The sequence below is a fragment of the Embleya sp. NPDC050493 genome (genome assembly GCF_044458105.1).
Taxonomy (GTDB): domain Bacteria; phylum Actinomycetota; class Actinomycetes; order Streptomycetales; family Streptomycetaceae; genus Embleya.
In genome coordinates, this window is the sequence record NZ_JBITHP010000011.1 from 1 (window position 1) to 114,886 (window position 114,886).

Consider the following 114,886-nt stretch of genomic DNA (forward strand, 5'->3'; position numbering starts at 1 on the left):
GCCCGTTCCTTCGAAGTCAACCCACCACCCTGCGCATACCGCATATCCACGGCATACCGCAGGGATCTTCAACCGTCCACGACATCACGGCGAAAACGTCAGTAGCACAAGGCCACCCGTGCCCGACGCGACCAAGACGCAACGTGCGCCGCGAACTGCCCACCCACTCGGGGAGGTTCCCCGCCGGACCTGACCGGGCCGCCCTCCCGCTCCGCCGTTGCCAGCGCCTTTCCCGCAGGCGAGGCCTGAGTCTCGCCGGAGAACACAGGGCTCCTGACCGCCGGTGACATGGGACCGGGTCGATCTCCGCCGGACCACGCCGACCGGTTAGCACGAAGCCACCCGCGCCCGACCCGACCAAGTTGCGGCCGCATGCCGAGAACGCCCGACCCACCCGGGGCGGCATCCCGCACCTCACACCCCGGCAGCCGGCGACCCGAGAGTCAGCCCCGAACGCAACCCCGATCAGCTGCGACCCGAGGGTCAGCCCCGGACGCAACCCCGATCCCGACCCAAGCCGAAACCCCGATCCCAGCCCAAGCCCGGCCCCCGGCCCCGCCCAGCACCCTGCCCAACACCCAGCACCCAGCACCCCGCACCCCGCACCCTCCCCCAACCCTCACCCCAGGTCGTGGAAAGCCGAGGCGACCTCCGTCCAGCGTTCGACCGACTCGGTGTCCTCGCGCCAGGTGCTCACCGCCGAGTAGGCGACGACGCGCGTGGCGACTCCGCGGTATCGGCTCATCAGGGCTTCCGCCAGGCCGTCCCACGGGGCGCTTACCGTCAGGGTGTCCAGCACCTCGTCGTCGATCGCGGCGGCCATGCCGGCGCGGTCCTTGGCGCCGAAGAGGCGGTGCAGGCGGGGCTGGAGGTCGTCCCAGCCGTGCGTCTCGAAGACCTTGGCGTAGCCGGGCGTCGAGCCGTAGAAGGCCAGCCGCATGCGCAGTTTGGCGCGTTCGGCCTCGATCTCCTCTTCGGTGTCGCCGGTCGCGGTCATCACCGGGCAGACCAGCGCGAAGTCCTCGGCCGCGCCGCCGGCGGCGAGTTGGGGACGGACCACGTCGCGGATGTAGCGCACGCTGTGCAGCGGGTGGATGTGCAGGCCGTCGGCCACCTCACCGATCATCCGCAACATCCACGGGTTCACCCCGGCCAGGTAGATCGGCGGGTCGGCGATCGAGCCACCCGGCGTCCACTCCGGTGTCATGAGCGTGAATTGATAGAAGTCGCCCTTGAAGCGCAGTCGTTCCTCGCCTCGGAAGGCCGCCCAGATCGCCCGCAGCGCGCCGACGTACTCGCGCAGTCGCGGCCCCGGTCGGTCGAACTCGGCCGAGTAGCGCCGCTCGATGTGCGGTCGCACCTGGGTGCCCAGGCCCAGGACGAATCGGCCGCCGGTGGCCTCGGACAGTTCCCAGGCCGCCGACGCGGTGACCATCGGGCTGCGCGCGAACGCGACCGCGATGCCGGTACCGACGGTGAGGCTCTCGGTCGCCAGCGCCGCGGCGGTCGCCGCGGTGTACGCGGTGCGGCCGCCTTCGGTGAGCCATAGCCCGTCGAAGCCGGCCCGCTCGGTGGCGGCTGCGGCGCGTTGCATGCCGCGCAGGGTGAGGCCGGCTGCCATGACATCGAGCTGAGGGGGCGTCACTTGTTCTCCTGTACAGAGGATTCCGCGGATTCCGCTTCGCGTACACGGTCCCACGCGCCGGTGACCGTGCCGCTCCAGCGCGGCGCGCGCCGTTCCGACCAGGCGCGCGGGCCCTCGCGCGCGTCGTCGGTGCCCATCAGGATGCGGTGGTACGCGGTTTCCAGCCGTTCCACCTCGTCCCGGCCGGCATCCGCCCACAACAGGCGCTTGGTCAGCGCGGCCGACACCGGGTGCACGTTGGTGGCGATGTCGTGGGCGATCTCCATCGCAGCCGGCAGCACCTCGGCCGCAGGCAGCGCACGCGACGCGAGCCCCAGCGCGAGCGCCTCGCTCCCGCGGAAGGTACGCCCGGTCAGCAGGATGTCGGCGGCCACCGCCCGCGACGTCGCGGTCGGCACCGTCCAGTGCGACTGGGCATCGGGCACCATCCCGCGCCGAACCTGCGGAATCGCCAACTTGGCGTCCTCGGCCACGATCCGGATGTCGCACTGCATCGCCAGGGTGAACCCGATGCCGATCGCGTGCCCGTTGATCGCCGCGATCACCGGCTTGCGCACCGCCCAGGCAGGCGGCTGCACCGGCGACGCGCTGAAGGCCCGCGCACGGGGTCCCACGCCCGGCCCCGGCCTCGACTCCGGCCCCGCCCCCGCCCCCGATCCCGATCCCGATCCCGATCCCGAATTCTCCCCTGAACCCGACCTCTCCCCCGGCCCCGCAAAGGTGTCCGCAGCCGGCGACATGTCGGCGCCCGCGCAGAACGCCCGCCCCGCACCGGTCAGCACCACCGCCCGCACGGCATCGTCCGCATCGCAGCGCGCGTAGGCGTCCCCCAACGCGTTGCCCATCCCTCCGGAGAACACGTTGAGCAGGTCGGGTCGATCGAGCGTGATGACGGCGACGCCGTCGCGGATGGCAAATCGGATCACTCTGGGACGGTAGGCCGATTCCTTGACATGGTCAAGCGTAACTTTCGGGCGGACGACCGGGCCCGACGGCGTCTTCGACCGCCCACCCGGATCCCACCCAGCGATGGCGGCACGGCCACCGACGCAACGACCCACCGACGCAGATACGCAGCAACCCAGCCACCCAGCCACCCAGCCACCCAGCCACCCAGCCACCCAGCGGATTGTTGACCAGATCAAGGAGCGATCCCTAGGGTCTGGTCAAACACTGTCACGAGGGGACTCCACCATGACCAACCCGTTCGGGTTCGAGGGTAAGCGCGTTGTCGTCACGGGGGGCTTCTCGGGTGTGGGGGCGGCCCTGGTCGAGGTGTTGGCCGAGCAGGGTGCCGAGCACATCACCGTGCTCGACGTCAACGAGCCGACCGGTTCGGCGCAGACGTTCATCCGGACGGACCTGTCCGATCCCGCGTCCGTGGACGCCGCCGTCGCCGCGATCGAGGGCCCGGTGCACGCCCTGTTCAACAACGCGGGCGTGGCCGGCACCCTGCCCGCACCCGCCGTGTTCGCGATCAACTACCTTTCGCTGCGCCGGTTGACCGAGGCACTCGTGGCCAAGAACGCCCTGCCCGAGGGCGCGGCCATCGTGAACACCGCCTCGATCGCGGGCATTTCGTGGCCTGCCCACCTGGAGGCGATCAAGCAACTGATCGCGATCGAGGACTGGGATGCCGCGCAGGAATGGCTCGCGAGCAACGAACTCGGCAGTGACGCCTACAGCTACAGCAAGGAACTCGTCCAGGTTTACACGATGCACTACGCCCGCACGGCCTCCGCGAAGGGCCTGCGGATCAACAGCGTGTGCCCGTCGCCGATCGACACCCCACTGCTGCCGGACTTCCGCAAGACGATCTCCGACAAGGTGATCGACTGGAACATCTCCCAGGGCAACGGCCGACTCGCCACCGGCCGCGATGTCGCCCTCGCACTCGCGTTTCTGGGCTCGGACGCCTCAGGCTTCGTCAACGGCGTCAACATCAACCTGGACGGCGGCTTCAACGCCGGCCTCACCGTCGGCAACCTCGACTTCTCCGGCCTCGCATAAGAGGGCATTTGATCCAGAGGTCCGCGCCGTGCGGCATGAGTCGGATCTCGAAGTGTCCCTCGCGCCGGGGTCAGGGGCTCGGTCGGGCCGGGCCGTTCCCGGGCTGGTAGTGAGCCCTCAGGTAGAAGCGGGTGCGGTCCGGTGCATACGCGTGGACATACAGTTTGACGCAGCGCTTCTCGGACGTGTCGTACGCTTCGGGAACTCCGGAAGGGAGCGCGTTCGGTCCGTTCGTGTCCGAGCCCGGGCAGACGTAGCCGTAGCGCATGCCGTCCTTGAGCGTCTCCGGCTCCGGAAGGCCGAAGTGGGCGAAGTCGTGTGGTGGGACGGCAACGGCGGCTATGGGCTCCAGCAACTCGCTCTTCGGGGGGGTACTTCTTCAGGTACGTGTCCGCTTCGGCCCGAGTCAGCGTGAAGGTGAGCAGGCCCGTGTCGAAGCGGGAGGTGCTCTCGTACGCGGCCTCCGGTGACCGTGCCGTGCCCGGTACCGGGAGGCCCATGTGCCTGCTCATCCACTCCGGTGTGATGCCCGCCGCCCAGCCGGAACCCGGTGACGCTTCCGTGCTGCGGGTGGTGTGTTCCCCGTCGCTGCACGCGACGAGCGCGGGCGCGAGCACCACCGCAGCCACAACCGCAGTGGTCCACCGTCGAACAGATCCGCCGTTCACGCACCCTCCGGACGCTCCCACCTGCCCCGCGGCAGCCGGCCATCAGTATGGCCTACCGCCGCGCCTGGAGCCGTTGGATCATCCGGAATCCGCATCCGCGCGGTACCCCGGTTACTCCTCGACGTATCGGCATACCTCGGGTCCGTCCGGGTCGTCCTCCTCCTCGACGTCCTCGAGGCCGAGGACGACGCCGGGCAGTGCCTCCGCCAGCCGGTCGCACATCCGCTCGGTCATGAAGTGGTGGCTCACGATGAGCTGTTCGAGGTGGGTGAGCGGCTGCCCGGTGAGCAGCGCCTCGGCGCCCTCGTCGCCCAGCGTGCCCATGGACAGGTCGAGCGTCCGCAGGCGGGAGACGATCGGGGCCGAGGCGACGGCGGCGCAGATCTCGTCCTGGATCTCGCTGTTCATCAGACCGAGTGTCGTGAGCGCGGGCAGGCCGCGGCCGTCGAGGATGCCGGCCAGGTCGTCGACGGTGGCGTCGCCGCCGTACTCCTCGACGCCGAGCCACAGTTCGAGGGTCTCCAGGGCGGGGAACACCGACGCGCCGACGGCGCGCACGACGTCATCCGGGAGGCCGCCGCTCTGCAACTCCAGGGTGCGCAGCGCCGCGTGCTCGACAGGTTCGAGGATGAGCATCGAACCACCCTTGATGATCAGGGTCTCCAGGGCGGGGAACACTCGCAGCAGCGGCGTGACGTTGCTCTGCTGGATCCCGGAGATCTCGTTCTCCTCGCTCCAGATGTCGCCGAAGAACAGGTGGCGCAGCGCGGGCAACCGGTCGGCGTGGGCGACCAGTTCGTTGACGGCGACGCTTGAGCTCTCGTTGCTTTCCCCCCAGCAGCCGATGATCAGCGCGCTCACTCTTGTCGTGTCGACCGTGGCGACGAAGCGCGCGAAGTGCTCGGGGAAGGTCTCGGCCGCCCGGTACGGCGGGATCCGCAGCGACCACGCGGCCTTGTCCGCGGCCGGCAGCGGCTGGGGGCCGCCTGCGCGAGCGTTTTCGAGCCAGGTGGCTTTCGGGTTCGGGATGTCGTTCAGGCGAGCGACGGGCAGGCCGCCGAACGTGTTCGCGTTCCCGTACGTGTCCATGGCGGAGCGGCTCCTTTGCGGCGGGGTTGCCCGGGGGTGTGGGGACTTGCCTACCAGAGCGGGGCGACGCCCGTGCGCGGGAGTGTGCGGGGGCGCTCGTGGAGGCGTGGGCGCCCCGGGCGGTGATCCGCAGCAGGTGCCCGTCGGGGCACGTCAGGTCAAGGGAAGGGGTCCATCCCGCCGGCCACCGCCGACGACGTCGCGGGCCCACTGCTCGCGGAGAACCGGCCAACCGGCCTTGGCCCCGAACGTCTCAAGCACCATGGTCACAACGTGCCCCCGTGTTCGTCCGACGGTGCTGGACGATCAACGCTGCCAACGCCCGCGCGGTGGCTTCCCGCCATGCGATCCGCCCCCGGTGCGAGCCGGCAGCATGGGCTCATGGACAAGGCAGTGGACCTCGGCGGGTTCGGTGTGCGCCGCGCGAGTGAGTCGGAGTCGGATGCGCTGATCGGGATCGACACGGTTGCGATCGAAGGCGACACCGGACGGCAGGCGAGCATCCGAAAGTGGTGCCGGGAGGGCCTGGCGGTCGTGGCGGAGGACGCGTCCGGCCTGCTCGGCTATTGCGTGGTCGAGCACACCTTCTTCGAACAGGGCTTCCTCACGCTGTTGATGGTGGCCCCATCGGCTCGCGGCAAAGGAGTCGGTTGTCGATTGCTGGACGCCGCGGCTGCCTCGTGTACGACTCCGAAGCTCTTCACGTCGACCAACGTCTCCAACCAGCCGATGCAGCGACTGCTCCAAAAGGCCGGATGGAGTCCGGTCGGCCTTCTCCACGGCCTCGACGAGGGCGACCCCGAGCTGTTCTACCTCTACCGACCGCAGACGCCGGCGCAGTGACCGAAGCGCTCGCGTACAAGGACGCGTCGCAACTCTGCGGCCGGGCCGGCGAAGAGACCGGCACCGACCGTACGCGGTGGATGGGATGCCCCGTCGCCCACCGAAGCGGACGACGGGGCATCAGCGTTCGTCAGACGGCCAGGGCCGCCGAGTAATGGACTTGGTCATCCTCGGGCCCCCTCCGCCGATCCTGCACCGACGTGTCGGATACATCGGTGTCGAGGACGCGGCGAAGCGGCCGGCGGGCCTGCTCATGGGGTTGTGGGCGGTGGACGAAGGCACGTTGGCCACCGTCCAACCGCCGACCGGCCCCGCGTGGTTCGCGATGTCGTCCGACCTCGAACGGGTCGACTGCCTGCCGGGCCCGGTGGCGGACCGGGCGGAACCGCCGTTTCCGATCGAAGCGCGACGATGACGCGGCGACCACACGCAGGCCGGACACCGTCCGCGCGCTACGACTGCGACGTCGCAGATCTCGCCCTCAGGCGGGCGGGGAATGGGCGGGCCGGGGCGGCGAGTCGTGCCGTGTAGCCGGCGGCTTCCGGGGCGGCGAGTCGTGCCGTGTGGCCGGCGGCTTCCGGGACGACCCACCGCGACGACACACCGGCTCAGTCCGCATTCGTCGCACATCGCGCAGGAGGCGCACCGATTGTCACCGGATAGGCATGCCTCGTGGCGCGCGAGACGGCGCCGACACGTCGTCCCCGAACCGAATCCCGGCCTCACATCCACCGCGGAGTCGGTCGCGTCGGGGTTGCGAATGTGAAGTCGAGCTGCGGAAACAACGTCGAGCAGGGGTTCCGATCCTCGACTTCCCCGGTTCGAGGTGGCAGAGGTCGGATACGCGATACGCCGATAGGAGGCCGAGGGGGCGCCGCCACAAATCGGCGACCGTACCGGAGGTGCTCCACCCGGTAATGTGCGCCGACCGGCAAATAGCCAGGGCTTCTTGTCGAGTGTCTCCGACAAGAAGCCCTGGCAATTTGGAATATGACGAATAGTCAGGCGACCTCGGCCGTACTCACACGGCGGGATCTTCGACGGCCGCGGGGATCTCGCCCTGGGCCATCTCCTCGACGAATCGTTGCAACAGCGTGGCGAACGTCTCGCGGTCCGTGTCGCTCCAGCGGTCGAGCATCTCGCTCATCCGTCGATCCATGACGTCGTTGAGCCGGCGTCGGACCGAGTCGCCGCGCGGCGTGAGCGAGACGAGGCTGACCCGCCCGTCGTCCGGGCTGGGCGAACGCCGTACGTAGCCCTCCCGCTCCAGTTGGCCCACCTGGCGCGCGGTCGCGCCCGGGTCCATGTTCGTCATGCGCGCCAACTCCCCCATGGGGAGCGGGCCTTGCTTCTCGATGCGGCGCAGCAGCACATAGGCGGGCTGCGAGATGGTCGCGCCCGCCGCGGCGGCCTGGCCCGCGTACACTCGGCGGCTGGCGTGGCGCCGAAGCAGGGCCTCCAGCGCCCGCTGGATCGCTTCGACGTTTTCGGTGGAGTTCACCCGACCATGATAGCAGTCCTTGACTGCGTCAATTTAATACCGTGCGATAACGTGCATAACTCGGATCGGATTCCGAACCCGGCGCACATCGCGACCAAAGGTCGCATTGGCGGATGAGCGACGAACGGGGCTTCGGTTCGGCGAGATCAGCGCACGGCGACGTCTGCGGTACACAGCGGTACACGCGCGGCACACTCGTGATCGGGTGTGATCAGACATGATTGATATCCGCGGCGAGCGGGCGAGCGGCCCTGTTACGGCCGCTATGCGGCCCGGCCCGGTGGCCCGGTTATGCGTCCGGCCTAAGCGGTCGCCTCGGTCCCGACGGAGGAAACGAGACCGAGACGACCTGCCCATGGACTATGTCAGTCGTCAGACGATCAGACAATGGCAACCGGATTGATGGGGCTCCCCGTTGCGCCCGTGACCGGAAGCGGGGCGACACACAACAGACACGAATAGGCGTGCGCTTCCGCCATGGCCTCGGCAAGCTCGGTCAACCACAGATGTTCGAGGAGCGGAACACCGGATTCGACGAGCAACGCGATGTGTACCGACAGAAACCGATCATCGAACGGAATGCACTCGATCGCGCTGTTGTCCGCGCCGACGACGCTGATGTCGTGGGCCCGAACGTACTCCACCGCGTCGAGCGAGAGACCGGGTTGGGCGAAGGCGGGTTCGCGGCCCGAGGCGACCGTGGCCCGGTACTCGTCCAGGTAGCCGGTGCGCACCAGCAGTGCATCGCCGGAGCGGACCTCGACCCCCTGCCGCTCGGCGCACCCGGCCAGATCGGCGCCGGTGATCTTGTATCCGCCCTCCAGGTACGGGGTGTCGAAGTGCCGCGGCAGATCGAGCAGCACCGCCCGGGTCGCGAACGCGCCGAGCTTGTCGATCCCGCAGCGGCCGGCGCCGGTGTGCGAGCGGAAGCTGTCGGCCGGGAAGCCGTTGTAGAAACGCCCCTTGGCCTGCACGTGGCACAGCGCGTCCATGTGCGTGAGGTTGTGCGACGGGATGATCAGCACGTCCTCGTTCGAACCGACGTCGTCGCCGCCCTCGAACCCCTCGTACATCGCGTCGGTCTGGCTCACCAGCGTCAGCCGCTGCGGCGTGCCCCGGAAGTCGAAGGCGGGCTGGTTGCCGCGCACGATGGGCAGGGCGAGCGAGTACGACCGCCCGGTCCGGATCTCGTGGGCGGCGGCCCGGACCCCGGCGGGCTCGATCAGGTTGAGCGCCCCGCGTTCGTCCTCGGCGCCCCAGCGCCCCCAGTTGCCGGCGGCAGGCGGAGGGTCGTCCCCGGTCGCGGGTTCGGACCCGAGCGAGGGCCCGTCACCGGGCGGGGTTTCGGATCCGGTTCCACGCGAGGGCTCGGCCCCGGGCGCGATTGTGTCCGGGTCGGATCGAGTGTCGTCCGTCATGCGTCGGGCGGTCCTCTCGGGCGGCCGGGCGGATCGGCGATCCGCGTCCGGCGGGCGGGCCGGGCGGATCGGCGATCCGGCCGGGCGGTCCGGTCCGGGCGGGCCTCAGAACGCGATGACGCCGCGCGCGATCCGTCCGTTGTGCATGTCGTCGAGCACGTCGTGGAAGCCGTCGACCGGGTAGACCTTGGAAACCAGCGCGTCCAGGTCGAACTTGCCCTGGCGGTACAGCTCGACGATCGCCCGAATGTCCTCGTGCGGACGCACGCCGCCGGCGCGCGTGCCCAGGATGCCCCGGTCGCACTGGAGCAGGTTGGCGATCCGGATGTTGGCGGTCGCGGTCTGCGCGGGCTGGCCGACGGCGATCAGCGTGCCGCCCCAGTCCAGCGCCTCCATGGCGTTCTCCAGCACGGCCGGGATGCCGGTGCACTCGAAGATCCAGTCCACGCCGCCCGCGCCGAACACGCCGACCTTGACCTCGTCACTGAACGGGAAGAGGGTGCGGATCTCGTCCGCGACGTCCACGCCCTTCCCGGACTTGACGAAGTCGGTCGCGCCGAACTTGCCGGCCAACTCGAACTTGCCGGGCACGGTGTCGATGCCCACCACGCGGCCTGCGCCCTTGAGCCGGAGCGCCTGGACGGCGGACAGGCCGACCCCGCCGAGGCCGATCACGGCCGCGGTCTGGCCGGGCAGTACGTTAGCCCGGTTGAGCACCGCACCCGCGCCGGTGACCACGCCGCACGGGACCAGGCACGCGGAGGTCAGCGGCACGTCCTTGGGGATGGTCACGCACTGGATTTCCTTGACCAGGGTCAGCTCGGCGAAGGTGGACGCGCCGGCGAAGTTCCACACCGGCTCGTCGCCGATCGCGAACGGCGTGCCCCGGTTGCCCAGCGTCTGCCGACAGCGGTTGGGGTGTCCGGTCTGGCAATGCCGACACATCCCGCACGCGGCGATCGTGGTGATCACCACGTGGTCGCCGGGCGCCACCGAACCGACTCCCGCACCGACCTTCTCCACGATGCCGGCGCCCTCGTGTCCGAGCACGGACGGCGTCGGCCACTCGATGACGCCCTCCAGCACGCTGACATCGCTGTGACAGACCCCGGTCGCGACGATCCGCACCAGGACTTCACCGGCCTCCGGGTCACGGACGGTGACGTCGTCCCGGATCTCGGCGCCCGTGGCGGTGTGCAGGATCGCGCGCATGTACCGTCTCCTCGTTCCGGGCGGACGGCCCGCCGCGAGGTGTGTTCGCCGCGCACCGGACCGGCCCACCCCAAGCCGAACTTCCACATCCTTGATCACTACAACGATGTCGATTATTCACCGCGCGCCGAAGAGGTCAAGGCATACCGGACCCAGGATCTGACGGACCGTCGGCTGCGGAACGACGCCGGGCGACACGGCCGCATGGCGCATACCGTCCGCACGATCGCGCCCCGGGAGGACCGCGTCGGCAACCGTCCGAGTACCGGAGTCTCAAGATCTCGGAGTGCCGGTGACGGGGTCTCGCGACGTCCGGGCGTCGGGGCGGCCGGTCTGTGGAACGTCCGGCTCGCGCGACGTCCGGGCGTCGGAGCGGCCGGGTGGCAGGGCGTCCGGATGGCGGAGTGCCGGCTGCCCGGCCCCGGAACGGAACCGATGACTCACAGCGTCCACATGCCGACGCGCTCCCCCGACCCGTCACCGGCACGGCGCAATGAGAACGACACGGACGGACGCGCCTCCGCGCGAGGAGGGAATACCCGGGTTAAGTTGGCCGACATGTCGACAAAAACGGTGCATGTCACCCATTACACGGTCCAGTCCGGTAACACGCTCACGGCCATCGCGGGCATGTTCGGGACAACGATCGAGCAGCTCGTCAAGTGGAACGGCATTCCCAACCCGGACCGAATCGACGCCGGCCAAAGGCTCATCGTCAACGAGTCCCCCACACCACACGACACCTTCTACACGGTGAAGTCCGGCGACACGCTCACGGCCATCGCCCGCAAGTACGGGACGACGATCGAGCGCCTCGTCCAGTTGAACGGCATCCCGGACCCGAACCGGATCGACGTCGGCCAGCGGCTGATCGTCGCCAAGTCGGCACCGGCACAGGCCTGAGAACACGGGTGAACGGCGGTTGGGATCCCAACCGCCGTTCACCCCGATCCGTTCGACCCGCGTGCCGGGGGCTCAGCAGACGAAGTCCGACGAGTTGGCCCAGAACGTCAGGAACGACCAGGTCTGCGGGCCGCAGATGCCGTCGACGGTGATGTCCGCGCACGATTGGAACCTGCGCGTCGCCTCCTCGGTCACCGGACCGAACACTCCGTCCTCCCCGAGTTTGGCCCCGGTCAACGAGTGGTTGAGGTAGCACTGCTCCTGCTTGACCGCGTCTCCCGTCGAACCACGCTTGATCGTGGGCCTCTGGACGCTGTAGTTGCAGGGCTGAGTGGTCTCGCCGGGCATGGTCTGCTCCTTCGCATGGCGTGGTTTCAGACTTCGGGGCGCGGTTCCGGTCGCTCGGCCGCAGCGCGGTCTCGGCTCGCCCGGCGCGACCACGGGCGTCGTGCGTTCGGTTCGACGCCTTCGGTTCCGCCGTGATTGCTCGCGACCGTTCCCGAGATCGCTCGCGCCCGTCCCAGCGGAACACAAGGCGGTACGAACCGCATGTCATCGGCGCCCCCGAAGGAGTAACCGCGAGGGAGTGATCGGACGATTCGGCCCGGGTCTCGGGGCCGACACCCACCGGCGACGCATGCACCCGTGTGCCGTGGGTTGCGCCGATCGTGGGACGAACCGAGGACCGGGTCACCCGGATCGATTCGGCGAAGCGCGGAGGAATCCGATGGCCCCGCGGAGTCCGGTGCCGCGACCGGCGTCCGAGGCCGCGACCGAGTCGAGGACGACCCGCTGTGACGCCGCCGGATCAGGCGGCCGCCGGATCAGTCGATCGTCGGGCTGCGGCGTTCCAGGAGGGTTACGTCGCGCCACCGGTCGTGGTGGCGGCCGACTCTTTCGCGCGTGCCGATGACGCGAAAGCCCAGGGCCGTGTGCAGAGCCAGGCTGCCCGTGTTCTCCGGGAAGATGCCGGCCTGGATGGTCCATACGCCGGCCGCCTCGGTGGAGTCGATCTGGGCGGCGAGCAGGGCGCGGCCCACTCCCCGGCCCGCCGCGTCGGGGTGGACGTAGATCGAGGTCTCCACCACGCCACGGTAGACCGCGCGCTTGGAGGTCTCGCTCGCGGCCACCCAGCCGAGTACCGCCCCGGTGCTCCGGTCGAGCGCGACGAATCGATGGTCCGGCAGTTTGCCCGCGTCGAATTCCGCCCACTCCGGCGCGCGCTCCTGGAACGTGGCGTCCCCGGTGTCGATGCCGAGTTGATAGATCGCGAGCACCCGGTCGGCGTGCTCGGCCCGCATCGGCACGATGGTCAAGGCCGTGGGGGCGGCGGCGGCGGTGGTCATGGCGCTCTCTCCGGGGACGCGGTGGCCGGCAGAACCCCCATCCTGACGCAAACGCACATGCGCCCTCGCACCCACCCCGGTATATATCGCCGGATGGGAACACAGGCAGCACAGGACCTGGAATCGACGGTCGTACGCGCCGTCGCGGCATTGGCCGAGGCCACCGAGGGCGAACGGGACTGGTCCCGCCGGGCGGGCGGACTGGAGTGGGACTGTTGGTACACGCTGGTACACGTGGTCGGCGACCTGTACGCGTATGCCGGCCAGGTCGCGTCCGGCCGGATGGACGACTACGTCCCGGTGGACATCCAGGCCGACGACGACGCGACGCCGAGCACGATGTTGCACGCCGTCCGCGCCGGCGGCACTCTGCTGGCGACCATGGTGGCCACCCGGCCGGACTCGGACCGGGCGTATCACCCGTACGGGATCTCCGATCCGGACGGCTTCGCGGGTATGGGCATGGTCGAGGTGATGGCCCACATGCACGATCTGGCGGCCGGCCTCGACCTGGCCTACGAGCCCGACTCGCGGATCTGCGCCCGGGTGCCGGCCCGGATGTTCCCGGACGCCCCCGCCGGTTTCGCCCCGTGGCCCACCCTGCTGTGGTGTACCGGCCGTACCGAACTCCCGGGCCACCCGCGCCGGGTCGGGAAATGGCGCTGGCAGGGCCTGCCGGACGCGTAGGCCGGCGCGGCGCGTGGGCCGGCCCCGCCGCGCGGCCGTCGGCCGCGCCCCGCGGCGCCGATCGGGGCGGCCCGCGCCCACGCTGCTCGCGTCGAGGCGGCCGCGCGTTCCGGGTGTCCGTGCCGGTGCGTCCGTGTGCCCCGGTATCCGCGCGTCGGAACTCGGGGGCGTTGCAGCAGACTTGGGCGCGCGGGTGCGCCGAGGCGCGCCCGAGTGCGCTCCCGTTCCATCGCCCGAAACCACCCAGGAGGAACCCCATGCCCGCACCGTCCCTGGACGGACTCGATTTCGCCCCGCTCGATCGTCCCGAGCACGGTGAGGTGGACGCGTCCACGTTCTTCACGTATCACGAGGCCGACGGAGTGGTCTGGGCCGAGTACAGCGGCGGCGACATCGTGCGCGGCCACCTGATCGGCACCCGGGACGGGGACACCCTGGACTTCCGCTACACGCAGCTCAACCGGTCCGGCACCACCGCATCCGGGCACTGTGTCAGTGCCGTCGTGGTGTTGCCGGACGGTCGGATCCGGCTGGAGGAGACGTGGGAGTGGGAGTCTCGGGAGGGCAGCGGTACCAGCGCCGTGGAGCAGGTCGTCGGCACGCGGACCTGACACCCGGTCGGTTGTCGGACGCGGTATCTACGTTGAACCCCAACGGACATCGCGACCGAAGGGGTGGGCCATGGGATTCAACGGGGACATCGTCGTATTACGCGCACGGACGCCGTTGCCGGACCTGGCGCCCTACGTCGGTGGAAACGGACATCCGGTCTACGGCGAGTGGTCCTACGCGGACGGCTGGCGCGCTGTGCACGTGCGCCACTTCGAGGACCCGTACGCCTTCCAGGGGCCCTGGCTGACCGATCTGGCCGCCCGAACCGGCTCGCCCGTGCTGGTCTGCGGGGTGGTCGAGAGCGATGTCGCGCACGTCCAGGGGCTGAGCGGGACGGACTTCTGGGAGGGCTGGCTCGATCCGGGCAGCGCCGCCACGCAGTTGGCCGACGACCGGTGGAACAGGGCCGGGCAGCAGGGCGACTTCGCCCGCTTCCGGGACGAGGCCGCGGCGTGGCTGGAGGAGGATCGGCCGCGCGTGGCCGAGGCGGCGGTGCGGTGGGCGGCGGCGGCCGGATACCGGGTCCGCGCCGAGCCGATCCTGGAGTTGCTCGGCCTCGAGCGGGACCCGTTCGTACAACACCTGTTCTTCGATCTGCTCACGTGCCTCGGGCTGGTGTCGATCTCCGAGCGGTGATCGGGCGAGCCGGGCTCACTCCGCCCGGTCCGCCTCGGTGTGCTCCGGCACCTTTTCCACCTGCGTGTCCTCCGGTCGGATCCGGCGGCCGTCCGCGGCGCGTACCTCCAGGGTTCGCAGCGGGCGGCCGTGGCGTCGATCCAGCAGCCTGGACTGCGGCTCGGCCGGCTCGAACCAGTGCGCCTCGCCCCACTGGCGCAGCGCGACGATCACGGGGAACAGGTCGCGGCCCTTGGCGGTCGGCACGTACTCGTTGTAGGCGCTTCCGTCCGACGCCGGGACCACCTCCAGGATCCCGCCGGCCACCAGCGTGCGCAGTCGTGCGCTGAGGATGTTCTTGGCCACACCCAGGCTGCGTTGGAACTCGCCGAATCGTCGGCTCCCGTCGAACGCGTCGCGCACGATCAGCAACGACCACCAGTCGCCGATCGCATCCACCGAGCGCGCCACCGGACAGGTGCTCTCGTCGAACCGTGTGCGCTGCACCATGACCGACCCCTTCCGCTTCGTGTCGGGCGGCCACCCGCTCCCACCCTGGTTGCAACATGCTACCAAGCTCGTCTAGCGTGCACCCGGTAGCAACTTGCAACCAGATGCGGGAGGCGACGAGGCATGAGGAGCGTTGCATGGCAGCGACCGAGCAGGGCCCTCCGAGGCCGAACGGGGCGGGGACGGACCGATCGGAGGCGGACGGGGTGAGGGCCGGCAGGGCGCGGACGGCCGGCGCGGGGGGCGATCGGGCGACGCGGGTCGGCGAGGTCCGGACGGGCGAAGCCGGGGCGGAAGGAGCGCGGGTCGACGAGGCAGGGAGGGTCGATGACGCACAGGCGGACGGGATGCGGTGGACCGGCAGGGCGCGGGCGGACGGCGCGGCGGCCGATGAGGCGGTACGGCCCGGCGGGGCGGAGATAGGCCGGCCGCGGGGGCTTTCCAAGGGGCGGACGCTTCTGTTTGCGGTCGCGGCCGGTGTTGCCGTGGCCGGTGTCTACCTCGCCCAGCCGCTTCTGGTGACCATGGGACGCGACCTCGGTCTCGCGCCGGGCACCGTCGGCGTGGTCGTCACGCTCACTCAGGTCGGCTATGGCCTCGGGCTGTTCCTGCTCGTCCCGCTCGGCGACCTGATCGACCGTCGCCGGCTGATCGTGGGTCAGTTCGCCCTGCTCGCCGTCGCATCCGCCGCCGTCGGCCTGGCCGGTCACGCCGCGCCGCTGCTGGTCGCGATGATCGGCGTGGGCCTGCTCGCCGTGGTCACCCAGACGGTCGTCGCCCACGCCGCCTCGCTGGCCGCCCCGGCCGAACGCGGTCGCGTCGTCGGCGTGGTCACCAGCGGCGTCGTGATCGGCATCCTGCTCGCCCGCACCGTCTCCGGCACGGTGGCCGACCTGGCGGGCTGGCGTGCGGTGTACCTCGGCTCCGCTGCGTTGTCCCTGGCCCTGGCCGGGACGTTGTACCGGGTACTGCCCCGCGGACACGACGACCGGGTCGTGGCGTCCGGTGGCGACCGGCCGAGCTACCGGGAGTTGCTCCTCTCGACGCTGACCCTGTTCGCGCAGGAACGCCTCTTCCGGGTCCGGGCCCTGTTCGCGCTGCTGATCTTCGCCGCCTTCAGCACCCTCTGGAGCAGCATCGCCCTCCCGCTGAGCGAGCCGCCGCTGTCCCTGTCGCACACCGCGATCGGCGCCTTCGGCCTGGCCGGCGCCGCCGGCGCGCTGGGGGCGATCCCGGCCGGCCGTCTGAGCGACCGGGGCCACGCGAACCGGGTCACCGGGGTCGCCCTGGTTCTGCTGACGCTGTCCTGGCTGCCGCTCGCCTTCACCCGCCAGTCGTTGTGGGCGCTGGTGGTGGGCACGATCGTGCTCGACTTGGCCGTCCAGGCGGTACACGTGACGAACCAGACGCTGATCCACCCGCTGCGCCCGGACGCCGGCAGCCGGCTGATCGGCGGCTACATGATCTTCTACTCGATCGGCAGCGCCGGCGGAGCGATCGCCTCCACCACCCTGTACGCGGCGGCCGGCTGGCCGGCGGTGTGCCTGCTGGGCGCGGCCTTCGGAGCCCTGGCGCTGACGGTGTGGGCGGTGGATGCGCTCCAAAAGCCTCGGCAGGACGGCGCGTCACCCGGGCCGGCCGTCACACCGTGAGCAGCACGTTCACGATCACGCCGACGACGCGTAGCTGCCCACCCGCCGACCTCCCGAAGGCGCCGTCGACAAGCACAACCGCAACATCTTCGCGAAGCTCGGCCCGGCACCCGACGAGGCGGGGCATCGACGGGTGCCGGCCGTGCTCGCTCGGGTGAACAGCTGAAACAGCCGGGCGGCCGGGCGGCGAACAGGGGGCGGGCAGGCGCGCGGCGGGCGGCCGGCGGGACGGGGAGACTCCGAAGCGCCCTATGCGTCGGCCGGCGTCGTCACCCGGCGCCTGGCAACGCGGGCCGGTCGCCCGGTCGCCAGTCGCCTCGCCGCCCGACCTCCGCCTCACGCGTCGAAGGCGTCCCTGCGGGTGCGCGGGCGCTTGCGCGCGGCCGGGATCGGCTGCGGGGCGGCGCCCTCGACCACCGTGTTGCTCAGCGTCCCGATCCCCTCGACCGTGAGGGCAACCGTGTCGCCCGGCTTCAGCGGCGGCAACTCCCGGCCCAGGCCCCACAGTTCGCCGAGACAGCCACCGTTGCCGCAGGTGCCGGTGCCCAGCACGTCGCCGGGGCGGATCCAGGTGCCGCGGGAGGCGTAGGCGACCAGTTCGGCGGGCGGCCAACCCATGTTGACCAGCGAGTCGCGGCCGATCTCGACACCGTTGACCGACGCGCGCAACGCGATGTCCAGGAAGCCGTCGGCGTCCCGGTACGCCTCGAACTCGTCGGCGGTCACCAGCCACGGGCCGAGCGTGGTCGCGGTGTCCTTGCCCTTGCACGGACCCAGCCCCACCCGCATCTCGCGGGCCTGGAGGTCGCGCGCCGACCAGTCGTTGAAGATGGTGTAGCCGACGATGTGTTCCGCCGCCTGCTCGACCGTCAGGTCCTTGCCCGCGCGGCCGATCACGATGCCGACCTCCAACTCGAAGTCGAGCACGCTCGACCCCGGCGGCATCGGCACCACGTCCTCGGGGCCGATGATCGCGTAGGGGTTGGTGAAGTAGAAGGTCGGCAGTTCGTACCACTCGGGCACCACCGTCGCATCCGGCCCCTGCACGGTGATCGCAACGCCCTCGACGTGCTCCTCGAACGCCACGAAGTCACGCACGGTGGGCGGCTGTAGCGGCGGCAACAACCGCACGTCGGCGAGGGCGACCGAGGGCTTCGACAGTGCCTGCTCGCCCGCCGCGCGCAACTCCTGGGCGCCGCGCTCGATCAGGCCGAGCAACGTTTCGCCGGCCGGCAGCGGGTGCACGGTGTCGCCGGCGCTCGACACCACCCCGGAGAGGATCGAGCCATTCAGGTCGAAGGTCGCGAACTTCACGATTGTTGCTCCTTGTTCCGTACGTACCGAGGACCGGCGACGGTGTGTCGGTGTCGCCACATGATCACCGTCGCTAAATGATCACATCGGCGCAGCCCGAGTCGCCGCCCGCCGTCCGCCGAACGGCCGAGAGCGCTCGGCGCGCGACCGGCGGCTCCCGACGCGTCGGCTCAGGTCCGTACTTCGGCGCCGGTTTTCGCGCGGACCTCGTCCTCAGTGACGTCGGGGGCGGTCTCGACCAGGAGCAGGCCGCGCTCGGTCACGTCGAGCACCGCGAGATCGGTGATGATCCGCTGGACACAGCGCTTGCCGGTGAGTGGCAACGTGCAGGTCTCGACCCGGCCACATATCCGACACCGAAGACCCAGCCACCCGAATCCAGCCCGGCGCATATCAGCCCCGCCGGCGCTTGAGGCGAACCCAGCCCACCAAGGCACAACGCCGACCGAACGCAACCTCAGCCCCGCCGGCGTTTGAGGCGAATCAGCCCGGCCGGCGCTTGAGGCCACTCAGCCCCGCCGGCGCATGAGGCGAACCAGCCCGGCCGGCGTCGGAGGCCCACCCGCAAGGCCACCCGAGCGCCGGCCGGGCCACCCCCGTCACGCGTAGCAGGAAAGCGGCTTGCCATCGTTGAACGTGACCATGTCACCGAGCGCACCGTAGATGTCGATCGACGCAGCCCGCTCCGCCCCGTTCAACTCCGCATAGGCTCGGTGCAGGTTGCCGACGATCCGCTCGGAGTCGGACAGTGCCGCGTACTCGCCGAGGTCCGTCTCGCGCGCCACGCTCAGCGGGTCCAGGCCGGCTTCCAGACCCTTGCGGGCGGTGTCCAGAAGGAAGTTCGTGTACCCGATCGCGTAGTCGATCTGCTCGGGGCCGCACACCTCACCGTGCCCGGGGACCAGCGTGGTCGCGCCCAACGCCTTGATCCGCTCCAGCACTTCGAGGTAGCCGGCGGGCGAACCCATCAGCAGGAACGGCGTACCGCCGTTGAAGATCAGGTCGCCCGTGTACAGGACGCCCTGCTCCTCCAGCCACACCACCGAGTCGTTCGAGGTGTGCGCCGGACCGAAGTGCCGTACCTGCGCCCGCAGTTCGCCCGCGTACACGGTGACGCTGTCGGTGAAGGTCAGGAACGGCGGCACCGCGCGCAGACCGCCCCAGCCGACGCCCGGCCAGATCGCCTCGACCTCCATGATGCCGAGGTTGAGGATCTCGGCCCGGGTGTTCTCGTGCGCCACGATGGTGGCCGACTCGAACAGGTAGTTCCCGTTCGTGTGGTCGCCGTGGTGGTGCGTGTTGATCAGGGTGCGCACCGGGGCGTCGGTGTGCTTGGCGATGGTCTCCTGGAACATCCGGGTCCGGGCCTCGGTGGCGCAACCGTCGATCGCGACGACGCCCTCCGGACCGACCAGGAAGCCGGTGTTGTTGATCCACCAGGTGCCGTCCGGCTGGATGTACGCGAACGCTCCGTCGGCCACCTCCTGGACGCGAGGCGGATCCATCCGGCCGTGCTCGTGCTGCGACGTGCTCATCGATACTCCCGATCGACTGGGGGTGTGCGTTGACGTGCATACACCGCCGACCGCCCGGCGCGCAGCCTGACGATCCGTCAGTTGCCGCGTCCGGTAGGGCTTGTCCCGGGATGTCCGGGGACCGGCGGCTCGATCGGGGCTCAGTTCACGGCGCGACCGGTGAATGCGGCGAGCCGGTCCGCGGCCGGCGCGTCCGGGTCCACCGGCTGCACCGGACCGAACGCGCGACCCTCACCGCGCGCGGCGTCCGGGAGGGTGGCGCGCATGCGCTCCAGGAGCATCTCGGCGAGTTCGGGGTCCAGGTCGGTCGGCTTGCCCAGCGCCCGGGCCAGGTCCCACGCGTGGACGAAGACGTCGCCGGTGGCCAGACCGAGCAGGAAGCCGCCGTTCCGCTCGCCGAACGGGGTCTTGATCGACGCGGCGATCCGCTCCGGCGTGAAGGTCGCCAGGATCGTCTCGACCACCGCCTCGAAGTCCTCCCGGGGGTCCTCGGAGACCGGCTCGCTCGGCCCGGTCAGGGCCGCCGCGAGGCCGCGCTGAGCACCGGTGGCGTGGGCGAGCAGATCCCGTACGTCCCATTCGTCACACGGACACGCGAGTCCGAGCTTGCTGTCGTCCACCTCGGCGAGCAGCGGGCGGAACGCGTCGACGGCGCGCTTGTACTGGGTTATCTGGTCCACGAGGGCTCCTTCGAGGGATGACGCCGCGCTGACACGACGTGTTTTCGGGGTGACGCACGACGGGCAGCGGTCAGGCTACGCCCGGGTCCGGGCGGCGGATACGGCCGGTTGGGGAATGTTTGGCGAGTGCACGTATGTTTCCTTTTCGGTGCGTCCGTCGCCGTGACCGTCGGTACGTCCGTCCGTACATCACCCGAGGTGCCCGCGTCCCGAGGTGACGCACGCCGCCGTGCGCCGAGCGCCCGCGACCACTGAGCAAGGAAGCCGGAGAGCAAGTGAAGGTCGAGATCTACAGCGATATCGCGTGTCCGTGGTGCTACGTCGGGAAGCGGCGCTTCGAGCGCGCGCTCGCCGCGTTCCCGGGCGCCGAGGACGTGCAAGTCACGTACCGTCCCTACCAGCTGGACCCGAGCACCCCCGCGGAGCCGTCGCCGCTGCGCGAGCGACTGGCCGAGAAGTTCGGCGCGGCCAACCTGGACGGGATGAACGCGCGGCTCGCCGAAGTGGGCTCCGCCGAGGGCATCGGCTTCGACTTCACCCGGGCCCTGTCGGTGAACACGCTGACCGCGCACCGGGTGTTGTGGCTCGCGCTGACCGAGTTCGGCGCGCCGGCCCAGGCCGCGCTCAAGGATCGGCTGCTCGCGGCGTACTTCGCCGAGGGCGAGAACGTCGCCGACCACGCCCGGTTGACCGAGTTCGCGGTCGAGGCCGGTCTGGACCGGGACCGGGTGGTCGCCTTCCTCGCCTCGGACGAGGGCACCGACGAGGTCCGGCACGAGATCGCCGAGGCGCAGGAGATGGGCGTCACCGCCGTGCCGACGTTCGTGTTCGAGGGCAAGTGGGCGGTGCAGGGTGCCCAGGAGGCGTCCACGTTCCTCCAGGTCCTGGAGCAGGTGCGAGAGCAGGTACGGGAGCAGAGCGGCGGGTCGGCGGCAACCGCGCCGGCGGCCGACGGCGACGCGTGCGCCGACGGCTCCTGCGCGGTGTGAGCGCCCCGGGGGAAACGACCGGGCGGTTGTCCGTCGAGCGCCTGCAACGGGCTCGATGGGCCGCGCTGTGGGTGTTCTTCGCCTTCAGCGCCGCGGTGGCGGACTTCCTGGCCCGGATTCCGCAGTTCAAGGAGGATCTGGGGCTCGACGACGCCCAGTTGGGGTTGGCCCTGCTCGGTTCGCCGGTGGGCGCGCTGGTGGCCGTGCAGCTCGCGGGCAGCGCCGCCGGACGCTGGGGCAGCAAGCGGGTCGCGCGGGTTTCGGTGATCGGCGGGTGTCTGGCGCTGTTCCTGCCCGCGTTCGCCTGGAACCTGCCCTCCCTGGCGGTCGGCCTGCTGGTCCTGGGCGCGCTGATGGGGTTCACCGATGTCGCGGCGAACGCGCAGGGTGTCGCTATCGAGCAGCAGTTGCGTCGGCCGATCATGAACGGCCTGCACGGCGGGTACAGCCTCGGCGGGCTGTTCGGCGCGCTGGTCGGCTCCGGCGCCGCGGCCCTGGGCCTCACGCCCAGGGTGCACCTGTCGGTGATGGCGCTCGTGCTCGCGGTCGGGGCGTGGGCGAGTTCGCGTGCGCTGCTGGGCGTCGCGGACGATCCGCACGTGCACCCGCCGGCGGAGCCGGACGCGCAGGCCGTGGCGGCTGTGGTGCCCGAGACGGTCGAGCCGACCATCGGCGGTGTGGCCCGGCTGCTCGCCGGCTATCGCGCGGTGGTCCTGCTCGCCCTGATCGGGCTGTGCTCGTTCGTCGGCGAGGGGGCGGTGGCCGACTGGAGCGGAGTGCATCTGCGCGAGACCCTGGACAGTTCGGCGGGCGTCGCCGGGTTGGGCTTCGCGGGCATGTCGGTGGCGATGGCGGCGGGCCGGTTCGCGGGCGACCGGGTGGTGGAACGCTTCGGCCCGGTACGGGTGTTGCGGATCGGCGCGCTGATCGCCGCACTGGGCATGACGCTCGCGCTGGCCACACCGTGGCCGGCGCTTTCGGTGCTCGGGTTCACGCTGTTCGGCGTCGGGGTGGCCCCGGTCGCCCCGGTGACGTTCAGCGCGGCCGGCAACACCCCGGGGGTGCCCGCCGCGTGGGCCATCTCGCGGGTGACCGGGATCGCCTACATCGGGCTGCTCGCCGGCCCGCCGGTGATCGGCTTCATCGCCCACCACACCGGTTTGACCACGGCGTTGGCGATCCCGGCGGTACTGGTCGCGATCATCGCCCTGACCGCGGGCGCGGTCCGCCGCTGAGCCGTTCCGTCCTCGGGTGCGCTCGGACGCCCCGGCACCCCAGGACACCCGGCGCACGGGCTTCGCCTCGCCGGATCTCCCGGTCCGGGCGCGCCCGCGCCCGCGGACGCGGCCGGCCCGCGTCCGGTCGCCGGGGCGCGGGCCCGGGCGTCACTTCAGCTTGTGGGCGTACTTGATGCCCTGTGCGTCCCAACGCGCCTCGTGTGCCGCGGCGCGGGTGCGAAAGTCCGCCCAGTCGCGCCGTTCCGGAGGGGACCAGGCGGCCTCGGCGACCGAGGCGATCCGCGGAAAGAGCAGATACTCGGCGTCCGCGACGCTCCTGATCGTCTCGCCCCACAGCGCGCCCTCGACACCGAGCACGGCGTCCGCGGGCATGCCGGGCAGGTGCGTCGAGGGTTCCCAGTCGTAGGACTTGCGCACGTCGACGGTGCCGGCCCAGGTCACCCCCAGCCGCTCGCCCCCGCTGTATTTCATGTCCAGGTAGGCGTGGTCGGCCGGCGCCATCACCACCTTGTGCCCGGCCCGCGCGGCGGCCACGACCTTGGCGGCGTCCTGCTTGGACGCGCCCCAGTACTCCAGGATCGCCCCCGGTGCCGGGTCGCCGGAGGCGAGTTGGTGCCAGGCCATGGTCTGTTTGCCGTGCTTGGCCACCAGCGGCTGGGCCCGGGCCATGAAGGCCCGATACTGCGCGGGTTCGAGGGTGTGCGTCTCGTCGCCGCCGATGTGCAGGTAGGGCCCGGGGGTGAGTTCCGCGAGCCGGCCGAGCACTTCGTCCAGGAACGTATAGGTGGCCTCGCCGTCGATGCGCAGCGAGGAGAAGCCGACCTGGGTGCCGGTGTAGGGAACGTGCGGTTTGCCGTCGTGGGCCAGTTCCGGGTAGGCGACGATCGCCGCGTTGGTGTGCCCCGGTATGTCGATCTCGGGCACCACGGTGATGAAGCGCTCGCCCGCGTAGTCGGTCACCGCGCGGTAGTCGTCCGCCGTCCAGAACCCGCCCGGTCCGCCGCCCACCTGGGTGGCCGCGCCGATCCCGGTGAGCCTGGGACGTCCCTCGATGGCGATCCGCCATCCCTGGTCGTCGGTCAGGTGCAGATGCAGGTGGTTGAACTTGTAGGCGGCGAGGTGGTCGATCAGTCGGCGCATCTCGGCGGGCGGATAGAAGTGCCGGGCCAGGTCGATCATGATGCCCCGGTACGGATACCGGGGCGCGTCCCGGACCACGGCCGGGCGCAACTCGAACGGCGGCTTTGCCGGCACCAGTTGGCGCAGCGTCTGGGCGCCCCGGTAGAGGCCGGCCGGCGCGCCCGCGCGGATCGTGGCGCCGTGCTCGGCTACGACCAGTTCGTACGCCTCGTCGCCGTCGGGTCGGCCGGCCGGATCGGGGTCGGGAACCAGGGAGATGTCGGTGCCGGCGCGCGATCGTGCGTCGACCACCACGGGCAGCGGCAGGCCGGTGGCGGCCCGCAGTTCGGCGGCGACGACTTCGGCGACCGGCCGCGCGGCCTCGGTCGCGGCCCGCACCCGGGTGTCCCGGGCCGGTGTCCAGGGTCGGCCCGGGCCGCCGAGCGCCTCGACCGGGATCGGGACGAGCCCACGCGCGTCGGCGTGCAGCGGTCCGCTCGGCGACTCCGGGGTCTCGGCTGCGGCGGTGGTCGGCGGGACCGGCCCGCCCGCTCCGCTCGGGTCGGCCTTCGGCGTGCCGCCGGAGGAGGAGGTCGCGTCGGTGATCCATACGGCCGCCCCCGCCGCGACGATCGGCACGGAGAGGAAAAAAGCCAGGGCGCGTCGCCGCATCATGTGACTCTCCCAAATCGATCCGTCGGGATCGGTCTCGGCCCAGTCTAGGCAGCCCTCGGCGACGATCCGGTTGGTCGACACACCGATAAACGGAAGGCAACGATCCGGTATATCCCAACGAATGGTTGGCAATCGGGCATCGAGCACTGGGTGGCGAAATACGGATATAGAGGCCCGACGGACGACGCCGGGGGCAAATGCCGTGATATCACCGCGTGTAGGATCATGCCCGGTAATCGATGTTCCTTCGCAGCGTTAACTTACGCATGTCAACATTCGGGGGCGTATGCCGGGCTCTCGGCCCTTTACCCACCGGCCACTGCGAGCACACGTGCGAATGCCGCTAGGCTCTGCCCGTCGTGCACGGAATAGGACGCGATCCGCGTCACCGAAAGCGCAAGACCGGAAAGTGCGAATCATCGGGAAAATGACGTACTTGACAAGCGGAATACTCGACTCCGTATCCCTGCCTCGCTCCACCCCGGCGGCAACGACCTGGTGGTGGACGACCTGAACATCACTCGGAAACTCGTCCTGCTCGTCGCCGTGCCGCTCACCGTGATGGTGGGCTCCGCGGGACTCGCCGTGTCCACCACGACCGGCGAGGCCCTCGATGCGAACCGCCTGCGTTCGTTGACCAAGGTCTCCGCCGAGGCCGGTGAACTCGCGCACCGCCTGCAGAGCGAACGCGCCGCCGCTGCCGCGGTGCTGTGGCCGGAGGCCGACAAGGGCGCGCTGGTCACGTACCACCAGCGCACCGCCGCGACGGACGAGAGCGCCACGCGCTACCGCAAGCTGCGCAAGGACCTGGGCTCGATCCCCGGCAACACCAAGGAACGACTGCGCAGGCTGGACGCGGGTCTGACCGACCTGACCGCACTGCGCGAGCAGGTCCAGGCACCCAAGGGCACCTCGCTGACCGCCGTCGTCTTCCGCTACCGCATCCTGATCGCGGACGCGCTCGACTACCGCGACAGCGTGGCCCAGGCCGGTGGCGCAGGCGCGGACAACTCGGACCGCCTGCGTGCCGCCGCCGCGCTCTCGCACGCCACGGAGTGGCTGGGGCAACAACAGACGGCGGTCCTGCGCGCCTTGGCGTCCAACCGGATCTCGCCGTCCCAACAGCAGGACATCCTGGCCACCCGGACCGGCTACGACGAGAGCGAGACGTCCTTCGAGTCGCTCGCCGACGACGAGTGGCTGGGCTGGCTGGAACTCGCCCAGACCGGCCCGGAGATCCTGGCCGTGCACCAACTGGAAGACGCCGTCTCCCGGGCCAAGGTCGACACGCCCATCGTGATCAGTCAGGACGTGTGGACCAAGGCGACCGCGGACCGGATCGCCCGGATCAGCGACGTCGAACGACGCGTGGACGCATCGGTGCTGTCCTCGGTCAGCGACGAACGCGACGACCGCCGCTGGTGGGCGATCGGGCAGGCCGCCGCGGTGCTGCTCGCGCTGGCCGCCGCGGTACTCCTGGTGCTGCGCCTGGGTCGACCGATGACCCGCGAACTGCTGCGTCTTCGCGACACCGCACACGAGGTGGCCTACACCGGCCTGCCGGACGCGGTGGCCAAGCTCCAGCAGGGCCGCTCGCTCGACGGCGCGACCGCCGACGAGATCGCCGAACGCGCGGGCACCCCGATCGAGGTACGCGGCAAGGACGAGATCGCCGAGGTGGGCTCGGCGTTCAACACCGTCTTCACCGCCGCCGTGCGGATCGCCGCCGAACAGGCGGTCCTGCGCGCCGGTATCGCCACCGTGCTGGTCGCCCTCGCGCGCCGCAACCAGCGGCTCACCGACGGCCTGGTCAAGGTCCTCGACGAGGCCGAGGCGCACGAGCACGACCCGGACCGGCTCAAGCGGCTGTACTCGCTCGACCACCTGGTCCAGCGCATGGGCCGCAACAACACCAGCCTGCTGGTGCTCGGCGGCGAGGGCACCGCCCGCGTGCGCGAGGACGCGCTGCTCCTGGACGTCGCACGCGCGGCGATCGGCCGCATCGAACGGTTCACCCGGGTGGACCCCGGCGCGGTGGACCCGCGCATCCTGATCGCCGGGCGGGCCCGCGACGATGTCGCGCACCTGCTCGCCGAACTGCTGGACAACGCGACCAAGTTCAGCCGTCCGGAGACCTGGGTGGTACTCCAGGCGAACCGGCGCGGCGACGGCGCGGTGCTCACCATCACCGACTCCGGCGTGGGCATCACCCCGGAGCGGCTGGCCGCGTTCAACGAGCGCCTCGCCTCGCCCGCCCAGTTGGACGTGCACGCGGTGCGCGCGATGGGTCTGACCGTGGCCGGCCACCTGGCCACGCGCTACGGCATCACGATCACCCTGAGCCAGGGGGCGCAGGGCGGCACGGTCGCCGAGGTGGGCCTGCCCGAGGACATCGTGGTCTTCCGCGATCGCCCGGGCCGACACCGCGGTGTGCCCAAGCCCGAGGTCACTCCCCTGCCCGCCTCCGGTCGGGTGCCGGACGTGGGAGTACGGGCCGGCGGCCACCCGGACCCGGGCCCGTTCGAGCCGGTCGCGAACGTGTTCACGCCGACCCGACCCCAGCCGGTCAGCGACGCGGCTGCCCCGGGACCGCGCGAGCCCGCACCCTCGGGACTGCGCTTCACCGGTACGCGGCCGCCCGCACCCGAGGCCCCGACGCCGCCCGCACTCGCTCCGATGGTCTCGGCCCAACCCGCCGAGCGCCCGGAGCAGCGGCAGGCGCCCGCGGCTCCGGCGCCGGACTCGGCACTGCCCACCCGCACCACGAACACGGGCCTGCCACTGCGGGTTCGCCGGGACACTCCCAGTGTGCACCCGGGCAGCCCTCCCGCTCCCGCCGCGCCGCTGGTCGGCTCGGCCGGGACGCCCGCCCGGGCGAACACCACGCCGGACCGTCGCGACGCCCGCCAGGTGTCCGCGGCGATGTCCGCCTTCGCGCAGGGCATCGGGCACAGCCGGGCCCGTCGCGCCCCCTCGCCCCGCCCCGGCGGCGGCGAACCGGATCACAAGGAGAGATCGTGACCCACCCCACCGCAGCCGATCTCAGCTGGCTGCTCAACGATTTCGCCACCCGGGTGCCCGAGGTACTGCATGCCGTCGCGGTCTCCGCGGACGGTCTCGTGGTGGCCAACACCAGCTCGCTGCCGCAGGACCGCGCCGACCAGCTCGGCGCGGTCGCCTCCGGCCTGGTCAGCCTGCTGGCGGGCGCCGCGCGCCTGTTCGGCACCGACCCGGTGGCGAGCAACCTGACCGAAATGAACGGCGCGTTCATGTTCTCCATGCAGGTCAGCGACGGCGCCTCGCTGTTGGTGCTGGCCTCGCGCGAGTGCGACATCGGCCAGGTCTCGTTCGAGATGGCCGAGCTGATCAACCAGGTCGGCCCGGCCCTGACCCCTGCCGCCCGCGAGCGCTTCCTGCACGTGCAGCGCGGCGCGTTGGGCTGACCGACACACCCACGCGTCCCTCCCGACGCGGCCCACTCGACCGCTCGACGCTGTACCCGTCACAACCCTGGAGCACGTCATGACCCCGGCAAGTCACATATCCCGACGCTCGTTCCGCGTCACCTCCGCCGGCCTGCTCGCCGGTGCGCTCGCGTTCACCGCCGCGTGCAGCGGCAGCGCGGCGGACGACAAGAAGGGCGGATCGTCCTCCGGCACGGTCAAGATCGGCCTGACGATCCCGCTGACCGGTGTCTACGCCGCGCTCGGTCCGGACCTGCAGAACGGCTTCCAGACCTACCTGGACCAGCACGGCGGCAAGCTGGGCGGGCACAAGGTCGAGCTCGTGATCACCGACGAGGGCGACGGCCCGCAGACCTCGGTGCCCTCGGTCACCAAGCTGATCAAGCAGGACAAGGTCACCGCCGTGGTCGGGCTGACCAACGCGGCCACGGTGGCGGCCAACGTGCAGGTCGTGAACGACAACAAGGTGCCGATGATCGGCGCGGTCGGTCGTCCCGGCAAGATCGACAAGCCGGACTACGTCTGGCACACCAGCTACCTCTCCGAGGAGCCGGGTGTGGCGGCTGCGCCGTACATCAAGGAGAACGTGCCCGGCACGGTCTACGCGATCGGCCCGGAGTACCAGGGTGGTTTCGACCAGCTCCGCGGCTTCACCGAGACGTTCGACAAGCTCGGCGGCAAGCTGGCGAACCCGGACGGCAAGACCAAGTGGACGCCGTTCCCGGCCACCACCAACTTCCAGCCGTACTTCACCGAGATCAAGAACTCGGGCGCCAAGGCGGTCTACACGTTCTACGCGGGCACCGCCGCGGTGAACTTCGTCAAGCAGTACAAGCAGTCCGACGTCAAGGACATCCCGCTGTACGCCGCGGGCTTCCTGACCGAGGGTGCGGTACTCGGGGCCGAGGGCGACGCGGCCAAGGGCGTGTTCACCTCGCTCAACTACACGCCCACCCTGGACATCCCGGCCAACCGCTCGTTCGTCGCGGCCTACCAGGGCAAGTACAACGCGCTGCCGACGATGATGTCGGCGACCATGTACGACGCGGCCGCCGTGCTGGACAAGGCGATCGCCGCCGCGGGTGACAAGGTCACCCCGGAGGCGGTCAACGCCGCGATCGCCAAGACCGGCAAGGTCGACAGCCCGCGCGGCTCGTGGGAGTTCAACCCGAGCACGCACGCGCCGGTGCAGAAGTGGTACCTGCGTGAGGTCAGGCAGGACGGCACCGCGCTGAGCAACGTCATGGTCCGCGAACTCGGCACGCTCGGCTAGCGGCGGCTTCGGAGCGAAGGGAAGCGTGCCGTGGGCTGGTTCGACGACAATTTCATCCCGGCCGTGGACGGTGTGGCCTACGGGCTGCTGCTGTTCGTCGTGGCCGCGGGCCTGACTCTGGCCTTCGGCTCGGGCGGAGTCCTCAACCTCGCGCACGGCACGCTCTACGCGTTCGCCGCCTACACCGCGACCGCGGTGGCCGACGGGTCCTGGGTCGGCCTGGCACTGGCGGTGCTCGCGGGCATCGGGGCGGGCGCGGCCGGCGGCGGAGTGCTGGCGGCGCTGACCGCGCCGATCGCCGGCAGAGGGCATATGGCGCAGGCGATGCTGACCTTCGGCGTCGCCCTGGTCGGCAGCGATCTGCTGACCACCACCTTCGGCAAGGACGACCCCCAGGTCTCGGTGCCCGGCGCACTGGAGAAGCCGGTGTCGATCCTGGGCCACAACTACCCGGGCTATCGGCTCGCGTTCATCGTGGTCGCGATCGCGCTCGGGCTCGGCGGCTGGTACGTGCTGGCCCGCACCCGGATCGGCGCGGCCGTGCGCGCGTCGGTGGACGACCCCGAGATGCTCGCGGCCGGGGGCATCTCGCCGGCCCGGGTACGCACCGGCGTGCTGGTCGCCGCGGGCGCCCTGGCCGGCCTCGCGGGCGGTCTGGGCGCGCCGATCATCGGCCCGTCCACGTCGGTGGCCAACACCGTGTTGTTGCAGTCCCTGCTGGTCGTGGTGATCGGCGGGTTGGGCTCGGTCGGCGGCGCCCTGCTCGCCGCGATCCTGGTCGGCGAGGTACAGACGCTGGGCGTCACGCTGCTGCCCGACCTCGCGCCGTATCTGCTGTTCGCCACGATGGCCGTGATGCTGATCGCGCGCACCGCGCGCTTCGGCCCGACGGGGAGCCGAGTATGACCACCCTCGCCCTGCGCGCACGTACCGCGCTGCACTCGCCGCGTGCGCGCGTGGTGGGCCGAGTCCTGGCCGTCGCCGCGATCGTGTGGCTGTTCGCGGCGCCGTACCTGGTCGGCCTGTTCACCCTCATCCTGCTGTCCCAGGCGTTGTCCCTGGGCGTGCTCGCAGCCAGCGTCGCAGTGCTCGGCGGCGGCGCCGGGCTGCCCTCGCTCGGCCAGGTCGCGCCGTACGCGGTGGGCGGCTACACGGCGGCGATCCTGGCCGAACACGGCATGCGGATCGGCGTCGTGCACACCCTGGTCGCGGCCGCCGCGGGCGCCCTGTTCAACGCGCTCACCGCGCCGATCGTGGTGCGCACGCGCGGCGTCACGGTGCTGATGATCACCCTGGCCGTCGGCGAGTTGGTGCGCACCGCGGCGGAGAAGTGGAAGTCGGTCACCGGCGGCACCGACGGCAAGTCGGGCGTGCCGCCGATCCAGCCGTTCTGGGGCATGGGCGACCTCGTCGACGACGTGGACACCTACTGGTACGTGCTGATCACCACGCTCGTGGTGATCGGGCTCACCGCGCTGGTGCTGCGCTCGCCGGCCGCGCTGCTGCTGGACGGTGCACGCGAGAACGAAACCCGGATGCGCGCGACCGGTCATCCGGTGACCCGTTACCTCTCGATCACCTACGTCGGGGTCGGCGCCCTCGCCGGCGTCGCGGGCGCGCTGCTGATCTCGGTGCAGCGCTACATCTCGCCCTCGCACATCGGCTTCGACACCTCCTCGCTGGTGCTGCTCGCGGTGGTCATCGGCGGTGGCGCGTCGCTGGTCGGCGCGATGATCGGCGCGGGGCTGATCGTGTTCACTCGGGACTGGCTCTCCGGACCCTGGCCCGGGCACGGTCCGCTGCTGCTCGGCGTGCTGTTCCTGATCGCGGTGTACACGCTGCCGGGCGGCCTGGTCGGCCTGACGGCGGGCGGCCCACGGGCCGCGTGGCGGGCCCTGGGTCGGGCCATCCGACCGGCGGACGAAACGGAGAAACCGGAGACGCCGGACACGCCGGAGATGCCGGAGAAAGCGGAGAAGGCGGAGAGGGACGCACCCGATCCGGATGCCGCGCCCGAAGCGGATGCCGCGCCCGACCCGGATGCGCTGCTCACCGTCACCGGTCTGACCCGCCGGTACGGCGCGTTGGCGGCCGTGGACGGGCTGGACCTGACCGTGCGCCGCGGCGCCCGACACGCGCTGCTGGGCCCCAACGGCGCGGGCAAGTCGACCGTGCTCGGCATGATCGCGGGCGCGATCCCGGTGACGTCCGGCAGCATCGTGTTCGCCGGCCGCGACATCACCGGACTGGCCCCGGCCCGCCGCTCCCGGATCGGCATCGCGCGCGCGTTCCAACAACCCGCCGTGGTGCCCTCGCTCTCCGTCCTGGACAACGTGACCCTGGCCGCCTGGCGGCATGCCGAGGTCACCGGCACGGCCTGGCGACCGGGCCGCTACCGGGCCCTGGCCGGCGAGGCCGCGACCCATCTGGAGACGGTCGGCCTGACCGACCGCGCCGACGAGATCGCCGGCGAACTCTCGCACGGGTCCCGGCGGTTGCTCGACATCGCGATGGCGCTCGCCGGGCATCCGAAGCTGCTGCTGCTGGACGAGCCGGCCGCCGGTCTGACCGACACCGACATCGAGCGCCTGGCCGCCGTCCTCAAGGCGCTGCCGGCCGAGGTGACCATGGTGCTGGTCGAGCACAACTTCGCGCTGGTGCGCGAGGTCACCGACACCGTCACGGTGCTGGCGTCCGGACAACTGCTGGCCACCGGCACGCCGGACGAGATCGCGGCGGACCAGGCGGTGCGCGACACGTATCTGGGCGCGTCCGAGCCCGAGCACCAGGAAGTGGGCTGAATCGTGCTGGAGATCGGCGAACTGACGGCGGGTTACCAGGGCGGCTCGGTGCTGCACGGCGTCGACCTGAGCATCCCCGAGGGCACGGTGCACGCGCTCCTGGGCGCCAACGGGGCGGGCAAGTCCACCCTCATCCATACCGTCGCGGGGCTGCTCAAGCCCTCGGGTGGACGGATCGAGCTGGCCGGCACCGACCTCACCGGGCGCCCCGCGCACCGGGTCTCGGTAGCGGGCATCGGCCTGGTGCCGCAGGGCCGTCGGGTGTTCGCGAGCCTGACCGTGGCCGAGCATCTGAAACTGGCCCATCGCAAGCACGCGGCGTGGACTCCCGGCCGGGTGTTGGAACTGCTGCCCCGACTGGGTGAGCGGGCCGGCAACCGGGGGTCCCAACTCTCCGGCGGCGAACAGCAGATGCTCGCCATCGCCCGGGCCCTGCTCGGCGGTCCGCGGTTGATCCTGCTGGACGAGCCGACCGAGGGGTTGTCCCCGGTGATCGCCGAGCAGATCCGCGGCCTGATCACCACCCTCGCCGACGAGGGCCTGACCATCCTGATCGCCGCTCCCCAACTGGGCTTCGTCCAGGGCATCGCGGACCATCTGACGGTGCTGTCCACCGGCCGCGTCACCGCACGGCTGACCGCGGCCGAAGCCGCCGCCGACCCGGCCCCGATCCTTGCCGCCCTGGCCCCGGGCGTGGCCACCGTCGGCTAGGCCGTGTCGGTGGCGGCCGGGGCGCGGATCCCGTCCGCGCCCCGGCGCCGGTCGGCCGTGGGCCGATCGGCGCCCGTCCAGGCCGGACGGGGTCACGGGTCCACGCGTCGGATCTCCAGTGTCGTCCAGGCGCCCACGTGCACCCGGTCCCCGTCCTTGAGGTGCACCGGGTCGCGGCGGACCTGCTCGTAGCCCGCGTTGATGGTGGTCCCGTTGGCCGAGCCCAGGTCCATCACCTCCCACGTGCCGTCCCCACAACGCAGCAACATCGCATGCCGACGGGAGACGCCCGGATCGTCGAGCGGGATCTCCGGCGGGGCCGAACTCGCGCCGGAGTTGCCCCGGCCGATCCGCATCGACTCGCCGGTCAACCGCAGCGTCCGCGGCTCCTGCTCGTGCGGGAAGCGCATGCTGTGCGCGTCCGGGCCGTCCCATTGGAGCACCCGCAGGAAGTAGTCGTGGTCGGGCACCACCCGCGCCGACCACACCGTGCCGGGCAACGACTTCTCCGGGTCCGCTGGTGGCGGCTTCACCGGATCCTGCCGCTTTACCGGGAGCACCGGATCCCCCACCGGATTCTCGTGCCCGCAGCCCTCGCAGAACTGGTCGTCCGGGGTGTACTCGGTCGCGCAGAACCGACACGTCAGCACTACTTCGTCCGGCGGCCTCTCGGGACCGGACCCGTCGGAAGCGTGGGGCAAGTCCCCCTCGGTGGGTATCGTGCGCCCACACTCGTCGCAGTAGTCCGCGGCGGTGGACGGATGGCCTACCGGGCAGATGTGCATGAGCGGACCTCCTTCCTCTTCCCGTACCCGACTCCGGGCGTGTGCCGAACCGATGCCGCGTGCGGCATCGGACAGGATCAGCCCTCGCGCGGCGGCCCCACCCGGGCCGTCTTGTGCGACTCGATGTCGATGATCATGATGTCCTCCTCGTTGTTGCGCAGCCTGCTCGTCCCGTCGGCCTCGATCTCCACCACCCGGCCGAGCAGGCGCGCGGTGTGCTCGTCGCCCGCCTCGTTGGCCAGTTGCAGGGCCTGGACCAGCCGTGCGGTCGCGGCGGCCTCGTCCCCGCCCTCGCGAAGCTCCAAGCCCTCCCGGACGGCCTCGGCCAGCTTCGCCCGGCCGGTGACCTGGGCCACCTCCGGATTGATCCGGGTGGAGAGTTCCTCGTCGTCGGTCCACTGCGCGAACACGCCGGCCTTGGCCAACTCCAGGCCGCCGGCGCCGTCCGGGAGCACCACCGAGATCTGGCACGGACGGCGCTTGCCGCCCGGGTTGACCTCGTCCGGCTCGACCTCCAGGCACACGTGGTAGTGCTTGCTCTCGCCACCCCACGAACCGGTCGGGTAGTCGCCGACGTTGGGTCCGACCTCGGTCCGCCGCGCGGTCAGGTCGTCGATCACCGGGTAGGTCTGCTTGACGTACTTCACCCGGGCGTTGCTGATCGTGCGCACCCGCAGCGCCACGTCGGCCACCGCCTTGCCCATCGCGTTCTCCATCATCTTGGTGAAGTCGGCGACCAGGTCCGCCGGTTCGCTCACCAAGCCGATGTCGCCCAGCAGCGCGGTGGAGATCTTGCGCACCTCGTCCACCCGCCAGTCCAGGCCGATGCCCCGACAGTCGCAGACGAACACGCCCTCGCAGTAGGCGATCGCCTCGGCCAGGTCCTGCTCGCGCTCGCTCTCGTTCTTGCCGTCGGTGAGCAGGATCGCGTGCCGGATCGCATCCGAGTGCGGCTCCAGGAGCCGGCGGGCCATCAGCAACCACTGCCCCATCGCGGTGCCGCCGCGCGCGCGGAGTTTGTCCACCTCGCGCTTGGCCTCCTTGCGGGTGCGCTCGTCGGCGGCGACCAGACCCTCCTCGAACGGGTACACCATCGACGCCATGCCGGTGCCGGAGACCACCGCGAACAGCGTGCCGTCGCGCAGCGTGTCGATCGCGGCCTTGGTGGCCTGCTTGGCGGCCTTGAGCTTGGTGGACGGGAAGTCCATCGAACCCGAGCTGTCGATCATGATCACCTCGGCGCCGCGGGTGCTGCCGCGCGCACCGGTCGGCGCTCCGGAGGCCTGGATGTGCGCGACGGCGTGCACCTCGTGACCTCCCATCGGGAGGTAGGGGTTCTGGTTGACCTCGATGGTGAATTCGGGGGCGCCTGACATGAATCCGACTCCTTCGTTTCCGGGTCAGTCGTGGTCGGGTCCGCGCACCGGATCCCCGGGCGGGTTGAACGGGATCAGCGCGACGGTGATGTTGTCCGCGCCACCGTGGTCGAGCGCGAAGCCGGTGAGCAGACGCGCGGCGGCCAACGGCTGCTCGAGCGCGCCCGGCAGCACCATCGCCGCCAGCGTCGGCGCGACCGAGAGGTAGTTCCACAATCCGTCGCTGCACAGCAGCAGGGCCCCGGGCCCGGTCGGCCGCAGGCTGGTCACCCTGGGCCGCACCTCGCCCGCGTCGGCGCCCAACCAGGACACGATCGCGTGCGCACGCCGGTCCGCGTACGCCTCGGCCTCGGTCATCGCGCCGAGTGCGATCATCCGGGTCGCCCAGGAGTCGTCCTCGGTCAGCAGCGCGGAGGGGGTGCGCCGGACCGCGTCCTCGTCGGGCTCGTACGGCTCGCCGACCGCCCCACGAGGCAGCGTGCTCGCACCGGGCAGCGTGTCGTCGCCGTCCGCGGGGTCGTCCGCGCCGCCGGCCGGGTCGGCCAGCCAGTAGGCGCGGCTGTCGCCGACCCAGCCCACGGTGATCTCACCGGGTGTCATGATCGCCGAGACCAGGGTGCACGCGGGCGCGTTGCCCCCGTCCTCGGCGCCGGGCATCCGGGCCACCGCGCTCGCGGCGGCGGCCACCCCCGCGCTGGTCGCCTTGGCCGGGGCGCACCCCTCGATCAAGGTGGCGGCCATCGTCGCGCACGCGGTCTCGGCCGCGGTCGCGGACGCCTCGTCGGGTCGCGGCGAGGAGGACACCCCGTCGCACACCACCGCGACCACATGGTCGCTGCCGTCCGGCATCCGCAACACCCGCAGCGCGGCGGAGTCCTCGTTGCGGCGGTGCCGCAGGCCACGGTTGCTGACCATGGCCACCAGGCCGCCCAGGTCGCTCTCCACGTGATCGCGCGGGTTGAACGGCCGCCCGCACGCGTCGCACCACCCGTCCGAGCCGATCGTGGCGGTGCCGCACGCGGAACACACCGGGCCGTGCCCACTGGGCGCCACGACCCGCCGCGGCGGCGGGCGTTCGGCCACCGGCGGCACCGGGATGTCCAGGTCGTAACCACAGGACTCGCAGTACCGGTCGTCCGCGTCACCGGCGAGTCCACACGACGGACACGCCGCGCCCGCAGCCGTCGGCGGCTCGGGCGGGGCGACCTCGCTCCCGTCCGGGGCGCCTCCGGGCCCGGTCGCGTCCAGTCGTCCATATCCAGCCACTCTGATCACACCCACGTCCACGGTCGCACCTCGTTCGCCCGGTCGACGAGCGCGATGCGCTCCGCATGCGTCGTCACATGCCGGGCCAGATCGCGGTAACACTTTTCCAGGGCGAACCGCAGAGGCTTTTCCTTCAACTCGCTGCCGAGCACCTTGGCGGTTCCACCCAGGTCCCCGGTGCCCGAATTCCCACCCGTCGAGCCCGCCTTGACCCACTCCAGCGCCGTCTCCAGGAGTTCGACGGCGAGTCGATCGTGCGCCTCCCCCTCCAGGCGCAGTGCGCCGAGCCGATCGGAGGCCGCGGTCAGGTCGGGGCCCAACGCCTCGCCCGCGCCGCGCCCGCTGATCCGGGTGCGCAGCGCCGCGGTCTGCGCCGCGACGTGGTTGGCCGAGGTATCCGGCACGGTCTCCAGGGTGCGCACCGCGCCCGCCCGGTCGCCGGTGGCCAGTTGGCACCGGGCCAGTCCGAAGGCCGCCGCGACGTAGGCGCGGTCGGTGGCCCACACACCGCGATACTCGGCGGCGGCCTCGTGGTGCCGGCCCATCAACTCGCGGCATGCGCCGAGCGCGATCCGCGGCGCGGGCTCGCCGGGCAGCGCGCCGCGCACCCCGTCGAAGCACTCGTGGGCGCGGTCGAGGTCGTGCTCCGACAGGGCGGCCAGGCCCTCGAACCAGGGCAGCCGCCAGTCGTCGGCGTCCAGGTCGGCGAGGAACGCCCGGGCGCGCACCACGTCGCCCTGTTCGATGCACATCCGGACCAGCCGCAGCGTGCCCTCCGGCGAGGAAATGCCCGCGGCGGTGAGCGCGGAGAGCAGTTCGTCGGGGTCGGTGGTGGCGACGGTGGCCAGCAGGTTGGCGGCCGGGTCGGCGGCGTCCACCCGGGGCACCGGCAGCGCGCCGGCGATCACCGCCGGATCGGGCGCGGGTGCCAGCAGGCCCGGTTCGGTGTTGCGGGCGGCCACCTCGGCGTGCACGACCCGGGTCTCCGGGCCGAACAGGCCGGACACCCCCGGTCGCGGTTCGCCGGTGCGGATCGCGACCACCTCGCGCAGCACCGCGACGCACTGTTCGGCCATGTCCGCCGCGGAGGCGAAGCGCAGACTCGGATCGGGGTGCGTGGCACGCAGCAACAGCCGGTGGTACGACTCGAATTCGGTGAACAGCGGCACCTCGGACGGGGGCGGCAGGGCGGCCTTGTACTTGCGGGTGTACCCGGCGAAGTAGAAGCTGAGCACCGCCATCGTGCGGCCGATCGTGAACAGGTCCGATTCCACCGAGGGTTCGGCCCGTACGGTCTCGATCTCGGGTGCCTGGTAGCCGACCGTGCCGTAGGTGAACTTGCCCGGCCGGGCCAGGTCGGTCACCGCGCCGAGGTCGATCAGCTTGAGCTGGTCCTCGGTCTGGATCACGTTGTCCGGCTTGAAGTCGCAGTAGACCAGGTTCTGTTGGTGCAGGTAGCCGAACGCGGGCAGGATGTCGATGGCGTAGGCCAGCACCTGCTCGACGGGCAGTACGGCCTTGGGGTCGCTTTCGCGCATCGACTTGAGCCGGTCCATCAGCGACAGGCCGCCGACGTACTCCATCACCAGGTAGGTCTCGTCCTGGCCGGTGAGCGGGTCCGGGTGCTGCACGACGGTCTGGATGTGCACGATGTTGGCGTGCTGGATCTGGGTGAGGATGCGCTGCTCGGCCAGGGCCGCGGCGCGCGAGTCGGCGTCGTCGCTGCCGAGCAGGCCCTTGAGCACGACCCACATGTTGTGCGCGGCGGTGTCCTGTGCGAGGTAGACCCAGCCGAAGCCGCCGCGGGCGAGACAGCCGATGATCCGGTACTGGCCGACCATGTCGTCGCGCTGGAGCTTGGGCGCGAACGAGAACGGCGTCCGGTCGCGCGGGCAGAACCCGTTCGCGACACCGGGCCGGCCGCCGCGACCGCGGCCGACCGGCTGGTCGCACTTGCGGCAGAAGCGCTTCTCCTCGGGGATCACCGGGTTGCGGGCGAGCGCGGTCTCCGGGTTGCGGCGCGGCACGTTCGGCATCTCGACCAGACCGCCGCCGAGTCGCCGGCTGGTGCCGGTGCTGCCGGAGCGGCGCGAGCTGCGCCCGGAGGCGCTGCGTGCGGACGAGGAGCCCGCGGTGCCCGCCGTACCGGACACACCGGATCGGCCGCTCCGGTGCGGCTCGGACGGGGCCGGTACCGGGGCGCCGGCACCGAGCGGCTCCTGGCCGCATTCGGTGCAGTACCCGTCGTCGATCTCGCCCGGGCAAGGCGGACGATTGCACTTGGTCATCTCTGTTCCCCCTTGTCGTCCGCACGATCCTTGCGGTGCGCGGCGATCACCGCCTCCTGATAGCGGGTCACCACCCGTACCGCCACCTCGAGTTCACACGGTGCTCGCCACAACAACTCCTTGGCGTGGCTGTACAGCGACTCCAACACGGCTTCCTCGCCGTGTCCGCCGCGCGCGGCCATCGCCCGGTAGGACTGCACCAGGCCGCGCAGTTCGTCGCGCCGGGCCAGCGGCGCCTCGATGTGCCCGCGCGTGGCCGCCAGTCGGTCCCGGGCGCCCTCGGCGTCGTTCTCCAGGGTGCTCAGCTCGCGCGAGACGCGTACCCAGTCGCCCTCGCCGCCGAGCACGGTGACCGCGGCCAACCGTTCCTTCAGCGTGGCCGCCCGCAGCGGTACCTCGGGCACCCGCTTGTCGCTGATCCGACCCAGGACGTGTGCACGCCGTCGGATGGTGTCGCCCTCCTGGTAGGTCAACTCGTCCAGCACTGCCGCGAGTCGGCGGATGCGCTCGTCGAAGCGGCCGCGGACGACGAGCAGGTGCCGCACCGCGTCGGTGACCCGGCTCAGCTCCGCCTCGACGGCGGGCACGTCCACGGTGCCGATCCGACGCTCGTCCCCGGCGGTCAGCGCCAGCGGATCGCCCGCCACCAGGGTACGGGCCGTTTCCAGCAGGCGGCGGATCCGGTCCAGCGCGGCGGTCTGCTCGGGCACCGCGTCCGGGCCGCCGAGTTCGGCGATCCGGGCCTCGGCGGCATCGATGCCCGCGTCCACCCGGTCCAGCGTGGGCACCAGGCGGGTCCACACCGCGTCGGCGGCCTCGACGATCGCGGTCACCTCGCTCCATGCCGGTGCCATGTCCACGACCAGCTCGGCCAGGCTCATCCGGCGCACGTGCATCGCCGGATCGGTCAGCCCTCGTCGGCCGATCGGCACGTCCCGCGCGGCCAGTTCGGCGGACTGTCCCAGCAGCAGGAAGGAGAGCTCCTCCAACTCGGCCCGCTGCGGCTTGCTCCGCCGCCCGCGCAGCCCGCGCACCCGGTCCAGGACCGCGCCGTACGCCTCGCGGTGTCCCCACAGCAGCGAGATGGCCCGACGGCCGCCCTCCCACTGCTCGGCGGTGCGTCCGGTCAGCGTGGCGCCTTCCAGGAGTTGTCGGCCCGGGTGGTTCTCCAACTCCATCAGGCCGGCGGTGATCCCGTCGTACTCGGCCTCGTGACGAGCCGTCAGTTCGTCGATCTCGTCGCGGCCGAGCACGCGGGGGGCTCGGTTCACGCGCTGTCCCGATATGCGGCGGGAGGAGGCTCGGGCACCTCGGACGACAGGGAGTCGCCCAGGTAGTCCCGGTACAGCTGCTTCCACCGGCCGTTCTGGCGCAGCCGCTCCAGCACCGCGTTGACGAATCGCACGAAGTCGGCGCGGTCCTTGGCGATCGCCATGCCGTACGGCTCGAGCGTGAGGTTGGGCCCGACCACGACGGTGAAGATGCGATCCTGCGCCTGCAGGCCGGCCAGGATCGTGTCGTCGGTGGTGATCGCATCCGCCTGGCCCTGTTGGAGCAGCACCAGACAGCCCGCCCACGTGTCGCTCTCGACCACCTTCGTCTGCGGCGCCTCGGCGCGCAGCAGGCCGATCGAGGTGGAACCGGGCACCGAGCACACCCGCATGTCGCGCGGCAGTGCCGCCAGGCCGCCGGCGTAGTCGGCGCGGTCGGCGACGCCGTCCCGTTGCACCAACAACCGCTGGCCGGCCGTGAAGTAGACCGAGGAGAAATCCACGCTCTGCCGGCGCTGACAGTTGATCGTCATGGTCTCGGCGATGATGTCCACGTCGCCGCGCGCGATCGCGATCGTGCGGTCCTCGTTGCGCACGACCCGGAACTGGATCCGGTTGGGGCCGGCGTCGCCGAAGATCGCCTTGGCCACCTCGCGCAGCAGGTCGATGTCGAAGCCGCGGAGCGCGTTGGTCCGCGGGTCCACGAAGCCGAACGGGAAGCTGCTCTGGTCGATGCCGGCGATCAGGAAGCCGCGTCTGCGGAGCGTGTCCATGGTGCTGCCGGCGGGCAACGCGGTCGGCGCCGGCAGGGCGCCGTTCGGGCGCAGGCTCGCGGTGACGTTCGGGCAGGACTGATCGGGACCGGGGGCCGCCCGGGGCGCCGGTGGCGCGGCGGCGGGTCGGACCGGCTGCCGGGTGCTCTGCTCGCCCACCCCGGCGGCGCAGCCGGCGACGGTCAGTGCGAGGGCGCATACCGCTGCGGGCAGCGCGATGCGGATGGTCATGGCCGGTTGTACCTCCCGACCTCACGACGGACGCCGTCCACGGTCGCGGCGGCGGCGAGCAGTGCCAGGACGCCCAGGCCGACGTCGAGGCTGTGCAGCGCATCGCGGCCCGAGGCCACCGAGTTCTCGAAGTCCTTCTGGTCCTTGGCGACCGCGGCGCGCAACGCCTCGTCGATCCGGGTGAAGGCCACCCCCGAGGCGCCGTCGGCCTTGGTCACCCGGGCGACGGCCTGCTCGAACTCGCCGTTCTTGTAGAGGGTGGCGACGTCCGCGTGGGCCTTCCTCCAGTCGGCGGCGGCGGCCTGCGCGGCCTTGACCCGCTCCCGGGTGACCGGGTCCGAGGCGGCGGCCCGCTCGGCCAGGGCCAACATGCCGACCACCGCGGGTCGACCGTTGTCGGCCGGGACGCCGGCCAGCCGACCGAACACGTCCTTGAAGTCGTCCTCGTACTGACCGTTGTCGCTGCCGCGCATGACCAGGGTCAGGCTCTCGTCGCCGTGTGCCTGCAGGGCCAGGAAGCGGGCCTGGGCGAGCGTCTCGACCGGTCCCCATCCGTCGCTGCGGCTGCGGTCGAGGTCGGTGCGCGAGGAGTCGGTGCCCACCCACAACCACCCGATGGACACCAGCGTGGCCAGACCGGCGATCGCCAGGCCGATGTTGATCCGGCGGTGCGTGCGCCGCGCGAAGAACCACAGGGCGGCGCCGAAGGACGCCAGGCTGACCAGGAGCAGGGCCAGCGGCACCCACGGGGTCGAGGCGGCGTCGCGGTGGTCGTCGGCCAGGCGCTTCTCGGCCATCTCGTGCAGCGCGGTGGCGGCGGGCAGGATCTTGGCGCGCATTACGTTCTTGGAGGCGGAGCGCAGGTAGGCGGCGCCGACCGTGTTGCCCTGCCGGGTCTCGGCGCGGGCGCGCTCGACCAGCCGGGCGTACTCGGGCAATTGCACACCGATCACGGTGAGTTGTTCGGCCACCTTGCCGGAGGCACCCGCGGCGGTCGCCTGGATCAGCGTGCTCGACGCGGTGTCGATCGCCTGCTGGTAGCGCCGCCGCACGTCCGCCGACTCGACGCCGCCTTCGAGCAGCCCGGCCGCGGCGGTCGCGTCGGCGTCGGCGAGGGCCCCGTAGATCTCCTGGGTCTTGACGCCGAGCGGTTCGCTGCCGGTGGCCACCGCCTTGGCCGCGTCCGCGCGCTGCCCGACCGCCAGCACCGCGAACAGGCCGGCCAGCAAACTGATCAGCACCAGCACCACGCCGGTGGTGAGCATCAGGCCCGGGGTCGTGCCGCCGACCCGCACGAGTCGGCGCACGGATATGTTCCGGGATCGAAACAGCCCGTTCGAACGGCCTGTGCCCCGTGCGGGCACTCCCGGGCCCGGTGCCTGCGAAATCGGAACGGCTGCCGCCAACGCTCTGCCTCCCCCACCTGTCGCGTGTGCCCCTTGTCGGTCCCCCGACCCACGTCCGCCGACCGTCGATGTGCCCGGCGAACGGCCCTACCCCGAAGTTATCGCGAGCGTGTGGCGGCTCCCGATGGTCTTCCCTCGTTCTCCCCGCAAGGACCCTCGGGCCAGGACATTACCGCTGCCCGGGCCCGGGACGGTCGCGGCACCGTGTCAGTTCGGTGCCGGCGGTGCCGGCCGGGTGTGCGCGGGATATCAGCGGGCGGATCGAAGCTGATGTGCAACGGACGACGAACAGACGTCGCCCGCCGACGACGAACACCCGACGGGGAGCAACCCGATGACTTACGCGATCGAGACCGAGGGCCTGGTCAAGCGGTACGGCACGACCACCGCGTTGGCCGGGGTCGATCTACAGGCCGAGACCGGTACCGTGCTGGGCCTGCTGGGCCCCAACGGTGCGGGCAAGACCACCATGGTCCGCGCGCTGGCCACGTTGATCACGCCGGACGCGGGCGTCGCCCGGGTGGGCGGGTTCGACACGGTCCGGCAGGCGCACGAGGTGCGCGGGCTGATCGGGTTGACCGGACAGTACGCGTCGGTGGACGAGGAGATGACCGGTTTCGAGAATCTGCTCCTGCTCGGCCGACTGTTGAACCTGTCCCGCGGCGAAGCGAAGGCGCGGGCCCGCGAATTGCTCGCCCGCTTCGAGCTGACCGAGGCCGGTGGCCGGACACCGGACACCTATTCGGGCGGTATGCGTCGTCGACTCGACCTGGCCGCCTCGCTCGTCGGACGTCCCGCGTTCCTCTACCTGGACGAGCCGACCACCGGACTCGACCCGCGCAGTCGGGGCGACGTGTGGCAGATGGTGCGCGAGCTGGTCCGCGACGAGGGCGTGACCGTGCTGCTGACCACGCAGTATCTGGACGAGGCCGATCAGCTGGCGAGCGACATCGTGGTGATCGACCACGGCCGGGTGATCGCACAAGGCACCTCGGACCAGCTCAAGGCCCAGGTCGGCGGTCAGAGTCTGGAGGTCCGTCCGGCCGACCCGGCCCGAACGCCCGATGTGGTCGCGTTGCTGCGCGAACTCACCGGTCGGGAGCCGATCGTGGAGAACGAGCGCGGTCAGGTCACCGTGGCGGTCTCGGACGAGGATCTGTTGCCGATCGTGGTCCGCCGACTCGACGAGGCGGGTATCCGGGCCACCGAGTTCGCGCTGCGCCTGCCCAGCCTGGACGAGGTGTTCATGACCGTCACCGGGCACCGCAGCCAGGATTCGACCGAGCGCGACGAAGGGTCGGCCGACCGGAAGAAGGCGGCATGAACGACCTCCCGGATCTGTACGGCACCCGGGTGCTGCCGCTGCTCGCCGTCCTCCTGCTGACCATCTCCCACCTGGCCCTCGTCCTAGGAGCCTCCCGATGACCACCACCACCGTCCGCCCCACCGAGGGCACGCCCACGCACAAGCCCGGCCAAGCCGCCCACGTGCCGCACCGCAACGACGCGAGCGCGCTGGTGCGGCACACGCTCACCCTCACCTGGCGCAGCCTGGTGAAGTTGAAGAAGCAGGGCGAACAACTGATCGACCTGACGCTTCAGCCCATCCTGTTCCTCGTGATGTTCGTGTACCTCTTCGGCGGTGCGATCGAGGGCAGCACGCACGACTACCTGCAGTTCGTGCTGCCGGGCGTCCTGGTGCAGACCGTGGTGTTCGCCTCGGTGGGCACCGGCGTCGGCCTGTGCACCGACATGTCCACGGGTGTGTTCGACCGTTTCCGCAGTCTGCCGATATCGCGGATCGCACCGCTTGCGGGCACCGTGCTCGGTGACGTGCTGCGTTTCCTGGTGGCCGTCGGGTCGGTGTTCGTGTTCGGCACGATCATCGGCTTCCGATTCCAGACCAACGTGTTCGCGGTGGCCGCCGCGGTCGGTCTGGTGCTGCTGTTCGCGTTCGCCTTCTGCTGGGTCGTGGCGCTGCTCGGAGTGACCATGAAGCAGCCGCGCAGCGTACAGGGCGTCTCGTTCCTGATGATGTTTCCGCTGACCTTCGGCTCGAACCTGTTCGCCAAGACCTCGACGATGCCGGGGTGGCTGCAGGCATGGGTCAAGGTCAACCCGATCACCGAGGTGACCAACGCCTCGCGCGGGCTGCTCACCGGCGGGCCGGTGGCCCATCACGCGACCGTGGCGGTGATCTGGGCGTTCGCTCTGATGCTGGTCTTCATCCCGCTGACCCTGCGGCAGTACAACCGCCGGGTCTGACGCCCGGTGCCCGCCCGCGTCGAGCGGGCTTCGGGTCGCCCGCTCGCACGTCGCCCGGACCGCCCCGGCACCTCACGGTGTCGGGGCCGCGGGCGGTTCCGGCTTGATCAGCTCGATCGCCTCGGCCAGGCTCAATGCAGAGCCGATCGCCCTGACCCGAGCGAACTCCTCGGCGCCCATCTGCGTTTCGAGTTCGCGACGGACCCGGTCGGCGTCGATGTCGCCCAGATCGGGGTGGCCGCGCACCACCTGCGCCGCGCCCAGCAATATCGCCGCGCGTTCGAGCTCGCCGACGGCCAGGGCCAGTGCGGCGAAGCCCTCGACACACAAGCCGAGCACCGGCATGTCCTGGCCCTCCATGGCGTACGGGACCGCCGCCTCGAAGTGCAACCGGGCGGTATCCAGGTCACCGCGCCCACACGCGACGTGCGCGCGGCCGATGTGCAGGCTTCCGGTCAGCTGCGGGGGCAGCAGCCGCGCGTTCGGCAACGCCGCGAACGCGTTCTCGTAGCGGCGTTCGGCCTCGTCGAAATCGCCGACGAAGCGCGCCAGTTCGCCCAGCCCGAGTTCGCCGAACAGGTGGGACAGCGGCGTCACGTGCGTCTCGACGCGCTGGTTGAGGTCGACCATCACCTGCCGCGCGCGGTCGATGTCGCCGGCCCGGGCGTGGATCATGCCCCGACGGAGCATGAGTTGCGGGATCTCGTCCTCCGCCCGAAGCTCGCGCAACAGTTCCAGCGCCTCGTCCACGGCGGCCAACGCGCCGTCGAAGTCGGAGATGAACATCAACAGTTCGGCCAGTCCCGAGATCGCGGACGCGCGTCCCCAGCGGTCACCCATGGCGCTGAAGCGGTCCCGGGCGTCGGTCAGGAAGCTGACCGCTTCCTCCGGGTGACCGAGATTGACCGCGAAATGCCCGCGCATCAGCCGGGCCATCGCCTGGGTCCACTCGTCACCGAGCGCGTCGGCCTCGATCAGCGACTCGCTCAGTGCCGCGTTGTCCTGACGCACCACCGCGGCCAGCATCTCGACGAACACCGGCAGCACCGGCTTCACATCCGCGCCCAGTCGCCGGATGATCAGCCGAGCCCGGGCGTAGGCGCGGACGGCGTCCCATCGTTCGCCGGCCGAGAAGGAGTGCAGCGCGTGGAAGGCGAGCGCGCCGGCGAGCTTGCCCGGCGGCACGGGGCCGGGAATCGCGAGGCCCTCGTGGCCCCACGCCTGTGCCTCGCCGTGGTTGCCGCGCATCGCCCAGAACCAGGACAACGCGTCGATCAGCCGGACCGCCAGTTCCGCGTCCTTGTGATCCACCGCGTAGCGCAGCACCACCGCCAGGTTGTCGTGCTCGGCGGCGAGCCGGTTGATCGCGTCGATCTGTCCGGGCCCGCGCAGCCGGGCGTCCGCCTCCTCCGCATAGCGGGTGAACCACTGCGCGTGTCGGGCGGCGGTCGCCTGCGTCTCGCCCGCGTCGGCCAGCCGCTCGCTCGCATACGCCTGGATCGTCTCCAGCAACCGGTAGCGGGTCTCGGTGGTGCCGATCACGTCCACCAGCGACTTGTCCACCAGTCCGGCCAGCAGGTCCAGCACGTCGGCCGCGGCGAAGTCCACCCCGGGCAACACCGCCTCGGCGGCCTCCAGCGTGGTGCCGCCGGCGAACACCGACAGCCTGCGCAGCGCGACCCGCTCACGCTTTTCCAGCAGGTCCCAGCTCCACTCCACGACCGCGCGCAGTGTCTGGTGCCGCGGCAGCGCGGTCCGGCTCCCGCCGGTCAGCAGCCGGAACCGGTCGTCCAGCCGGCAGGCGATCTGGGTGGGGGTGAGCGAGCGGGTGCGGGCGGCGGCGAGTTCGATGGCGAGCGGTTGTCCGTCCAGACGCCGGCAGATCTCGGCGACCGCGCCGATCGTGTCGGCGTCGATCACCAGGCCCGGGCGGACCGCGCGGGCTCGATCGGCGAACAATCGCACCGACGCGTAGGCCATGCCCTCGGCCGCGCCGACGCCCACCGGCGGCAGCGCGAGTGGGCCCAGCGGGCACAACATCTCGCCGTCGATGCCCAGCGGTTCGCGGCTGGTGGCCAGGATCCGCAGGGCGGGCGTGCGGGCGAGCAACCGGCCGGCGAAGGCCGCCGCAGCGGCGATCAGGTGCTCGCAGTTGTCCAGGATCAACACGCTGGGTCGACCGGCGAGCAGTTCGACGATCCGGTCCACGATGTCCCGACCGGAGCCGGGCACGTGCGTGTCGAGCAGTCCCACCTCACGCCGCCCGAGCGCGGTCAGCACCGCCTGCGGGAGATCCAACGGGTCGAGTACGGGCGCGAGTTCGACGAACCAGACGCCGCCGTCCGCGCCTTCGCCACGAGCCGCGATCCGGGCGCCGGTCTCGGTGCTCAGCCGGGTCTTGCCCGCCCCGCCCGGACCCACCACGGTGACCAGGCGCGACTCGTCGAGCAGTCGGTCGACCCGGACCACCTCGTCCTCGCGCCCGACGAAGGTGGTCAGCCGCGCGGGCAGGTTGCCCGGCGCCGGGCGGGTGGCGGCCGAGACCCGGTCGGCGGGCGGTGCGGCCGGGGTCGCCGGGCCCGGGTCGCCGCCGCGCAGCACCGCGAGGTAGGCGGCTTCCAGCTCCGGCGAGGGGTCGATGCCCAGTTCGTCCGCAAGCCGCTCGCGCAGGTCCTGATACAGCGTCAGCGCATCGGCCCGGCGGCCCTCTTCGTGCAGCGTGCGGATCAGCAGCGCGGACAACCGCTCGCGCAGCGGGTGCTCCCGGGTCAGCTGTTCCAGCTCGGCGGCCAGGCCCCTGCTGCGGCCGAGCGTCAGGTGGGCCTGGGCCCGGTCCTCGATCGCGCCGAGCCGCTGCTCGGCCAGCCGGGCGGCGGGACCGATCGCGAACGAGGCGTCGGCGGCGTCGGCCAGCGCCGGGCCTCGCCACAGCGCGAGCGCACGGCCCAGGGTCTCGGCGGCGCCCGCCGGGTCGCGCTCGCCCAGCTGCCGGCGGCCGCGGACGGCGAGCGTGCCGAACACGTGCGCGTCCACATCCTCGGGCCGGATGCGGAGCAGGTAGCCGGCCGGTCCCGAGTCGAGTTCGACGGGCAACTGCCGGCGCAGCCGGGAGATCAACGACTGCAACGCATTGCCCGCCCCCGCGGGTGGCTCGTCGCCCCACACGGCCGCGATCAGCCGATCCGCGGAGACCGGCCTGCCGGGGTCCAGCGCAAGCCGGATCAGCAGCGCACGCAGTCGCGCGCCGCCGATCGTCACGGATCGACCATCGTCGTCCCACGCCTGGAGTGGGCCAAGCACCGAGATCTGCACCCCACCACTCTTCCACCCCGATGCGCTGCCGGAGCGAGCCGCAGCAGCGCACGGAGTGAAGTAGGGGGTCGGCGACGGAGAGTTGCGCTTTGGGAGCGCCCCGGGGCACGGGAACCCGGGACGATCATCGGGAGAATTCACTCTTTCGTGGGATTAATTCCCACTCTTGGGAGTGAGGAGCGCGAACAATCAACCGTTCGGTATCGGAACGGACTCGACTCAGGCGCCGATCCCGCCGATAAAGATCTGCCACGCACCGGCTTCCATCCGGAGCACCGGACCGGCGGCAACTTTCGAGTCGCGCACCAGGACCGCACTCGCGACGGGGGCCGTCTCGACGCAATTGCTGGTGGCGCCACTGTAAGTGCTCCGCCGCCAAGCGTGGCCGGCGAAAGCGCTGTGACCTGCGGCTTTGAGGTCTTCTTGGGAATCTGCGGTGATCCTCGGGGAATCGAACCGGAAATGCGCACCCGGGTTTGTGTTGCTCAAGACAATTCCTTTGCTGCGAGCTCGATCATGGACAAGGATTCACCGTACGACAGCGCCGAAGCGCGGATGTCCTCAAACAAACGCTCATAGACACTGACGTGTTCGGGCTCCTCCAGATAGAGGCTACTCGTATGCGTGTCGAGTACGACCACATCCAGATCGGAAAGCGCGGGGAATCCGATGATCGCGAATGAACCCTCGATCGCGGGGTGTGCGCCCGCCGAGAACGGGAGGATCTGCAGCCGCACGTGCGGCCGGGCGGCGGCGGCCATCAGGTGCTCCAGCTGGGCCCGCATCGTCTCTCGGCCGCCCACCACGGTGCGCAGCACGGACTCCGAGATCACCACGGTGAGCCGGAACGTGGCCTCGCCGTGCGGCCCGACCCGATCCAGCACCGCCTGCCGCTCCTGCCGGACCCGGACCAGCATGTCCACCTGCTCGGCGGACATGTCCTCGCGGACCGCGGCGATCACCGCCCGGACGTAGTCCGGCGTCTGCAACAGGCCGGGAATGAGCGAGAGTTCGAATCCGCGCATACCCGAGGCCTCGGCCTCCAGGCTGAGCAGTTCGGCGTAGGAGCTGGGCAGGATCGACGAATAGCTGTGCCACCAGCCGCGCTTCTTGGCCTCGCGCGCCAGGGTGAGCAGCGAATCCCGCTCCTGCTCGTCCTCGACCCGGTACAGATCCAGCAGAATCCGCAGGTCCACCGGTCGTACCCCGCTGCGGCCCAATTCGATCCGACTGACCTTGGAATCCGAGCACTCCAGGCGCACGGCGACATCTTCGAGGCTCAGGCCGCGCGCTTCGCGCAACCGGCGCAGCTCGGTCCCGAGCCTGCGCTGCCGAACGGTCGGATTGGGCGCCATGGCCACGCCGCACCTCCACTTACACGCTGTTCACGCACCGAACCGGAACGTCGGCGCGTCCGATCGGGGGACAGTGTGCCCTACTGCGGGTGGAAGTGTGGTTACTACCGGAAACTTCCCGTCGGTCCAAGAGTGGGAGTTGCACACTCATTCAGGACCGGGCACGCTCCATGCCGGCCATGACTTACTGTTGTCCACGGGTCGCTCCGGGTGCATGCCCCGGGTGGTGCGACCCCCTGCCGCACGTCCGGAGGTCGACATGCCGGTGATGGCGGAGGACGTCCGTCACTATTGCGTTCAGCTCGCCGCCTCGACCCTGGGGGTCGGCCGAGTCCGCCGGGCCACCGGCAAGGTCCTGCACGACTGGGGCCTGGCCGAGTTGGTCGACGTCGCGGAGGTACTGCTGACCGAACTGCTCACCAACGTGCTCGTCCACGTCGGGCCCGGAGCCTGGCACGCGCTGACCCTGCTGCACGACGGCGACCTGCTGCGGGTGGAGGTGCGCGACTCGTCACCGCGCATGCCGGTCGCCCGGGTCGGCGAGTGGGACGAGGAGTCGGGGCGGGGCCTACGGATGATCGAGGGCCTGGCGCACGCGTGGGGTGCCGATCGTCTCCCGCCGGGCAAGGTGGTCTGGTTCACCCTGCCGGACACCGTGTGCCCGACCCGCCGCGAACGACTCCGGGTGACCGACGCGGTGTGAGCGACGCGGTGTGACCGCCTTCGTGCGAACCACACCGGGTGACCGGACCCCGTGCACGGTGACATCGGGTGCCCGAACTCCGCGGCACCCGCGGACCCGGCGGGCCGTCAGCCGCCGGACGGCCGGGCCGCCGCCGATCCGGCGGAGGCCGGGCCGCTTCCGCCCGGGCAGCCTCCGTGCGGCTCGCCTCCGTGCGCACCGGCGTCCGCGGCCTCCGCGAGCAGGCATTCCTCGGCGAAGGCCAGCACGCGCAGGTGATACGCGCGTGCGGCGTGATGCAGGCTGATGTTGTGCCCGACACCGCGTTGCACATGGGTCTCCACCCACCGCGCGCCGACGAGCAACTCGCGTGCCTCGGCCGGCACTTCGGGACCGGCCGGTTGGGATCTCTCGAACTCCGCCACGGTCCAGTGCACCGGCGACACCACCCGCGCCAACACCCCGGGCAGGGTGTACGGGCTCTGTCGCACGTCGACGAACTCGGCCATCGGCACCGGGGCCGCCACCCGGCCGGCCCGGGTGAGCAGGGCCGGATCGTAGGAGCCGGCCGGCCCGAAGAAGGTGTCCGGCGTGCCGCCGCCCGCCGACGGCACGAACGCACCCTCGGTGGGGACCGTGGCGAACTCGGCCAGCCGCTCGGGGGTGTACCGCAGCGGCGCACCGCCGACCGCGACCCCGAGCAGGTCCCGGCCGCGCTTGTCGGCCGCCATCCGCAACGCCACGAGCGCGCCCATCGAGTGCGCCGCGAGGAATACCGGCAGCGGACCCGACCCGTCCGGCTCGGCCCCGACCGCGGCCTCGCCGAGTTCGTCGAGCAGCGCGAACAGCACGTCCACCTGCGCGTCCAGACCCTGTCGCTCCCGGGCCAGGCCCCCGGACGCGCCGTAGCCGGGTCGGTCGATCGCCAGGACCGTCCAACCGAGCGCCGCGCCCAGCAGGAGCAGCGAGCCCTCGGCCGCGCCGTCGCGGTGCCAGTAGGCGGCGCGCGAGCCGCCGCCGTGGATCGCGAGCAGCAGTCCGCGCGCGCGTACGCCGGGTTCGGGGCGGGCGAGCAGACCCGACAGGGTCATGCCCGCGATGTCATAGCCAACGTTCTCGACCCGGCCGGGCATGGTGCTGACCTCCACGTGCGATTGCCCACTGATGAGACCACATCGCCCCGCGGGTCATTGACGGGGTATCGACCCCGGCCAACAATGTAACGGTGTAACAGAGGCGTGGTCGGAGTACTGAATCTCCCCATTCCGGACATCTCCCAGACATCGGAGTCACTCCTTGAAGCACCAGGACGTGGTCGCCACCGGGCGACGCATCATCGAGCACATCACCAACCGCACGCTCGACCTGGGCACGGCGCCCGCCGTCCTGGACGGCTCGTGCTTCACCGATCCGCAACGGCATGCCCACGAGCGCGAGGTGCTGTTCCGCCGCACCCCGCAGGTGATCGGCTGGGCCGGCGAGGTGGCCGAGCCGGGCGACTTCATCGCGCGCGACGTGGACGGCGTACCGGTCCTGGTGACCCGGGACCGGGACGGCGAACTGCACGCGTTCCTGGACGCGTGCACGCACCGGGGCATGCAGGTCAGCCGGGACGCCCCGGAGACGGCGGGTCTGTCCGGCACGGGCTGTGGCAGCGCGCAACGTTTTCGCTGCGGCTATCACGGCTGGACGTTCGGCAACGACGGCGAACTGACCGGGCTGCCCTCGCGTCCGCAGTTCCCGGGCATCGACCCGGCGAAGTTCGGCCTGCGTGCGCTGCCGGTCGCGCTGTCCGCCGGCCTGGTCGTCGTCGGGTTGCGCCCGGACGTCGAGGTCGCCGGCGCGCTGGACGAACTGGAGGACGCCTACGCGGGTTTCCCGTACCAGCGCACGCGTGCGGTGGTCAGCGAACGGTTCGACCTGGCCTGCAACTGGAAGCTCTCGGTCGACATCAACGTCGAGGCGTACCACGTGCCGTTCCTGCACACCGCGACGATCAACGGCATCGTGCTCAACCACGGCATCGTCGACACGTGGGGCCCGCACACCCGGTTCGCCGTCCCGATCGTGGGTTTCGAGCAACTCGCCGAGGTGCCCGAGGAGTCCTGGCCCGCGCGGCTGCCGATGGTCAACGTGCAGACCGTGCTGCCGTCCACCGTGCTGATCGAGAGCCCACTGAGCACCACGATGTTGCGGATCTACCCGGGCGACCGGCCGAACCGCTCGATCGTGCACATGACCGAGGGCACCTGGGAGCCGCTGGACGAGAGCAGCATCGCCATGGCCCGGGCCAACCACGAGACCAACAAGCGGGTGCTGGTGACCGAGGACTTCCCCGGCGCCGAGTCGTGTCAGCGCGGCTTCGACGCGGGTCTGCCGAGCATGGTCGCGGGCATGGGCGAGTCGGCGGTCGCGCACTGGCACCGGGTGTGGGACGAGGCACTCGCCTCGGCGGGGTACTGAGCGCCCCGCCGGCGGCCGCGGACGGCGGGGCGGGCGGGTCCGGTCCGCGGCCGGGTTATGATCGTCCTGCTCGCGAAACGCTGTGCGGTTCGCGAAGGAGGCGCCTTTGGCCGGGCGCCTCCTTTTCTTTGCCCGGATCCGGTCGCGCTCCTTGCCCGGGTCCCGTCGCGTCTGCCCCGTCCGGGTCCGGTCCGGCCCGGTGACCGAGCCGGTCGCGCACCGGTGTGGACCCGGGTCCGTTCCGCCCGGTGTGGACCCGGGCCGGGCCGAAGGCCGTGTCCCGGGCACCGCCGCGGCCGTCCCGGGCGCCTCGGACATCCCTCCCGTACCGCCCGGAGGAACCGTTTCCGGATCGTATTTCCGCGCTCTATCCGTGCCGCCGCCCAAGTCCTACTCTGCTCTCCAGCAAGCACGTCGACAGGTCCCGGAAGGGCGTGGGCGATGCCCGAAGTGCGGACGCTCGGTGAGGTGCTCGACCACGACGGCCCGCTTGCGGAGGGGCCGCTGCGCGAGGTCGCGGCGGGAATCGCCGACGCCCTCGCCCGAGTGCACGCGATCGGACTCGTGCACGGTCGGCTGGGCCCGGACCAGGTGCTGATCACCCCGTACGGGCCGCGGGTGACCGGTTTCGCGGGCCGCACCGACGCGGACGACGGCGGCGACCCCTCGGAGGACGTGTACGCGTTCGGCACGCTGATCACCCTCGCCGGCGGCGGCACGCCCTCCGCCGAGTTGAGCCCGCTGCTCCGGCGCTGCCTCGACCCCGACCCGGGGCAGCGCCCGACCGCGGTGGACGTCGATCGGGTGTTGACCCCGCGGGCGATGGTCCTGGTGCCGCCGGCCGCCCCCGTCGAGGAGGCCGCCGACGTGCCGCAGGCGGTCCGCGCCGAGGATCCGCCGACCGGTCGCGGGCTGACCCGGCGCCGGTTGCTGATCGCGGGCGGGTTCGCGGTCACCGCGGCGACGGTGACCTCGGCCGGCGTCGCCTTCGCCCGGTTCGCCGACCAGGGTCGGCCCCGGCCCAAGACGCGGTGGCGGCGTGCGGTGGAGGGTCGGGTGACCACGCTTCAGGTCTTCGACAACGTCGCGTACTGCACGACCACGGAGAACGTGGTCATGGCGCTGGGCACCGAGACCGGGGTCGCGCTGTGGACCGCGCGCACCGAATCGATGGTGTGGTCCGAGCCGGTGGTCTCCGGGACCGCCGTGTACCTGGGCTGTGTGGCCGGGCAACTCTGCGCGCTCGACCCGGGCAGCGGCGAACGCAGGTGGCAGCAGTACGCCGGCGATCAGATCCTCGGCGCACCGGTCGTGCTCGGCTCGTCCCTGGTGGTCGGCACCCGGGACGACCGGGTACTCGGCTTCGACATGACACAGGGCGCGCACCGGTGGGAGTGGTCCGAACCGCAGGCGCGCGGCGGGGTGATGCCGGCGGTCTTCGCACACAGCGCCGGCGACGCGGTGTACCTGACCTACAACGACGGCACGGTGAGTGCGATCGCGCCCGAGCGCAAGGAGCCCCGCTGGAGGATCCACCTCGCCTCGCCGATCACCCGCCCACCGCATGTGATCCGTGATCTGGTGTACGTGGTGACCGGGTTCACCCTGGTCGCGCTGAACAGCGCAACCGGCGACATCGTGTGGCGCTTCCGCGGCACGCCGGACCTGACCGCCCCGGTGGTGGCGGAGGACATCGTCTACACCACCGACGTCGGCACGCTGTACGCGCTGGACGCACGCAGCGGCGCGGAGCGCTGGCGACAGAGCACCGGCGCCAGTGTGCCCAGCCCGGTGGCCCTGGTGAACGGCACCGCCTACGCCGGCGGCACCGACGAACTGCACGCCTTCGACGCGGAGTCGGGCCGGCGGTACTGGACGCACGCGCTGCCGACCTACCTGACCGCGGCTCCCGCGGGCACCGACGAGGTGCTGTTGCTGGGCACGGCCGGCTCCGAACTGGTCGCCCTGGAAACCTGATCCGCCGGGATCGGCGCCGCCGCCAGGGCGCGCCGTGCGGCCATCGCGTCGCGCGCCGTCACGGTCACGAGTCGGCCGCCGCCGGCCGGATCGCACACCGCGCGCCCGGGGGCGCTCGGCAGCCGGTCGGGCGGGGCGGGCAGGGTCAGCCGGGAGGCCACCACCGTCCCGCCCGCGGTGCCGGCCGGACCGCGCCAACCCGGGTGCGCGGCAGGCCCGTAGGCGCTCTGCTGGCGCAGCACCGGGCGCCCGCCCACGACCACGTCCCAGCGCGAGCGCACGTCGCCGCAGGGCTCGCCGGCACGTCCCAGGACCAGCGCCTCCTGGACGAACAGGCGTGCGTCCGAGGCCGGTTCGGCCCTTAGGTGGGTATGGAAGGTGGCCCGCGCGGCCACCACGACCGGCTCCGGCAGCCACTCCAGCAGGCCGCCGGGTCCGATCACCAGGTCCACCCGCTGCCGGGCCGGGGTGCCGTCGCCGATCAGGATCACCGCCGCGGCGGCGGTGCGCACCCGCAGCCGCGCGCCGGCTCCCACCTCGACGCGCAGCATCAGATCGTCGCCGCCGATCGGTCCCGCCGCGCCGCCGACGAACACCACTTCGGCGGTGTCTCCCGGGACGGACACCTCGCGCGGCAGCAGCGGCACCTGTCCACGCAGCTCGGCCAACACCGTACGGCCGTGCCGAAGTTCCGCGCGGACCACGGCGGTTGCCCTCACCCGGCGGCCGATCCCACGGTCGGCGAGAGCGGGGCCGAGGCCGGGGCCGAGTCCGGGGCCGAGCCCGAAGCCGGGGCCGGACCCGTGACCGTGGCCGGCGCCGAGCCCGCGACCGGAACCGCGGTACCGGCCTGCCACGCGGCGATCTGGGCGAGCACCCATGCGGCGACCACATCCGCGCCCGGGCTCTCGCGCAGCGACAGGAAGGCCACGGGGGTGCCCGGCCGCATCCGGGCCGCGTCGCGGTCCATCACCGTCAGGTCGGCGCCGATCTGCGGGGCGATGTCGGTCTTGTTGATCACCAGCAGGTCGGAACGGGTCACCCCGGGGCCGCCCTTGCGCGGGACCTTGTCGCCGCCGGAGACGTCGATGACGAACATCTGCACGTCGGCCAGTCCTCGGCTGAAGGTCATGGTCAGGTTGTCGCCGCCGGATTCGATGATCACCAGGTCCAGGTCCGGATGTGCCGCCTCCAGGTCCTCGACCGCGTCCAGGTTGCCGCTGATGTCGTCGCGCACGGCGGTGTGCGGGCAACAACCGGTCTGCACGGCGGCGATCCGGTCGGCCGCCAACACCCCCGCGGCACGCAGGAAGTCGGCGTCCTCCGTGGTGTAGATGTCGTTGGTGACCACCGCGAGCGAGAAGCGGTCGGCGAGGACCCGGCACAGCGCGGCGACCAGCGCCGTCTTGCCGGATCCCACCGGCCCGCCGATGCCGATGCGCAGCGCTCGCGAGCCGGGCACGGCGGGCGCCGGCGAAGTGTGCGTGCGGGTACCGCCGTTGCCGGGGGTGTGGTCAAGATGCAAAGTGCACGACCTCCTCGTGGACATGCAGTTCGGCGCAGACGTCGAGTCCGACCGAGGACCAGCACGGCAACCGCTCCCAGTCGCCGTCGGCGAACACGGTGCGTGCCGCGTCGGCGGCCTCCGCGGCGACCTGATCGCAGTGCCCGGCCATTTCGGCGAGCACCACGGTGACCGAGATCGGGTCGAAGGACAGCAGTTTGACCGCCGCCGAGGCGGGCCCGTTGACCACGTTGGTGGCGGCGAGCACGGCCGCCTCGCGCTCGTCGAGCCGGGCCCGGGTGGCCGCGGCGCCGAGCACTATCGCGTGGTGCGGCGAAACGCCCAGCGCGGCCCAGGGTTCGGTGGGCCAGGCCGCCTTGGCCACCCGGCGCAGCGACCTGCCCTGTGCGCGCGAGGCGGCCCGGGCGGGCGCGGAGGCGGTCCGCGCGTCGAGTTCGGCGTCGAGCTCGGCCCAGGGGGCGACCTCGGGCATCGTGTACGGGCCCGCGGTCAGCGCGGCGACGGCGGCGAAGGCCGCCTGCACCGCGCCGGTGCCATAGAGCTTGCCGAGCAGGAATTCGGTGAGTGTGTCGAGGTCGTGCACCTCGCCCCGCAGGACGGCGTTCTCCAGGCCGCCCGAGTGCGCGTAGCCTCCGGCCGGCAGCCGGGAGTCCCCGAGGAGGAGAAGTCCAGCACCCATGAGTACCACCTCTTACTGGTCGTAACGTGTCGATGTCGGTCCTGGCCGGTCACCGCAGTCACAGTTCTACATCCTGACGGTGAGTCAGCTTGCACTGACCCTCCGTCAAGAAGCATTCATGCGCAATCAGAACAGGAAATAACGTTGCGCCATCGGCAGGGTTCCGGCCGGCGCCGCGACCACCTTCTCGCCGTCGACGCGCACCGAGAACGTCTCGGGATCGACCTCGATGTGCGGCATGGCGTCATTGAGCGGCATGGCCGACTTGCCCCTTCCCCGCACGTCACCGGTCGGCACGAGTCGGCGGTCGATGTTCAGCCGTCCCGCGAGTCCGTCCTCCAGCGCCGCCGGAGCCACGAAGTGCACCGAGGTGGCCGCGGCGGTCCGCGCCGCCGCGCCGAACATCGGCCTGGGCAGCACCGGTTGCGGCGTCGGAACGGAGGCGTTCGCGTCGCCCATCGCGGCCCACGCGATCGCCCCGCCCTTGACCACCAGATGCGGCCGGACACCGAAGAACTTCGGGTCCCACAGCACCAGGTCGGCGAGCTTGCCGACGGCGACCGAGCCGACCTCCTCGTCGAGGCCGTGGGCGACCGCCGGGCAGATCGTGTACTTGGCCACATACCGTCGGGCCCGCAGGTTGTCCGCGGCCCCGTCGCCGGGCAGCGCACCGCGCCGGACCTTGTTCACGTGCGCGGTCTGCCACGTGCGCAGCACGGTCTCGCCGACCCGGCCCATCGCCTGGCTGTCCGAGCCGATCATCGAGATGGCACCGAGGTCGTGCAGCACGTCCTCGGCGGCGATGGTCGAGGGCCGGATCCGCGATTCGGCGAAGGCGAGGTCCTCGGCGACGGCCGGATTCAGGTGGTGGCAGACCATCAGCATGTCGAGGTGTTCCTCGACCGTGTTGACGGTGTGCGGCCGGGTCGGATTGGTGGACGAGGGCAGGATGTTGGGCAGGCCCGCCACGGTGATGATGTCCGGCGCGTGTCCGCCGCCGGCGCCCTCGGTGTGGTAGGCGTGGATGGTGCGCCCGCCGATCGCGGCCAACGTGCTCTCCACGAACCCGGTCTCGTTCAGCGTGTCGCTGTGCAGCGCGACCTGGATGCCGGCCGCGTCCGCCACCCGCAGCGCGGCGTCGATCACGGCCGGGGTCGAGCCCCAGTCCTCGTGCAGCTTGAGACCGCCGGCGCCGGCCCGGATCTGCTCCCACATGGCCTCCTCGGACACGGTGTTGCCCTTGCCCAGGAGCACGAAGTTGATCGGCACCTCGTCCAGCGACTCCAGCATCCGGGCCAGGTGCCACGCACCGGGCGTGACGGTGGTCGCCTTGCTGCCCTCGGCCGGCCCGGTACCGCCGGCGACCATCGTGGTCACCCCGACGGACAGCGCCTCGGGAAACTGGGTCGGCGAGATCAGGTGCACGTGACAGTCGACGGCGCCGGCGGTCAGGATGCGTCCGTTGCCCGCGATGATCTCGGTCGACGGCCCGATCACCAGGTCCGGATGCACGCCATCCATGATGTCCGGATTACCGGCCTTGCCGATCCCACGGATCCGCCCGTCCCGGATACCGATGTCGGCCTTGACGATCCCCCAGTGGTCCAGGATCACCGCGCCGGTGATCACCGTGTCGGGGGCGCCCTCGGCGCGGGTGCGCGGCGACTGCCCCATCGACTCCCGAATCACCTTGCCGCCACCGAAGATCGCCTCGTCCCCGGCCGCCCCGTGCGGGCGGGTCAGATCCTCGGTGACCTCCACGAGCAGCTCGGTGTCCGCGAGCCTGATCCGATCCCCGGTGGTCGGCCCGTACAGCAACGCATACCGATGCCGATCGATGGTGGTCATCGCGCGCCCTCCCGGTCCGGATCGCCCCCGTGCCCGACCCGAAGCCCCGGCACCACGCGCGCACCGGCCAACGGCACCAACTCCACCTCACGGCCCACCCCCGGCTCGAACCGCACCGCCGTCCCCGCCGGCACATGCAGCCGATGCCCCCGGGCCGCCGCCCGATCGAACTCCAACGCATCGTTGGCCGCCGGGAAATGCAAATGCGACCCCACCTGCACGGGCCGATCCCCGGTGTTCACCACCACCAACGTCAACACCACCCGCCCGGGATTGAGCGGGATCTCCTCCTCGCCCAACAGAATCTCCCCGGGTACGACGGCCACGAGCGACCTGCGCGGCTTCACGGGATCGGCCGATGCACGGTCACCAGCTTGGTCCCGTCCGGAAAGGTGGCCTCGACCTGCACCTCACCCACCATCTCCGGGACACCCTCCATCACGTCGTCGCGCCCCAACACATGCCGCCCCGCCTCCTGAAGGTCCGCCACAGACCGCCCATCCCGAGCCCCTTCGAGCAGAAAGGAAGCCAACACCGCGGTCGCCTCGGGACAGTTGAGCCGAAGCCCTCTGGCTCTACGCCGCTGCGCCAGGTCAGCCGCATAGGACACCATCAACCGCTCCTGCTCATGCGGGGTCAGCAGCACGTCGCGCCCCTCCTCCGAGGTCGTACCGACTCGTTGCCCTCGAAGCCTGACCGCTTCGTGTTTCCCACCGAAACGGTGCATGTTAACGCGGTGTATCCAAACCCTCACGCATCGGCGACCGATGGGATCGACGGATAGGCCGACAAACACCGAGCGATCGGCGCCGCCACCGCATCGACGCGCTCGCGTCGCAGTCCGGGTCGCGACCCGGCGCGAGCACGACGAAACAGCCCCGCCCGGCCGGGATCCCTCGGCCGGGCGGGGCTGTTCGCGGATCCGCGCCGCAGTCGACTCAGAAACCGCCGCCCGGTGGCGCCTCGATCTCGTCCGCCGGGTCGAAGCCGAAGACCTTGCCGTAGAACCACAGTTCGGCTTCCAGGGCGCGGATGATGTTCTCCGACCGTCGGAAGCCGTGCTGCTCACCCTCGAACGCCAGGTAGACGTAGGGGAGTTGCTTCTCCTTCAGAGCGGCCACGATCAGCTCGGCCTGGGCCGGCGGGACCACCTCGTCCTCCAGTCCCTGGAAGACCGCGAGCGGACTGGACAGGTGCTCGGTGTGGTTGATCGGCGAGCGCGCCCGGTACACCGCCTCGGCCTCGGGGTAGGGGCCGACCAGGCGATCCAGGTAGCGCGATTCGAACTTGTGCGTGTGCCGGGCCAGCGCGGCGATGTCGGCGACGCCGAAGTGGCTCGCGCCGGCGGTGAAGTCGTCGCCCGCCACCAGTGCGGCCAGCGTGGTGTAGCCGCCCGCCGAGCCGCCGCGGATCGCCAGCTTGGCGCCGTCCACGACGCCGGTGTCGGCCAGGTGCCGGGCCACCGCCGTGCAGTCCTCGACGTCGACGATGCCCCACGCGTCGTACAGCAGGTTGCGGTATTCGCGGCCGTAGCCGGTGCTGCCGCCGTAGTTCACGTCCGCCACCGCGAAGCCCCGGCTGGTCCAGTACTGGATCCGCAGGTTGAGCACCGCGGGTGCCTGCGCGGTCGGGCCGCCGTGGATGGACACGATCAGCGGCGGCAGCGCGCCCTCGGGCGCCCGGACGTCCGGGTTCTTCGGCAGGTACAGCAGGGCGTGCGCGGTGCGGCCGGCCGCGGACTCGAACTCGATCGGCCGCGGTGCGCTGAACCACTCCGCGTCGAAGCCGAAGTCCCGGGCCGGACGCAGTCGTTCGATCTGCAACGCGGTCGCCGTGCCGGGCGCGAGCCGGACCCGGCGCGGCGCGTCCTCGTCGTCCGGGCCGCCGCCGACGAGCAGCACGCCGCCGGGCACCGCGGCCAGGTCGGACAACCAGGTCAGCCCGGTCTCCACCCGGGTGGGCGACTCCTCGGGCCGGGTCGGATCGACGATGCCCAGGTGGGCGAAGCCGCCGGAGTTGACCGAGCAGGCGATCCGGCCGTCGTCGAGGAAGGCGTAGAAGCGCTCGCCGAAGACCCACTGCGGGCCCCCGATCTCCGCCTCGACCGGCGCCACCGCCTCGACCTGACCTCCCGCACCGACCCGGTACAGGTTCCACCAGCCGGTGCGGTCCGACGCGAACCACAGCGCGCCGTCGGGTCCCCACTCGGGCTGGACCACCGACTCGCGCCCACCGCCGGCGACCGCCTGCGCGCCGGTCGGCCGCGGCCCCGCCTCGATCGCCGCCACCATCAATTCGGCGGCGTCCCACGGCATGTCCGGATGCGACCACTGGGTCCAGGCCAGCGCCGAGCCGTCCGCGGCCGGGCGCGGCGAGGACACGAAGTCCGGGCCGGTGACCAGGACCCGTTCGCCGCCGAGGCCGTCCAGCGGCAGCGCGACGATCTCGTTGACCGCCTCGCCGTGCGCCTTGACCGCGGCCGGCTCGTGGCTCTCGCGCACCGCGACCAGCCACTCCCCCGGCCCCCACTGCCCGGCCGGCACGATCGTGCAGTCGGCGTAGCGCAGGCCCGCCTCGGTCTCCGGCTCCGCGGTGATCGGCACCGGCGCCGCGTCGCCCGGCGCGAGCCGGTACAGCCGCTGGTCGGTCCAGTTCGCGAAGACCAGCACTCCCGCGCGAACCGTCCAGGCGGCACCGCCGTACTCGTGCACACGGGTGCGAGCCGAGAAGCCCTCCGGGAGCACGTCCTCGGGAGACCCGCCCGGCCGTAGTCGCACCAGCTGGACGCGCCCGCCCTCGGACGGTCGGCCCTCCGACCACCACACGTCCCGGCCGTCGGCTCGGATGTCGCCGGTATTCGCGGCCCCTTCCACCAAGCGCTCGGCCGTGATCGGCGAGGGCCAGGAACCGTATGTCTTCGTCGCGTCGGCGTTCATGTCGGCACTCATGACCCGATCCTCTCCATCCGGAGCCGGGAAAGCATCCGGCAGAGCCCTCGAAAACCGGGTCGACCCGAGCGGGTTGGACGCGGGATCATGTGCGTATGACGACAGATCTCGACATTCGCGGCGTGGTGATACCCGCCGCCGAGCTGTCGTGGCGGTTCTCGCGCTCCTCCGGACCGGGCGGGCAGTCGGTGAACACCACGGACAGCCGCGCCGAGGTGTCCTTCGACCTGGGCGCCAGCACGATGCTGCCCGACGTGCTCAAGGAGCGCGCCCTGCGCCGACTGGAAGGACGTCTGGTGGACGGCGTGCTCACCGTCGCCTCGTCCGAACAGCGCTCCCAACTGATGAACCGGCAGAGCGCGGTGCGCCGACTGGTCGACATCCTGGTCGAGGCCACCGCCCCGCCCCCGCCGCCGCGGCGGCCGACCAAGCCCTCACGCGGGATGCGCGAGCGCCGGCTGCGCAACAAGCACCATCGCGGTGAGATCAAACGACTGCGACGCTCGACCGGGGACTGATCCCGAGTCCGAACAGGGTCCGAACCGGACCCAAAGTCGAGATGAAGTGTCGCTTACCGAAGCATTACGGATCACACCCGGAAAACCGTGCCACAAGCACGATTCGCCATCGCACACTGCCAACGCCGGCAAGACCACCCGCGAAACGCAGCGAACGAAGCGAAGGACACCGGGATGCCCTCCCCCGCACGTGCAGCACACCCGCCCCAGCCGATGACCGTCCCGACCGCGTACCACTCGTCGAGTCATCCGTGACCGCCGTCGGGCGGGCCCGTGCCCGCGCTCGACACGACCGGCGTACCTCGACGGACCCCCGGCACGACACCGATCCCGACCATCGGCCCGGCCCCGTGTTCGTCCGCTGGACCATCGCGCCCACGGTCGCGGGCGTACCCGAGGTCCGACACCGCCTGCGCGACCTGTTACGCGCCTGGGGGGTGGCCGAGGAGATCGAGGAGACCCTGCTCCTGGTCGCCACCGAGTTGACCTCCAACGCGGTCCGACACGCCGCGATCCGCACCGAGCGGATCCGGATCACCGCCTCGCACAGCGGCTCCGAGATCCGTCTGGAGGTCGCCGACGACCACCCGTTCCGCCCGCACGCGCTCCTGGAGACCGGCCCCGAGGCCGAGGACGGCCGGGGGCTGATGATCGTCAAGCTCACGGTGGCCGAACTCGGCGGCCGCATCGACGTGCTGCCCGGCGGCACGGGCAAGAGCATCCGGGTCACCCTGCGCGCAGACGCCCGGGGATAGCCCGTCCCGGCCTCAGCGCACCCGCCGCCAACGCGCCTCGCAGAACGAATACAGCCCGAACACCACCAGGCCCAGCGCGATCACCACGAGCAGTGCGGGCCCCATCGGCGTGTCGGCGAACGAGCGCAGCGTCTCGTCGACGCCCTTGGCCCGCTTCGGGTCGAACTTCACCGCCGCCACCAGCACGAACACCCCGGCCGCGGCGAACACCACGCCTCGGCTGACGCCGCCGATCATCCCGAGCAGGTCCACCACCCGGCGCTGGAGCGGGCTCATCTCCCCCGTGTTCAGCTTCTCCCGGAACTTGCGCAGCGCGTATCGCACGGCCATCCCGATCCCGAACCCGATCAGCACCAGCCCGGCCAGGCCGACCAGGTACCGGCCGCCGGGCCAGTCCAATGCCTTGGCGGTGAGGTCCTTCGAGGTCTTGTTGCTGCTGCCGCCCTGGTCCTGGCCCTTCCCGCCGCCGGAGTCGCTCGCGGTGAGCGTACGGATCAGCGAGGCGACCACGAAGCCGTAGAAGATCGCCCGGCCCAGCGACATCAGCCGTTTGCCCACCTTGTCGCCGTCCGGCGCGGCCTGCCCGAACGCGGCCTCGACCAGCCGCCACAGACACATCCCGATCAGTGCGACGACCAGCACCCACAACATCGCCTCGCCGAACGGCTTGTTGCCGATCTCCTCGACGGCACCGCCGCGGTCGGCCTCCTGGTTCTTGTCGCCGAAGGCGATCTGCACCGCGATGGCACCGACGATGATGTACAGCAGCCCGCGCGCGGCAAGGCCCGCACGGGCAAGGCCGACCATCACCTTGCTGTCCGCGGCCTGCCGCCCCGCGGCCTTGGCCGCCCGACCCGATTCGGCCATGGAAGCTGACCCTGACATGTCGTATCCCCAATGCTTCCCGGAGCGCCTTTCGCGGCCGTGCCGTATGGCATCCGGCTGGGCTGACGTCTGCCCGGACCGGACGCGGGCAAACGGCAGGCAAAGCCGCGACGGACACCGGGGAAGAAGCGGCGGGGAGGCGGCGGGGAAGGTCAGTGGAAGGCGTCCAGCCCGGTGAGCGCCTTGCCGATGACCAGGGTGTGCATCTCGGAGGTGCCCTCGTAGGTCAGCACCGACTCCAGGTTGTTCATGTGTCGGATCACCGGGTACTCCAGCGAGATCCCGTTGGCGCCCAGGATCGTGCGCGCCTCGCGGGCGATCGCGATCGCCTCGCGGACGTTGTTGAGCTTGCCGAAGCTGATCTGCTCCGGCCGCACCGCACCCGCGTCCTTGCGCCGACCCAGGTGCAGCGCGAGCAGGTGCGCCTTGCCGATCTCCACCGCCATGTCCGCCAGCTTGGCCTGGGTCAGCTGGAATCCGCCGATCGGCCGGCCGAACTGCTCGCGCGTGCGGGCGTAGTCCAGCGCGGACTCGAAGCACGAGCGAGCCGCGCCGATCGAGCCCCACACGATGCCGTACCGGGCCTCGCCCAGACACGTCAGCGGACCGCGCATGCCCACCACGTCGGGCAACACCGCATCGGCCGGCAGCCGCACCTCGTCCAGCGTCAACTCGCTGGTGATCGACGCGCGCAGGGACATCTTGTGCTTGATGTCGCGGGCGGCGAACCCGGCGGTGTCGGTGGGTACCACGAAGCCGCGCACGCCCTCCTCGGTTTGCGCCCAGATCACCGCGACATCCGCCACCGAACCGTTGGTGATCCACATCTTGCGACCGTTGAGCACCCAGTCGTCACCGTCGCGCTTGGCGTGCGTACGCATCGACGCCGGGTCCGAGCCGTGATCGGGCTCGGTCAGGCCGTAGCAGCCCAGCGCCTCGCCCGCGGCCAGCCGAGGCAGCCAGGTGCTCCGCTGCTCCTCGCTGCCGAAGCGGTGGATCGCGAACATCGCCAGCGAGCCCTGTACCGACACCAGCGAGCGCAACCCCGAGTCGCACGCCTCCAGTTCCAGGCAGGCCAGGCCGTACTGCACGGCACTGGTCCCGGCGCAGCCGTAACCGTCCAGGGTCATCCCGAGCACGCCGATCCCGCCCAGCCCGCGGGCCAGTTCGCGCACGTCGGGCAGGGCCCCGCGCTCGAACCACTCGGCCACGTACGGCGCGACCCGGTCGGCGCAGAACCGGCGCACGGTGTCCCGGATCGCCTTGTCCTCGGGGTCGAGCAGATCGTCGATACCGAGCGGGTCCATCGGGTCGAACGCGGGTGCCTTGGCCATACGGGCGCCTCCTGATGCGAGTCGGCGGACCCGAACGACGCCGGACGGGTCCCGGTAGATTGCCCCGAACATAGATCCGGAACACGGGGAGCGCCACCATGACCCAACCACCACCGGAACCGCACCCCCTGTTCGGGGAAGGCGCGGGTCGGCCCGGTGAGACGCCCGAGGAACGGCGTCGCCGACTGGAGGAGGAAGAGGCGCGTCGACGGCGCAGCGAGCGCCGCGAGGATCTGGTGGAGGGCATCGGCGAACTGGGCGGCCCGCCGTCGGGCGGCGGATCGGGTGGTGGCTCGGGCGGCGGTCGCGGGGGCGACGGCGGCGGGGGCGGGGGCGGTGGGGGCTGCTGTGGCCGCGGCGGCAACAAGGACCGAGGCGACCGCGACAGCGGTGGTGGTGGCGGTCACGGCAGCGGAGGGGGCGGCGACTGCGGCTGCGACGCGTGCCTGATCGGCATGTTCTCGCTGCGCCTGATGTGGATCGCGCTGACCGGCCTGCTCCGCCCGCGCGGTGGCCCGCCCGCCCGCCGGCTCGGCGCCGCCGTCGAGCGCTACCGCACCGAGATCAGCCCGCTGAGGCCACCGTGCTGCAACTTCACGCCGTCCTGTTCGACCTACGGCAAGAAGGCCCTGCATCGGCACGGCGCGGTCCGGGGTACCTATCTGACCGCTCGACGACTGATCCGCTGCCGGCCCGGCAACGGCGGCTTCGACCCGGTGCCGCCCGCACGGCGACCCGAGCAGCGCTGACCCGCCGGGGAAGGCGCGGTCGGGGGTGGGCTCGGCCCACCCCCGACCGGTCCTCACTTCTTGGGTGACGGCGAGCGGCGCATCTCCTTGTGGATCAGCTTCCACTCCCGGGCCCGTTCGGCCCGGATGCGGTGGTCCTCGCGCGAGGCGATCCAGCGTGCCTCGCGCAGCAGTTTGCGATAGCTGTCCAGGCGACGTCGCGGAAGCTCGCCCGCCTCGATCGCGGCGAGCACCGCGCAGCCGGGCTCGCTCTCGTGCGTGCAGTCGGCGAAGCGGCAGTCCGGGATCAGGGCGTCGATGTCCGCGAAGGTGCGGTCCAGGCCCTCGCCGACGTCGTACATGCCGACCCCGCGCATGCCGGGGGTGTCCACGAGCACGCCGCCGTTCGGCAACGGCACCAACTCGCGCCACGTGGTGGTGTGTCGGCCCTTGCCGTCGCCGCGCACCTCCTGGACCGAGGTCACCTCGGCGCCGGCGAGCGCGTTGGTGAGCGTGGACTTGCCCGCGCCGGAGGTGCCGATCAAGGCGACGGTCCGGCCGGCGGTGTACGCCTGGAGTACGTCCAGACCCTCGCCGGTGAGTGCACTGGCGACCACGACGTCCACGCCCATGGCCACGGCTTCGACGTCCGCGCGCAGGTCGTCGGCGTCCGCCGCGAGGTCGGCCTTGGTGAGCACGACCAGCGGCGTGCCGCCGCTCTCCCAGGCGAGCGTGAGCAGCCGCTCCAGGCGGCCGAGGTCGGGCGCGGCGTCCAACGGGACGACGGCGCCGATCAGATCGACGTTGACCGCGAGGACCTGGCCCGCCGAGCGCCCGGAGGCCTGCGAGCGCACCAGCGCGGTCCGGCGGTCCAACAGGGCCGCGACGAAGGCCTCGCGGCCGTCGTCGGGAAACTCCAGTGCGGCCCAGTCGCCGGTGCACGGCAGTTCGCCGTCGCCGTGCGCGGCCCGCACGGTGCCGTCGGCGGTGACCACCTCGCACAACGAACGGTCCACCCGGGCGATCCGTCCGGGTACGAGGCCGTGCGTGCGGTAGGGGGCGAATTCGGTGTCCCGGTCCGCGTCCCAGCCGTAGGCGGCGAGCACGTCGGAGGTCGGCACGAAAGCGGTGTCGGAAGAAGTGGTGTTGCGGGAAGCGTGATGCTGCCGGGAAGACAAGCCGGTGGCCCTTCGAGGGGCGGATCCGCCGACCTGCGTGCCGTCACGACGAACGACGTGGCGCGGCTACGCGGTGCGAATCCGAGAGGCGGAGAAGTGGAATGAGGTCCAGCCCGTCCGGGCGACCGTCATCGAGGTCGTGTTCACGACATTCCACCTCCCACCTGTTCCGTGCGGCTTCGGGCCGCGCTCTCGGGCACTGTGCGGGCCCAAGGGCCACGCGTGCAGCCTAGGCCATCACGGGCGGTCGCGTCGAGCGTGTTCCTGCTCGCCGACCGCCGGCCGACTCGGCCGCGGCGGCCACGCGGTGTCGTCCAACGGCAGGCCGGGCAACTCCTGTCCGGCCGGCATGTGCAGACTCGGCGGCTGACCGTTGGTGGGCGGCGGACCCGGCGGGCGCGGCGGCCGGGACGGCATCCGGGGCAGGTCGGCGGCCCGGCGGGCGCCGTTGGCACGGCCGTTGATGGTGCCCGGGTCGTTGCGCTTGGCATCGCGCGCGTGGATCGCCCAGCGCTCGGGGAACTCGGACGGCGGCTCGGCGATGTCGGGGAGTTCGCCGTGGATGACGGTGTCCTCCATCTCGTCGTGGTCGTCCGAAACCGGCGTCCAGTCGCCGGGGTTGCCGCGGTGGCGGCCCGAGCGCAGGTGCTCCATGGCCGCGGCGATCTCCTCGGCGGCCTTCTCCTTGTCCCGCTCGGCGCGCGCCTGCGCGGTCTCCTGGCTGGGCCAGACCTGGTCGATGGCGGCGTTGACGGCCGCGCCGATGAGCACGGCCATGGCCGCGAAGTACATCCAGACCATGACCGCGACCGGAGCCGCCAGCGAGCCGTAGACGGTGGGGCCGTCGATGGTGGTGGCGAGGTAGACGCGCAGCAGGAAGCTGCCGACGATGCACAGGAGCAGGGCCACCAGCGCGCCCGGTATGTCCTCGCGCCACGGCGTCCGCACCGGCACCGACACGTGGTAGAGCGAGGTCAGGAAGCACACCGACAGCACCACCAGGACCGGCCAGTACAGGATGTGCACGGTCCCCTCGAAGTGCGGGAACGCCTTGACCACCAACTCGGGGCCGGCCACCAGGAGCGGGATCAGGAACATCCCGAGCAGCAGGCCGACCACATAGAGGGTGAAGGACAGCAGCCGGGTGCGCACGATGCCGCGCTTGCCGGAGAGGCCGTACATGATCGTGATGGTGTCGACGTAGACGTTGAGCGCGCGCGAGCCGGACCACAGCGCGATCAGGAAGCCGGCCGAGATGATGTCCGCGCGTCCGGAGTCGAACACGTCGTTGACCAGGGGCACGACCACCTGCTCGGTGCTCTTGCTGGAGAGCACCGACCCGGCGGCCTTGACGATGTCCGCCTTGAGGTCGTTGACGGTGCTGCCGCCGAGCATGCCGTGCAGGTAGCCGACGGTGCCGGCGAGCCCGAGCAGCAGCGGGGGCAGCGAGAGCAGCATGAAGAACCCGGCCTCGGCGGCCAGGCCGGTCACCCGGTGGTTGAAGCAGGAGATCACCGTCTCGCGGAGTATCCGCCACAGTGCGCTCCGCAACCGGATGCGACCGGCCCCTCGCAGGCGAGGTCGTTGTTGGTAGTCCGCTGCCACCCCTTTAAGGTATCCGGCCGGGGGCCCGACATTCGCCAAGTCGCCGTCCGGGTGAATACCGCCTTCCGGCAGGGTTCTCCCCGGGTCGCCTCCTTCGACCGTCCGCGCCGGTCAGCGGCTGGGCACCAGCACCCCGGAGAGCCTGCTGAGCACCCGGGCCGCGGTCCGCAGCTCCTCGGCCGGCAGGTCGGCGAAAGCGCTCTCCCACGTCTCCCGGAACAGCGCGTCGAGCCGGTACAGCTCACGCCGCCCGGCCGGGGTCAGGCGCACCACCGAGCCGCCTCGTCCGCGCCCGGCGCGCGCCGCCTCGACCAGCCCTTCGCGCCCGTGCACGTCCAACAGGTCGCGCACGGCCGATCCGGACAGGCCGAGCACTCGGGCCAGCCGCTCGTTGTCCAGGTCGAGTTCGTCGGCGAGCGCCGCGAGCAGCCGGTACCGGGTACCGTCGGCTCCGGCGTCGACCGGACCGGCCTGCTCGGCGCGATCGGCGCGGATCGCGGAGAGGAAACCGTTGAGGGCGTAGCGCAGCGTCTCGACCGCCTCCTCGCGACGCGGCTCCGGCCGCTCGGAGGTGGGTCCGGCGGCGGATTCGACCGTGCATACGGAGCGCGTTCTGCGCCGGGGCGCGCCCAGAACCTCGCCTGGCATACCCATCAGCTCCTCGTCCACTGTGGTGCGTGGGCCGCGTACCGTCCGGGGTAACGGAATCCGGCCTCCCGTACCGTAACCAACCGCGGCGACGATCCATGCCGCGGTCGGTGTGGAAGATCGGCTCATCTCATAATGTGGGCACGCGTGTTCGACATGTGAGATGAGCGTTCGTATCCCGGACAGTGATGGACTGCTTTCCGGCACCATGTCAATCTTTGCGACATGTCACGCGCCGGTATTGCTCTCGTAGGTCGACTCCACGTCGACCTCGGACGCATGTCCAGCGCCGTCTGTTCGCCGGTCTGACGACCCGCCCGTTGCACCTGTCTGCCGGGCGCGCGGTCGCACCGGCACCACGACTCTCACGGCCGGTCCGGCGAGGGTGCGGCCGGATGCTCCCCCGTGCGTCCCCCACCGATCCGCCCGGAGGACGCTCCCCATGGCCGCCACTACCGACACCGCCGGCAGCGGTCCCCGCGCCCGCAAGACCGCTCGCCATCGCGGCGAGGGTCAGTGGGCCCTCGGCCATCACGAGCCGCTCAACGGGAACGAGCAGTTCAAGAAGGACGACGACGGTCTCAATGTGCGCGCGCGCATCGAGAACGTCTACGCCCATCGCGGCTTCTCCTCGATCGACCCCAACGACCTGCGCGGCCGGATGCGTTGGTGGGGCCTGTACACCCAGCGCAAGCCCGGGATCGACGGCGGCAAGACCGGTGTGCTGGAGCCGCACGAGCTCGACGACGAATACTTCATGCTGCGCGTGCGGGTGGACGGCGGCCGGCTGAACCTGGCCCAGTTGCGGGCCATCGCCGAGGTCTCCGAGCGTTTCGCCCGCGGCACCGCGGACGTCACCGACCGGCAGAACGTGCAGTTCCACTGGATCCGGATCGAGGACGTGCCGGAGATCTGGCGGATCCTGGAGGGCGTCGGCCTGTCCACGACCGAGGCCTGCGGTGACACCCCGCGCGTGGTGCTCGGCTCGCCGGTGGCCGGCGTCGCCGAGGAAGAGATCATCGACGGCACCTGGGCGATCGACGAGATCAACCGGCTCTACATCGGCAAGCCCGAATACTCGAACCTGCCGCGCAAGTTCAAGACCGCGATCTCCGGATCGCCGCTGCTGGACGTCGCGCACGAGATCAACGACGTCTCCTTCGTCGGTGTCGTGCACCCCGAGTTCGGTCCCGGCTTCGACGTGTGGGTCGGCGGCGGGTTGTCCACCAACCCCAAGCTCGCGGTCCGCCTGGGCACCTGGGTCCCGCTGGAGGAGGTGCCGCAGGTCTGGGAAGGGGTCATCTCGATCTTCCGCGACTACGGCTACCGCCGGTTGCGCAACCGTGCGCGCTTGAAGTTCCTGGTCGCCGACTGGGGGCCGGAGCGCTTCCGCGAGGTGCTGGAGAACGAGTACCTGCAACGCAAGCTGGTCGACGGCCCCGCCCCCGAAGCGCCCGCGCAGGTGTGGCGCGACCACGTGGGCGTGCGTCCGCAAAAGGGCGGCGGCTTCTACGTCGGCTTCGCGCCGCGTGTGGGTCGGGTCGACGGCGCCACGCTCGGCAAGATCGCCGACCTGGCCGAGCGGCACGGCTCGGACCGGGTGCGCACCACGGTCGAGCAGAAGATGCTCATCCTGGACGTCGCCGAGGACAAGGTCGCCTCGCTCAAGGAGGGCCTGGAGGCCCTCGGCCTGCGGGTGGACCCGAGCCCGTTCCGGCGCGGCACGATGGCCTGCACCGGCATCGAGTTCTGCAAGCTGGCGATCGTGGAGACCAAGGGCCGCGGGATCCGGCTGATCGACGAACTCGAGCAGCGGCTGCCGCAGTTCGACCAGCCGATCACGATCAACATCAACGGTTGCCCGAACGCCTGCGCCCGGATCCAGGTCGCCGACATCGGCCTCAAGGGTCAGCTGGTGCTGGACGACGACGGCGAGCAGGTCGAGGGCTACCAGGTGCACCTGGGCGGCGGGCTGGGCCTGGACCCCGGCTTCGGGCGCAAGATCCGCGGCCTCAAGGTGACCTCGGCGGGCCTGGCCGACTACATCGAGCGCGTGCTGCGCCGCTTCGAGGAGCAGCGCACCGAGGGTGAGCGCTTCGCCCAGTGGGCCGTGCGCGCGGCCGACGCGGACCTGTCGTGAGCGCCGCCGGCGGCGCCGAGCCGGGTCAGCGGGCCGTTCCGTTCTACTGCCCCTTCTGCGGCGACGAGGACCTTCGTCCGCACGAGGAGGGACACGGCACCTGGCTGTGCTCGGCCTGCCGGCGGGCGTTCGCGCTGAAGTTCCTGGGGCTTGTCTTCCCGGAAAAGCACGGCACGGAGAAGCACGGCACCGAGAAGCACGGCCCGCAGGGCCACGGCACCACCCGAACCGAACCGGAGCACGACGAGTCGATCACGCAGGAGGAGGGCCGATGACCGTCACCGAGACCACCGACCTCGAGGCACTCGCGAACCGCGCCGGCCTCGAACTCGAGGACGCGACCGCGTCGGAGATCCTGGCCTGGACGCACGAGCGGTTCGGCCCGGCGTGGTGCGTGACGTCCTCGATGGAGGACGCCGTGGTGGCACACCTCGCCTCGCGGGTGGCGCCCGGTGTGGACGTGGTCTTCCTGGACACCGGCTACCACTTCCCCGAGACCATCGGCACCCGTGACGCGGTCGCGGCGGTCTACGACGTCAACGTGATCACGGTGCACCCGGAGCTGACCGTCGTCGAGCAGGACGCGAAGTACGGCGCGGCGCTGCACGATCGCGACCCCGACGCGTGTTGCGCGATGCGCAAGGTGGCGCCGCTGGAGCGGTCGCTGACGAACTACCGGGCGTGGGCCACCGGGCTGCGCCGGGACGACTCGCCGAGTCGGGCGAACACCCCGGTCGTGTCCTGGGACGCGCGCCGGCAGAAGGTCAAGGTCGCCCCGATCGCCCGCTGGACGCAGGACGACGTGGACGCCTACGTGGCCGAGCACGGGGTGCTGACCAACCCGCTGCTGATGGACGGCTACGCCTCGATCGGCTGTGCGCCCTGCACCCGCCGGGTGGCCCCCGGCGAGGACGCCCGCGCCGGCCGGTGGGCCGGCAACGGCAAGACCGAGTGCGGGATCCACACATGACCGGCCCGATACGCATCACGGCACCGTGCTCGACGAAGACGAAGGAGGGGTTGGCGTGACCACGACGATCGACAAGGGCACCGCACCCGGAGCCCTGACCCACCTGGACGCGTTGGAAGCCGAGTCCGTGCACATCTTCCGCGAGGTGGCGGGCGAGTTCGAGAAGCCGGTGATCCTGTTCTCCGGCGGCAAGGACTCGATCGTGATGCTGCATCTGGCGCGCAAGGCGTTCTGGCCCGCGCCGGTGCCGTTCGCCCTACTGCACGTCGATACCGGGCACAACTTCCCGGAGGTCATCGAATACCGCGACCGGGTGGTGGCCGAGCACAACCTGCGGCTGCACGTGGCCAGCGTGCAGGACTTCATCGACAACGGCCGGCTGCGCGAGCGCCCGGACGGCACCCGCAACCCGTTGCAGACCGTCCCGCTGCTCGAATCGATCGAGTCGAACCGCTTCGACGCGGTGTTCGGCGGCGGCCGGCGCGACGAGGAGAAGGCCCGCGCCAAGGAGCGGGTGTTCTCGCTGCGCGACGAGTTCGGCGCCTGGGACCCGCGCCGGCAGCGGCCCGAGCTGTGGCAGCTGTACAACGGCCGGCACCGCGTGGGCGAGCACGTGCGGGTGTTCCCGATCTCGAACTGGACCGAGCTGGACGTGTGGCAGTACATCGAGCGGGAGGCGATCGCGCTGCCGCAGATCTACTTCTCGCACGAGCGGGACGTCTTCGAGCGCAACGGGATGTGGCTCTCGCCCGGCGAGTGGGGCGGGCCGAGGGGCGACGAGGAGGTCGTGCGCCGCGTGGTGCGCTACCGCACGGTCGGCGACATGAGTTGCACCGGCGCCGTCGACTCCCCCGCCACGACGGTGGCGGACGTGATCGCCGAGATCGCAGTGAGCAGGCTGACCGAACGAGGTGCCACGCGCGCGGACGACAAGATGTCCGAGGCCGCGATGGAGGACCGCAAGCGCGAGGGGTACTTCTAGCCATGAGTGGGACTTCCGAGATTTCCCCGGACGCCCTGTCGTCCGCGGACGAGCGCGTGGGTCTGCTCCGGCTGGCCACCGCCGGTTCCGTCGACGACGGCAAGTCCACCCTGGTGGGCCGGCTCCTGCACGACTCCAAGTCGGTGCTGACCGACCAGCTGGAGGCGGTCACCCGGGTCAGCAACGAGCGCGGCCAGGAGGAGGCCGACCTCGCGCTGCTCACCGACGGCCTGCGGGCCGAGCGCGAGCAGGGCATCACCATCGACGTCGCGTACCGCTACTTCGCCACCGCCAGGCGCCGGTTCATCCTTGCCGACACCCCGGGCCACGTGCAGTACACCCGCAACATGGTCACCGGTGCCTCCACCGCGGAGCTGGCCGTGGTGCTGGTGGACGCGCGCAACGGCGTGGTCGAGCAGACCCGCCGGCATGCGGCCGTCGCGGCGCTGCTGCGGGTGCCGCACGTGGTGCTCGCGGTGAACAAAATGGACCTGGTCGGCTACAGCGAGGAGCGCTTCGCCGAGGTCGCCAACACGTTCGCCGAGTACGCCGAGGCGCTGGGTGTGCCGGACGTGCGCTCGATCCCGGTCTCGGCGCTGCGCGGCGACAACGTGGTGGACCCCAGCTCGCACATGGACTGGTTCTCCGGGCCGACGCTGCTGGAGTACCTGGAGACGGTCCCGGTGGAGACCGACCCGACGCTGGAGCCCGCGCGCTTCCCGGTGCAGTACGTGCTGCGTCCGCAGTCGGACGACGAGTACCGCGACTACCGGGGCTACGCCGGCCAGGTCGCCTCCGGGGTGTTCCGCGAGGGCGACGAGATCGTGGTGCTGCCGTCCGGGCAGCGCACCTCGGTCGCGGGCATCGACCGGCTCGGCGTCGCGGTGCGCCAGGCCCGGCAGGGCGAGTCGGTCACCCTGCGGTTGGCCGACGACGTGGACATCTCGCGCGGCGACCTGATCGCTCCGATCGATTCGGCGCCGCAGCCCACCCAGGACGTCGAGGCCACCGTGTGCCACGTGGCCGACCGCCCGTTGCGCACCGGCGACCGGGTCCTGCTCAAGCACACCACCCGCACGGTCAAGGCCATCGTCAAGGACATCGCCTACCGCCTGGATCTGAACGCTCCGATCGACGGCGTGCTGGGCCACGAGCAGCACCTGACCGAACTGCGCGCCAACGACATCGCCCGGGTCGTGCTGCGCACCGCCCAGCCGCTCGCGCTCGACGATTACGCCCTCGGTCGGCGGACCGGTTCCTTCCTGTTGATCGACGAGGCCGACGGTTCGACGCTCACCGCCGGCATGGCCGGCGCCGCGTTCTCCGCGCCGGGTCGATGTCACAGCTGACGCGATCGCGGGTCTGACCACCCGCTTTTGACGCTCCGTCGGCAACACCTGTGACATCGTCCGCCGCCGTCCACCACACACGTCGTCCCGGCCCGCGCACAACGCGCGGGCCCGAGGGAAGGTCCCCGCATGTCCGTTTTCAGGACAAACCGCCGCAGATCGATACGTACCGGCTTCGCCGCCGCCCTCCTCCTGCCGCTGCTCGCGATGTCCGCGTGCGGCTACGGCTCGGACAAGAAGGACGACAAGAACAAGGCACCCGCCGCGGGTGCGGGTCCGGCGACCGCCGGCGGCGCCAAGGCGGGCACCTCGGCCTCGCAGATCCGCCTCGGCTTCTTCGCCAACGTCACCCACGCGACACCGCTGATCGGTCTGAACGAGGGCTTCTTCGCGAAGGAGCTGGGGAGCACCGAGATCAAGCCGCAGGTGTTCAACGCCGGACCGGCCGCGATCGAGGCGCTCAAGGGCGGCTCGATCGACGCGACCTACATCGGCCCGAACCCGTCCATCTCCGGCTTCACCAGCACCAACGGCGAGTTGCTCCGGATCGTGGCGGGCGCCACCTCCGGCGGCGCGTCCCTGGTGGTCAAGCCGGGCATCAACCTGCCGGCCGACCTCAAGGGCAAGAAGATCGCCTCGCCGCAACTCGGCGGCACCCAGGACGTGGCACTGCGGGCCTGGCTGACCAAGGCCGGCTACAGCGTGGACACCTCCGGCAAGGGCGACGTGAGCGTCGTCCCGACGGACAACGCGCAGACCCTGGCCGCGTTCCAGAAGGGCGACCTGGACGGCGCCTGGCTGCCCGAGCCGTGGGCCACCCGACTCGTCCTGGAGGCGGGCGCCAAGGTGCTCGTGGACGAGCGCACGCTGTGGCCGGAGGGCAAGTTCGTCACCACCGACCTGATCGTGACCACCAAGTTCCTCAAGGACCACCCGGACACCGTCGAGGCGCTGCTCAAGGGTCAGGTCGCCGCGAACGACTGGGCCGCGAACAACCAGGACAAGGCCAAGGCGGCGGTCAACAGCAAGATCACCGAATTCGCCGGCAAGCCGCTCGCACAGAACGTGCTCGACGCGGCCTGGCCCAACATCGCCATCACCAACGACCCGCTCGCCGCCTCGCTGCAAAAGCTCTCCGACGACGGCGTCGCGGTCGGCGTGACCAAGAAGCTCGACATCCACGGCATCTACGACCTGACCATCCTGAACAAGGTCCTCGCCGCCGCCGGGAAGCCCGCGGTGAGCGACGGGGGTCTGGGCCCGAAGAAGTAGCGTTCGCGCCGCTTCGATCCGGGTGATCGCGCCCGGATGAGCACTTCCCGCCCGACGCGCCCACCGAGAGAGGTGATCCGGACATGACCCAGACCATCAGCGAGGCCACGCCCACGGCCACGACCCCCGTCGAGACCGGCTTCGCGGTCCGCCTTGACCAGGTCACCAAGGTCTTCGGCCGAGGCGGCGGCACGCCCGTCCTGGACGGCATCGACCTGACCGTCGCCCCGGGCGAGTTCGTCTGCCTCCTGGGCGCGTCGGGCTGCGGGAAGTCCACCCTGCTCAACCTGATCGCCGACCTGGACCGGCCCACCTCGGGCACCATCGAGGTCTCCGGCGACCGCCCCGCGCTGATGTTCCAGGACCACGCGCTGTTCCCCTGGCTGACCGCGGGCAAGAACATCGAACTGGCCCTGAAACTGCGCGGTGTGCCGCGCGATCGGCGCCGGGCCGAGGCGGACGGGCTGCTGGAGCTGGTCCGGCTCGGCGGTGCGTACAACAAGCGCGTACACGAACTGTCCGGCGGCATGCGCCAGCGGGTGGCACTGGCCCGCGCGCTGGCCCAGGCCGGCGACCTGCTGCTGATGGACGAGCCGTTCGCCGCACTGGACGCGATCACCCGCGACGTGCTGCACGACGAACTGACCCGGATCTGGGCGGAGACCGGCCGCTCCGTGGTGTTCGTGACGCACAACGTGCGCGAGGCGGTCCGGCTCGCCCAGCGGGTGGTGCTGATGTCCTCGCGCCCGGGCCGGATCGCCCGGGAGTGGAACATCGACATCCCGCAGCCACGCCGGATCGAGTCCACCGGCGTATCCGAGTTGTCCGTCGAGATCACCGACCAGTTGCGAGGGGAGATCCGCCGCCATGGCCGCGCCTGATCTGACCGAGACCGACCCCGAGATCGGGACCGACACCGCGGGCAAGCACGCGGAGGAGGACCTGGCCGGGCTCGAGGCCGGCCTGGACGCGCTGGAGAGCTACGAGAAGGAGCGCAAGCCGTTCTCCGGCGTGCTGCTGGAGAAGGTGCTCCCGCCGGTCATCGCGATCCTGCTGGTGCTGGCCGCGTGGCAGATCGCCTACTGGATGGAGATCAAGCCCCGCTACGCGCTGCCCAGCCCGCAGGACGTGTGGGACGCGTTCCTGGTGCAGTGGCGCAAGGGCACCGTCTTCGACATCCTGTGGACCAGCCTCTCCCGCGGCATCCTGGGCTTTTTGATCGCGGTCGCGATCGGCACGCCGCTGGGCCTGATCGTGGCCCGGGTGAGCTGGATCCGGGCCGCGATCGGCCCGATCCTCTCCGGCCTGCAGTCGCTGCCCTCGGTGGCGTGGGTACCGCCGGCGGTGATCTGGTTCGGCCTGAACAACAGCGCGATCTACGCGGTCGTGCTGCTCGGCGCGGTGCCCTCGATCGCGAACGGCCTGGTGGCCGGGATCGACCAGATCCCGCCGCTGTACCTGCGGGCCGGCCGGGTGCTCGGCGCCCGCGGCCTCAACAGCGTGTGGCACGTCATGCTGCCCGCGTCGCTGCCCGGCTACGTGGCCGGCCTCAAGCAGGGCTGGGCGTTCTCCTGGCGCTCGCTGATGGCCGCCGAACTGATCGCCGCCGGTCCGGAACTGGGCTCGGGACTGGGCCAGTTGATGGACCAGGGCCGCGATCTGGGCGACATGCCGATGATGTTGACCGCGGTCTTCATGATCCTGATCGTGGGTATCGGCATCGAGATGCTGGTCTTCACCCCCGTCGAACGCCTCGTGCTGCGCCAGCGCGGCCTGGCCGCAAGCAAGTAGCCCACGCCATGACTCCCGTTCCCCCGCTCCTGGCCGTCGCCCACGGCAGCCGCGATCCTCGGCACGCCGCGGCGATGGCCGCCCTGGCCGCACGCGTACGCGCGCTGCGGCCGGGGCTGCGGGTGGACATCGGCTACCTGGACCACTGCGGCCCGCGCGTACCCGACCGGCTGGACGCGCTGGCCGACGCCGGCGCCGAGACCGTGGTCGCGGTACCGCTGCTGTTCACCCCGGCGTTCCACGCCAAGCAGGACGTGCCGAACGTGCTGCGCCATCGCCGGCTGACCGTGCGTCAGGCGGCCACGCTGGCTCCTTCCCCGCTGCTGCTGGCGGCCTTGGACCGGCGCATGCGCGAGGCCGGCGTGCGGCCCGGAGACGGCCGTTACGGCGTCGTCCTGGCCACCGCCGGTTCCACAGATCCGGAGGCGAACGCGGTGACCACCATCGTCGCGCGGGAGTGGCGGCGTACCGGTTGGTGCGCCGTGGTCCCCGCGTTCGCCTCCGTCCACCAGGGCTCCACGATCGGCGCCGCGATCGAGGACCTGCGCACGCTGGGCGCCGAACGCATCGCCGTCGCGTCCTGCATGCTGGCCCCGGGCATCCTGCCGGACCGGATCCTCGAACAGGCCCTGGCCGCCGGAGCCGAGCCGGTCACCGAGCCGGTCGCGGACACCGAGGAGATCGCCCGGCTGGTGCTCGACCGCTACGACGCGGCGCTGCCGTCCCGATCCTGGCTCTCCGCCTGACCCGGGACCGGTACCATCACCGGCGTGATCGACTCGGTGGCCGGCGAACGTTCGGTGCTCGTACGCGCGTGCGCGAAGGTCGGAGTACCCTCCGCGGACGCGGTGTTGCTCGCCTTCGGCGAGAACGCGGTGTTCGCCCTCCCGGGTCCGGGCCTGGCCGTCCGGGTGGCGCGCGGGGCACACATGGCCGAGCGGGCGCGCCGTGAGATCGCGGTCGCGTGCTGGCTCGCCGAGCAGGACTTCCCGGCGGTGCGACCCGCGGCCGGGATCGATCCGCAGCCGGTGCTGATCGACGGCCGTCCGACCACCTTCTGGGAGTTGTTGTCGCCGGCCGAACGCGAGCCGGACATCGCCGACCTGGCCCGGTTGCTCAAGAAGCTGCACGCGCTGCCCACGCCCCCGTTCGCGCTGCCCGCCCGGGCGCCGCTCGCGCTGGTGGAGACCTGGCTGGATTCCGCCGACGCCGCCGTGGGGTTGGAGGACCGCCGCTATCTGCTGGACCGCCGCGACGCGTTGGAGGCGGCCCGCCGCGAGCTCACGCCGGCCCTGCCGCAGGGCCTGATCCACGGCGACGCGCTGCTGCGCAACGTCCGCGTACACGGCGGCCGGGCGCTGCTGTTGGACTGGGAGACGGTCGCCCACGACCTGCGCGAGTACGACCTGGTGCTGACCCCGATGGCGGCCGCGCGCTACGGCCTGCCCGACGGCGCGGAGCGGCGGTTCGCGAAGAAGTACGGCTTCGACGTCACCGACTGGCCCGGCTACCGGGTGCTCCGGGACACCCGCGAACTGGCCGCCACCGCGTGGGTGGCCCAGCACGTACCCGGCAACCCGGCGGCGGAGGAGGAGTTCCACCACCGGGTCCGCACCCTGCGCACCGACGACGAGAACGCCCGCTGGCACGCGTTCTGACCCACCGAACCGCCCCACCACCGGACCCCGGCAGGCCACCCCGGGCGCCGGGGAAGCGCAACCGCCGCTCCTCCGCCACGGGCGGTGCGGGTGGGCACACTCGAACCCGGGTCGACCGGGCCGCAACCGCAGCCCCCGCTCAGGACGTGCGCTTGCTGTCCGCCCACTGCTGTTCGAACTCCTCCTGGAACAACGGATAGAGCCCGCGCCCGGTGGTCCCCGTCGCGTCGGCGCGAAGCACGAAGGCGGGCGACTCCACCCCGCGCGCGCGGCGAAGGTAGGGCTGGACGAGTCCCACGTCCCCGTCCACGAAATACGCGACGAACCGCGGTGCCTCGTCGTACAGCCGGATCTCGATCCGGCGCGGCTCGCGCAGCTTCGAGCGGATCCGGCGCAGGTGCAGGATGTTGAGGGTGGTCATCCGGGACAGCAGCCCCTTCTTGATCCCCTCGTCCTTCTCCCGCTGCTTCATCGCGTCCCCGGCCGGGTTCAGGAAGAGCAGGCGCATCTCGCAGCCGCTCGCCGCCAGCCGGGTCAGATCACGCCCCGAGTAGTTCTGGCACAGCAGGTTGAGCGAGACGCCCATGGCGTCGATCCCGCGCGCACCGTCCACCAGGTCGGCGAACGGCAGGCGCCGTTGCAGTGCCGAGCGGTCCTGGAAGACCCCCACCACGTCCGCGTAGCGCCCGGCGAACAGTTCCTCGACCGCGTCCAGGGCCAGCCGTCGATCGCCCCGGTCGGCGAGCGGGCCGTCCAGCATCGCCAGCACCCGCAGGCACGCGCGTTCGACCTGGGCCAGCACGTCGGGCGAGAGCACCCGGTTGCGGGCCACGATGTGCCGGCCGATCTCGACCTCTTCCAGGGCCCGTTCCAGCTTGCGCCGGTCCGGCAGGAACGGTTCGAAGCACCACCAGTTGCGCACCATCAGCTCGCGCAACTGCGGCAGGGTCAGGAACGCGATCAGTTCGTCGTCGGCCGGGTCCACGATGTATCCGCGCCGGCGGCTCATCTCGCGCACGGCCTCGGCGCGCTCGACCCATTCGTTCTGCACGTTGCCCGCCGCCGCGAGCACCCAGGCGCCGTCGTCGTGCGGGTGCTCGCCGGGCCCGTAGACCGGGACCAGCACCGCGGCGATCACCGCCCGCAGCCGCTGTTCGATCAGGTTCAGGTACACGTACGCCCGGCCCGCCCGGCGGGCCCGCAGCAGCGCGCCGGCCCAGTCGTCCTCGGTCCAGGTGAGCGTCGCGGGGTCTATCCCGGGCATCGGGTCGGGCGGGCTCGAACCGTCCAGGACCGCCGTTCCCGCCCCCATCCCCGTTCCCGTCCCCATCCCGGTCGCCGCGTGCCGGGGCCCGGGCAGCATGCCCGGGTCGAACGCGAACGAGCCGGTGTCGGTGAGCCCGGCCGACCCGCCCGCGGACTCGGCGTCCGGGTAGCCGGCGTACGGATCCGGGAACGTGTCCCCGCCGTCGCCCGGTGCCGGGCCGGTCCCACCGCCGAGGCCGGTCGTACTCGTCCCCTCCGCAGGTTCCTCGGGCGTCGAGGGTGGCGAGCTGGACTCCCGATCGGCCATCGCGTCCCATCCGTTCGTCGTCGAGCCGGAACCGAACGAGCGTATAGCGAAACCCGACGGCCTCGGGAAGGCCGCGCGGGGCGGCACGGATACCTCGTTCGAGTGATGGACGCACGTGCATTACCCGGATGGCGCAAGGCAATTGGGGGGACTCGGCGCGCTCTGGCAACTTCTGCCCAGCGGCACGATGACGTCTCGGAACAATTGCCGGACGGCAGAGGGTATTCCCTCCACCTGTTCCGGAGCGCAACCGGGACGGATCGACGGTCCGTCTCATGCGCCAGGAACCGTGGGCACCCAGGAGGTCGTCATGTTGGCCATGAACGGCAGGATCCCGGCGGGACGCACCGGCACCGAGGACGATTTCGCCAAGTACCGCGACGTGGTCGCGGACATCTTCGCGCACCACCGGCGCACCGAGCCCGGGGGCACCGGCGGTGCGGCGTGCTCGTGCGGCGGCGCGTGGCCGTGTCGGGAGGAACGACTCGCGGCGGAACTGCTCGACTGGATCTGACCGATGTGATCGAAACCGATCGGATCGGCGGTTTGCACCCTACGGTCGGGCCGGAAATCCACCCGACCGGGGGACGCCGGAGCGGATCTCGCACATGAATCCGGTTCGGTACGGGAGACTGCAAGCTGCCGAAGCACGATCCGCGACAAAGCAGGTTGCTCATGCAGGTCTGGCCCGGTCATCCGTATCCGCTCGGCGCCACGTACGACGGCGCCGGCACCAACTTCGCGGTCTTCTCGGAGGCCGCCGAACGCATCTGGTTGTGCCTGCTCGACGAGAGCGGCGCCGAGGAGCGCATCGAGCTTCGCGAAGCCGACGCGTTCGTCCGGCATGCCTACCTGCCGGGCATCCAGCCCGGCCGGCGCTACGGCTACCGCGTCCAGGGGCCGTTCGACCCGGCCTCCGGCGCCCGGTGCAATCCGAACAAACTGCTGCTCGACCCGTACGCGAAGGCGATGTGCGGCGAGGTGCACTGGCACGAGTCGATGTACGGCTACTCGTTCGAGCACCCGGACCTGATGAGCACCACCGACTCCGGGCCGCACACGATGGCCTCGGTGGTGATCAACCCCTACTTCGACTGGGGCGACGACCGGCCGCCGCGCACGGAGTACCACGACACGGTGATCTACGAGGCGCACGTGCGCGGGCTGACCCGCACCCACCCGGGGCTGCCGGAGGAGATCCGCGGCACCTACGCGGGGATGGCGCACCCGGCGGTGATCGAGCACCTGGTGAGCCTGGGCGTGACCGCGATCGAGCTGATGCCGGTGCACCAGTTCATCCACGACCACCGGCTCTCCGACCTGGGCATGCGCAACTACTGGGGCTACAACACGATCGGCTTCTTCGCCCCGCACGCGGCCTATTCGTCCACGGGCGAACGCGGCCAGCAGGTGCAGGAGTTCCGCTCGATGGTCAAGGCGCTGCACGCGGCGGGCATCGAGGTCATCCTCGACGTGGTCTACAACCACACCGCCGAGGGCAACCACCTCGGGCCCACGCTGTCCTTCCGCGGCCTGGACAACGCGTCCTACTACCGGCTCGCCGACGACAAGCGCTACTACCTGGACACCACCGGCACCGGCAACAGCCTGCTGATGCGCAGTCCGCACGTGCTCCAGCTGATCATGGACTCGCTGCGCTACTGGGTCACCGACATGCACGTGGACGGCTTCCGCTTCGATCTGGCGGCCACCCTGGCCCGGCAGTTCCACGAGGTGGACCGGCTGTCCTCGTTCTTCGACCTGGTCCAGCAGGACCCGATCGTGTCCCAGGTCAAGCTGATCGCCGAGCCGTGGGACGTCGGCGAGGGCGGCTACCAGGTGGGCAACTTCCCGCCGTTGTGGACCGAGTGGAACGGCAAGTACCGCGACACCGTGCGCGACTTCTGGCGCGGCGAGGAGCGCACCCTGGCCGAGTTCGGCTCGCGGCTGACCGGCTCCTCGGACCTGTACCAGGACGACGGCCGACGGCCGATCGCCTCGATCAACTTCGTCACCTGCCACGACGGCTTCACCCTGCACGACCTGGTGTCCTACAACGACAAGCACAACGCGGCCAACCGCGAGGACAACCGGGACGGCGAGAGCCACAACCGGTCCTGGAACCACGGCGTCGAGGGCGAGACGGACGACCCGGACGTGCTCGCGCTGCGGGCCCGCCAGCAGCGCAACTTCATCGCCACCGTGCTGCTGTCCCAGGGCGTGCCGATGATCGCGCACGGCGACGAGTTCGGCCGCACCCAGCGGGGCAACAACAACGTCTACTGCCAGGACAACGAACTCGCCTGGGTGCGGTGGCCACAGGGCGGCGAGGTGCCGGACCAGCTGGAGTTCATGCGGATGATGACCCGGCTGCGGGCCGAGCACCCGGTGTTCCGGCGCCGGCGCTTCTTCCACGGCAGATCCGTCCAGGGCACCCACGACGAGCTCACCGACATCGCCTGGTTCACCCCCACCGGCGAGGAGATGTCCGACGGCGACTGGTGGGCGGCAGCGGCCAAGTCGGTCGCGGTCTTCCTCAACGGCAACGCGATCTCCGAGCCCGACCCGCGCGGCCAGAAGATCACCGACGACTCGTTCCTGCTGTTGTTCAACGCCTCGCACGAAACCGAGGAGTTCACCATCCCCGAGGGCCTGGGCACGACCTGGACGGTCGTGGTCGACACCGCCGACGACAAGACCACGATGCACGACCCCAAGACCCGCACGACCGTCGACGGCGGCGGCTGCCAAACGGTCGAATCCCGCTCACTGGTGGTCCTGCAACGCCCCTGAGGGGCGCATCAGACGAGCAGCGAGGTGTCCAGGTCGGCGAACGGCTTGGGCATGGGAGCCGCGGTCCCGTAAGGAACCGTGGCCACGGCCGCGTAGCACCGCTTCTCGGGATCCGGCTCGTGGTGCACGACCAGCACCCGATTCTTGCGGTCCACGATGACGTAGACCGGGACACCGGCACCGGCGTAGGTCCGAAGCTTGGCGCCGAAGTCCCGGTCTCGCGTACTCGGCGAGGTGACCTCGACCACGAGCGCGAGCATGGCCAGGGGGAAGTAGTTGTCGTGTGCCCGGGCCCAAGCCCGGTCCATGTCGTCGGTCTCGCGGGCCTGCACATAGAGATCGGGGATGGCATACGGCCGGATGTCGTCACCGACCAACCCGGAGGAGAACTCCTTGGCCATGCCGACGCGTCCGACGTTCATGGCACGCAGCGAGTCCTCCAGTACTTCGATGTCGTCTCGATGCTCGGGCAGGGCCGGCGGCGTCACGTAGATCTCCCCTTCGACGCTCTCCACGCGGTAGCCCTCCGGCACGACGTCGGCGACAGCGGCCAGGACGTCCACCATCCGCTCCTCGGTCGCATGCCCACGCGATACGGCAGTCACCATGAGTCCCTTCGTAACACGGCCTCGCCTCCTACGAGGCTACCTCGGTGGCAATTGCCCGGAACGAGGGAATCCGCCGGTCGTGGCGAGGCGCGTCCGATCAGGTTTCACCACCCCGGCGGGTGGTAGTGCGCGGCCGTCCGGGGAAGCTAGTCCGCATGACCTCGTCGCCTGCTCACCTCCCCACCGGGACCTATCGGCTCCAGTTGCAGCCCGCCTTCGGGTTCGCCGACGCCGCCGCCGCCGTGCCCTACATCGCCTCGCTCGGGGTCAGTCACCTGCACCTGTCGCCCGTGCTGCAGGCCGTGCCCGGGTCCACCCACGGCTACGACGTGGTCGATCACTCGCGCGTGTCCGCCGACCTGGGCGGCGAGGACGGGCTGCGCGCGCTGGCCGGCTCCGCCGCCGCACACGGGCTGGGCATCGTGCTGGACATCGTGCCCAACCACATGGCCGTGCCCGCGCCCGAGTCGCTCAACCGGCCCCTGTGGCAGACCCTGCGGGAGGGGCCGGACTCGCCCTACGCCCGCTGGTTCGACATCGACTGGTCCCGACACGACGGCCGGGTGCTGCTGCCCGTGCTCGGCGGGCCGGTCGAGGAGGTCGCCGACGAGCTGATCGTGGACGGCGACGTGCTGCGCTACCACGAGCACGAGTTCCCGCTCCGGGCCGGCACCGACAAGCTCGCGCTCGACGAACTGCTGGCCGCCCAACACTTCGAACTCGCGCACTGGCGGCGTGCGGACAGCGAGCTGAACTACCGCCGCTTCTTCACCATCACCGGCCTGATCGCGCTGCGCCAGGAAGACGAGGAGGTCTTCGCGGCCACCCACGCGACCATTTTGCGACTGGTCGACGAGGGCCTGGTGCAGGGGCTGCGGATCGACCACCCGGACGGGCTCGCCGACCCGCGCGCCTACCTGGCCCGACTGCGCGCCGCGGCGCCGAACGCGTGGATCGTGGTGGAGAAGATCCTCGCCGCCGACGAACGCCTCCCCGCCGACTGGGCCTGCGACGGCACCACCGGATACGACGCACTGCGCCGGGTGGACAACCTGTTCGTCGACGCCGAGGGCGCCGAGCCGCTGCGCGCGCTGCACCGCGAGCAGACCGGCGTCCGGGAGGGCTTCGACTACCTCGTCCAGGAGGCCAAGGCCGAGGTGCTCGCGGGCGGCCTGGCCACCGAATTCGCCCGGCTGCGGCGCACCCTGGACCGGCTGGAACCGGTCGCGGGGGCCGGCGACATCGGCCGCGCACTGCCGCCGCTGCTGGCCGCCTTCCCCACCTACCGGCCCTACCCCGGCGGCGGCCCCGGCTCGATCGCGGCCATGGCACAGGCGCTGACCGGGGTGCCCGGCCAGGTTTCCGAGGCGGCCCGCGAGATCGCCGAACTCGCGCTCGCCGACGGCGAGTTCGGCACCCGCTTCGGCCAGGTGGCGGCGGCACTCGCGGCCAAGGGCGTCGAGGACCGCGCGTTCTACCGCTGGTACTCCTTGAGTTCGCTGAACGAGGTGGGCGGCGCGCCGGACTCGATCGGCCTGGACATCGCCGGCTTCCACGACGCGTGCGCACGCATGTCGCCGACCACGATGACCACGCTGAGCACCCACGACACCAAGCGCAGCGAGGACGTGCGGGCCCGGCTCGCGGTGCTGGCCGAGGTCCCCGAGGACTGGGCCGAACGGGTGCACACCTGGAACGACTGGTCCCGCCCGCACCGCTCCGAGTTCCGCTTCGGGCCGGACGGCTACGACACGTACCTGCTGTGGCAGACCCTGGTCGGCGCCTGGCCGCTGTCCGCCGACCGGGCCGTCGACTACCTGCGCAAGGCGATGCGCGAGGCGGCCCGGGCCACCACCTGGACCGACCCGAACCCCGACTACGAGGCGGCGAGCGAGGCGTTCGTGCGCGCCGTCCTGGCGGACGAGGAGCTCACGGCCGACATCGCGCAGTTCGTCACCGACCTGGATCGTCCGGCCCGGGCCGTCTCGCTCGGCGCCAAGCTGGTCCAGCTCACCATGCCGGGAGTCCCGGACGTGTACCAGGGCGGCGAGCTGGCGCTGTACACGCTGGTCGACCCGGACAACCGGGCCCCGGTCGACTTCGGCCGCGAGCACGGTCCGCTGGACGCGCTCAAATTCCGGGTCACCGGCGCCGCACTGCGGCTGCGCCGGGAGCATCCCGACTGGTTCACCGGCTCCTACACACCGCTGCTCGCCCGCGGCAAGGAGGCGCAGCACGCGATCGCGTTCGTCCGCGGCGACGAGGCGATCACCGTGGCCACCCTGCTGCCGGCCGGCCTCGCGGCCAAGGGCGGCTGGGGCGGCGCACTGTTGCCGCTGCCACCGGGCCGCTGGATCGACGCGCTGACCGGCAACCCGTACTCCGGGCAGGCCCGACTGCGGCACATCCTGGAGGACCTGCCGGTGGCCCTGCTCACCCGCGGCTGACCCGGCCGCACCGCACACTTCCCCGTTCCCGCGTCGTTCGCACCCGTTCCCGCACGTTCCCGGAAAGTCCCGCACGTTCCCGGAAAGGACACAACCATCGTGGTCAGGTTCGAGGTCTGGGCTCCGAAAGCGTCGTCCCTGGACGTCATCGTCGACGGCCGACGCAAGCCGATGCGGGACGCGAACCGACCAGGGTGGTGGCAGGCGGACGTACCGGCCGCGGTGCACGGGAGCGACTACGCGTTCGTGATCGACGGCAGCACACCGCTGCCCGACCCGCGCTCCCCGTGGCAACCGCAGGGTCCGGACGGCCCGAGCCGAGTGGTGGACCACACCGCGTACGCCTGGGCCGACCGGGCCTGGACCGGCCGGCCGCTGCCCGGCGCGGTGGTCTACGAGCTGCACATCGGCACCTTCACCGTCGAGGGCACCTTCGCGGCGGCGATCGAGCGCTTGGACCACCTGGTCGACCTGGGCATCACGCACGTCGAGGTGATGCCGGTGTCCGCCTTCCCGGGCAGGCACGGCTGGGGCTACGACGGCGTGTGCCCGTGGGCGGTGCACGAGCCGTACGGCGGCCCGGAGGGCCTCAAGCGCTTCGTGGACGCGTGCCACGGGCGCGGCCTGGGCGTGATCCTGGACGTGGTGCACAACCACCTGGGCCCCTCCGGCAACCATCTCCCGCGGTTCGGGCCCTACTTCACCGACCGCTACAAGACGCCGTGGGGTTCGGCGGTCAACCTGGACGGGCCCGGCTCCGACGAGGTCCGTGCCTACCTGGTCGGCAGCGCGCTGATGTGGCTGCGCGACTACCACGTGGACGGGCTGCGGCTGGACGCGGTGCACGCGCTCGCCGACAACCGCGCGGTGCCCTTTCTCGAGGAGTTGTCCGAGGCGGTGGACAAGCTCGCCGCGTCCAGTGGCCGGCCGCTGTTCCTGATCGCCGAATCGGACCTGAACGACCCCCGCGTGGTCACCCCGCGCGAAAGCGGCGGAATGGGCGTCCAGGCCCAGTGGAGCGATGACTTCCACCACGCGCTGCACTCGCTGCTCACCGGGGAACGACAGGGCTACTACGGCGACTTCGGATCGATGGGCACGCTCGCCAAGACGCTCACCCGGGTCTGGCTGCACGACGGCACCTGGTCCTCGTTCCGCGAGCGCACCCACGGACGCCCGGTGCCCGTCTCACGCATGCCCGCGTACCGCTTCCTGGGCTACCTGCAAACCCACGACCAGGTCGGCAACCGGGCCACCGGCGACCGCATCTCGGCCGCCCTGCCACCGGCGCTGCTGGCCGCGGGCGCGGCCCTGGTGCTCACCTCGCCGTTCACCCCGATGTTGTTCATGGGCGAGGAATGGGGCGCGTCCACGCCGTGGCAGTACTTCACCGACCACACCGACCCCGAACTGGCCGAGGCGGTACGCAACGGGCGCCGCGCCGAATTCGCCTCGCACGGGTGGGACGTCGCGCAGATCCCGGATCCGCAGTCGCCGCAGACGGTGCGCGACTCGTGTCTGGACTGGGACGAGCTCAAGGGCTCGCCGCACGCGGCGCTGCTGGCCTGGTACAAGCGGCTGATCGCGCTGCGCCGCGAATGGGAACACCTGACCGATCCGGACCTGACCCGGGTTCAGGTCAGCTTCGAGGAGACCGCCGGCTGGCTGATGGTGCACCGCGGCGCCTTCCGTACCGCGGTCAACCTGGCCGAGCAGCCCGCCACGCTGCCGATGGGCACCGGCGCGGCCGAGATCGTCGCGGCCTGGGACGACCGCGCGGAGATCCGCCGCGGCCTGGTCGGCACCACCCTGCGACTGCCCGCGACCTCGGTCGCGGTGGTCCGGGTGGGATCGCGCTGACCCCACCGCCCCGACCACGACTGCGGCGTCGAGCGCCGGACGAGTCGATCCGACCCGTCCGGCCGTCCGATCCGTCCGGCGTTCGGGGACGGGCACGGCCCAGGGGCCGTGCCCGCGTGCTCACGACTCCAGCAGCCGCTTGCGCTCCGCCTCGACGTCGAACGTCCCCGCCGGGTACCGGGGGTCCAACTCGGTGAGGTATTCGAGCAACAGCCGGCTGATCGCCCAGTTGCGATACCACTTGCGATCCGCCGGCACCACGTGCCAGGGCGCCGCGTCGGTGTCGCACTTCTCCAATGCGGCCTCGTAGGCCGCCCGATAGTCCGGCCACACCGAGCGCTCGTCGATGTCCGCCGGGTTGAACTTCCAGTGTTTGTCCGGGTTGTCCAGCCGGGCGAGGAGCCGTTCCTTCTGCTCCTCCGGGGAGATGTGCAGGAAGACCTTGACCACGCTCACCTCGTCCTTGGCCAGGCCCTGCTCGAAGCGGTTGATCCCGGCGTAGCGGCGCGACCACACCTGGCGCGGGACCAGATTGCGCACCCGTGCGATCAGCACGTCCTCGTAGTGCGAGCGATCGAACACGCCGATCAGACCGGGGCCCGGTACCTGGTTGCGGATCCGCCACAGGAAGGGATGCCCGAGCTCTTCCTCGGTCGGCGCCTTGAACGCGTGGATGTGGCAGCCGGACGGGTTGAACTGGCCGATCACGTGCTTGACCGTGCCGCCCTTGCCGGAGGTGTCCATGCCCTGGACCACCAGGAGCACCCGGCGGCGCGCACCACCGGCCACGGCCTGCGCGTACAGCTTCTCCTGGAGTTCGGCCAACCGCGGCCCCATCGCCTCGATGTCGGCGAGCGCGTCCGCCTTGTCGCCGCGGAAGCCGGGTGTGGCCCGCGGGTCGATCGCGGTCAGGTCGACGGGGCCGCCGGCCAACCGCAGCGCGGCCCGAACGGAGGGCTCGGCGGGCCCGGTGCGGTCGGGCGCTTCGGCGCTCGGTTCGGCGACCACCCGAAGCCGGGGCGGCCCGGACGCGACCTCGGGCTCCGGCTCGGGCGCCACTTCGGATCCCGGCGCCGGCTCCGGATCGCTCACGGCGGCCGGCTCGCTCGCGGCCGACGGGTCGGCGCCCTCTTCGGCGACCACGTCGAGGTCGAGGACTGCGACGTCGACGGCTTCGACCTCGACCCCGACAGCCTCGACCCGGACAGCCTCGACCTCGACGGTTTCGAGACCGAGCGCTTCGCCTTCGACCGTCTCTAGGCCCAGTGCCTGCGCCGCGGCCCGCTCCGCCTCGGCCCGCTCGGATGCGGTCTTCAGCGCCTTGGCGGCCTTCTTGTCCGCCTTCCCGGCTGCCTCGGCCTGCTCCGCGCGCAGCTCCCGCTCCGCCTTCAGCGCCTTCGCGGCCTTCTTGGCGCTCTTGGCGGCTTTCTCGGCCTTGGCGGCCTTCTCGGCCTTCTTGATCTTCTTGGCAGCCTTCTCAGCCTTGGCAGCCTTGGCAGCCTTCTCAGCCTTGGCAGCCTTCTCAGGCTTGGCAGCCTTCTCAGGCTTGGCAGCCTTCTCAGGCTTGGAAACCTTCTCAGGCTTGGAAACCTTCTCGGCTTTGGCGGCCTTCGCGGATTTCTCGGCCTTCCCAGCCTTGGCGGCGGCCTTCACGGCGTCCTTGGCAGCGGCCTTCGCGCCCGCCGTCTCGGCCGATGCCTCGCCCAGGCCCACCGGGGCTTGCCCCTTCGAGTCCCGGTCGGTCCTGCCTGCACTCTTGCGTTCGGCCTTCTTCGCCATACCGCTGCCTCCGCGTCGTCGGGACCCGGGTCCGATGATGCCGCACCCGAACACCGGTCGCCCACGGACAACGCCCGCACGGCACCCGGCCGATGCCGGCCGTACCGCGCCCGGGGCGGCCTTCGATCCCCCGCCCGAGCACCGCGACGCGGGATCGAGGACCCGCCCCCGGGCCGCCCGGTCAGCGGGTGGGTACGTGCTCCGCGCCGTCGCGGGCCATCGCCACCAGCCGCGAGACCGCCCGCAGGTACTTCTTGCGGTAGCCGCCGGCCAGCATCTCCTCGGTGAACAACTCGTCGAACGGCACACCCGAGGCCACGATCGGCAACTCGCGGTCGTACATCCGGTCCGCGAGCACCACCAGGCGCAGCGCGGTCGCCTGGTCCTGGACCGGTCGCACCCCGTGCCAGAAGATCCCGGTGACGCCGTCGAGCATGGCCCCGTACCGGCTGGGATGCACGGTCGCCAGGTGCCCGAGCAGCTCGGCGAAGTCGTCCAGCGCGGCGCCCTCGGGCGCGGCCGCGGCGGCCTTGCCGACCACGTCGTCGGCGATCGGCGTGGGGGCCGCGGGCAGGCCCCGGTGCCGGTAGTCCTCGCCGTCGATGCGCAGCGCCTCGAAGCGTGCGGACAGCCCCTGTATCTCGCGCATGAAGTCCTGCGCGGCGAACCGGCCCTCGCCGAGCTTGTCGGGCAGCGTGTTCGAGGTGGCGGCCAGCTTGACGCCCGCGTCGGCGAGCTTGCCGAGCAGCGTGGAGACCAGGACGGTGTCGCCCGGGTCGTCCAGCTCGAACTCGTCGATGCACAGGAGCCGGTGTCCGGACAGCGCCTCGACGGTCTGCCGAAAGCCCAGGGCGCCGACCAGGTTGGTCAGCTCGACGAACGTGCACAACGACTTGGGGCCGGGTGCGGCGTGCCACAGCGACGCGAGCAGGTGGGTCTTGCCGACGCCGTAGCCGCCGTCGAGGTAGATCCCGCTGGGGCCGGGCGCGCTCTCGCGGCGGAACCAGCGCCGCTTCCCGTTCCCGCCGTCCCCGTTCAGCTCGGCGGCGAACCGCTCCAGGCGCTGCACGGCCGCGGCCTGCCCGGGTTGGTTCGGATCCGGGATGTAGGTATCGAAGCGCACGTCGCCGAAGCGCGGCGGCGGAACCATCTCGGCGACGAGGCGGTCGGCGGGGACGCTGGGCTGACGCCGGGTGAGTGACACGACGTGGGCTACGGACACGATCATCAAGCCTACGACGCGTGCAAAACTCGGTCGCATGCGCCGTCTCCTTCCTGTGCCCAGCACCCCTGCCGAGCCCGACGTCGACCTCGTCGAGGCGTACGCCTATCCGCCGGACCGCACCTGGCTGCGGGCGAACATGGTGGCGAGCCTGGACGGCGCCGCGCAGGCGCCCGACGGCCTGTCCGCGGGACTGTCCTCACCGGCCGACAAACGCATCTTCGGGGTGCTGCGCGGGCTGGCCGACGTCGTGCTGGTGGGCGCGGCCACGGTCCGCCAGGAGGGCTACCGGCCGCCGAAGCCCAAGGCGGCCTACGCCGCCGCCCGCGCCGCCGCCGGGCAGCCGCCGGCGCCGGTGATCGCGATCGTCTCGCGCAGCCTGGCCCTCGACTTCACCACGCCGCTGTTCACCGAGGCGATCACCCCGACCATCGTGATCACCTGCGAGGATGCCGCCCCACAGGGCCTGGCGGCGGCCCGCGAGTACGGCGACGTGATCGTCGCCGGGCGGGACCGGGTCGACTTCGCGAGCGCCCTGGACGCCCTCGCGGCGCGCGGGCTGACCCGGCAGCTGACCGAGGGCGGCCCGCACGTGCTGGCCCAGATCGCCGCGTGTGGCCGCCTGGACGAGCTGTGCCTGACGCTGAGCCCGCTGCTGACCGCCGGCCCCGCCGACCGGATCCTGGCCGGCCCCACCCTCGTGGACGCGGTGCCGATGCGCCCGGTGTCGCTGCTGGAGGAGGACGGCTCGCTGTTCACCCGCTACGTGCGCTCGTAGGCATCGGGTCGGGTGTGCTCGTGGGCCCCGTCCGGAGCGCTCGCGAGGTCCGGCCGATCCCGGTGCCGCGCCCGGGAGTGGGAGGGTGGTCTCCCGGGCAGACAGGGCACGGACGCCCCGGCTCGGCGGTCGGATCATGTGGATCAAGGGAGTGTTGCGTGTACACGATCGTGCTGCTCATCGAAAAGGTCCTGAACGAGGCGGACGTCAAGTTCGTCACGAGCCTGCACGAAGGCGTCGAGACGTCCTTCGTGGTGGTCCTGCCGGGCAAGGCCGACCATCGCAAGCTGCTTCAGGCGCTGGACGACGTGGCCCTGGTGCGTCTGGACGAGGCCGCCGAGGACATCGAGGAGAAGCCCGGCCCGGACGACGGCGCGACCGCCGCCCGCCGCACGCTGGACGCGAGCGTCGCGGCGCTGCGCGCGAGCGGCGCGAACGCCGTCGGCGAGACCACCCCCGGCCGCGACCCGCTGGACACGCTCAAGCAGATCGTCGAGCGGCACGACGCGGACGAGGTGATCGTGCTCACCGACCCGCACTTCATCGAAGAGGTCTTCCACCGCGACTGGGCCTCGCGGGCCCGACAGAACGTGGGTGTCCCGGTGCTCAAGCTCTTCGCACACGACGTGAGCTGACACAATCGCGGGAGCCCGCGCCGAACCGCCCGGGTCCCACGATTCGAAGGAGCCCGCGTCATGGCACCCCCCGCCGAGCCCGTCGACCTCGGCAGCCCGTTCTTCGTCGGCATCGGTGGCGCCGGCATGTCCGGGCTCGCCAAGATCCTCGCGATTCGCGGGGCCCGGGTCTCCGGAAGCGACGCCAAGGACTCCACGCAGGTGCTCGCGCTGCGCCAGCTCGGCTGCACGGTGCACGTGGGCCACGACGCGGCCAACGTGGCCGAGGACGTGTCCTGCGTGGTCGTGTCGTCCGCGATCCGCACCGACAACCCCGAGCTGGTGCGCGCCCGCGAGCGCGGCATCCCGATCGTGCACCGCGCGGACGCGCTGGCCCGGCTGATGGACGGGCGCCGCTCGGTGGCCGTCGCCGGCACCCACGGCAAGACCACCACGACCAGCATGCTCGCGGTCGGCCTGACCTCGCTGGGTCTGGACCCGTCGTTCGCGATCGGCGCCGACCTCAACGAGGCGGGCAGCAACGCGCACCACGGCTCGGGCGACATCTTCGTGGCCGAGGCGGACGAGAGCGACCGCAGCTTCCACAAGTACGCGCCCGAGGTCGCCGTCGTCCTCAACGTCGAGTTGGACCACCACGCCAACTACGGCTCGCTCGACGACGTGTTGGAGGCGTTCGAGATCTTCGCCGCCCGGATCACCCCGGGCGGCACCCTGGTGTTGTCCGCCGACGACTCCGGCGCGGGCACCCTGCGCGAGCGGCTCGCGGATTCGCTGCCGGAGCTGCGCGTGGTCACCGTCGGCGAGCACGAGGACGCGGACCTGCGCCTGGTCGAGATCGAGTCGCTCGGTCTGGGCAGCCGGGTCACGGTGCGCGGCAAGGCCACCGGCGGCGACCTGGTGTTCACCGTCGCGGTTCCCGGTCGGCACAACGCCTCCAACGCGGTGATGGCGCTCGCGGTCGGCCTCGCGCTGGGCGTCGAGGCGCAGCGGATGGCCGAGGGCCTGGGCAAGTACCAGGGGGTCCGCCGCCGGTTCCAGCTCAAGGGCGAGGAGAGCGGCATCCGGGTGATCGACTCGTACGCGCACCACCCCACCGAGATCACCGCCGACCTGGCCACCGCGCGCGGTGCGGTGGGCGCGGGCCGGGTGATCGCGGTGTACCAGCCGCACCTGTTCAGCCGAACCCAGCAGTTGGGCGTGGAGATGGGCCGCGCGCTGGCCGCCGCCGACATCGCGGTTGTGATGGACATCTACGCCGCTCGCGAGGACCCGCAGCCGGGCGTGACCAGCAACATCATCGCGCACGCCGCGCTGGACAACGGCGGCCTGGTGCGCACCGAGCACAGCTGGTCCGACGTCGCCGGTTCGGTGGCCGCACTGGCCCGGCCCGGCGACCTGGTCCTGACCATGGGCGCGGGCGACGTCACCCTGCTCGGCCCGGAGATCCTGGACGCGATCCGCGACCGCGCCAACGCCCCGCGCTGAGCGCCGGTCGGCCCGGCCGACCACTCTGCGGTGCCGCGACGTCCCCGGGGGAACGTCGCGGCACCGTTGCGTGTTGGATGTGAACATGGCCTACGAAATCGAGAAGACCGACGACCAGTGGCGGGCCGAGTTGTCCCCCGAGGAGTTCCGGGTGCTGCGCCGGGCCGGCACCGAGCGCGCCTGGACGGGCGAGTACACCGAGACCAAGACGACCGGCGTCTACCGCTGTCGGGCGTGCAGCGCCGAGCTGTTCCGCTCGGACACCAAGTTCGACAGCCACTGCGGCTGGCCTTCCTTCTACGCACCGCTGGCCGAGGACCGGGTCGAGTACATCGAGGACTCGTCGATGGGGATGACCCGGGTCGAGGTGCGCTGCAAGAACTGCGGCTCGCACCTGGGTCACGTCTTCGAGGGCGAGGGCTACGGGACGCCGACCGACCAGCGCTACTGCATCAACTCCATCTCGCTGACCCTGGAACCCGACCCGCAGGGCTGACCGCGCACCCGCCAAACCTGCTCCGCGGCGGTGCGGCAAACCTCACATCAGGTCACGGGGGCGGTGTTCGTCCGCTATCCCTGATGTCCATGAATCCGTGGCTGCCACCCCTCGCGTACTCGGTCTGGACGGCGCTCGTGCTCGGCGTCGCCATCGGGTCCGCCCGGCGGGGCGGCAGCCGGGCGGACCGGCTGCACCCGGTGGAACTGGGCCCGGCCGAGTACGCGTTCGTGTCCGGCGGCGCGGCGCGCGCGGCGGACGTGTGCATCCTGCGCCTGATCGGCACGGGCTGCCTGCACGTGAGCCGGGACGGCCAGGTGGTCGGCGCCCGCACACCCGAGCCGGACACGGCGGCGGACGTGCCGCTGCGGGTGCTCGACGAGGAGTACGGCGGGCTGCCGCTGCGCGACCTGCGCACCCGGGTGGCCGCGTCGCCGGAGATCCAGCGGATCGGCACGGCGCTGCTCGCGGCCGGTCTGGTCGCCCGGCCGGACACGGGACCGCGCCGGGTGCCGCGCTGGGCGCTGTTCGCGACCATCCCACTGGGCGTGGCCACCGCCGTGGCGGGCTTCGTGACCGCCGACGACAAGGCGGCGAGCGCGCTGCCGTGGGTGGGTCTGCTGCTCGCGGTGATCGGCATCCAGGCGTGTGTCGCGGGCCTGCTGCTGCTCGGCGTGTTCGGCGAGCGGGTGGTGCCGACCGCGCCGATGATGCGCCGGCTGATCCGGCTGCGCCGCGACGAGGCGGCGGTGGCCGCGTTGGGCGCCGACGGGGTGGGCGCCGTCGCGCTGTGGGGCCTGGACCGCTTCCCCGACCCGGTGGTCAAGGAGATCTTCCGCCGCAACGCCCCCGCCCCGGGCAGCCGCGACCCGCGGTCCCCGTGGTGCGGCAGCACGTCCTGCGCGTCGCCCCAGGGTGCCCGAGCGGGCTCCTGCGGCGGCACGGCGGACGGCTGCGGCGGGTAGGTCCCGGGCCCGGTTGGGCGGATCCCGGTGGGCGGCGGACGAACCGAGGGAACTCCGCCTGTTTCGGTGGGGGTCGGGCCCGCCATGCTTGGCATATGCGGACAGCGGTGGGAATCGGATGGCGGCCGGAGATCGACCTGACGATCGAGCGCCTGGCCGGCGTCGACTTCGTCGAGGTGATCGCCGAGAACGTGTGCGTGGAGCACCTCCCGGAGTCGTTGCGCGTGCTGCGCGCGCGGGGCGTGCAGGTGATCCCGCACGGCGTGAGCCTCGGGCTCGCGGGCGCGGATCGGCCCGACCCGGCGCGCCTGGCCCGGCTGGCGGAAGTGGCCGACGCGCTGGGGTCGCCGCTGGTCAGCGAGCACCTCGCGTTCGTCCGGGCGGGCGGCATGGAGGCCGGCCACCTGCTGCCCGCGCCGATGACCCGGGACGCGCTCGAAGTGGTCGTGGAGAACGTACGGATCGCGCAGGAGTCGCTGCCGGTCCCGCTCGCCCTGGAGAACCCGGCGACGCTGCTGTCCTGGCCCGGCAACGAGATGAGCGAGGCGCGGTTCCTGACCGAGTTGGTGGAGCGCACCGGCGTCCGGCTGCTGATCGACGTGGCCAATCTGCACACCGAGCGGGTCAACCACGGCCTGGACCCGGCCGCCGCACTGGCCGAACTGCCCCTGGAGGCGGTCGAGTACGTGCACGTCGCCGGCGGCGTCGAGCGCGACGGCCTGTGGCACGACACGCACGCGCACCCGGTGACCGCGCCGGTCCTGGAGGTGCTGGAGATGTTGTGCGCGCTGCGCCGCCCGCCGCGGGTGCTGCTGGAGCGCGACACCGACTTCCCGTCCGCCGGCGAGATGGCCGCCGAACTGGCCGCGATCCGCGCGGTGGTCACCCGCACGGCGGTGCGCTCGTGAGCGCGCGCGAGCGGCTGGCCCGGCAGCAGGGCGAGTTGCTCGCGGCGCTGGTGGCGGGCGGGCCGACGCCGCCCGGTTTCGACCCGGCGCGAGTGCGCGTCCAGGCCCGGGCGCTGGCCGCCAAGCGGCGGGACTCGGCGCTGCGCGCGGTGCCCGAGCTGGCGACGGCCCTGGGGCCGCGCTGGCCGGGCGAGTTCATGACGTGGGCCCTGGTGCACCCGAAGCCGGCGGACGGTGGCACCCGTGCGGACGTGCACGCCTTCGCGGCCCATCTGTGGGAGCGCGACGCGCTGCCGGCCGAGCTGGCCGAGGTGTTCATGCCGCGCGAGCCGTCCTGGTGGGGGCGGTTGCGGGCGCGGCTCGGGCGTCGCCCGTGGACGCGCGACCGGTAGGTACGGGCAGGGGATCACACACAGGGGGTGGGTGGCATGACCTGGTTCATGGTGGTTCCGTTGGTCATCGCGGGAGCGGGCGCGCTGGTGGGGAGCCTGAGCGTCCGGGCGACCCGACGGCGGATGCGGCGCACGTTCGGCCGGCCGTACGGGCCCGGCGGATGGCCGCCCGGCGGCCCGCCGTTCGGCCCCACCCCGGGCTCCGGCCCGCCTTCCGACCAGTGGCTGCCGGGCACGCCCCCGTTCGACGGATACGGCCCGCACCACACGCACGGACACCACTCGCCCGGCCCCGACTGGCAGGGGCACCACGGCCACCACGCCTCGTGCGGCGGCAACTCCTCGTGCGGCGGTGGCGGGGGCTCGTCCTGTTCGAGCGGTTCCTCGTGTTCGAGCGGCTCGTCCTGTTCGAGCGGCTCCTCGTGTTCCAGCGGCTCGTCCTGTTCGAGCAGCTCGTCCTAGAAGGTGCGGGCCCGGGTTCCGGCGCCCCGAGGCGGTCGGCCCGATCGTGGTCCGACCGCCTCGCGGGGACGACTCAGACCAGCCCGGCCAGCAGCTCGCCGACCGGACGCCGGCGACCGGTGTAGAACGGCACTTCCTCACGCACGTGCCGGCGGGTCTCCGAGCCGCGCAGGTGCCGCATCAGGTCGACGATGCGGTGCAGCTCGTCGGCCTCGAAGGCGAGGATCCACTCGTAGTCGCCGAGCGCGAACGAGGGCACCGTGTTCGCCCGCACGTCCGGGAAGCCGCGCGCCATCCTGCCGTGCTCGGCGAGCAGCCGCCGACGCTCGGCGTCGTCGAGCAGGTACCACTCGAACGAGCGCACGAAGGGGTAGACCGCGACGTAGTCGCGCGGGGTCTCCTCGGCCAGGAACGCGGGGATGTGGCTCTTGTTGAACTCCGCCGGGCGATGCAGCGCCATGTTCGACCACACCGGCTCCAGCAGTCGGCCCAGGCCGGTGCGGCGGAAGCGGTTGTACGCCTCCTGGAGCGCGTCCGAGTCCTCGGCGTGCCACCAGATCATGATGTCCGCGTCGGCCCGCAGCCCCGAGACGTCGTAGGTGCCGCGCACCACGACGTCCTCGTCCAGCAGCTGCTCGAACAATTGCTCGACCTCGCCCGCCAGGCCGGCCCGCTCACCGGGCAGCGGTTCACGGAGCCGGAAGACCGACCACATCGTGTACCTGATCACCTGGTTGAGGTCGCGAGCCTTGGGGCGCGCCGGCGTAGGTCGGCCTTCGGTCCCCGGGACGTCCTCGTCGAGAGCGTTGTCGATCACGGCTGCTGCGGCGTCGACCGGATCCGGGGTGTTCTCCGCGGTGCTTTGCGTCATGGGTCGATTCTCCCTCCCCCCTCCCCGCCGTCAGCGCACGGGGCGCGCAAGCGGGTCGGCGAGCTGCGCCAACACGTCCGCCGCCGCGCTCGTCGCGCTCGCCACGCACGCCGGGATGCCGACTCCCTCGTAGACCGCGCCGCACACCGCCAGCCGGGGCAGCCGCTCGATCGCGTCGCGCACACAGGCGATCCGGCCCGGATGGCCGACCGCGTACTGCGGCAGCCCGCCACCCCAACGGGTGACCCTCGTGTCGATCGGCTCGGCGCTCAACCCGACCGCGTCCCTCAGGTCGGCGAGCGAGTCGGCGACCAGGTCCGCGTCCTCGCGCTGCAACACCGCCTCCTCGCCGGCGCGCCCGAGCGAGGTGCGCAGCACGAACGTGTCCGGGTCGGCGTCGGCGAGCCAGCCCCACTTGTTGGACGCGAACGTGCTCGCCTTGATCCGCCGGCCGTCGATCGGCGGCACCAGGAACCCGCTGCCGGCGGGCACCCGTGCCAGGTCGGCGCGGCGGAACGCGAGGGTGACCAGGGCCATTCCCGCGTACTCGATCGAGGACAGTTCGACCGCGGCGACCGTGGAGTGCGGGCGCAGCAACCGGGCTGCGGGCGCCGCCGGTACCGCGAGCACCACCGCGTCCGCCTCGATCGGGGACGGCGCGTTCGTCGGTCCGGTGACCAGCCGCCAGCCGGTGGGCGTGCGCTCCAGTTCGCGCACCGTGCTCCGGGTCCTGATCTCGCCGCGCCCGGTCGCCACCACCGCGCCCGCGACGGCGAGCGGCAGCCGCCCGACCCCGCCGCGGATGCCCATGAACACCGGCCCGCCCGGCCGCTCGGCGGCCCGCTCCAGCAGTTTGCGCACGCCCGCGACCAGCGACCCGCCGGCGCGCGCGATCGGCAGCAGCTGCGGGACCGCCGCGGCGAGCGAGATGTCGTAGGCGTTGCCCGCGTACACCCCGCCCAGCAGTGGCTCGACCAGCCGGTCGACCACCTCGTGGCCGACCCGCTCGGCGACATAGCGGCCCACCGACACGTCGTCGGCGTAGCGGTGCGGCGCGAGCGCGTGGTCCAGCGGGATCCGGGCCAGGCCCGCCGCCGACAACACCCCGCTCGCCGCGAGCGGTTCCAGGTCGCCGGGCACGCCCATGACGTGGCCGCGCGGCATCGGCCGCAGCGCACCGCGGGTCCACAACGACGCGCTCGCGGTGGTCGGCGGCTGGAGGTCCGCGGCCAAGCCGACCTCGCGCGCGAGGTCGATCGACTCGCTGCGCCGGGCAAGCATCGACTCGGCGCCCTCGTCGACCGCGACGCCCGCGATCGTGCCGGCGTGCAGCTTGCCGCCGATCCGGGCGGAGCCTTCGAGCACCGTGACGGTGAGCCGCGGATCGCCGTCCCGAAGCAGGATCCAGGCGGCCGTGAGACCGGCGATTCCGCCGCCTACGACGACGACATGACGACCTTTTTCCACCGGCGAACTGTCCACACCGCACCTTCTCACGAGCACCACCCGCGGATCGGAACCGGCCACGCGCCGGCGCCGTCCCATCATCGACTTCGAGGGGGGAACGAAATGGGCGCACGACACGCGAGACGACGTACGAGCCTGACACTCGCGACCGCCGTGGCCGCGGTGCTCGCGGTGGGCGGGTGCAGCGGCGACGGCTCGGGCGACAAGGATCGATCCGGATCCGGAGCGAACCCGGCGGCCGCCGCACCCGCGGCCCCCGCGACACCCGGCACCAAGACCGGCCCGAGCGCGGCCGTGGACCCGGCCGCCGGACAGCGCAAGGTGGTGCTGACCGGCGAACTGCGCGTACGGGTGCCCGACCTCGACCGCGCCACCGGCGACGCGCAGGGCGTGGCCCGGGCACGCGGCGGACTGGTCACCGACGAACGCACCACCCGCTCGACCGAGCAGGAGGCGAACCGGGCGGGCGCCGCGACCACCACACTCACCCTCAAGGTCCCGCCGACCGAGTTCGACCGGGCGTTGGACGAGTTGAGCCGGATCGGCAGGGTGCTCAACCGACAGCGCACCGCCAAGGACGTCACCGACGAGGTCGTGGACGTGGACAGCCGGATCGCCTCACAGCGCCGCAGTGTGGAGCGCACCCGGCAACTGATGGACAAGGCCGCGACGATCGCCGACATCGTCACCCTGGAGGGCGAGCTGACCCGCCGCGAGGCGGACCTGGAGTCGCTGCTGAAGCGGCAGCAGGCGCTCACCGCGCAGACCGACCTGTCGACGATCACGATCACGATCACCACCGACCCCGAACGGACGGCGGACCGACACAGGGACGACGACGGTTTCGCCGGCGCCATCGGCGACGCGTGGTCGGCGGGTTGGCACGGCCTCGCCGGCACCGGCCGGGTGATCGCGATCGTACTGGCGGCGATCTTCCCGTTCGCGCTGATCCTGATCCTCGTGTGGCTGATCGACCGCTTCACGGGCCGCCGACTGCGCCGGTTGCGCCGCTCGCGCCCGACGCGCCGCACCCGACCGCCGGTGCCGATCCGGTTCGGCCCGACCGCACCGCACCCGCCGACCGGCGCCACCGAAACCTCGCCGCCGACCGGCACCACCTCGCACGAGCCGCCGAGCCCGCAGCCGTAACCGGCCGCAAGCGCCGGCCGAGCCCGCCCGCGGCCCGGCCGGCGCCCGACGTCGGGGGCTCTATCGCGCGCCGGCCTCGTGCACGTGCGCCACGATCCGGGTGAGCACCTCGGGGTCGGTGTTGGGCAGCACGCCGTGGCCGAGGTTGAAGATGTGCCCCTCGGCGGCGCGACCGGCGGCCAGCACCTCGTCGGTCTTGGCCCGCACCGCCTCCCACGGCGCGAACACCGCGGCCGAGTCCAGGTTGCCCTGGAGCGCCTTGCCCGGCCCCACCCGGGTCGCCGCCACGTCCAGCGGGATCCGCCAGTCGACGCCGACCACGTCCGCGCCGGCCTCGCCGAACATGTGCAGCAGTTCCCCGGTGCCCACGCCGAAGTGGATCCGCGGCACGCCGTAGTGCTCGACCGAGGCCAGCACCTTCGTACTGGCCGGCAGCACCGACGCCCGGTAGTCGGCGGCGGAGAGCGCGCCGGCCCACGAGTCGAACAGCTGGACCGCCGACGCGCCCGCCTCGATCTGCACCTTCAAGAACGCCGAGGTGATCTGCGCGAGCCGGTCCACCAGGTCCGCCCACAGCTGCGGGTCGCCGTACATCAGCGCCTTGGTGCGCTCGTGGTTCTTCGACGGGCCGCCCTCGACCAGGTAGCTCGCCAGGGTGAACGGCGCCCCCGCGAAGCCGATCAGCGGGGTGCCGCCGAGCTCGCGGACGAGGAGGCCGACCGCCTCGGTGATGTAGGGGACGTCCTCCGGCGTCAGATCGCGCAGCTGGGCGAGGTCGGCACGCGAGCGGATCGGGTTCGCCACCACCGGGCCGACCCCGGGCTTGATGTCCAGGTCGATGCCGATCGCCTTGAGCGGGACGACGATGTCGCTGAAGAAGATGGCCGCGTCCACGCCGTGCCGGCGCACGGGCTGGAGGGTGATCTCGGTGACCAGATCCGGCCGCATGCACGATTCGAGCATCGCGGTGCCCTCGCGCAGCTTGCGGTATTCGGGCAGCGAACGACCCGCCTGGCGCATGAACCACACCGGGGTGTGCGGTACGGGTTCACGTCGGCAGGCCCGCAGGAAGGCCGAGTCTCGGACGGTGGCGTGCGGAAGGCTCGTTTCGGTCACATCCGCCATGGTCCCAGACGCACCCGGACGGCCCAGACCGAGCACCCCCGTCCGGCGCGTCGCCCGGGCCTGGCGACCCCGGCGCGGCCTAGGCTGCCAGGCATGGCAGCAGTCGGCGAGACCGAGGAGCCCGAGGAGTTCCGGCAGGCGCTGGCCGGATGGCGGGCCGCGATCCTGCGCCCGGAGATCGTGCTGGAGGAGATGTCCCGACCACGCGGCCTGGCCCCCTTCTCGGCAGCGTTCGCGGCCGAGGTGGCCCTGGGCGAGGACGAGGACGAACTGGCGGGCGGCCGGATCGTGCTGCTGCACGACCCGGCGGGCCACGAGGCCTGGGAGGGGACGTTTCGCGTGGTGACCATGACGCGCGCCGAACTCGAACCCGAACTGGCGATGGACCCGCTGCTGCCCGAGGTCGGTTGGACCTGGCTGACCGAGTCGCTGCACGCGGTCGGCGCCGCCTATCGGGCGCCCAGCGGCACCGTCAGCCGCAGTACCTCGCAGGGTTTCGGCGGACTCTCCGGGCAGATCGCCCGGACCGAGATCGAGGTCCGGGCATCGTGGACGCCGGCCGACGACGAGTTGCTCCCGCATCTGCTGGCATGGACCGAACTCATGTGCACATGCGCGGGTTTGCCGCCGGTGGTCTCCGGCGAAGGGGTCGTCGCCATACCGCGTCGGCCCTCGCGACCCGGCTCCTGACACGCCGGGTCGGCGCTGCGAGACGTCACGGTCACACACCCGGGTCAAACTCGCATAACGGATTTGGATCTTCCTCTAAAGGCCGGCGCCATATGTGCCGAAGGACAGGGTGACCACCCCGAAGGAGTAGCTGGTCGGGCCGCTTCTTCGGGAATCGCGATCACTGCGCAGGAGGCCCGGTGTCGGTACTTCTCGATCACCCTGCAAACCTGCTTGCCTACCGTCCTTCCAAGCCCACGGCAATGGTTGTCGTCGCGGACCCCCGGGTTCGCGACGCGGTCATCCGCCACCTGTGGGCCCTCGGTGTGCGCGACGTCGTCGGGGCGTCGACCATCGCCGAGGCTCGATCCCGTGCCGGCACGCCGCGCGACCTCTGTGTCGCCGACGTGCACCTGCCGGACGGCTCCGGACTCACGCTTCTCACCGAGATGCGCGCGTCCGGTTGGCCGAACGGCTTGGCACTCTCCGCAGCCGACGACATCGGTGCCGTTCGTTCCGCGCTTGCCGCGGGCGTTCGAGGCTATGTCGTGACCGGCGCGCGAGCGGGACTGAACCCTGGACACGCACGGCAAGCGGGAATGCACCACGGGATGCCCCAGGCAAACCGCATGCGTCCGTCGGAACAGCGCGGGACGGAGCCCGGCTCCGGCGTCCGGGAGCTTTCGGCGCGCGAGATCGAGGTCCTGCGCCTCGTCGCGGAGGGCCGGTCCAACAAGGCGATCGGCCAGGCGATGGGCCTGTCGGCGCTGACCGTCAAGAGCCATCTCGCCCGCATCGCCCGCAAGATGGGCACGGGCGACCGTGCCGGCATGGTGGCCCTCGCATTGCGGGCAGGCATCATCAGCTGACGCAGGTCGGCTGGGCATCAGGACACCTCATCAGGTAGAGCCGAATCCCGGCGGGTGGACCCACCCGCCGGGATTCGGCATGTCCGGACCCGGTTCGGCGCGGGTCGGGTCCGCGGCGGAGCGAGGCGGCACGAGGGCGGGGGCGGCGGATGTCGAGCCGGCCGACATCGGTCCGCTCGGCCTCGGGCGCGTCGACTCGGAACACTCGGCGTCGGCCCACCGGGGCATCGGGGCGTCGCGTCGCCGGCCAGCGGAACGCTCGGCGTCGGCCCACTCGACGTCGCTGCACTCGACATCGGGTCGGCCGTCCGGAGCGCTTCGCGCCCCTCGGTGTCCCTCCTCGGCCGGCCGAATCCGGCGCCCCGGCACGTCCCGGATATTTCGCGCCGGCTGATTTTGTACGGTTTCCGACCGCCGTACACCGCCCGTGGCGCGCCCACCTTGGCGGGGACCTGCCCGATCGGGTGGACGGGCGGGTTATTTTGGTGGGGTGACCGACGCCTCCTTCGAAACCTCATCCGAACTTCCGGCGCCGGTCCCCCCGGCGCCGGTCCCTCTCCTGGCACCTCGCGAGGGCGTACCGCCGGTCGTGGCGGATTCGCGAACGCTCGCCGAGACCATCGCCGCCTTCGCCGCCGGAGCGGGACCGGTCGCCGTCGACGCCGAGCGGGCGTCCGGCTATCGCTACGGGCAACGCGCCTATCTGATCCAGCTGCGTCGGGCCGGCGCGGGCAGCGCCCTGGTCGACCCCGCGGCGTGTCCGGACCTGTCCGAGCTCGGTGCGGCGATCGTCGACGCCGAATGGGTCCTGCACGCCGCCTCCCAGGACCTGCCGTGTCTGGCCGAGGTCGGCATGGTGCCGCGGCGCATCTTCGACACCGAGCTGGCCGGCCGACTCGCCGCCTTCCCCCGGGTGGGGCTGGGTGCGATGGTCGAGACCGTGCTCGGCTTCTCGCTGGAGAAGGGGCACTCGGCGGTGGACTGGTCCACCCGCCCCCTGCCCGAGCCGTGGCTGCGCTACGCCGCGCTGGACGTGGAGGTGCTGATCGAGCTGCGCGACGAGCTGGAGGCCATCCTGACCGAGCAGGGCAAGCTCGACTGGGCCCTGCAGGAGTTCGCCGCGATCGCCGCCGCGCCGCCGCCCGCCCCGCGGGTCGACCCGTGGCGGCGCACCTCCGGGCTGCACCGGGTGCGGCGCCGTCGGCAGTTGGCGATCGTGCGCTCGTTGTGGCTGGCCCGCGACGCCATCGCGCGCCAGAAGGATGTCTCGCCGGGGCGGGTCATCCCGGACAGCGCGATCGTCGAGGCCGCGATCGCCGGGCCCGCGTCGGTGGCCGCCCTGCTCGCGCTGCCCGGCTTCACCGGGCGGGACAGCCGACGCCAGGCCGGCGTGTGGCTGGCCGCGATCGAGCAGGCCCGGGCGCTGCCCGAGGTGGAACTGCCGATGTCCACGCTGCCGCACGAGGGCCCGCCGCCGGCGCGCGCGTGGACGGACAAGGACCCGGCCGCCGCGGAGCGCCTGACCGCGGCCAAGACCGCCGTCGCGGCCATCGCGGACGAGCACACGCTGCCCACCGAGAACCTGCTCGCGCCGGACTACGTGCGCCGGCTCGCCTGGGCTCCGCCCTCGGTGCCCACCGCCGACGCGGTCGGCGACGTGCTGCGCGCCTTCGGCGCACGTCCCTGGCAGATCGACCTGACCGCGCACGCGCTCTCCGGTGCGTTCCTGCGGCTGGCCGCGCACGCCGCCAACGGCACGAGCGCCTGAACCGCACCGGGCACCGGGCGCGTCCCGCCCGGTGCACCGGGTTCGACCCGCGGTCCGCGGATCCCGGCGCGGCCGCGGGGCCTCGTTGCCTTACCCGAGCTTTGCTTTGTCCACATTGACGCCGGATCCCGCCGGATGGTTTGGTTAGCCTCGCCTAATTCTCATTCTGCAATGTTTGTTCGAGTCGGTGGGGTGGCCTGTGTTCGCCAACTATCTGATTGGCCTGCGCGAGGGCCTGGAAGCGGCTCTGGTGGTCAGCATCCTGATCGCCTATCTCGTCAAGAGCGGGCGTCGGGACGCGTTGCCGGCGGTGTGGGCCGGGGTCGCCGCCGCGGTGGCGCTGAGCGTCGCGCTGGAGGCGACCCTCGAACTGACCTCCGCCGAGATGACGTTCGAACAGCAGGAACTGTTCGGCGGCTCGCTGTCGATCGTCGCGGTGCTGCTGGTGACCTGGATGATCTTCTGGATGCGCCGGACCTCGCACGCGCTGAAGGCGCAGTTGCAGGGCCGGCTCGACCACGCGCTGGCGATGGGCACCGGCGCGCTGGTGCTCACCGCGTTCCTGGCCGTGGGCCGCGAGGGCCTGGAGACCGCCGTCATCGTCTGGGGCACCGCCCGCTCCACCGGCGAGAACACCGAACCGATGATCGGCGTCGCCCTCGGCCTGGCCACCGCCGTCGTCCTCGGATACCTCTTCTACGCCGGCGCCGTTCGGATCAACCTGGCCAAATTCTTCCTGTGGACCGGCGCCGGCCTGGTCGTCGTCGCCGCCGGCGTCCTCGCCTACGGCATCCACGACCTCCAGGAGGCCGACTTCCTCCCCGGCCTGAACAACCGCGCCTTCGACATCACCGACACCATCCCCCCGGACAGCTGGTACGGCACCCTGCTCAAGGGCATCCTCAACTTCCAACCCGACCCCACGGTCCTGCAGACCACCGTCTGGCTGCTCTACCTCATCCCCGTCATGGCCCTGTTCCTCCTCCTCCCCAAGGGCCGCACCAACACCCCGGCACCGGCATCCCGGGAGACCACGGCCACCGCCTGAGCAGCCGGCACGCATGCGCGAAGGGCCCGATCCGTACCTCGGATCGGGCCCTTCGGGTGTCCACGTATGCGGCGCCGGTCTGTCGCCCCTTCGCGAGCGATCAGGCGAACAGTGCCTTGCCCCAGTAGTCGTCCGCGCCGCGCACCCCGCCGGGGCAGGCGAACAGCGCCGAACCCACGTGCTGGATGTACTCGTTCATCGCGTCCTTGGCGGCCAGCTGCTGCTGAAGCGGGATGAAGCCCTTGCGCGGATCGCGCTGGTAGGCCAGGAAGAACAGGCCCGCCTCCAGCCGGCCGAGCCCGTCCGAGCCGTCCACGAACGAGTAGCCGCGGCGCAGGATGGTCGCACCGTGGTTGGAGTCGGGGTGGGACAACCGCACGTGCGAGTTCTCCGGCAGCGCCTTGAGCGGGACCACGTCGTGCTCGCCGGTGGCGCCGTGCGGCGCGCCGACGCCCTTGGACCGGCCGATCACGTCCTGCTGCTCCTGCAGCGAGGTCCGGTCCCAGGTCTCGATGTGCATCCGGATCCGGCGGGCGACCAGGTACGACCCGCCCGCCATCCACTGCGGGCCCTCACCGGCCGGCACCCACACGTGCTCGCGCAGTCGGTCGGTCTCGGTGCCGGCGATGTTGCGCGTGCCGTCCTTGAACCCGAACAGGTTGCGCGGGGTCATCGCCTCGGGCGTGGTCGAGGAGGTCTTGCCGAAGCCCAGTTGGGACCAGCGCACCGACACCACGCCGAAGCCGATCCTGGCCAGGTTGCGGATCGCGTGCACCGCGACCTGCGGGTCGTCCGAACAGGCCTGGACCGCGATGTCGCCGCCCGAGCGCTGCGGGTCGAGCTTGTCGCCCGGAAACAGGGGCAGTTCGGCGAGCGCCTCGGGCTTCTTCGCGGCGATCTGGAACCGGTCCCTGCCGTCCTTGGTGAACAGCGAGGGGCCGAACCCGACGGTGAGCGTGAGGTTGTTCGGCGGCAGGCCGACCGCCTCGCCGGTGTCGTCCGGCGGCGACTCCGGAACGCCGCTGTCCGCGCCGGTCCCGATCGCCTTGCCGGCGGTCATCGCGGCCGCCGCGGCGGTCCACTGCTGCAGCATGCGGACCAGCTTGGCGCGGTCGTCGGTGATCACGTCGAAGACGCAGAAGTGCAGCCGGTCCTGCACCGGGGTGGCGATGCCGGCCTGGTTGACGCCGTGGAAGTCGACCGCGCCCAGGACCGGCGCGGACGACTTGTCGTCGGTCCCGGTGACCGCGGTGGCCACCCCGCCGGCCGCGGCGGCGCCGACCACGAGCGCGCCGCCGGTCCAGCCCAGCAGGGCCCGCCGACTGACACCGTCGCCCGACGGCTCGACCGTTTCGGTGCCGTGTTCGCTCTCGGTCATGAGGCCCTCCCTATGGACGTTCGGTGCGGCCGGCGACATGCTGCGCCCGGCCCCGGGTGGCGGCCGCTTCGCGGCCCGTAGCGATATGCGGCATGACTAGGCGACGACGCCGGCCAGCTTGGACAGCGGCTCGCCGAGCGCGTTGACCGCGTCCGAGAGTTCCTTGCGCTTGGCGTCGTCGACGGTGTCGTAGGAGACGTAGCCCTCGCCCTGCTTGTACTTGTTCAGCAGGCCCTGGATCTTGGCGAACTCGCCGTCGAGGGTGCCGGCCAGCGCCGCGTCCTTCTCCGCCACGTACGGCTTCAGCAGGTCGAACGCCTTCTTCGCGCCGTCCACGTTGCCCACGAAGTCCCACAGGTCGGTGTGGCTGAACGCCTCTTCCTCACCGGTGACCTTGCCGGTGGCCACCTCGTCGAGGAGTTCCTTGGCACCGTTGGCGATCGAGGTCGGGGTGATCTCGGCCGTGCCCACCTTCGACTGGAGCGTCTTGAGGTCGGCCAGCAGGCGGTCGGCGTAGCCCTTCTCCGCGTCGGTGATCTGCCCGGTCGTCCACAGCGCCTTCTCGATCCGGTGCCAGCCGGACCACTCCTGGCCCGGCTCCAGGTCCGCCTCACGGGCGTCCATCTGCGGGTCGAGGTCGCCGAAGCTCTCCGCGACCGGCTCGATGGTCTCCCAGCCCAGGCGCGACTTGGGGTAGAGGTCCTTGGCCTTGGCCACGTCGCCGGCCTTGACCGCGTTCACGAAGTCGGTGGCGATCGGCAACATCTGGTCGACCGTCGTGGTGGTGAAGGCGCGGTAGTGCGCGACCGCCTGGGCGAGTCGGGGGTCGACCGGCTTCTCGGCGGGGGTGCCGGCGACGGTGATCGTCTGCCGGATGCCGTCGCCCTTCATGCCGGGCTTGCAGGCGACCTCGTACGTGCCGGCCTTGATCTCGAAGTTCAGCGTCGCCGAGGTGCCGGGGCCGATGTTCTCCCGCTCGGTGACGATCCGGTCGCCCTGGGCGTAGACGTACAGCTCGGTGACCTGGTTGCCCTTGTTGGTCACCTTGATGCTGTTCTTGCCGGCCGGCCAGTCCTTCTTGGCGACGTCGCAGGACTTGTCCTTGGCGGTGACCTTGACGGCGTCGCCGGAGGATTCGTCGCTGCTGCTGCACGCGGTGAGTGCCAACGGCAAGGCGAGCAGCAATCCGGTACCCAGCACGCTCACGCGGGCGGCAGGACGGCGACGGACAACAGACATGGACTCTCCCGGGGACGAGAACAAGCGAAGACGGGTCGAGGCCCGGCAGACGAACGAGAGGAACCGGCCGGAACGGCAGGGACCGCAGGACCGGCAGGGACACGCAGGGATACAGAAGTGGGACAAACGGCAATTATTAGGCAAGGCTAACCAAGCCTAGGCTTGGCTTATTTTGTCAGCCGAATGCCCCCACACAGTCAAGCCGAAGTAAAGGCCCGCCTCGCCGCGCGTGGATCGCATCACGTCCGGCCCGGCCCCTGTGGCGCGGCAAAACATGGCAAGCCCGAAAAATGCGTAAGGTCGCGTCAAGTCCGCGCAATCCGGAGTCGTCGTGATCACCTCGGAGCAGCCCACCGCAGCAACCCGCCTGCGGCTCCGTCGCCGACCCGAGCGATCGTGCGCCCGCCGCGGGAAGCCCGATGGCGACGAATCCGGCTTCGCCGCCGAACTCGCCGACCCACCCGGGCGGTCGGCAGGCCCGGACGCACCCCCGAACCACCCGAACGCACCGCCGGCACGCCCGGACGCGTGCCGCGGCGCACCCGTCCACGCGCCTCGCCGGCCCTTCGGTCGCGAACCCGACCCACGGCCTTGGGCTCGATCGCCGCGAAAAGCGCCGGTCACGGGGTCGATCCCGACCACGGACGGCAACGTCCCGGCGGATCGGGGCGAGCGGAGTGGGGCCGAGGGCTAGGACCATTGGTTACTCATGAGTAGCATGGGGCTCGTACCCATCGCAGGAGGAGTGTGCGCTCGTGCCTCGTAACGTCCGGGACGTCGTCTTCGTAGACGGCGTCCGTACCCCCTTCGGCAAGGCCGGCCCCAAGGGCATCTACCACGAGACGCGAGCCGACGACCTCGTCATCGCTTGTATCCGTGAGCTGATGCGCCGCAACCCGTCGCTGCCGCCGGCCCGCGTGGACGAGGTCGCCATCGCGGCCACCACGCAGATCGGCGACCAGGGCCTGACCATCGGCCGCACCGCGGCGCTGCTCGCGGGTCTGCCGCGTGAGGTGCCCGGCTACTCGATCGACCGCATGTGCGCAGGCGCGATGACCGCGGTCACCACGGCCGCCGGCGGCATCGCGTTCGGCGCCTACGACGTCGTGGTCGCCGGCGGTGTCGAGCACATGGGCCGCCACCCCATGGGCGAGGGTGCCGACCCGAACCCGCGGATCATCTCCGAGCAGTTGGTGGACCCGTCCGCACTGGTCATGGGCAACACCGCGGAGAACATCCACGACCGCTTCCCGCAGCTGACCAAGGAGCGCGCCGACAGGTTCGCCGTCGGCAGCCAGGAGAAGGCCGCCAAGGCGTACGCCGACAACCTGATCCAGCCCGACCTGGTGCCGGTCGCGGTTCGCTCGGTCGAGCAGGGCTGGGGCCTGTCCACCGTCGACGAGCCGATGCGCCCGGGCACCACGCTCGAGGGCCTCGGCGCGCTGAAGACCCCGTTCCGTCCGCACGGCCGGGTCACCGCGGGCAACGCGGCCGGCCTCAACGACGGCGCGACCGCGTGTCTGCTCGCCTCCGAGGACGCCGCGCGCGAGCTGGGTCTGCCGATCAAGATGCGGCTCGTGCAGTTCGCCTTCGCGGGCGTGGAGCCCGAGGTGATGGGCATCGGCCCGGTCCCGGCCACCGAGAAGGCCCTGGAGCGCGCCGGCCTCACCATCGAGGACATCGGCCTGTTCGAGCTGAACGAGGCGTTCGCGGTCCAGGTGTTGTCCTTCCTGGACCACTACAAGATCGCCGACGACGACCCGCGCGTGAACAAGTACGGCGGCGCGATCGCCTTCGGTCACCCTCTCGCCTCGTCCGGCGTGCGCCTGATGACGCAGCTCGCGCGGCAGTTCGAGGAGCACCCCGAGGTCCGCTACGGCCTGACCTCGATGTGCATCGGGCTCGGCATGGGCGGGACCGTGATCTGGGAGAACCCGAACTGGACCGCGAACTCCGCGGACGCCGTGAACTCCGAGGGGAACGACAAGTGAGCGACCTGACCCGACTGGCCGCCGAGGTCTTCCCGGACGAGCTGGTCTCGCATTTCCCCGTGCGCGTACTCGATCTCCCGGGCGGCGCGGGCAGGTTCGCGCTGATCACGATCGACAACGGCTTCGACCACACCAAGCCGAACACGTTCGGGCCGGCCGGACTGGGCGAGCTCAACGGCGCCATCGACAAGGTCGAGGCCCTGGCCGCGGCGGGCGACATCGTCGCGGCCGGCGTGACCGGCAAGCCGTTCATCTTCGCGGTCGGCGCCGACCTCAAGGGCGTGGAGAAGGTCGGCCTGCGCGAACACGCGCACGCCATCGGCAAGGCCGGCCACGACACGTTCAAGCGGCTGACCACGCTGTCCGTGCCCACGTTCGCGTTCTACAACGGCGCGGCGATGGGCGGCGGCGTCGAAATCGGCCTGGCCTGCACGTACCGCACCATCTCCACCGCGGTGCCGGCCTTCTCGCTGCCCGAGTGCTTCCTGGGTCTGGTCCCCGGTTGGGGCGGCTGCGTGCTGCTGCCGAACCTGATCGGCCCGGACAACGCGGTCACCGTGATCATCGAGAACGCGCTGAACCAGAACCGGCAGCTCAACGGCCCCAAGGCATTCGAGCTCGGGATCGCGGACGCACTGGTGGAGTCGGCCGACTTCCTGGCCCAGTCGCTGGTGTGGGCGAGCAAGGTCGTCTCCGGCGAGATCGTGGTCGAGCGAGCGGAGATCGACCGCGGCGCCGGCTGGGACGCGGCGATCGAGCGAGGCCGTGCGATCGCCGACTCGAAGGTGCACGGGGCCTCCCCCGCGCCGTACCGCGCGCTGGAGATCATCGACGCGGCACGCTCCGCCCGGTTCGGTGACGTCGCCTCGCTCCAGGCCGGCTTCGACGCCGAGGACGACGCGCTCGCCGACCTGATCATGGGCGACGAACTGCGCGCGGGCCTGTACTCGTTCAACCTGATCCAAAAGCGCGCCAAGCGCCCGGCGGGCGCCCCCGACCGCAAGCTCGCGCGCCCGGTCACCAAGGTCGGCGTGGTCGGCGCCGGGCTGATGGCCTCGCAACTCGCGCTGCTGTTCGCCCGTCGCCTGCGGGTGCCGGTCGTGCTGACCGACATCGACCAGGAGCGGGTGGACAAGGGCGTCGGCTACGTGCACGCCGAGGTCGACAAGCTCCTGCTCAAGAAGCGGATCTCGGCGGACGCCGCGAACCGGCTCAAGGCACTGGTGACCGGCTCGCTGACCAAGGACGCGTTCGCGGACGCCGACTTCGTCATCGAGGCCGTGTTCGAGGAGATGTCGGTCAAACAGCAGGTGTTCGCCGAGGTCGAGGCCGTGGTCTCGCCGACGTGCATCCTGGCCACCAACACCTCGTCGTTGTCGATCACCGAGATGGCCTCGAAGCTGGCACACCCCGAGCGGGTCGTGGGCTTCCACTTCTTCAACCCGGTCGCGGTCCTGCCGCTGTTGGAGATCGTCCGCGCCGAGCAGACCGACGACGGTGCGCTCGCCACCGCCTTCGCCGTCTCCAAGCAGCTCAAGAAGACCTCGGTCCTGGTCAAGGACGCCCCGGCGTTCGTGGTCAACCGCGTCCTCACCCGCTTCCTGGGCGAGGTGCTGGCCGCGGTCGACGAAGGCACCCCGATCGAGATCGCCGACAACGCACTGGCCCCGCTCGGCCTGCCGATGTCCCCGATGGTCCTGCTCGAACTCGTCGGCCCGGCGATCGCCGCACACGTCGGCGAAACCCTGCACACGGCCTTCCCGGACCGCTTCGGCGTCTCGCCCAACCTGGAGCGTGTGGTCAAGGCCGGGAAGCGCTCCTTCCTGACCTGGGCCTCCGGCGCCCAGGAGGTCGACCCCGAGGTCGCCGCCCTCCTGGAGGTGGGCGACTCCCCCTCCACGCAAGAGCAGGTCCGCGACCGCGCCTTGGCCGCCCTGGCCGACGAGATCAACCGCATGCTCGAAGAGGGCGTCGTCGCCGCCCCGCAGGACATCGACCTGTGCATGATCACCGGCGCCGGCTGGCCCTTCCACCTGGGCGGCATCACCCCGTACCTGGACCGCGCGGGCGTCAGCGAGAAGACGCTGGGCAAGCGCTTCCTCCCGGCGGGCGTGGCCTCGGTGCCGCAGTAGTCGACACGACGTCGCGAGCAGGGGTGGCCCGCCACGCGGGCCACCCCTTCGGCGTACTGCCAGGAGCTGGACCCGACCCTCGCAGCTTCGGGTCGTACATCTTGTCGGTCGCCCGCACCACGGCTTCGCGATTCGGTACGTACCGAATCGCCGCGAGAGCGGGGTAGTCGTCGCCCTTGAGCGTGACACGTGGCGGGCTGCCGGGTGGACCCTCGAACCCACTTCTCGTGGAACTCCGAGCATGCCGTGTCGAGATCCCTGTGACCCATGCGCCACACGCACCGTCTCCCGCGCTTCGCGGCGGCGGCCACAATGGTGATCATGAGTGATGTGATCCGTGCCGCCTCGGTGCGTGACCTGGAGCGAATGCGAGAGATCGAGGTCGCCGCCGGGATGTGCTTCGTGGATGTGGGCATGCCGGAGATCGCGGCGGACGAGCCGCTTTCCGTCGAGGAGTTGGCCGCGTATCGGACCGGCGGGCGGTGCCTGGTGGTCGGGGAGCCGGCGGTTGCCTATCTGATCTGGGATCTCGTGGACGGGGCCGCGCACATCGAGCAGGTGTCGGTGCACCCCGACGGGGCGCGGCGCGGGCTCGGGCGGGCGATGATCGATCGAGTGCAGGCGCGGACCGGGCTCGCGTCGACGTTGACCACCTTTCGGGACGTGCCGTGGAACGCTCCGTACTACGCGCGGATCGGCTTCCGGGCGCTCGACGCGGCGGAGGTGACGCCGGGGCTCGCGGCGATCCGGGCGCACGAGGCGGCCATCGGACTGGATCGGTGGCCTCGCGTGTGCATGCGCCGGCCGGCCCCGGATCTCGGACAGGCAGCGAAGTCGATCTCGTCTTCGCACTGATTCTCGGCTTCCCCTGCCCTTGCTGACGGTAGGTCAGCTAGCTTCTGCGCATGACGGATGCGCTGGGTGCGACGGACGAGTCGGCCGAGGTCAGCGAGGCGGAAGAGGACGGCGAGCCGACGCCGACACCCGAGCGCAAGCCTTGGTCACGGCGCCGCAAGGCGGTCGTGGGACTGGTCGCGCTGCTCACCCTGTCGCTGTGCGTGGTCGGCGGATGCGCAGTCTGGGTGGTGTACTCGCTCAACGCCAACATCAAGCGCATCGACGGGGTCTTCGACCGATCGGGCATCCCCGCCGCGGGACCGCGCCCGCCGACCGATCCCGCCGCCGGCCGGGCGTTGAACATCCTGCTCGTGGGCATGGACGCGGCGGCGGCCGGCGCCGACCCCGAGGCGCTGGAGGGCCGGCGCAGCGACACCATGATGATCCTGCACCTGCCCGCTGGTCGGGCCTCGATCTCGGCGATCTCGTTGCCGCGCGACTCGTGGGTGTCGATCCCTGGGCACGGCGAGGCCAAGCTGAACGCGGCCTTCTCGTGGGGCGGGCCCGCGCTGCTCGTGGCCACCATCGAAAACCTGACCGGCGTACGGATCGACCACTACGCGGCGGTGGACTTCGGCGGCTTCAAGGGCATGGTCGACGCGCTCGGCGGGGTGACGGTGGACGCCGACAAGGGCCGCGCCGAGCTGGACGGCAACGAGGCGCTCAAGTTCGTGCGGCAGCGGTACGGGCTCGACCGGGGCGACCTCGATCGGGTGGCGCACCAGCAACAACTGCTGGGTGCGATCGCGGAGAAGGTCACCGCGCAGGGGGTGCTCGGCAGCCCGCTGCGCACCGAGAACCTGTTGCAGTCGCTGACCAAGTCGCTGACCGTCGACGACAACCTCAACTTCAAGGCGCTTCTGGACCTGGCCACCGACCTCAAGGGCATCAGCGAAGCCGACCTGGCGTTTCGCACCGCCCCCGTCGCCGGCTTCGGCGAACGCGGCGGCGGCCAGAGCGTGGTCCTGCTCGACGACAAGCGCTGCAAGGAACTCTTCGCCGCGGTCCGCGCCGACATCCCCTGGCCGGAGCCGGCCCCCGGCGAACTGTGGCGGCCCTGAACGGACTCCCCCGAGCCGGTGACTCCGGAAACCTCAAACGGCGTCAT

Annotated in this window: 100 protein-coding genes and 2 pseudogenes; 55 read left to right on the forward strand and 47 right to left on the reverse strand. The window is 71.5% G+C overall.

Annotated elements, in window-relative coordinates; translation table 11 throughout:
• Nucleotides 1-619: 619 nt before the first annotated feature.
• Nucleotides 620-1,645, reverse strand: a complete 1,026-nt coding sequence (locus tag ACIBM5_RS21815) for a TIGR03617 family F420-dependent LLM class oxidoreductase (protein WP_391584843.1) — start codon at nt 1,643-1,645, stop codon at nt 620-622.
• Nucleotides 1,642-2,571: an enoyl-CoA hydratase/isomerase family protein gene (locus ACIBM5_RS21820; protein ID WP_396008367.1), complete on the reverse strand. Its 930-nt coding sequence runs from the start codon at nt 2,569-2,571 to the stop codon at nt 1,642-1,644. The genes ACIBM5_RS21815 and ACIBM5_RS21820 overlap by 4 nt, the downstream gene beginning before the upstream one ends.
• A gap of 268 nt (nt 2,572-2,839) precedes the next feature.
• Between ACIBM5_RS21820 and ACIBM5_RS21825 the strand changes: the two genes are divergently transcribed.
• Nucleotides 2,840-3,655 carry a coniferyl-alcohol dehydrogenase gene (locus ACIBM5_RS21825; protein WP_396008368.1) on the forward strand — a complete coding sequence of 272 codons (816 nt, stop codon included), beginning with the start codon at nt 2,840-2,842 and terminating at the stop codon, nt 3,653-3,655.
• A gap of 70 nt (nt 3,656-3,725) precedes the next feature.
• On the opposite strand, the gene ACIBM5_RS21830 is transcribed toward ACIBM5_RS21825, so the two are convergent.
• Together ACIBM5_RS21830 and ACIBM5_RS21835 are read right to left on the reverse strand one after the other, a co-directional pair.
• A complete protein-coding gene (locus tag ACIBM5_RS21830) occupies nt 3,726-4,010 on the reverse strand; it encodes a hypothetical protein (protein WP_396008369.1) in 285 nt (94 codons plus the stop codon).
• A 424-nt stretch (nt 4,011-4,434) separates the two neighbouring features.
• Nucleotides 4,435-5,412 (reverse strand): STM4015 family protein, encoded by a 978-nt coding sequence (locus tag ACIBM5_RS21835; RefSeq protein ID WP_396008370.1) that lies wholly within the window; start codon nt 5,410-5,412, stop codon nt 4,435-4,437.
• 381 nt (nt 5,413-5,793) lie between these two features.
• Here ACIBM5_RS21835 and ACIBM5_RS21840 point away from each other — a divergent pair, with 381 nt between their 5' ends.
• Together ACIBM5_RS21840 and ACIBM5_RS21845 are read left to right on the forward strand one after the other, a co-directional pair.
• Nucleotides 5,794-6,255: a GNAT family N-acetyltransferase gene (locus tag ACIBM5_RS21840; RefSeq protein WP_396008371.1), complete on the forward strand. Its 462-nt coding sequence runs from the start codon at nt 5,794-5,796 to the stop codon at nt 6,253-6,255.
• A gap of 154 nt (nt 6,256-6,409) precedes the next feature.
• Nucleotides 6,410-6,670, forward strand: coding sequence for a hypothetical protein (locus ACIBM5_RS21845; protein ID WP_396008372.1), 261 nt, complete (start codon nt 6,410-6,412; stop codon nt 6,668-6,670).
• Between the two features lie 606 nt (nt 6,671-7,276).
• Here the strand turns inward: ACIBM5_RS21845 and ACIBM5_RS21850 are convergent.
• The 3 genes from ACIBM5_RS21850 to ACIBM5_RS21860 form a co-directional block, all read right to left on the reverse strand.
• Nucleotides 7,277-7,756, reverse strand: coding sequence for a MarR family winged helix-turn-helix transcriptional regulator (locus ACIBM5_RS21850; RefSeq protein ID WP_020555350.1), 480 nt, complete (start codon nt 7,754-7,756; stop codon nt 7,277-7,279).
• Nucleotides 7,757-8,136: 380 nt separating this feature from the next.
• A complete protein-coding gene (locus ACIBM5_RS21855; RefSeq protein ID WP_396008373.1) occupies nt 8,137-9,174 on the reverse strand; it encodes a cyclase family protein in 1,038 nt (345 codons plus the stop codon).
• A gap of 105 nt (nt 9,175-9,279) precedes the next feature.
• A complete protein-coding gene (locus ACIBM5_RS21860) occupies nt 9,280-10,386 on the reverse strand; it encodes an alcohol dehydrogenase catalytic domain-containing protein (protein ID WP_391584833.1) in 1,107 nt (368 codons plus the stop codon).
• On the opposite strand from ACIBM5_RS21860, the gene ACIBM5_RS21865 reads away from it, so the two are divergent.
• Complete coding sequence (locus ACIBM5_RS21865; protein WP_396008374.1) at nt 10,369-11,289, forward strand: LysM peptidoglycan-binding domain-containing protein; 921 nt, start codon at nt 10,369-10,371, stop codon at nt 11,287-11,289. The genes ACIBM5_RS21860 and ACIBM5_RS21865 overlap by 18 nt on opposite strands.
• Before the next feature lie 72 nt (nt 11,290-11,361).
• On the opposite strand, the gene ACIBM5_RS21870 is transcribed toward ACIBM5_RS21865, so the two are convergent.
• Both ACIBM5_RS21870 and ACIBM5_RS21875 read right to left on the reverse strand, forming a co-directional pair.
• Nucleotides 11,362-11,637: a peptidoglycan-binding protein gene (locus ACIBM5_RS21870; protein ID WP_396008375.1), complete on the reverse strand. Its 276-nt coding sequence runs from the start codon at nt 11,635-11,637 to the stop codon at nt 11,362-11,364.
• Between the two features lie 476 nt (nt 11,638-12,113).
• Nucleotides 12,114-12,635, reverse strand: a complete 522-nt coding sequence (locus ACIBM5_RS21875) for a GNAT family N-acetyltransferase (RefSeq protein WP_396008376.1) — start codon at nt 12,633-12,635, stop codon at nt 12,114-12,116.
• Between the two features lie 93 nt (nt 12,636-12,728).
• Here ACIBM5_RS21875 and ACIBM5_RS21880 point away from each other — a divergent pair, with 93 nt between their 5' ends.
• From ACIBM5_RS21880 to ACIBM5_RS21890, 3 genes are all read left to right on the forward strand, one after another.
• Nucleotides 12,729-13,322 (forward strand): hypothetical protein, encoded by a 594-nt coding sequence (locus tag ACIBM5_RS21880; RefSeq protein ID WP_396008377.1) that lies wholly within the window; start codon nt 12,729-12,731, stop codon nt 13,320-13,322.
• Nucleotides 13,323-13,579: 257 nt separating this feature from the next.
• Complete coding sequence (locus ACIBM5_RS21885; RefSeq protein WP_396008378.1) at nt 13,580-13,933, forward strand: hypothetical protein; 354 nt, start codon at nt 13,580-13,582, stop codon at nt 13,931-13,933.
• A gap of 70 nt (nt 13,934-14,003) precedes the next feature.
• Nucleotides 14,004-14,570 carry a hypothetical protein gene (locus ACIBM5_RS21890; protein ID WP_396008379.1) on the forward strand — a complete coding sequence of 189 codons (567 nt, stop codon included), beginning with the start codon at nt 14,004-14,006 and terminating at the stop codon, nt 14,568-14,570.
• Nucleotides 14,571-14,585: 15 nt separating this feature from the next.
• On the opposite strand, the gene ACIBM5_RS21895 is transcribed toward ACIBM5_RS21890, so the two are convergent.
• Entirely contained in the window at nt 14,586-15,059 is a 474-nt protein-coding gene (locus tag ACIBM5_RS21895) for a winged helix-turn-helix transcriptional regulator (RefSeq protein ID WP_391584827.1), read from the reverse strand.
• A 347-nt stretch (nt 15,060-15,406) separates the two neighbouring features.
• Between ACIBM5_RS21895 and ACIBM5_RS21900 the strand changes: the two genes are divergently transcribed.
• Complete coding sequence (locus tag ACIBM5_RS21900; protein WP_396008380.1) at nt 15,407-16,711, forward strand: MFS transporter; 1,305 nt, start codon at nt 15,407-15,409, stop codon at nt 16,709-16,711.
• A 336-nt stretch (nt 16,712-17,047) separates the two neighbouring features.
• Here the strand turns inward: ACIBM5_RS21900 and ACIBM5_RS21905 are convergent, their stop codons facing one another.
• From ACIBM5_RS21905 to ACIBM5_RS21920, 4 genes and pseudogenes are all read right to left on the reverse strand, one after another.
• Nucleotides 17,048-18,025, reverse strand: coding sequence for a fumarylacetoacetate hydrolase family protein (locus ACIBM5_RS21905; protein ID WP_396008381.1), 978 nt, complete (start codon nt 18,023-18,025; stop codon nt 17,048-17,050).
• A 170-nt stretch (nt 18,026-18,195) separates the two neighbouring features.
• A pseudogene (locus ACIBM5_RS21910) lies at nt 18,196-18,360 on the reverse strand (succinyl-CoA--3-ketoacid-CoA transferase); the annotation flags it as partial.
• 264 nt (nt 18,361-18,624) lie between these two features.
• Nucleotides 18,625-19,560, reverse strand: coding sequence for an MBL fold metallo-hydrolase (locus tag ACIBM5_RS21915; RefSeq protein WP_396008382.1), 936 nt, complete (start codon nt 19,558-19,560; stop codon nt 18,625-18,627).
• Nucleotides 19,561-19,700: 140 nt separating this feature from the next.
• On the reverse strand, nt 19,701-20,240 hold the full coding sequence (locus ACIBM5_RS21920) for a TIGR03086 family metal-binding protein (RefSeq protein ID WP_396008383.1): 540 nt from the start codon (nt 20,238-20,240) through the stop codon (nt 19,701-19,703).
• 275 nt (nt 20,241-20,515) lie between these two features.
• On the opposite strand from ACIBM5_RS21920, the gene ACIBM5_RS21925 reads away from it, so the two are divergent.
• Complete coding sequence (locus ACIBM5_RS21925; protein WP_396008384.1) at nt 20,516-21,229, forward strand: DsbA family oxidoreductase; 714 nt, start codon at nt 20,516-20,518, stop codon at nt 21,227-21,229.
• Complete coding sequence (locus tag ACIBM5_RS21930) at nt 21,226-22,464, forward strand: MFS transporter (RefSeq protein ID WP_396008385.1); 1,239 nt, start codon at nt 21,226-21,228, stop codon at nt 22,462-22,464. The genes ACIBM5_RS21925 and ACIBM5_RS21930 overlap by 4 nt, the downstream gene beginning before the upstream one ends.
• 150 nt (nt 22,465-22,614) lie before the next feature.
• Here ACIBM5_RS21930 and ACIBM5_RS21935 read toward each other — a convergent pair whose 3' ends face one another.
• Complete coding sequence (locus ACIBM5_RS21935; RefSeq protein WP_396008386.1) at nt 22,615-24,261, reverse strand: family 20 glycosylhydrolase; 1,647 nt, start codon at nt 24,259-24,261, stop codon at nt 22,615-22,617.
• Nucleotides 24,262-24,762: 501 nt separating this feature from the next.
• Between ACIBM5_RS21935 and ACIBM5_RS21940 the strand changes: the two genes are divergently transcribed.
• The 6 genes from ACIBM5_RS21940 to ACIBM5_RS21965 all read left to right on the forward strand — a co-directional run bounded on the left by ACIBM5_RS21940 (nt 24,763) and on the right by ACIBM5_RS21965 (nt 32,510).
• Entirely contained in the window at nt 24,763-27,282 is a 2,520-nt protein-coding gene (locus tag ACIBM5_RS21940; protein ID WP_396008387.1) for a nitrate- and nitrite sensing domain-containing protein, read from the forward strand.
• Nucleotides 27,279-27,704, forward strand: coding sequence for a roadblock/LC7 domain-containing protein (locus ACIBM5_RS21945; protein WP_360314312.1), 426 nt, complete (start codon nt 27,279-27,281; stop codon nt 27,702-27,704). The genes ACIBM5_RS21940 and ACIBM5_RS21945 overlap by 4 nt, the downstream gene beginning before the upstream one ends.
• Nucleotides 27,705-27,783: 79 nt before the next feature.
• Complete coding sequence (locus ACIBM5_RS21950; protein ID WP_396008388.1) at nt 27,784-28,998, forward strand: ABC transporter substrate-binding protein; 1,215 nt, start codon at nt 27,784-27,786, stop codon at nt 28,996-28,998.
• Between the two features lie 30 nt (nt 28,999-29,028).
• A complete protein-coding gene (locus tag ACIBM5_RS21955; protein WP_396008389.1) occupies nt 29,029-29,904 on the forward strand; it encodes a branched-chain amino acid ABC transporter permease in 876 nt (291 codons plus the stop codon).
• Nucleotides 29,901-31,799: an ATP-binding cassette domain-containing protein gene (locus tag ACIBM5_RS21960; RefSeq protein WP_396008390.1), complete on the forward strand. Its 1,899-nt coding sequence runs from the start codon at nt 29,901-29,903 to the stop codon at nt 31,797-31,799. The genes ACIBM5_RS21955 and ACIBM5_RS21960 overlap by 4 nt, the downstream gene beginning before the upstream one ends.
• A 3-nt stretch (nt 31,800-31,802) precedes the next feature.
• The gene (locus ACIBM5_RS21965; protein ID WP_396008391.1) at nt 31,803-32,510 is read left to right on the forward strand and encodes an ABC transporter ATP-binding protein; all 708 of its coding nucleotides are present in this window, start codon (nt 31,803-31,805) and stop codon (nt 32,508-32,510) included.
• A 92-nt stretch (nt 32,511-32,602) separates the two neighbouring features.
• Here the strand turns inward: ACIBM5_RS21965 and ACIBM5_RS21970 are convergent, their stop codons facing one another.
• The 7 genes from ACIBM5_RS21970 to ACIBM5_RS22000 form a co-directional block, all read right to left on the reverse strand.
• Nucleotides 32,603-33,160 (reverse strand): FHA domain-containing protein, encoded by a 558-nt coding sequence (locus tag ACIBM5_RS21970; RefSeq protein WP_396008392.1) that lies wholly within the window; start codon nt 33,158-33,160, stop codon nt 32,603-32,605.
• A 212-nt stretch (nt 33,161-33,372) separates the two neighbouring features.
• Nucleotides 33,373-34,671: a VWA domain-containing protein gene (locus ACIBM5_RS21975; protein WP_396008393.1), complete on the reverse strand. Its 1,299-nt coding sequence runs from the start codon at nt 34,669-34,671 to the stop codon at nt 33,373-33,375.
• Between the two features lie 24 nt (nt 34,672-34,695).
• Complete coding sequence (locus ACIBM5_RS21980; RefSeq protein ID WP_396008394.1) at nt 34,696-35,937, reverse strand: protein phosphatase 2C domain-containing protein; 1,242 nt, start codon at nt 35,935-35,937, stop codon at nt 34,696-34,698.
• A 5-nt stretch (nt 35,938-35,942) separates the two neighbouring features.
• On the reverse strand, nt 35,943-38,225 hold the full coding sequence (locus ACIBM5_RS21985) for a tetratricopeptide repeat protein (RefSeq protein ID WP_396008395.1): 2,283 nt from the start codon (nt 38,223-38,225) through the stop codon (nt 35,943-35,945).
• The gene (locus ACIBM5_RS21990) at nt 38,222-39,496 is read right to left on the reverse strand and encodes a hypothetical protein (RefSeq protein WP_391584807.1); all 1,275 of its coding nucleotides are present in this window, start codon (nt 39,494-39,496) and stop codon (nt 38,222-38,224) included. The genes ACIBM5_RS21985 and ACIBM5_RS21990 overlap by 4 nt, the downstream gene beginning before the upstream one ends.
• Nucleotides 39,493-40,500 carry a glutamate ABC transporter substrate-binding protein gene (locus tag ACIBM5_RS21995; RefSeq protein ID WP_396008396.1) on the reverse strand — a complete coding sequence of 336 codons (1,008 nt, stop codon included), beginning with the start codon at nt 40,498-40,500 and terminating at the stop codon, nt 39,493-39,495. The genes ACIBM5_RS21990 and ACIBM5_RS21995 overlap by 4 nt, the downstream gene beginning before the upstream one ends.
• A complete protein-coding gene (locus ACIBM5_RS22000; RefSeq protein WP_396008397.1) occupies nt 40,497-41,807 on the reverse strand; it encodes a hypothetical protein in 1,311 nt (436 codons plus the stop codon). Before ACIBM5_RS22000 ends, ACIBM5_RS21995 begins: the two co-directional genes overlap by 4 nt.
• A gap of 433 nt (nt 41,808-42,240) precedes the next feature.
• Here ACIBM5_RS22000 and ACIBM5_RS22005 point away from each other — a divergent pair, with 433 nt between their 5' ends.
• Both ACIBM5_RS22005 and ACIBM5_RS22010 read left to right on the forward strand, forming a co-directional pair.
• Nucleotides 42,241-43,230, forward strand: a complete 990-nt coding sequence (locus ACIBM5_RS22005; RefSeq protein WP_396008398.1) for an ATP-binding cassette domain-containing protein — start codon at nt 42,241-42,243, stop codon at nt 43,228-43,230.
• Nucleotides 43,231-43,327: 97 nt separating this feature from the next.
• The gene (locus ACIBM5_RS22010; RefSeq protein ID WP_396008399.1) at nt 43,328-44,170 is read left to right on the forward strand and encodes an ABC transporter permease; all 843 of its coding nucleotides are present in this window, start codon (nt 43,328-43,330) and stop codon (nt 44,168-44,170) included.
• A gap of 72 nt (nt 44,171-44,242) precedes the next feature.
• On the opposite strand, the gene ACIBM5_RS22015 is transcribed toward ACIBM5_RS22010, so the two are convergent.
• The 3 genes from ACIBM5_RS22015 to ACIBM5_RS22025 form a co-directional block, all read right to left on the reverse strand.
• Entirely contained in the window at nt 44,243-47,428 is a 3,186-nt protein-coding gene (locus tag ACIBM5_RS22015; protein ID WP_396008400.1) for a BTAD domain-containing putative transcriptional regulator, read from the reverse strand.
• 273 nt (nt 47,429-47,701) lie between these two features.
• Nucleotides 47,702-47,971, reverse strand: coding sequence for a DUF397 domain-containing protein (locus ACIBM5_RS22020; protein WP_396008401.1), 270 nt, complete (start codon nt 47,969-47,971; stop codon nt 47,702-47,704).
• Nucleotides 47,968-48,837, reverse strand: a complete 870-nt coding sequence (locus ACIBM5_RS22025; protein WP_391584800.1) for a helix-turn-helix domain-containing protein — start codon at nt 48,835-48,837, stop codon at nt 47,968-47,970. Before ACIBM5_RS22025 ends, ACIBM5_RS22020 begins: the two co-directional genes overlap by 4 nt.
• 259 nt (nt 48,838-49,096) lie before the next feature.
• Here ACIBM5_RS22025 and ACIBM5_RS22030 point away from each other — a divergent pair, with 259 nt between their 5' ends.
• Nucleotides 49,097-49,540, forward strand: coding sequence for an ATP-binding protein (locus tag ACIBM5_RS22030; protein WP_396008402.1), 444 nt, complete (start codon nt 49,097-49,099; stop codon nt 49,538-49,540).
• Nucleotides 49,541-49,647: 107 nt separating this feature from the next.
• Here the strand turns inward: ACIBM5_RS22030 and ACIBM5_RS22035 are convergent, their stop codons facing one another.
• Nucleotides 49,648-50,610: an alpha/beta hydrolase gene (locus ACIBM5_RS22035; protein WP_396008404.1), complete on the reverse strand. Its 963-nt coding sequence runs from the start codon at nt 50,608-50,610 to the stop codon at nt 49,648-49,650.
• Nucleotides 50,611-50,815: 205 nt separating this feature from the next.
• Here ACIBM5_RS22035 and ACIBM5_RS22040 point away from each other — a divergent pair, with 205 nt between their 5' ends.
• Together ACIBM5_RS22040 and ACIBM5_RS22045 are read left to right on the forward strand one after the other, a co-directional pair.
• Complete coding sequence (locus tag ACIBM5_RS22040) at nt 50,816-51,982, forward strand: Rieske 2Fe-2S domain-containing protein (RefSeq protein WP_396008405.1); 1,167 nt, start codon at nt 50,816-50,818, stop codon at nt 51,980-51,982.
• Nucleotides 51,983-52,423: 441 nt separating this feature from the next.
• Nucleotides 52,424-53,959 carry a PQQ-binding-like beta-propeller repeat protein gene (locus ACIBM5_RS22045; RefSeq protein WP_396008406.1) on the forward strand — a complete coding sequence of 512 codons (1,536 nt, stop codon included), beginning with the start codon at nt 52,424-52,426 and terminating at the stop codon, nt 53,957-53,959.
• Here ACIBM5_RS22045 and ACIBM5_RS22050 read toward each other — a convergent pair.
• The 7 genes from ACIBM5_RS22050 to ACIBM5_RS22080 all read right to left on the reverse strand — a co-directional run bounded on the left by ACIBM5_RS22050 (nt 53,875) and on the right by ACIBM5_RS22080 (nt 60,959).
• Nucleotides 53,875-54,678, reverse strand: a complete 804-nt coding sequence (locus ACIBM5_RS22050) for an urease accessory protein UreD (protein ID WP_396008407.1) — start codon at nt 54,676-54,678, stop codon at nt 53,875-53,877. The two genes, ACIBM5_RS22045 and ACIBM5_RS22050, sit on opposite strands and share 85 nt — an antisense overlap.
• Complete coding sequence (ureG, locus tag ACIBM5_RS22055) at nt 54,675-55,484, reverse strand: urease accessory protein UreG (protein ID WP_396008408.1); 810 nt, start codon at nt 55,482-55,484, stop codon at nt 54,675-54,677. Before ureG ends, ACIBM5_RS22050 begins: the two co-directional genes overlap by 4 nt.
• Nucleotides 55,474-56,163, reverse strand: a complete 690-nt coding sequence (locus ACIBM5_RS22060) for an urease accessory protein UreF (RefSeq protein WP_391584794.1) — start codon at nt 56,161-56,163, stop codon at nt 55,474-55,476. The genes ureG and ACIBM5_RS22060 overlap by 11 nt, the downstream gene beginning before the upstream one ends.
• Nucleotides 56,164-56,289: 126 nt before the next feature.
• On the reverse strand, nt 56,290-58,011 hold the full coding sequence (locus tag ACIBM5_RS22065) for an urease subunit alpha (protein ID WP_396008409.1): 1,722 nt from the start codon (nt 58,009-58,011) through the stop codon (nt 56,290-56,292).
• Nucleotides 58,008-58,337, reverse strand: coding sequence for an urease subunit beta (locus ACIBM5_RS22070; protein WP_391584792.1), 330 nt, complete (start codon nt 58,335-58,337; stop codon nt 58,008-58,010). Before ACIBM5_RS22070 ends, ACIBM5_RS22065 begins: the two co-directional genes overlap by 4 nt.
• A 17-nt stretch (nt 58,338-58,354) precedes the next feature.
• A complete protein-coding gene (locus ACIBM5_RS22075) occupies nt 58,355-58,657 on the reverse strand; it encodes an urease subunit gamma (protein WP_391584791.1) in 303 nt (100 codons plus the stop codon).
• A 292-nt stretch (nt 58,658-58,949) separates the two neighbouring features.
• Complete coding sequence (locus ACIBM5_RS22080; protein ID WP_396008410.1) at nt 58,950-60,959, reverse strand: S9 family peptidase; 2,010 nt, start codon at nt 60,957-60,959, stop codon at nt 58,950-58,952.
• A 95-nt stretch (nt 60,960-61,054) separates the two neighbouring features.
• Here ACIBM5_RS22080 and arfB point away from each other — a divergent pair, with 95 nt between their 5' ends.
• The gene (gene arfB / locus ACIBM5_RS22085) at nt 61,055-61,477 is read left to right on the forward strand and encodes an alternative ribosome rescue aminoacyl-tRNA hydrolase ArfB (RefSeq protein WP_391584789.1); all 423 of its coding nucleotides are present in this window, start codon (nt 61,055-61,057) and stop codon (nt 61,475-61,477) included.
• Between the two features lie 251 nt (nt 61,478-61,728).
• Entirely contained in the window at nt 61,729-62,232 is a 504-nt protein-coding gene (locus ACIBM5_RS22090; protein ID WP_391584788.1) for an ATP-binding protein, read from the forward strand.
• 12 nt (nt 62,233-62,244) lie between these two features.
• On the opposite strand, the gene ACIBM5_RS22095 is transcribed toward ACIBM5_RS22090, so the two are convergent.
• A complete protein-coding gene (locus ACIBM5_RS22095) occupies nt 62,245-63,117 on the reverse strand; it encodes a DUF1206 domain-containing protein (RefSeq protein ID WP_396008411.1) in 873 nt (290 codons plus the stop codon).
• Nucleotides 63,118-63,269: 152 nt separating this feature from the next.
• The gene (locus tag ACIBM5_RS22100) at nt 63,270-64,451 is read right to left on the reverse strand and encodes an acyl-CoA dehydrogenase family protein (RefSeq protein ID WP_396008412.1); all 1,182 of its coding nucleotides are present in this window, start codon (nt 64,449-64,451) and stop codon (nt 63,270-63,272) included.
• Nucleotides 64,452-64,549: 98 nt separating this feature from the next.
• Between ACIBM5_RS22100 and yidD the strand changes: the two genes are divergently transcribed.
• Complete coding sequence (gene yidD, locus ACIBM5_RS22105) at nt 64,550-65,200, forward strand: membrane protein insertion efficiency factor YidD (RefSeq protein WP_396008413.1); 651 nt, start codon at nt 64,550-64,552, stop codon at nt 65,198-65,200.
• Between the two features lie 53 nt (nt 65,201-65,253).
• Here yidD and rsgA read toward each other — a convergent pair whose 3' ends face one another.
• The 3 genes from rsgA to ACIBM5_RS22120 form a co-directional block, all read right to left on the reverse strand.
• Nucleotides 65,254-66,300, reverse strand: a complete 1,047-nt coding sequence (gene rsgA, locus ACIBM5_RS22110; RefSeq protein ID WP_396008414.1) for a ribosome small subunit-dependent GTPase A — start codon at nt 66,298-66,300, stop codon at nt 65,254-65,256.
• Between the two features lie 294 nt (nt 66,301-66,594).
• Nucleotides 66,595-67,962 carry a YihY/virulence factor BrkB family protein gene (locus ACIBM5_RS22115; RefSeq protein WP_391584783.1) on the reverse strand — a complete coding sequence of 456 codons (1,368 nt, stop codon included), beginning with the start codon at nt 67,960-67,962 and terminating at the stop codon, nt 66,595-66,597.
• A gap of 111 nt (nt 67,963-68,073) precedes the next feature.
• Nucleotides 68,074-68,610, reverse strand: a complete 537-nt coding sequence (locus tag ACIBM5_RS22120; RefSeq protein ID WP_396008415.1) for a MarR family winged helix-turn-helix transcriptional regulator — start codon at nt 68,608-68,610, stop codon at nt 68,074-68,076.
• A gap of 225 nt (nt 68,611-68,835) precedes the next feature.
• On the opposite strand from ACIBM5_RS22120, the gene ACIBM5_RS22125 reads away from it, so the two are divergent.
• The 11 genes from ACIBM5_RS22125 to ACIBM5_RS22175 all read left to right on the forward strand — a co-directional run bounded on the left by ACIBM5_RS22125 (nt 68,836) and on the right by ACIBM5_RS22175 (nt 78,772).
• A complete protein-coding gene (locus tag ACIBM5_RS22125) occupies nt 68,836-68,919 on the forward strand; it encodes a putative leader peptide (protein WP_355541009.1) in 84 nt (27 codons plus the stop codon).
• A gap of 133 nt (nt 68,920-69,052) precedes the next feature.
• Nucleotides 69,053-70,750: a nitrite/sulfite reductase gene (locus ACIBM5_RS22130; RefSeq protein ID WP_391584781.1), complete on the forward strand. Its 1,698-nt coding sequence runs from the start codon at nt 69,053-69,055 to the stop codon at nt 70,748-70,750.
• On the forward strand, nt 70,747-71,025 hold the full coding sequence (locus ACIBM5_RS22135; protein ID WP_396008416.1) for a hypothetical protein: 279 nt from the start codon (nt 70,747-70,749) through the stop codon (nt 71,023-71,025). The genes ACIBM5_RS22130 and ACIBM5_RS22135 overlap by 4 nt, the downstream gene beginning before the upstream one ends.
• Nucleotides 71,022-71,720, forward strand: a complete 699-nt coding sequence (locus ACIBM5_RS22140; RefSeq protein ID WP_391584780.1) for a phosphoadenylyl-sulfate reductase — start codon at nt 71,022-71,024, stop codon at nt 71,718-71,720. The genes ACIBM5_RS22135 and ACIBM5_RS22140 overlap by 4 nt, the downstream gene beginning before the upstream one ends.
• 55 nt (nt 71,721-71,775) lie before the next feature.
• A complete protein-coding gene (cysD, locus tag ACIBM5_RS22145) occupies nt 71,776-72,702 on the forward strand; it encodes a sulfate adenylyltransferase subunit CysD (protein ID WP_391584779.1) in 927 nt (308 codons plus the stop codon).
• A gap of 2 nt (nt 72,703-72,704) precedes the next feature.
• A complete protein-coding gene (locus tag ACIBM5_RS22150; protein ID WP_391584778.1) occupies nt 72,705-74,051 on the forward strand; it encodes a sulfate adenylyltransferase subunit 1 in 1,347 nt (448 codons plus the stop codon).
• A gap of 129 nt (nt 74,052-74,180) precedes the next feature.
• Nucleotides 74,181-75,323, forward strand: a complete 1,143-nt coding sequence (locus tag ACIBM5_RS22155; RefSeq protein WP_391584777.1) for an ABC transporter substrate-binding protein — start codon at nt 74,181-74,183, stop codon at nt 75,321-75,323.
• Nucleotides 75,324-75,406: 83 nt separating this feature from the next.
• Complete coding sequence (locus ACIBM5_RS22160) at nt 75,407-76,204, forward strand: ABC transporter ATP-binding protein (RefSeq protein WP_396008417.1); 798 nt, start codon at nt 75,407-75,409, stop codon at nt 76,202-76,204.
• Nucleotides 76,191-77,114, forward strand: coding sequence for an ABC transporter permease (locus ACIBM5_RS22165; protein WP_396008418.1), 924 nt, complete (start codon nt 76,191-76,193; stop codon nt 77,112-77,114). The genes ACIBM5_RS22160 and ACIBM5_RS22165 overlap by 14 nt, the downstream gene beginning before the upstream one ends.
• An 8-nt stretch (nt 77,115-77,122) precedes the next feature.
• Nucleotides 77,123-77,860 carry a sirohydrochlorin chelatase gene (locus tag ACIBM5_RS22170; protein WP_396008419.1) on the forward strand — a complete coding sequence of 246 codons (738 nt, stop codon included), beginning with the start codon at nt 77,123-77,125 and terminating at the stop codon, nt 77,858-77,860.
• Nucleotides 77,861-77,884: 24 nt separating this feature from the next.
• Complete coding sequence (locus ACIBM5_RS22175) at nt 77,885-78,772, forward strand: phosphotransferase enzyme family protein (RefSeq protein ID WP_391584773.1); 888 nt, start codon at nt 77,885-77,887, stop codon at nt 78,770-78,772.
• A 139-nt stretch (nt 78,773-78,911) separates the two neighbouring features.
• Here ACIBM5_RS22175 and ACIBM5_RS22180 read toward each other — a convergent pair whose 3' ends face one another.
• Complete coding sequence (locus ACIBM5_RS22180) at nt 78,912-80,036, reverse strand: SAV2148 family HEPN domain-containing protein (protein WP_396008545.1); 1,125 nt, start codon at nt 80,034-80,036, stop codon at nt 78,912-78,914.
• 619 nt (nt 80,037-80,655) lie between these two features.
• Between ACIBM5_RS22180 and ACIBM5_RS22185 the strand changes: the two genes are divergently transcribed.
• A complete protein-coding gene (locus tag ACIBM5_RS22185; RefSeq protein ID WP_396008420.1) occupies nt 80,656-80,859 on the forward strand; it encodes a hypothetical protein in 204 nt (67 codons plus the stop codon).
• Between the two features lie 161 nt (nt 80,860-81,020).
• Nucleotides 81,021-83,138, forward strand: a complete 2,118-nt coding sequence (gene glgX, locus ACIBM5_RS22190) for a glycogen debranching protein GlgX (protein ID WP_396008421.1) — start codon at nt 81,021-81,023, stop codon at nt 83,136-83,138.
• 8 nt (nt 83,139-83,146) lie between these two features.
• Here glgX and ACIBM5_RS22195 read toward each other — a convergent pair whose 3' ends face one another.
• Nucleotides 83,147-83,746 carry a Uma2 family endonuclease gene (locus ACIBM5_RS22195; protein ID WP_396008422.1) on the reverse strand — a complete coding sequence of 200 codons (600 nt, stop codon included), beginning with the start codon at nt 83,744-83,746 and terminating at the stop codon, nt 83,147-83,149.
• Nucleotides 83,747-83,901: 155 nt separating this feature from the next.
• Between ACIBM5_RS22195 and treY the strand changes: the two genes are divergently transcribed.
• Together treY and treZ are read left to right on the forward strand one after the other, a co-directional pair.
• Nucleotides 83,902-86,193, forward strand: coding sequence for a malto-oligosyltrehalose synthase (treY, locus tag ACIBM5_RS22200; RefSeq protein WP_396008423.1), 2,292 nt, complete (start codon nt 83,902-83,904; stop codon nt 86,191-86,193).
• Nucleotides 86,194-86,292: 99 nt separating this feature from the next.
• On the forward strand, nt 86,293-88,053 hold the full coding sequence (gene treZ / locus ACIBM5_RS22205) for a malto-oligosyltrehalose trehalohydrolase (RefSeq protein ID WP_391584769.1): 1,761 nt from the start codon (nt 86,293-86,295) through the stop codon (nt 88,051-88,053).
• A gap of 120 nt (nt 88,054-88,173) precedes the next feature.
• On the opposite strand, the gene ACIBM5_RS22210 is transcribed toward treZ, so the two are convergent.
• Together ACIBM5_RS22210 and zapE are read right to left on the reverse strand one after the other, a co-directional pair.
• Nucleotides 88,174-88,992, reverse strand: a complete 819-nt coding sequence (locus tag ACIBM5_RS22210) for a PPK2 family polyphosphate kinase (RefSeq protein WP_391585139.1) — start codon at nt 88,990-88,992, stop codon at nt 88,174-88,176.
• 1,021 nt (nt 88,993-90,013) lie between these two features.
• On the reverse strand, nt 90,014-91,060 hold the full coding sequence (zapE, locus tag ACIBM5_RS22215; protein ID WP_391584768.1) for a cell division protein ZapE: 1,047 nt from the start codon (nt 91,058-91,060) through the stop codon (nt 90,014-90,016).
• 31 nt (nt 91,061-91,091) lie between these two features.
• Between zapE and ACIBM5_RS22220 the strand changes: the two genes are divergently transcribed.
• The 7 genes and pseudogenes from ACIBM5_RS22220 (at nt 91,092) to ACIBM5_RS22250 (ending at nt 97,175) form a co-directional block, all read left to right on the forward strand.
• On the forward strand, nt 91,092-91,832 hold the full coding sequence (locus tag ACIBM5_RS22220) for a pyrimidine reductase family protein (protein ID WP_391584767.1): 741 nt from the start codon (nt 91,092-91,094) through the stop codon (nt 91,830-91,832).
• Nucleotides 91,833-91,990: 158 nt separating this feature from the next.
• The gene (locus ACIBM5_RS22225; RefSeq protein ID WP_396008424.1) at nt 91,991-92,467 is read left to right on the forward strand and encodes an indole-3-glycerol phosphate synthase; all 477 of its coding nucleotides are present in this window, start codon (nt 91,991-91,993) and stop codon (nt 92,465-92,467) included.
• 60 nt (nt 92,468-92,527) lie between these two features.
• Nucleotides 92,528-93,952, forward strand: coding sequence for a UDP-N-acetylmuramate--L-alanine ligase (gene murC / locus ACIBM5_RS22230; protein ID WP_391584765.1), 1,425 nt, complete (start codon nt 92,528-92,530; stop codon nt 93,950-93,952).
• Between the two features lie 85 nt (nt 93,953-94,037).
• A complete protein-coding gene (gene msrB / locus ACIBM5_RS22235; RefSeq protein ID WP_391584764.1) occupies nt 94,038-94,448 on the forward strand; it encodes a peptide-methionine (R)-S-oxide reductase MsrB in 411 nt (136 codons plus the stop codon).
• A gap of 83 nt (nt 94,449-94,531) precedes the next feature.
• Nucleotides 94,532-95,413, forward strand: a complete 882-nt coding sequence (locus ACIBM5_RS22240) for a TIGR04222 domain-containing membrane protein (protein ID WP_396008425.1) — start codon at nt 94,532-94,534, stop codon at nt 95,411-95,413.
• Nucleotides 95,414-95,508: 95 nt separating this feature from the next.
• Nucleotides 95,509-96,713: pseudogene (locus ACIBM5_RS22245) on the forward strand (DUF692 domain-containing protein).
• 36 nt (nt 96,714-96,749) lie between these two features.
• Entirely contained in the window at nt 96,750-97,175 is a 426-nt protein-coding gene (locus tag ACIBM5_RS22250; protein ID WP_396008426.1) for a hypothetical protein, read from the forward strand.
• A 73-nt stretch (nt 97,176-97,248) separates the two neighbouring features.
• On the opposite strand, the gene hemQ is transcribed toward ACIBM5_RS22250, so the two are convergent.
• Together hemQ and hemG are read right to left on the reverse strand one after the other, a co-directional pair.
• Entirely contained in the window at nt 97,249-98,046 is a 798-nt protein-coding gene (gene hemQ / locus ACIBM5_RS22255) for a hydrogen peroxide-dependent heme synthase (protein WP_396008427.1), read from the reverse strand.
• A 30-nt stretch (nt 98,047-98,076) separates the two neighbouring features.
• Complete coding sequence (hemG, locus tag ACIBM5_RS22260) at nt 98,077-99,513, reverse strand: protoporphyrinogen oxidase (protein ID WP_396008428.1); 1,437 nt, start codon at nt 99,511-99,513, stop codon at nt 98,077-98,079.
• A gap of 153 nt (nt 99,514-99,666) precedes the next feature.
• Here hemG and ACIBM5_RS22265 point away from each other — a divergent pair, with 153 nt between their 5' ends.
• Nucleotides 99,667-100,662: a DUF4349 domain-containing protein gene (locus ACIBM5_RS22265; protein WP_396008429.1), complete on the forward strand. Its 996-nt coding sequence runs from the start codon at nt 99,667-99,669 to the stop codon at nt 100,660-100,662.
• Nucleotides 100,663-100,722: 60 nt separating this feature from the next.
• On the opposite strand, the gene hemE is transcribed toward ACIBM5_RS22265, so the two are convergent.
• Entirely contained in the window at nt 100,723-101,787 is a 1,065-nt protein-coding gene (gene hemE, locus ACIBM5_RS22270; RefSeq protein WP_396008430.1) for a uroporphyrinogen decarboxylase, read from the reverse strand.
• A gap of 93 nt (nt 101,788-101,880) precedes the next feature.
• Here hemE and ACIBM5_RS22275 point away from each other — a divergent pair, with 93 nt between their 5' ends.
• The 4 genes from ACIBM5_RS22275 to efeU all read left to right on the forward strand — a co-directional run bounded on the left by ACIBM5_RS22275 (nt 101,881) and on the right by efeU (nt 106,141).
• A complete protein-coding gene (locus ACIBM5_RS22275; protein ID WP_391584757.1) occupies nt 101,881-102,477 on the forward strand; it encodes a DUF3000 domain-containing protein in 597 nt (198 codons plus the stop codon).
• Nucleotides 102,478-102,656: 179 nt separating this feature from the next.
• On the forward strand, nt 102,657-103,325 hold the full coding sequence (locus ACIBM5_RS22280; RefSeq protein ID WP_078974877.1) for a response regulator transcription factor: 669 nt from the start codon (nt 102,657-102,659) through the stop codon (nt 103,323-103,325).
• A 490-nt stretch (nt 103,326-103,815) separates the two neighbouring features.
• Nucleotides 103,816-105,093, forward strand: a complete 1,278-nt coding sequence (locus tag ACIBM5_RS22285; RefSeq protein WP_391584756.1) for an HRDC domain-containing protein — start codon at nt 103,816-103,818, stop codon at nt 105,091-105,093.
• Between the two features lie 199 nt (nt 105,094-105,292).
• Nucleotides 105,293-106,141 carry an iron uptake transporter permease EfeU gene (gene efeU / locus ACIBM5_RS22290; protein ID WP_396008431.1) on the forward strand — a complete coding sequence of 283 codons (849 nt, stop codon included), beginning with the start codon at nt 105,293-105,295 and terminating at the stop codon, nt 106,139-106,141.
• Between the two features lie 100 nt (nt 106,142-106,241).
• On the opposite strand, the gene efeB is transcribed toward efeU, so the two are convergent.
• Together efeB and efeO are read right to left on the reverse strand one after the other, a co-directional pair.
• The gene (efeB, locus tag ACIBM5_RS22295) at nt 106,242-107,519 is read right to left on the reverse strand and encodes an iron uptake transporter deferrochelatase/peroxidase subunit (protein ID WP_391581771.1); all 1,278 of its coding nucleotides are present in this window, start codon (nt 107,517-107,519) and stop codon (nt 106,242-106,244) included.
• Between the two features lie 96 nt (nt 107,520-107,615).
• Nucleotides 107,616-108,758: an iron uptake system protein EfeO gene (efeO, locus tag ACIBM5_RS22300; RefSeq protein WP_391581770.1), complete on the reverse strand. Its 1,143-nt coding sequence runs from the start codon at nt 108,756-108,758 to the stop codon at nt 107,616-107,618.
• Between the two features lie 755 nt (nt 108,759-109,513).
• On the opposite strand from efeO, the gene ACIBM5_RS22305 reads away from it, so the two are divergent.
• From ACIBM5_RS22305 to ACIBM5_RS22320, 4 genes are all read left to right on the forward strand, one after another.
• A complete protein-coding gene (locus ACIBM5_RS22305) occupies nt 109,514-110,749 on the forward strand; it encodes a thiolase family protein (RefSeq protein WP_391581769.1) in 1,236 nt (411 codons plus the stop codon).
• Nucleotides 110,746-112,881 carry a 3-hydroxyacyl-CoA dehydrogenase NAD-binding domain-containing protein gene (locus ACIBM5_RS22310; protein WP_396008432.1) on the forward strand — a complete coding sequence of 712 codons (2,136 nt, stop codon included), beginning with the start codon at nt 110,746-110,748 and terminating at the stop codon, nt 112,879-112,881. The genes ACIBM5_RS22305 and ACIBM5_RS22310 overlap by 4 nt, the downstream gene beginning before the upstream one ends.
• 321 nt (nt 112,882-113,202) lie before the next feature.
• Entirely contained in the window at nt 113,203-113,736 is a 534-nt protein-coding gene (locus tag ACIBM5_RS22315) for a GNAT family N-acetyltransferase (RefSeq protein WP_396008433.1), read from the forward strand.
• Nucleotides 113,737-113,786: 50 nt separating this feature from the next.
• On the forward strand, nt 113,787-114,839 hold the full coding sequence (locus ACIBM5_RS22320) for an LCP family protein (protein WP_396008434.1): 1,053 nt from the start codon (nt 113,787-113,789) through the stop codon (nt 114,837-114,839).
• The last annotated feature ends 47 nt before the right edge of the window (nt 114,840-114,886 follow it).

Excerpts from the sequence above, each read along its gene's own strand:
- ACIBM5_RS22100 (WP_396008412.1), bottom strand. The coding sequence starts at position 64,451 with ATGGCCAAGGCACCCGCGTTCGACCCGATGGACCCGCTCGGTATCGAC.
- ACIBM5_RS21880 (WP_396008377.1), top strand. The coding sequence starts at position 12,729 with ATGGGAACACAGGCAGCACAGGACCTGGAATCGACGGTCGTACGCGCC.
- ACIBM5_RS22045 (WP_396008406.1), top strand. The coding sequence starts at position 52,424 with ATGCCCGAAGTGCGGACGCTCGGTGAGGTGCTCGACCACGACGGCCCG.
- ACIBM5_RS22315 (WP_396008433.1), top strand. The coding sequence starts at position 113,203 with ATGAGTGATGTGATCCGTGCCGCCTCGGTGCGTGACCTGGAGCGAATG.
- hemE (WP_396008430.1), bottom strand. The coding sequence starts at position 101,787 with ATGGCGGATGTGACCGAAACGAGCCTTCCGCACGCCACCGTCCGAGAC.
- ACIBM5_RS21885 (WP_396008378.1), top strand. The coding sequence starts at position 13,580 with ATGCCCGCACCGTCCCTGGACGGACTCGATTTCGCCCCGCTCGATCGT.
- ACIBM5_RS21875 (WP_396008376.1), bottom strand. The coding sequence starts at position 12,635 with ATGACCACCGCCGCCGCCGCCCCCACGGCCTTGACCATCGTGCCGATG.
- ACIBM5_RS21845 (WP_396008372.1), top strand. The coding sequence starts at position 6,410 with ATGGACTTGGTCATCCTCGGGCCCCCTCCGCCGATCCTGCACCGACGT.
- ACIBM5_RS21840 (WP_396008371.1), top strand. The coding sequence starts at position 5,794 with ATGGACAAGGCAGTGGACCTCGGCGGGTTCGGTGTGCGCCGCGCGAGT.
- ACIBM5_RS21825 (WP_396008368.1), top strand. The coding sequence starts at position 2,840 with ATGACCAACCCGTTCGGGTTCGAGGGTAAGCGCGTTGTCGTCACGGGG.
- ACIBM5_RS22060 (WP_391584794.1), bottom strand. The coding sequence starts at position 56,163 with ATGGGTGCTGGACTTCTCCTCCTCGGGGACTCCCGGCTGCCGGCCGGA.
- ACIBM5_RS22240 (WP_396008425.1), top strand. The coding sequence starts at position 94,532 with ATGTCCATGAATCCGTGGCTGCCACCCCTCGCGTACTCGGTCTGGACG.
- ACIBM5_RS22095 (WP_396008411.1), bottom strand. The coding sequence starts at position 63,117 with ATGTCAGGGTCAGCTTCCATGGCCGAATCGGGTCGGGCGGCCAAGGCC.
- glgX (WP_396008421.1), top strand. The coding sequence starts at position 81,021 with ATGCAGGTCTGGCCCGGTCATCCGTATCCGCTCGGCGCCACGTACGAC.
- ACIBM5_RS22195 (WP_396008422.1), bottom strand. The coding sequence starts at position 83,746 with ATGGTGACTGCCGTATCGCGTGGGCATGCGACCGAGGAGCGGATGGTG.
- ACIBM5_RS21860 (WP_391584833.1), bottom strand. The coding sequence starts at position 10,386 with ATGCGCGCGATCCTGCACACCGCCACGGGCGCCGAGATCCGGGACGAC.
- ACIBM5_RS22005 (WP_396008398.1), top strand. The coding sequence starts at position 42,241 with ATGACTTACGCGATCGAGACCGAGGGCCTGGTCAAGCGGTACGGCACG.
- ACIBM5_RS21895 (WP_391584827.1), bottom strand. The coding sequence starts at position 15,059 with ATGGTGCAGCGCACACGGTTCGACGAGAGCACCTGTCCGGTGGCGCGC.
- ACIBM5_RS21890 (WP_396008379.1), top strand. The coding sequence starts at position 14,004 with ATGGGATTCAACGGGGACATCGTCGTATTACGCGCACGGACGCCGTTG.
- ACIBM5_RS21900 (WP_396008380.1), top strand. The coding sequence starts at position 15,407 with ATGCGGTGGACCGGCAGGGCGCGGGCGGACGGCGCGGCGGCCGATGAG.
- zapE (WP_391584768.1), bottom strand. The coding sequence starts at position 91,060 with ATGATCGTGTCCGTAGCCCACGTCGTGTCACTCACCCGGCGTCAGCCC.
- arfB (WP_391584789.1), top strand. The coding sequence starts at position 61,055 with ATGACGACAGATCTCGACATTCGCGGCGTGGTGATACCCGCCGCCGAG.
- ACIBM5_RS22180 (WP_396008545.1), bottom strand. The coding sequence starts at position 80,036 with ATGCCCGGGATAGACCCCGCGACGCTCACCTGGACCGAGGACGACTGG.
- ACIBM5_RS22160 (WP_396008417.1), top strand. The coding sequence starts at position 75,407 with ATGACCCAGACCATCAGCGAGGCCACGCCCACGGCCACGACCCCCGTC.
- ACIBM5_RS21960 (WP_396008390.1), top strand. The coding sequence starts at position 29,901 with ATGACCACCCTCGCCCTGCGCGCACGTACCGCGCTGCACTCGCCGCGT.
- ACIBM5_RS22165 (WP_396008418.1), top strand. The coding sequence starts at position 76,191 with ATGGCCGCGCCTGATCTGACCGAGACCGACCCCGAGATCGGGACCGAC.
- ACIBM5_RS22130 (WP_391584781.1), top strand. The coding sequence starts at position 69,053 with ATGGCCGCCACTACCGACACCGCCGGCAGCGGTCCCCGCGCCCGCAAG.
- ACIBM5_RS22080 (WP_396008410.1), bottom strand. The coding sequence starts at position 60,959 with ATGAGTGCCGACATGAACGCCGACGCGACGAAGACATACGGTTCCTGG.
- yidD (WP_396008413.1), top strand. The coding sequence starts at position 64,550 with ATGACCCAACCACCACCGGAACCGCACCCCCTGTTCGGGGAAGGCGCG.
- ACIBM5_RS21855 (WP_396008373.1), bottom strand. The coding sequence starts at position 9,174 with ATGACGGACGACACTCGATCCGACCCGGACACAATCGCGCCCGGGGCC.
- ACIBM5_RS21995 (WP_396008396.1), bottom strand. The coding sequence starts at position 40,500 with ATGACCATCCGCATCGCGCTGCCCGCAGCGGTATGCGCCCTCGCACTG.
- ACIBM5_RS21935 (WP_396008386.1), bottom strand. The coding sequence starts at position 24,261 with ATGATGCGGCGACGCGCCCTGGCTTTTTTCCTCTCCGTGCCGATCGTC.
- msrB (WP_391584764.1), top strand. The coding sequence starts at position 94,038 with ATGGCCTACGAAATCGAGAAGACCGACGACCAGTGGCGGGCCGAGTTG.
- ACIBM5_RS21870 (WP_396008375.1), bottom strand. The coding sequence starts at position 11,637 with ATGCCCGGCGAGACCACTCAGCCCTGCAACTACAGCGTCCAGAGGCCC.
- ACIBM5_RS21950 (WP_396008388.1), top strand. The coding sequence starts at position 27,784 with ATGACCCCGGCAAGTCACATATCCCGACGCTCGTTCCGCGTCACCTCC.
- hemQ (WP_396008427.1), bottom strand. The coding sequence starts at position 98,046 with ATGACGCAAAGCACCGCGGAGAACACCCCGGATCCGGTCGACGCCGCA.
- ACIBM5_RS22120 (WP_396008415.1), bottom strand. The coding sequence starts at position 68,610 with ATGCCAGGCGAGGTTCTGGGCGCGCCCCGGCGCAGAACGCGCTCCGTA.
- ACIBM5_RS22125 (WP_355541009.1), top strand. The coding sequence starts at position 68,836 with ATGTCACGCGCCGGTATTGCTCTCGTAGGTCGACTCCACGTCGACCTC.
- ACIBM5_RS21975 (WP_396008393.1), bottom strand. The coding sequence starts at position 34,671 with ATGTCAGGCGCCCCCGAATTCACCATCGAGGTCAACCAGAACCCCTAC.
- ACIBM5_RS22030 (WP_396008402.1), top strand. The coding sequence starts at position 49,097 with ATGCCGGTGATGGCGGAGGACGTCCGTCACTATTGCGTTCAGCTCGCC.
- ACIBM5_RS22250 (WP_396008426.1), top strand. The coding sequence starts at position 96,750 with ATGACCTGGTTCATGGTGGTTCCGTTGGTCATCGCGGGAGCGGGCGCG.
- ACIBM5_RS22065 (WP_396008409.1), bottom strand. The coding sequence starts at position 58,011 with ATGACCACCATCGATCGGCATCGGTATGCGTTGCTGTACGGGCCGACC.
- ACIBM5_RS21915 (WP_396008382.1), bottom strand. The coding sequence starts at position 19,560 with ATGAGCACGTCGCAGCACGAGCACGGCCGGATGGATCCGCCTCGCGTC.
- ACIBM5_RS22010 (WP_396008399.1), top strand. The coding sequence starts at position 43,328 with ATGACCACCACCACCGTCCGCCCCACCGAGGGCACGCCCACGCACAAG.
- efeB (WP_391581771.1), bottom strand. The coding sequence starts at position 107,519 with ATGACCGAGAGCGAACACGGCACCGAAACGGTCGAGCCGTCGGGCGAC.
- murC (WP_391584765.1), top strand. The coding sequence starts at position 92,528 with ATGGCACCCCCCGCCGAGCCCGTCGACCTCGGCAGCCCGTTCTTCGTC.
- ACIBM5_RS22220 (WP_391584767.1), top strand. The coding sequence starts at position 91,092 with ATGCGCCGTCTCCTTCCTGTGCCCAGCACCCCTGCCGAGCCCGACGTC.
- efeO (WP_391581770.1), bottom strand. The coding sequence starts at position 108,758 with ATGTCTGTTGTCCGTCGCCGTCCTGCCGCCCGCGTGAGCGTGCTGGGT.
- ACIBM5_RS22185 (WP_396008420.1), top strand. The coding sequence starts at position 80,656 with ATGTTGGCCATGAACGGCAGGATCCCGGCGGGACGCACCGGCACCGAG.
- ACIBM5_RS21985 (WP_396008395.1), bottom strand. The coding sequence starts at position 38,225 with ATGACCAAGTGCAATCGTCCGCCTTGCCCGGGCGAGATCGACGACGGG.
- ACIBM5_RS22275 (WP_391584757.1), top strand. The coding sequence starts at position 101,881 with ATGGCAGCAGTCGGCGAGACCGAGGAGCCCGAGGAGTTCCGGCAGGCG.
- ACIBM5_RS22320 (WP_396008434.1), top strand. The coding sequence starts at position 113,787 with ATGACGGATGCGCTGGGTGCGACGGACGAGTCGGCCGAGGTCAGCGAG.
- ACIBM5_RS22025 (WP_391584800.1), bottom strand. The coding sequence starts at position 48,837 with ATGGCGCCCAATCCGACCGTTCGGCAGCGCAGGCTCGGGACCGAGCTG.
- ACIBM5_RS22140 (WP_391584780.1), top strand. The coding sequence starts at position 71,022 with ATGACCGTCACCGAGACCACCGACCTCGAGGCACTCGCGAACCGCGCC.
- treY (WP_396008423.1), top strand. The coding sequence starts at position 83,902 with ATGACCTCGTCGCCTGCTCACCTCCCCACCGGGACCTATCGGCTCCAG.
- ACIBM5_RS22170 (WP_396008419.1), top strand. The coding sequence starts at position 77,123 with ATGACTCCCGTTCCCCCGCTCCTGGCCGTCGCCCACGGCAGCCGCGAT.
- ACIBM5_RS22155 (WP_391584777.1), top strand. The coding sequence starts at position 74,181 with ATGTCCGTTTTCAGGACAAACCGCCGCAGATCGATACGTACCGGCTTC.
- ACIBM5_RS22150 (WP_391584778.1), top strand. The coding sequence starts at position 72,705 with ATGAGTGGGACTTCCGAGATTTCCCCGGACGCCCTGTCGTCCGCGGAC.
- ACIBM5_RS21835 (WP_396008370.1), bottom strand. The coding sequence starts at position 5,412 with ATGGACACGTACGGGAACGCGAACACGTTCGGCGGCCTGCCCGTCGCT.
- ACIBM5_RS22035 (WP_396008404.1), bottom strand. The coding sequence starts at position 50,610 with ATGACCCTGTCGGGTCTGCTCGCCCGCCCCGAACCCGGCGTACGCGCG.